Source organism: Mesorhizobium sp. WSM4836 (assembly GCF_055811815.1).
This window is the reverse complement of record NZ_JBVVQF010000013.1, coordinates 1-115343: the sequence shown is the minus strand read 5'-3', so window position 1 is coordinate 115343 and position 115343 is coordinate 1. Positions and strand designations below refer to the sequence as shown.

The following is a 115343-nucleotide window of genomic DNA, read 5'->3' as shown; positions in this document are numbered from 1 at the left end:
CTCGGCCCACGTGCCTTGCTGGCGGATGCGCGCGACGGCGCCAACGCGCTACTGGCGCTGGCCCGCCAGGCACCGGACCTCGCCGCCCGCACCGAGCGGCTGTCCCGTGAGATCGACCTGATGGCCGAACACGGCTTGCGCTTCGACGAAAGGACCGCACGCGCGATCGGCAAGGCCGAGGCGCGCTACACCCGCTCCGGACGGCTGGCGCTGTGGGCGATCGCATTGACGCTGGTGTACATCGCCTGGAAGCTGCTCTGACTGCAATGACAGCACTGCTGTCATTGCAGTCATGCTTTGGCAGCGCTATATTGCGTTGCAGGAGTGCGATCATGGCCCGGATTACTGTCCGCAATGTGGATGAGAGTGTCATGCGGCGACTGCGTGAGCGTGGCGCCGCGCGTGGCGTTTCCATGGAACAGGAGGCGCGGGACGTGCTAGCCGCATCCGTAGGGCTTCCGACCACCAAGGGTTTCGACTGGTCGGGCATAGCAACCGAGAACGAGGCCGAGTTCAGACCGACGGCACGGAAGCAAGGATAACTATCATGGGCACCCTGACCATTCGCAATCTCGACGACGATCTGAAGCAAAAGCTGCGCGAACGAGCTGCCAGACATGGCGTCTCGATGGAACAGGAGGCAAGAAGCCTGTTGCTGAAGGATGTGGCGACCGCCAAAGAACGTGACGGGTACATCGTCACGGCGGAGGAAATCCTCGAATTCGGCCGACGACTGCAACGAGTGGACTTCGATCAGAAGAAATTCACTGATGACCTCTGGTCCTTCATCGAGGAGGAATGACCGTGGTGATCGACACCTCAGCGATCGTGGCCATCCTGAAGCAGGAGCCCGACGCCCCGGCGATCGCGCAGCGCCTCGCAGGAAATCAGCAGATATTGATGAGCGCCGCGACTCTGATGGAATGCGGTATAGTAGTTGTCCGACGCTATGGCGCGGCCGGCACTGCTGAGTTGGCGGGTCTTCTCGCCAGACTGAAAGTCACGATCGTCGCGCTCTCAGCTGAACATGCGCAGGCCGGAATTGAAGCCTATGCATTCTATGGCCGAGGTACCGGCCATCGTGCCAACCTCAACATGGGCGACTGTTTCGCCTATGCACTGGCCAAGACCCGAAACCTGCCGCTGCTTTTCAAGGGTGACGATTTCATCCATACCGACATCGAAGCGGCGCTGAAGCCGGCATGACATTGGACAAGAACTGGCCTCGGGCATGACCCTCTCCGGCAAGCGCATCCTGCTGATCATCGGCGGCGGCATCGCCGCCTACAAAGCGCTCGACCTAATCCGCCGGCTGCGCGAGCGTGGTGCTTCCGTGCGCGTGGTGATGACGGCGGCGGCGCAGGAATTCGTCACCACGCTGTCGGCCGGAGCACTGTCCGCGGACCACGTCTTTACCGAACTCTTCGACCGGCAGGACGAGCACGACATCGGCCACATCAGGCTGTCGCGCGAGGCCGACCTTGTGGTCGTGGCGCCGGCCACCGCCGACCTGATGGCAAAGCTCGCCAACGGCCACGCCAACGACCTTGCCTCGACGGTGCTCATCGCCACCGACAAGCAGGTTTTGATGGCGCCGGCCATGAACCCGAAAATGTGGACACACCCAGCGGTCCGCCGCAACCGCTCGATGCTGGGTAAGGACGGCGTCGCATTCGTCGGCCCGGCGAAAGGCGAGATGGCCGAAAGCAACGAGGCGGGCGAGGGCCGCATGGCCGAGCCGCTGGAGATTGTCGCCGCGATCGAGGCGCTGCTCGATATCAGGCCAAAGCCGCTGGCGGGCAGGAAGATCATTGTCACTTCCGGACCGACGCATGAACCGATCGATCCGGTGCGCTACATCGCCAACCGGTCGTCGGGCAAGCAGGGCCACGCTATCGCGGCGGCGCTGGCCAGGCTCGGCGCCGACGTGCGTCTCGTCTCCGGTCCGGTCGCCATTGCGGATCCGGCCGGCGTCGCTACGCTGCACGTCGAAACGGCCGTCGAGATGAAGGATGCGGTCGAACAGATGCTGCCCGCCGACGCGGCAGTGTTCGTCGCGGCTGTCGCCGACTGGCGCACTCGAAGTTCGGCCGGGGAAAAGATCAAGAAGGTGGCGGGCGAGGGGCCGCCGGCGCTGCAGATGGTGGAAAATCCCGATATTCTTGCCAGTGTCGGGCACCACAAAAAGCGGCCGATGCTGGTGGTCGGTTTCGCCGCGGAGACGCAGGACCTGGTCAGGAACGCCGAGGCCAAGCTTGCGAAAAAGGGTGCCGATTTTATCGTTGCCAATGATGTCTCGCATGAAGGCGGTTCCCCGGGCGTGATGGGCGGCGACCGCAACAAGGTGCGGATCGTCTCGAAGGCCGGCGTCGAGGAATGGCCGGAGATGAGCAAGGACGAGGTGGCGACGCGGCTCGCGGCACTGATCGCCGAGCGGCTGAAGACGGTTGTGGTTTAGTCAATCTCCCCCACGGAGATTGGCAGCTTCGTGTCGCTCGCCCCGAAATCCGCAAGGCGGCAAGGCACCCCAGAATCCCGAGCGGCACGAACGCGAGGAACAGCCAGGTGGCGACATTTGCCGCCGCCTCGCGGTTCAGGCCTTCGGAAAAGCCGCTGGCGTTGGCGACGATGCCGGTCAGTGCCGCACCCACCGCATAACCGATGCGCTGCATGGTCGGCACGCCGGCCGAGGCGATCGTCTGCTCGCCTTCCCGCGCCGATGCCACGATAACACGCGTGACGAACGGCCAGGCAATGCCGAAACCGCCACCTTGCAGCAAGGCACAAAGCAGGATCAACGGGATCGAACCTGCCGGCACCGTATAGGCGAAACCGGCGACGCCGGTGGCGATCATCAGCGCGCCGCCGACGATGATCAGCCGCTCGCGCTCCGGTGGCGCATTGGCGACGAGGATCGACAGGATCGACCAGGCGATCGATTCGGCGGCGATGATGTAGCCGGTGGTGAGGATCGGAATGCCATGCAGGCTGGTCAGGAGCAGTGGCCCGTAGACCGCGAACGAGCAGGTCGCCACCGAGAACGCCGCAACCATGGTCATGCCCGCGCCGACCGGCGAGCGCCACGAAAACAGCTGCGACGGAAACAGGCGCGAGCGCGGCTTCAGCGCGTCGACATAGACGAATAGCGCCAGGCCGATCAGGCCGAGCGTGAGCAGCAGCGACGAGCGCAGCAGGGCGATGTCGACGCCGGCGGTGGCAATCAGCACGACGCTGACGGCGAGGCAGCCAAGTGCCGCAAAGGGGAAGGACGGCGCCGAGCCGCCGGTCGCCTGCGGCCTTGTTGCTTCAGGTGTATCAAGCACGATGAAGCTTGCCAGCGCCATGGCCGTGCCGCCGAGGGTGAAGACGCCGAAGGCCCAGCGCCAGGACAGCAATTCGGTCATGACCGCGCCGAGCACCGGTCCGCTGAAGGCGGCGCCCCCCCAGATCGCCGACATGACGCCGAAAAGCTGCGGCCAGATCGCGCGGGCAAACAGCCGCTCGACCGAGACGAAGGCCAGCGACACCAGCGCGCCGCCGCCGAGCCCTTCGATCAGGCGGCCGCAGAGGAACAGCGGCATCGAAGGCGCGGTGGCGCAGACCAGCGCGCCGGCGGCATAGAGCATCGCGGCGACCGTCATGTTGGTGCGCAGCGCGACATAGCTCACCAGCCGTCCGGCGGCCGCACCGGCGACGATGGCGCCGAGCTCGTAGATCGCCAGCGACCAGCCGACCAGCTGCACGCCGGCGAGCTCGCCGACCATGGCCGGCATCACCGTTGCTACCATCGTTTCGTTGGTGGCGTGCAGCAGGATGCCGAGGCTGATGAAGCAGAAGCGCGCCAGATCGCCGCTCGTCCACAGCGCGCGCCAATCGGCCCTGTTTGTGCTTGTTGTCGTCATGTCCACCCCCGAATTCCCTGCCGAGCCAGAGCATCCTTGGCACTTCAGGCGCGATTCGCGCGCCTGGTCGAGTGCGGTTTGTAAAACCTCAACGGCGGTTGAGCTCAAGCGGTTCTTTGATCGCCGTTGGCGCAGTGGATGGCAAAAATCATGCGGCGCGACACAGTTGCGAGATGTCGAGATTCTGGTCAGGCCGAAGATGCAAGCAATATTGGATCGCCGCAATCTTCGGTCGCCCAGACCCTGGGAGCGCTGCAACTTTGAACATCAGGGCGGCTCATCCTCTGCGGAGTGGGCCGCCCGGAATCCATGAGCTTTCGGCAGCTATTCGCAGGCCGACATTTTCGCTCCCCGCCGCTCGGGAGCTCCGCTATACGCCGCTTATTTGAACGAGTGGATCAGGTCCAGCGACGTGACGGCGACCGCCAGGTTGACGCCGGTCTGTGCCTGGACGCTGAGCGGCTGCAGTGAAAAGGCGCTGTCGAGGCCGCCGACCAGGAGATTGGCGCCGCCACCGGTGACCACGCTGGCCTCGGCATTCACGCCATAGTAGCTGCCGGCAAGGTCGCCTTCATCGTGGTTGCGGGTCGCCGCCAGAACCGCCCATGCCAGCTGGCCCTGATGCGTCCGGCCGACATCGACGCCGAGCTTGGAAATCACCCCGGTATAGATTTCGGAGGGGCCGCCATGATGCGGACGAAAGACACAGGAAACACCCTTGTTGGAGGTGACGAGATAGGCCGTGCCGCCGTCGATGGTGCAGTCGAGCACGCCGAGCTGGAGCTTGCCGGCGCTGGCGGGAGCGGCAACGACGGTCGTGGCAAGTGCGGCGGCACAGGCAAGTTGCTTGATCATGGGAGGGTCCTTTCGAAATTGCCTTGTACAAACGGCTGAGCACGCCGAGCGTTCCGCCGAAAACTTGGCGCCAGCAAGGCGAAGCTAAACGCAGGGTTGTCGGAGTGCGGAAACGGAGGCCCGATTAACCGGCCGCTCAGCCGGCGCTGGTGCGGGCCAGGCCGTCCTTGGCCGGCTGGTAGGTCGGATTGAGGTGCACTGCCTCGCGGTAGGATTTCGCGGCCCTGACCTTGTCGCCGCGCCGCTCGTAGATCAGCGCCTGATTGGACCAAGCCTCGGCATTCTTGCCGTCGAGCTTGATGGCCATATTGAAGTCGGCGAAGGCATTGTCCTCGTCGTTCATGGCAAGGTAGGAGAGGCCCCGCCCGTTGTAAGGCTCGGAGGCGTCCGGCGCCAGCGAAATGGCGGTAGAGAAATCCTCGATGGCAAAGGCGTGCTGGCCCTGGCTCTGATAGATCAAGCCGCGATTGTGATAGGCGCGCGCGTCGGTCGTGTCGAGCTGGATGGCTTTCTGGAAATCGTTGAAGGCTTCCTGGATCCGGCCCGCCTTGCGGTAGAGATTGCCGCGGCCGATATAGGCGGCGTCATAGTTGGAATTGATCTGGATCGAGCGGTTGTAGTCGGCTAGAGCGCCCGCCTGGTCGCCGAGGAAGCGCTGGATGAGCGCCCGGTTCGAATAGGCTTGGTAAAAATTCGGATTGAGCTGGATGGCGGTGTTGAAGTCCTTCAGCGCCGCCTGGTACTGGCCGCCGCGGCCATAGGCCGAGCCGCGGACATTGTAGGCTTCCGGATCCTGAGGGTTGCGCTGGATCACCGCTGACAGCGAGGAGATGTTCTCGCTCGAGGCTTGCGCCTTGTCGATGTTGTTGAACTCGCCGGTCGGAACGCTCTGGCAGCCGGCAAGCGCCAACCCGGAAAGCAGGGCTGCCGTCAGGGCGAAGCCGCGCCACGCGGTTCTGCGCTCTACGGTGATTGCGTCCATGTCTGCCCTGTCCTTACTGCGCCGTCTGGTCCGTTCCCCCTCCGAACCGGCATCTCTCCCAACCGGTCCTCTCGGACCGGGTCGAACTCACAACAAAAAGGTGGCGGCGATTCCGCATCGCGCCACCTTGGATATCCTTGGAAAAGGACGAAAAATTGACGTCAGAACCGCGGCGGACGCGGAGCACCGGCACCGGCAGCGCCGGCCGCGACCGGACGGGGCGTCATCGGCAGCAGGCCTTCGCGCTGGGCGCGCTTGCGGGCCAGCTTCCGAGCGCGGCGCACGGCTTCCGCCTTTTCACGGGCGCGCTTCTCGGATGGCTTCTCGTAATGTCCGCGCATCTTCATTTCGCGGAAGATGCCTTCGCGCTGCATCTTTTTCTTGAGCGCGCGAAGCGCCTGATCAACATTGTTGTCGCGGACGAGTACCTGCACGTGCAATCCTGTCTTTCGGGTTGAAATCAACAGGCAAGCGGCCATAGCCACAAGCCTCCGCGGCGCGTTATACCACGAATTGGGGCGGCTGATAGCAGAATCAAGGCGCGCTGTCCACAGCCGATTGAGAGGTGGTGCCGACCCCGAAACGAAAAACCCGCCTCGGCGGCGGGTCTTCGGTGTGAATCAGTACCATAGCCAAATTAGTAGCATAGCTGCCGGCACAAAGCAAGAACAAAATTCGCGTTGGGGTTAAATAGCGCCGCTACGCCGTGGCCAGGTGGAGCTGCTCGAAACCCTCGAAGAACTCGCCGTAGTCGCAGGTTATCTCCTCGCCTGCGGCGATGTCGCGGGTCGCGGTGGCGCCGCCATATTGGGAAAAGTCGGTGTTCGGCCTGTCGGCGTGGTTCATGAAGCGGCCATTGTCGACCTCATAGACCATGAAGCCCGGCCGGTCCGGGCTGGGATAGGCATATCTGTCGAGCAATTCCTTAAGGTGCGGCGGCGCCGTCTCGTATCTTTCCATCGGGATCAGCCGGTCAAAGTCCGGATCGAGACGCCAAATCTGCGCGCCTTTCCGGACCGGCTCGGCGGCGAACACGCCGACGCCTTCGATTGCGCTTGCGGCGATATAGGTCCTGATCAGCAGCATGTTTCCAATCCGTCTTGTGGAGAAGACGGAATCGTCAAATCGCCGGAAAAAGCAAGACCGGTTTTCAGGCATTGCGGCTGGCGGACCGCGAAACGCTTCACGTCCGGGTGATCGAGACGCCGCCGTCGGCGAACAATGCGGTGCCGGTGGTGAAGCTCGATGCATCGGAAGCCAGATAAAGCGCCGAGCGGGCGATCTCGTCAGGTTCGGCAACGCGCTTCAAGGCATGCAGGTTTTCGACGAAGGCTCGGGATTCAGGTGTCTTGAATGTCGCCGAAGGCGTATCGGTGCCGCCCGGCAGCAGCGCGTTGACTCGAACGCCCTTGGCGCCAAATTCGGCGGCCAGCACCTGTGTCAGTCCGATCAGTCCGGCCTTGCTCGCCGCATAGCTGGTCATGCCGGGCATGCCGACCGTGTAGCCGACGAACGTGGAGGTGAAGATCATCGAGCCGCCGCCGCGATCGACCATCGCCGGCACCTGGTATTTCGCGCCGAGAAAGGCGCTGGTCAGATTGGTGTCGAGCGTCTCGCGCCAGCCGTCCAGCGACAGCTCCGACACCGGCCCCATTCTGCCGACCGAACCGGCATTGTTGAAGGCGATGTCGAGCCCGCCGAATTTCTCGACCGCCAGGTCGACCAGGACTTTCGCGTAGGCTTCGTCACGGACATCGCCGGCGAGAGCGATGGCGGTGCCGTCGGCGTCTTCGATTTCGGCAACCAGCGCATCGAGCTCCGCCTGGCGACGGGCTGCGACGACCAGCTTGGCGCCCTGCTCGGCAAACAGCTTGGCCGTAGCGCGGCCGATGCCGGAGCTGGCACCGGTGACGATGGCAACTTTGTTGATAAGTGCGAGCATTTTTTCTGCATCCTTTTTTACGCCGGCCCTTGCCGGCAATCGGATGCTTGGTCGCAAATCAGGGCGGCGCGAGCCACCCGATACCTGCGCGCCTCGTTGTTTGGCTGGGGTCGTTTTCACCAAGGCGCAAAACGGCAAGCGCCGTCGCAAACAGTGCAAGGCTGGCAGCGCGGTTTCGCTAGTGATACAGCTCGCGCGCCGGGGGTGGCTGATCTGCCCGGCCGTTATTTGCGAGGCCTGCGACGTTGAAGAAATACTCGGTATTCGCAATCGCCCGGGAGGCCATGCGCGGCCACAAGGGTTGGGAGGAACAGTGGTCCTCGCCGGAGCCGAAGAAGGAGTACGACGTCATCATCGTCGGCGCCGGCGGCCATGGCCTGGCCACCGCCTATTATCTTGCCACCGTGCACGGCATCACCAACGTCGCGGTATTGGAAAAAGGTTGGCTCGGCGGCGGCAATACCGGCCGCAACACCACGATCATCCGCTCCAACTATCTCTACGACGAGAGCGCCGGCATCTATGACCATGCGCTGAAGCTGTGGGACGGGCTGAGCCAGGAGCTCAACTACAACGTCATGTATTCGCCGCGCGGCGTCATGATGCTCGCCCACAACATCCACGACATCCAGGTGCTGAAGCGGCACGTCCATGCCAACCGGCTGAACGGCATCGACAATGAATGGCTGACGCCGGAAGAGGCCAAGGAATTCTGCCCGCCGCTCAACATTTCGCGCGACGCGCGCTACCCGGTGCTGGGTGCTGCCCTGCAGCGCCGCGGCGGCACGGCGCGTCACGATGCGGTTGCCTGGGGCTATGCGCGCGGCGCTTCGGCGCGCGGCGTCCACATCATCCAGAATTGCGAGGTCACCGGCGTCCAGCGGGCGCCGAGCGGCGCGGTCACCGGTGTCGAGACGACGCGCGGCTTCATCGGCGCCAGGAAGGTCGGCGTCGTCGCCGCCGGTCATTCCTCGGTGATCATGAACATGGCCGGCGTGCGCATGCCGCTGGAAAGCTATCCGCTGCAGGCGCTGGTGTCGGAGCCGGTCAAGCCGGTGGTGCCTTGCGTGGTGATGTCGAACACGGTGCACGCCTATATCTCGCAGTCCGACAAGGGCGAGCTGGTCATCGGCGCCGGCACCGACCAGTATGTCTCCTATTCGCAGACCGGCGGGCTGCACATATTGCAGCACACGCTCGACGCGATCTGCGAGATGTTCCCGATCTTCACGCGTATGAAGATGCTGCGCTCGTGGGGCGGCATCGTCGACGTGACGCCCGACCGTTCGCCGATCCTGGCCAAGACGCCGGTGCCCGGCCTCTATGTCAATTGCGGCTGGGGTACGGGCGGCTTCAAGGCGACGCCGGGTTCGGGCCATGTCTTTGCCCATACGATCGCCAGGGACGATCCCCACCCGATCAACGCGCCCTTCACCATCGAGCGCTTCCGCACCGGCCGCCTCATCGACGAGGCGGCAGCAGCGGCGGTGGCGCACTGATGATGATGGCGCCCTTCGTGACCTTGCGCCAGAGGCTTTGCGACCAACCTGCCGGCGCTCACGTCGGCCACGGCGAATTGTAGGACCAACCATGCTTCTCATCCGCTGCCCCTATTGCGAGGAAGAGCGTCCGGAGCTCGAATTCCGAAACGCCGGCGAGGCGCATATTGCGCGTTCCCCAAACATCGCCGGCGAGAGCGACGACGATTTCGAAAAGTTCTTCTTCATCCGCTCCAATCCCAAGGGGATCATCTATGAGCGCTGGCGGCACATGCATGGCTGCGCGCGGTTCTTCAACGCCGTGCGTGACACCGTCAGCGACAGGTTCCTGATGACCTACAAGGCCGGCGAGCCAAAGCCGGCGAAGCTGCCGGGAGCCGCCAAATGAGCGCCACGTTCCGCATTGCCGGCGCCGGGCGGCTCAAGCAGGCAAAGATAGCCGGCTTCAGCTTCGACGGCCGCCCCTATACCGGCATCGAGGGCGACACGCTGGCCTCGGCGCTGCTTGCCAATGGTGTCCATCTCGTCGGCCGCTCGTTCAAATACCACCGGCCGCGCGGTTTTCTGTCGGCCGGCGCCGAAGAGCCGAACGCGCTGGTCGAGATCAAACGTGACGCGGCACGCAAGACGCCGAACGTCCGCGCCACGGTGCAAGAGCTCTATGACGGGCTGACGGCACAGTCACAGAACCGCTGGCCGTCGCTCGCTTTCGACATCGGTGCGGTCAGCAGCATCGCCTCGCCGATGCTTTCGGCCGGTTTCTACTACAAGACCTTCATGTGGCCGAAGGCTGCATGGAAAAACCTCTACGAGCCCAAGATCCGGGCCGCCGCCGGCCTCGGCGTCGCTCCCGACCAGCCGGACCCCGACCATTATTCCGCGCGCTTCGCCCATTGCGAGGTGCTGGTGCTTGGCGGCGGCGCCGCGGGCATCGCCGCGGCATTGGCTGCGGCCGAGACCGGCGCGCGCGTCATCCTTGCCGACGAGCAGGCGGAATTCGGCGGCAGCCTGCGCTTCGAGAGCGGGGCGAAGATCGAACGCCAGGACGGCTTTTCCTGGGCGCAATCCGCCGTCGCCAAGTTGAGCGCGATGGACAATGTCCGCGTGCTGCCGCGCACCACGGCCTTCGGCTATTACGCGCAGAATTTCGTCGGGCTGGTCGAGCGCGTCAGCGACCATCTGCAGAACCCCGGCCGCGACCTGCCGCGCGAGCGGCTGTGGCAGGTTCGCGCCAAACGCATGGTGTTGGCGACCGGCGCCATCGAGCGCCACATGGTGTTTGCCGACAACGACCGTCCCGGCGTCATGCTGGCGTCGGCAGCGCGCACCTATCTCAACCATTACGGCGTCGCGGTCGGCAGGAATGTCGGCGTATATACGGCGAACGATTCCGCCTATGCGGCGGCGATCGACCTGAAGAGGGCCGGCATCAACGTGGCGGCGATCGTCGACCTGCGCGACAATCCGACCGGGGCGGTGATCGACGAGGCGAGGGCGCTCGGCATCGAGGTCAATTTCGGCCGCGCGGTGATCCGCGCCGGCGGCAAATTGCGGGTGTCGTCGATGACCGTGCAGCCGAAGAATGGCGGCGGCGAGCGCACCATGCCGGTCGACGCAATCCTGATGTCGGCCGGCTGGACGCCGTCGGTGCATCTGTTCTCGCAATCGCGCGGCAAGGTTGCCTTCAACGACGAGACCAAGCGCTTCGTGCCCGGAATTTATGCGCAGGACTGCGTATCGGTCGGCGCCTGCAACGGCACCGACGGGCTGTCGGCGACGATCGACGAGGCTTATGCAGCGGGCGCCAAGGCTGCCAAGGACGCCGGCAGCAAGCCAGCCAAGGGCACCAAGCCGAAAGTCGATGCCGGCGAGAGCTGGTCGCGCGGCATGCTGGGTGCGGCGCCCGGCGCCGGGGCGGATACGACGGTAAAGGCGTTCGTCGACTTCCAGAACGACGTCACCGCCAAGGACATCCGCCAGGCGGTGCATGAGGGCATGCGCTCGATCGAGCACGTCAAGCGCTTCACCACCAACGGCATGGCGACCGACCAGGGCAAGACCTCCAACATGCACGGCCTGGCGATTGCCGCCGAGACGTTGGGCAAGCCGATCCCGCAGGTCGGGCTGACGACGTTCCGCGCACCCTATACGCCGGTGACGTTCGGCTCGATCGTCGGGCACGCGCGGGGTCCCCTGTTTGACCCGACCCGCAAGACGGCGATCCATCCCTGGGCAGAGCGTCAAGGCGCGATGTTCGAGGATGTCGGCCAGTGGAAGCGCGCCTGGTACTTCCCGAAGCCGGGCGAGGACATACATGCGGCCGTCGACCGCGAATGCGTCACGGTGCGCAAGACAGCCGGCCTGTTCGACGCCTCGACGCTTGGCAAGATCGAGGTGGTCGGGCCGGATGCGGCCAAATTCATGGAACTGCTCTACACCAATCCATGGGAAAAGCTGGAGCCCGGCCGCTGCCGCTACGGCATCATGCTGCGCGAGGACGGCTTCATCTATGACGATGGTGTCGTAGGCAGGCTTGCACCCGACCGTTTCCACGTGACGACGACGACCGGCGGCGCGCCGCGCGTCATGAACCACATGGAGGACTATCTCCAGACCGAGTTTCCCCATCTCAACGTCTGGCTGACCTCGATCACCGAACAGTGGGCGGTCATCGCCGTGCAGGGACCGAAGTCTCGCGACATCATCGCGCCGCTGGTCGAAGGCATCGACATGTCGGACGAGGCGCTGCCGCATATGTCGGTGCGCGAAGGCCGTATCTGCGGCCTACCGTCCAGGCTGTTTCGCATGTCGTTCAGCGGCGAGCGCGGTTTCGAGGTCAATGTGCCGGCCGATTACGGCGAGGCGGTCTGGGAAGCGCTATGGGCCGAGGGCCAGAAGCATGGCGCTTGTGCCTACGGCACCGAGTCCATGCATGTGCTGCGCGCCGAAAAGGGCTACGTCATCGTCGGCCAGGATACCGACGGCACGGTGACGCCGAACGACGCCGGCCTCGACTGGGCGGTCGGCAAGAAGAAGACCGACTTCGTCGGCATTCGCGGCATGGCGCGGCCGGATCTGGTCGCCAAGGGCCGCAAGCAGCTTGTCGGCCTGAAGACCAGGGATCCCAAGGTGGTGCTGGAGGAGGGCGCGCAGATCGTCGCGGACCCGAAGCAGGCAATCCCGATGAAGATGATCGGCCATGTCACCTCGAGCTATTGGTCGCAAAATTGCGACCGCTCGATCGCACTGGGGCTGGTCGCCGGCGGCCGCGATCGCATGGGCGAGACGCTCTACGTGCCGATGCCGAACGGGGTGGTGGAGGTGGAGGTCACCGGCATGGTGTTCTTCGATGAGAAGGGAGAGCGCCTCAATGGCTAAGGCCGCTTTGAACACCGCCGCCGGGCCGTCGGTCGAACGCCGTCCGGCGCTCGCTGGGCAGTCGCTTTCCGCCGCCGGCGTCACACTTGCCGTGCTGCCGCCTGCCGAGCGCATATCGCTGCGCGCGCCGGACGCCTCGATGGCACCACTTTCGAAAGCGCTCGGCGTCGTCCTGCCGCAAAGGCCGAAAACCTCGGCGGCAAAGGATGGGCGCACGGCCTTGTGGCTCGGGCCGGACGAATGGCTGGTCATCGACGAGAGCGGAAAAGATCCGCTTGCCGACTGCGCCAGCATTTCCGCGCTGCACTCAGCGGTCGGCATCTCACACCGCAATGTCGCCATATCGGCCACCGGTCCGGCTGCCGCGGCGACGATCAATACCGGCTGCCCGCAGGATTTGTCGCTCGACGCCTTTCCGGTCGGGGCGGCGTCGCGCACCATTCTCGGCAAGGTCGAAATCGTGCTGTTGCGCACCGCGGCCGACGCGTTCCGCGTCGAATGCTGGCGTTCCTTTTCCGATTATGTCTTTACGTTTCTGTCGGAGGCAGCGCGCGACGCGGCAGCATAGGCATATTCGCCGCGCCCGACCGTTCTGCGACAGCGAGCCGAGGGAGAATGCAAATGCCGTCGAACTCTGCGCCGAAGTCGCCGGCCAAGACGCCGGCCGTGCGCTCTTTCGAAAACGACCAGCGCACTGAGACGGATGTCGAAGAGGAACTCGAGGAGGGCCTCGAGGATACATTCCCGGCCAGCGATCCGGTGTCGATCACCGGAACGGCCATTCCCGGCGCACCGGCAAGACCCGGCAAGCCCAAAAGCGTGGCGGGACAAAAGCGCAAGAAGTGATCTGGACGGCCTGATAAGCAGGGCTGAGGCCGGCACGATGGGCGGCCGGAAATTGTTGCCGCCCTTTCGGTTCCTCACCGCAAATTTGTCGCCCGATCGGCTCAGAAGCTGCTTGGCATGATCCACGGGTCGATGCCGATGCCGAGCCTCGGGCCTTTGCTGCCGGCCTTGTGGGTCGCGGCATCCGCCTTTTCAAGCGATCCGGTCGGCGCGCAATCGAGCTTCACATCGGTCTTGATGTCGATGCAGGCCGCTTCCTGCTTGCCTGTCTGATTGCTGCCGGCAGATGCGGCGCCGGAGAGCGCCAGCATGGCGGCGAACGCGAGAATTGCCTTTTTCATGGTCTGTTTCCGGTTTCCAGCTATTGGATACGTACATGTACGGCACTGCGTACAGATACGCTCAGGACCTAGGGAGTTCAAGCAAAATCGTACATGTACGGAGAAGTCGAGCGCAGGAACCGCCGGACCCTCGGCGCCGGGGCGCGGATCGTTCGGGGAAGATCCTGCAGATCGGGAGAAGCGCCGCTCTTCAGCAGTTGACCGGCGGCGTGAGCGGCGCGATCTCGTGCGCAGCGATGGCTTCGAGCATGATGTCGCCGACCCGGGTGATGAACGTCGTCTGGTCGCCGAACGGGTAGAACGGGAAGGTGATCAGCAGCGAGATGGCGCCATGGCCGACCGCCCACAGCATACTGGCGATGGCGCGTGGATCGCCTTTGAGCCTGCCGGCGGCAACGCAGGCTTCGACCCTCTCGATCAGCACTTTCATCGCCGGGTTGCCGCCCTCCATCTCGGCGAAGGTCTTGCCGGTCGGCGGCCTGACTTTTTCGGTCATGAAAACGGTGCGGTACTCGTTGGGATTTTCAAGCCCGAAGGCGGCGTATTCGACAAGCACCGCCTTGAGCGCCTCGATCGGGTCGTCGGCCGTATGATTTGCGATGCGCCTGGCCAAGGTCTCGAACGCGTCCTCGGCCAAGGCGAACAGGATGTCCTGCTTGTCGGCGAAATAGGAATAGACCGACATCGGCGCATAGCCGACGCGCTTGGCGAGCTTGCGGATGGTGAGGCCGTCATAGCCTTCTTCCTGGACAAGCTGGTGCGCGGCATGGACAAGTTCGGAACGCAGTTCGGCCTTTTGTTTTTCGCGGCGCTCCTGGACGCTTAGCTGCAACTTTCTACTGCCTTATGACTGATGGCTGAATGCAGCATATATACGCTGTACGGCGTCGGGCAAGGTTGGCGCGAAGCAGAAGCTTGACTGTCACAAAACGATGTAACCGGCAATAAAGCCGGCAACATCGGACTGTTACAGACAAAGGCTAATTCGCGTCTCTGCAAGAATTGTGATCTGGGAGGCCAACATGGCCCCGACCGAGCTTTCGTCCGGCCTGCCGGACGTGGACCCGCTTTCCCATCGCGCCAGGATGGCGCTCAGGCGCGTCGTCATGGTCGCATGGCTGGCGATCGCGCTCGGCTTCGCCATGGAGGCACTCACTCTGACCGTCAGATTTGCGGCAGGTTCCTACCCGGCGACGACGCAGGTTCTGATCGAACTGGCGCAAGGCGTGACCTGGTCGTTCTTCGTCTGCGCCGGCGTCAGCCTCGGCACGGCGCTCACCAAGGTGCGAGCCTCGCTCGGCGGCTTAATCAGCGCGATTTCGGCGCCGCTGGCGATGGGCATCGCCAAAGGGACGCAAAAGGTGATGGTCAGCGCGCTGGATGCGGCCGCGAAGCCGGCCATCCTGTCGCTCACCACCCTGGGTGTGCTGCGGGCGATCGAATATGGGCTGCTCGGCTGGATACTGGCGTCGCTGGCGTCGAAGGAAGAACCCCGTCCGCTCCATTTCGCGCTGGCAGGCGCCCTGATAGGCGCGGTATTCGGCGGCGGCATCACGGTGCTGACGATCGAGACGGCCGCGGCGAACGACGCTGCTCTGGCACCGCCACAGGCTATCGCAACCGGCCTCAACGAGACCGTGTTCCCGATCAGTTGCTCACTGGTCGTCTACATTGCGCTGCAGGTCAGCCGCCACATGAAGTACGTCGCGGCCGAAGCCCAATAGACTTGGATTTCCAGGCTCGGTTGCCAGTCAAACCGCTTCCGGCTGGCGTTCGATCAGCGTCAGCGTCAGCCAGCGCGCAGTCAGCGCCGGTTTTTTCGAGCCCTCGATCTCGATCGTGACGTCGTGCGCCGTCTGCACCCAGCCCGACGGCCTGACCTTGACGTCGGCCAGCACGAAGCGGGTGCGGATGCGCGAGCCGGTTTTCACCGGCGCCAGGAAGCGCAGTGAATCGAAGCCGTGATTGACGCCCATCTTGCTGTTTTCCAGCGGCGGCATGGTTTCGAAGGTCATCGCCGACAACAGCGAAAGCGACAGGAAGCCGTGTGCGATCGTGCCGCCGAATGGCGTCTCGCGGCTGGCGCGTTCCGGATCGCAATGGATGAACTGATGGTCGTCGGTGGCATCGGCGAACTGGTCGATCATGCGCTGGGTGACCACTCGCCATGGCGACACGCCGACTTCCTTGCCGACATTGGCCAGAAGCACATCGAGACTGATCGGTTCCACGCTGATGTCCTCCATCTTCACCCCCGGGCATTTCACTCGCCGGATGGCGTGCGTCTCATTCCTTGAACAATGTCAGCCCGTGTTGCGCCGACTGCCCGCCATCGATCGGCAGGGTGGCGCCTGTGACATAGCTGCCGGCACGGCTGCACAAATAGAGCGTTGCGCCGGCAATGTCATCCGGTGTGCCGATGCGGCCGATCGGAACATGGTTGCCGACACGTCTTGCTTGGTCTTCCGTGCCGGTGGCGAAGGCCGTCATCCGGCTCTGGAAAGGGCCGGGCGCAAAGGCGTTGACGGTGATGCGGCGGCCGGCGAATTCGATCGCCAGGATGCGCGTCAGGTGGTGAACCGCAGCCTTCGAGGCCGAGTAGGAGTAAGCGTCTTCGGCCAGCGGCTGCGTGCCCATCACCGATCCCAGATTGATCACCCGGGCGGGGTCGGCATCGCTGGCGGCGGCTTCGAGCAGAGGCAGCAATTCGCGAGTCAAGTGGAAGACTGCGGTGACGTTGACGCCGAACACCTTGGCCCAGGCATGGTAGGGAAAACTTTCCAGCGGCGCGCCCCAGGAGATGCCGGCATTGTTGACCAGGATATGCAGCCGCTCGGTCCGTGTCCTGACCTCGGCTACGAGCGCCGCAATGCCGGCCTCGCTGGAGACGTCGGCGGCGAAACCCTCGGCCCGGCCGGAGGCGCCAAGGCCGTTCAACTCGCCGGCTACCCTGACGCAGTCCTCGCCCTTGCGCGAGGCGATCATCACCGAGGCGCCGGCCTTGATCAGAGCGGTCGCCGCCATGCGGCCGATGCCGGTGGCGGCGCCGGTGACCAGCGCCGTCTTGCCGGCGACCGAGAACAGCTCGTCCAGATAGTTCATTGAATTCCTCCCGCAGTTCACCGCGTTTTTGCTGGTTCAAGGAAGCGGCTTCACGTCGACAAGGCTAGCCGAACTTCGATCATGCTTGCCATGGGTAATGTAGCTGGAGCGGGGCTATGACACGCTTAGCGGCTGGATGGTTAAGTCCGAAATGCAAGGTGTTCATTCGGCCGTGACATGGGTCGGATGAATGATGCGGCCATCCCCGTTAGCGAGCACCTTGGTAAGCTGTTCATTTCGCGCGTGAACCAGTCGTCATTACTCCTCCGCCGAGCCGCAGGCGGGTCTTGAGGAGTCGCGAGGGTGGCCAAGCAGTGGGGCGAGACTGACGTTCGTATTCGTGGACGGGGACTACGCTTTCAAGGCGAAAGCTATGGGTAAGAAACAACGCACCGTCCTGCTGGCAGCGGTCTTTGCATCTGTCTTTGGCGTTTTTTTGCTGATCCTGATCCTACAGATGATCAGTTTCTTAATGGACTAGGCCGAAGCGAAGGGCATGCCTTTCCGAGGTACTGCGCTACCGCAGGTTCTCCAGCTCGCGGATGCGTTTGGCGCCGTCGGCCTCAAGCTGCCTTGTGACGGCGCCGATCAGCGTCTCGGCAACGACGAAAAGTGCGGCGGATGAGTCCCAGGCCGAAGGCACGGCGGTGCGGCCCGCTATGACGTGGCGGGCGAAGCGGGCGATCGGCGACAGCCACTGATCGGTAAACAGGACGATCTGCACGCCGCGCTGGTTGGCGGTCTCGGCGAAACGGACCAGGCTTTCCTGGTAGCGCCTGATGTCGAAGATCACCAGCACGTCGCGCTTGCCCATGTCGATCAGCCGGTCGCGCCAGACGCTTTCCTGGCCGGCGAGATGGAAGACGTCGGGTTGGATGATAGCGAGGTGGGCGGCCATGTAGCGCGCCAGCGGGTCGGTAAAGCGGCCGCCGATCAGGAATGTCTTGCCGCGCCGGTCGGCAAGCTTGGCGACGATGTCGGCAAGCTGCTTGTCCGAGAGATGCCGGAATGTCTCGCGCAGATTGTCGAGCGTCGCCTCCAGCATCGGCGAAACGGCGCTGCTGCCCGGCGACGGCGGATTGAGCGTCCGTGACGCCGGCGACTGCAATTGCGCCGCCAGCTCGTCTTGCAGCGCCGACTGGAATTCCGGATAATTCTGGAAGCCGAGCCGGGCGACGAAACGCAGGATCGTCGGCGACGATACGCCGGCCGTGGTCGAGAATTCGGCGACCGTCTTCAGCCCGATCAGCGGATAGCTGGCGATCAGCGTTTGCGCTGCGCGCCGCTCGCCGGCCGGCATGGTGCCGATACGGTCGGAGATCAGTTCGGCAATGCTGGAAACCATGTTTTTCCCCACCCTGCCCGGGTCGTTGCCGCGTTATCGAAATCGCGTTTGACAAAGCCGGGCAAACTGTATGAAATCATCCGCAGGGACGCAATGAGGCAAAATACGTAACATACGATACAGCGCTCCCCGGGGACAGCAGACAATGGAGACAGCACGGCCCGCCAGCCTTGCATCGCCTGAGACCGTAAGGGTGACGAACCCCGGCGGATCAAGCCCCTTCGTGCTGACCTGCGACCACGCCTCCAATTTCCTGCCCCCGGAATTCGGAACGCTCGGCCTTGCCGCCGAGGAGCTTTCCCGCCACATAGCCTGGGATCCCGGAGCCTTGCCGGTGGCGCGCCGCATGGCCGAGGCGCTCGATGCGACGCTGGTCGAGACCTGCATCTCGCGGCTCGTCATCGACTGCAACCGGCCGCTCGACGCGCCGGACCTGATAGTGACGGTCAGCGCCAGCGAAAAAACCATGATTCCGGCCAACCAGGGACTTTCGGCCGACGAGCGGGAGGCGCGCATTGCGCTGGCGTGGCGGCCGTTCCACGACCGGATCGCGACGATTATTGACGAGCGCCTGGCGGCCGGGCGGGAGACGCGGCTGGTCTCGATCCATTCCTTCACGCCGGTCTACAAGGGCAGCAGCCGGCCCTGGCACATCGGCATCATCCATGACGAGGACCGCCGGCTGGCGGCGCCGCTGATCGGGGCGCTGAAGCAGCTTGCCGGCGTCACCGTCGGCGTCAACGAACCCTATTCGCCGGCCGACCGCGTCTATTTCACGCTGGAACGCCATGCCCGCTCGCGGGGGCTGCCCTGCGCCATGGTCGAAATCCGCAACGACGAGATCTCCGGCGCAGCCGGGCAGCGGAAATGGGCGGATCTGCTCGCGGGTATTTTTCTCAATCTGGAGCCCGAGGCGGCCAAGGGCCCCAGACCAAGCGCAGTCGGAAAGTCAATTCAATCGGCCAGCTAAGAAACCAAAGGGGACTTCAAAATGGTAGCACCGGGTTATACCGAAGTTGACAAGAAGGAGGACCTGAAAGTTCTCCACGGAATGGGCTATGCCCAGGAACTGTCGAGAAGCATGAGCCGCTTCTCGAATTTCGCGATCTCCTTCTCGATCATCTGCATCCTCTCTGGCGGCATCAATTCCTTCGCGCAGGCGACATCGTCGATCGGTGGCGCTGGCGCTGGCATCGGCTGGATCGTCGGATGCATGGTTTCAGGATTTTTTGCGCTTGCTGTGGCCCAGATCGCCTCGGCATTTCCGACCGCAGGCGGCCTCTATCACTGGGCATCCATTCTGGGGAATCGTTTCACCGGTTGGCTCACCGCATGGCTCAATTTGCTCGGCCTGATCACCGTGCTCGGCGCGATCAACATCGGTACTGCTTTCTTCTTCGTCGGCACGTTCGGCGGAGCCTTCGGCATGACCGGTACGCCTGGCGAGATCGTCGGGTTTGTCGCCTTCATCACCGTGTTGCAGGCGCTGCTCAATCATTTCGGCATCAAGTTGACGGCTATGCTGACGGACGCCTCCGGCTTCCTGATCCTGGCAACGACGGCGGTGCTGATCGTCGCTTGCCTGATGTTTGCTCCAGCGATCGACATCACCCGGCTGTGGACGTTCACGAACTATTCGGGCGATGCGGGCGGCGGCGTTTTCCCGCAGTCCGACTCCATGACGTATCTCTTCCTGCTCTGCCTGCTGCTGCCGGTTTACACCATCACCGGCTATGACGCCTCGGCGCATACTTCGGAAGAAACATTGAGGGCGGCGCATTCGGTTCCGCGGGCGATCGTTTCATCGGTGCTCTGGTCGTCGCTGATCGGCTGGGTAATGCTGTGCGCGATCGTACTCGCGATCCCGGATCTGGCGGCCGGGGCCAAGCAAGGCTGGAGCGTGTTCTTCGCGACGATGGACGCGATCTTGCCGGCGTGGCTGAAGACATTGCTCTATCTGGGCATCCTGATCGCGCAGTTCCTCTGCGGTCTCGCAACGGTCACCTCAGCCTCGCGCATGCTCTTTGCCTTCTCTCGCGATGGCGGCATGCCGGTCGGCTCGGCCTCGCTAGCCAAGGTCAGCCCGGCCTGGCGCACGCCGGTCAATGCGATCTGGACGGCTGCGGTGCTCGAGATCATCTATGTCTTTCTTGCCCAGTTCATCTCTGTCGGCGGCACCAACATCTATACCATCGTCGTCAATTCGACATTGGTGTTCCTGTTCCTGTCATTCATCATTCCGATCGTGCTCGGCATGATGACTTTCGGAACGGCGAAATGGCCGAATCCCGGTCCATGGAATCTTGGCGCCGGCCCGTTCAAGCTGATTTGCATCCTGTCGGTCGTCGGCATGGCAATCATCTTCTACATCGCCATCCAGCCGCCTAACGACAAAGTGCTCTATATCACCCTGGGCTTCATTGTACTGACCGCGGTGCTTTGGTTCGGTTTCGAAGCCCGCCGCTTCCAGGGTCCGCCCATTGGCGACCAGATCGCAAAGCGCCAGGCGGCGATTAAGGCAGCCGAGATGGCTGTCGGCGAAGCTGGCGCCTGACGCTCCCTCTCACGACCATGGCCGGCATCGCGCCGGCCATGGTTTTCGTCCCCTTTTCAAACGACAAGCGCTGGAGTGCCAGAGGAATGGCCGGAAATTTCTCGTTCGATCAGTTGAAGCAAGCGGTCTCCAGCGGCGAGGTCGATACGGTGCTGGCCTGCATCGTCGACATGCAGGGGCGGCTTGCGGGAAAGCGGTTCCTGGCCCGCTATTTCGTCGATTCCGCGCATGACGAGACGCATGGCTGCAACTACCTGCTGGCCGCCGACATCGATATGGAACCGGTGCCCGGCTACAAGGCGGCGAGCTGGTCGAAGGGCTATGGCGATTTCGTCATGAAGCCGGACCTTGCGACGCTGCGGCGCGTTCCGTGGCTGGAGAAGACGGCGCTGGTGATCTGCGACGTGCTCGACCACCATACTCATGACGACCTGGCGCATTCGCCGCGCGCCATGCTGAAGAAGCAGGTCAAGCGGCTGCAGGAACGCGGCTATATCGGCTATTTCGCTTCCGAGCTCGAATTCTATCTGTTCAGTGAAACCTACGATTCCGCCCGCAAGAAGCACTGGCAGGGCCTCGATACCGCATCGCCCTACATCGGCGACTACCAGATCGGCATCACCACCAAGGAAGAAGGCGTCATGCGCCGGCTGCGCAACGAGATGGAGGCGGCCGGCATCCCGATCGAGAATTCGAAGGGCGAGTGGGGTCCCGGCCAGGAAGAGATCAATGTCCGCTACGCCGAGGCGCTCGACATGGCCGACCGCCACGTCATCCTGAAGAACGGCGCCAAGGAAATCGCCGAGTCCGAAGGCAAGGCGATCTCGTTCATGGCCAAGTACAATTACGGGCTCGCCGGCAATTCCAGCCACATCCATAATTCGCTGTGGAGCGCCGACGGCAAGACGCCATTGTTCTACGACAAAAATGCCGAGTGGACGCTGTCGACGCTCGGCCAGCAATGGGCGGCCGGCCAGCTCAAATATGCCAAGGAATTCACCTGGTTCCTGGCGCCCTACATCAATTCCTACAAGCGCTTCCAGGCCGGCACCTTTGCGCCGACCAAGATCATGTGGAGCGAGGACAACCGCACCGCCGGTTTCCGTCTTTGCGGTGAGGGCACCAAGGGCATCCGCATGGAATGCCGGATCGGCGGCGCCGATTTGAACCCCTATCTGGCTTTCGCCGCGCTGATCGCTGCCGGGCTTGCCGGCATCGATGAAAAGCTTGAGCTGCAGAAGCCTTTCGTCGGTGATGCCTACCAGGCCTCGCAGCTGCCCGAAATTCCAAAGACATTGCGCGACGCAACCGCGACGCTGGTGGAATCGAAGATGCTGAGGCAGGCGCTCGGCGACGATGTGCTGGAACATTACGTCCACACGGCACACTGGGAACAGTTCGAATACGACCGCCGGATTACGGACTGGGAACTGCACAGGGGGTTCGAGCGGTATTAAATGACCTGGCAATGTCGGCGCCGCCCGCCCCTCACCTTTACCCTCTCGTGAAGAACGGGGAGAGCGGGGTCGCCAGCGCTGGAGCTTGTCCCTTCTCCGTCACCATAGGCGGAAAGGTGCCGGCAGGCGGATGAGGGGCGGCGTGACCAACGAGAATTATTGTAGAATGCGAGGATCCAAGGAATGACCGAAACGGTCAAGATAAAATCCCCCGTCGACGGTTCGATCTATGCCGAACGGCCTCTGGCCACGGACCAGGCGATCGGTGCCGCGGTCGAGCGCGCCAAGACGGCGCAGGAGAAGTGGGCGCAGACGCCGGTCGTCGAGCGCGGCAAGTACATGCTTGCCATGCTGGAGGCGCTGGTCGCGATGACCGACGAGATCGTGCCGGAGATCGCCTGGCAGATGGGCCGGCCGGTGCGTTATGGCGGCGAGTTCGGCGGCGTCAGGGAGCGCGTCTCCTACATGGTCGAGATCGCCGAGGCGGCACTGAAGCCGGTCATGGCCTCCAACCCGAAGGAGGGCTTTCGCCGCTATGTGAAGAAGGTGCCGCTCGGCGTGGTCATGGTGATCGCGCCGTGGAACTATCCTTATCTTACCGCCGTCAACACCATCGTCCCGGCGCTGATGGCGGGCAGCGCCGTCATCCTCAAGCACGCGGCGCAGACATTGTTGGTCGGCGAACGGTTTCAGCAGGCGTTCGACAGAGCCGGCCTGCCCAAGGGCCTGTTCCAGAACCTCGTCATGAATCACGCGCAGACCGAAAGGCTGCTCGGCTCCGGCAAGATCGACCACGTCAACTTCACCGGCTCGGTCGCCGGCGGCCGCGCCATCGAAAAGGCGGCGGCGGGCACCTTCATGACGCTCGGCCTCGAACTCGGCGGCAAGGATCCGGCCTATGTGCTGCCGGACGCCAAGATGGACCATGCCGTTGCCAATCTGGTCGACGGCGCCTTCTACAATTCGGGCCAGTGCTGCTGCGGCATTGAGCGCGTCTATGTCCACGAGAAGGTCTACGATGAATTCGTCGAGGGCTTCATCGCCGAGACGACGAACTACGTCGTCGGCAATCCGCTAGACCAGGCGACCACCATGGGGCCGATGGCGCAAGCGCGCTTCGCCGACCTGATCCGCGAGCAGAAGGCCGAGGCGTTGCGCAAGGGCGCCAGGGCGCACATCAATATGAAGGTGGCCAACGACAGGCAAGGTTCGCCCTATCTGGCGCCCGAAGTGCTGACCCAGGTCGACCATCAGATGAGCGTCATGCGCGAGGAAAGCTTTGGCCCGATCGTCGGCATCATGAAGGTGCGCAACGACGAGGAAGCGATCGCGCTGATGAACGACAGCCCCTATGGGCTGACGGCCTCGATCTGGACGCGCGACACCGACCATGCTGCGGCGATCGGCGACCGCGTCGAGACCGGCACGGTGTTCATGAACCGCTGCGACTATCTCGACCCGGCGCTGGTCTGGACCGGCGTCAAGGACACCGGCAAGGGCGCGGCACTGTCGGCCATCGGCTACGACAACCTGACCAGGCCGAAATCATACCATCTGCGCGAAGCCATCTGATTTTCTGAAAGACAAAAATGACAAAACTCGTTTCCAAATGGAACTACCCGACGACCGTCCGCTTCGGCGCCGGGCGCATTAGGGAATTGCCGGAGGTGCTGGCGGCGACCGGCATCAAGCGGCCGCTGTTCGTCACCGATCCGGGACTGGCCAGACTGCCGGTGGTGGCCTCGACGCTGAAGATCCTCGACGACGCCAAGGTGCCGTATGGCGTGTTTTCCGAGGTCAAGCCGAACCCGGTCGATTCCAACCTGACCGCCGGCATCGCCGTGTTCAAGAAGGGCAAGCATGACGGCGTCATCGCCTTTGGCGGCGGCTCGGCGCTCGACCTCGGCAAGCTGATCGCCTTCCAGGCCGGGCAGACACGGTCGGTCTGGGATTTCGAGGATGTCGGCGACTGGTGGACGCGCGCCGATGCCGATGCGATCGCGCCGATCATCGCCGTGCCGACCACGGCCGGCACCGGCTCGGAAGTCGGCCGCGCCGGCGTCATCACCAATGAAGCGACCCACACCAAGAAGGTCATCTTCCATCCGAAACTCTTGCCGGCGATCGTCATTGCCGATCCGGAGCTGTCGGTCGGCATGCCCGGCTTCATCACCGCCGGCACCGGCATGGATGCGCTTGCCCACTGCCTCGAAGCCTATTGCGCGCCGGGCTATCACCCGATGGCCGACGGCATCGCCGTGGAAGGCATCAGGCTGGTCTTCGAAAACCTGCCGAAAGCCTATGCCAACGGCAAGGACCTGGTCGCCCGCGCCAACATGATGAGCGCTGCCGCCATGGGGGCCGCCGCCTTCCAGAAAGGGCTTGGCGCCATCCATTCGCTGTCGCATCCGATCGGCGCGCTCTACGACACCCACCACGGCATGACCAACGCCGTGTTCATGCCCTACGTACTGGCCTTCAACCGCGAGGCGATCGAGCCGCGCATCGCCCGGCTCGCCGCCTATTGCGGCATCAAGGGCGGCTTCGACGGCTTTGCCAAGGCGATCGTCAAGCTGCGCAAGGAGCTCAAGGTGCCGCACGCACTGCCCGGCCTTATCAAGGGGCTCGACATGGACAAGAAACGCAAGGGCCTGATCGCCGACATGGCGGTGGTCGACCCGACCGCCGGCGGCAACCCGGTCAAGCTGACCAGGAAGGCGGCGCTGACGCTGCTCGAGAACGCCATCGCCGGCGCGGTCTGAGACAAACTTCAGCATTGCCAATCCACTTTGGAAAAGAGGCGAAGAAAGGGGGGAAAGGATGACAGGCAAGGCCGAAACTAGTTAGCCGGAAAAATAGCGGCGTAGCGATTGCTACAGCCGGTTAAAAAGAGTTTACTTTTTCGTACTGCAGGGCATCGCTTTCACAAAGCTTTCATCTGGCTGTCACACGAAAACGATACCGCATCGCAGGCGTCCAACGGCGTCAGTTCAACGGAGAGAACACATGTTCAAATTCACGGGGAAAGTGCTTTCCCTTTCGGCCGTCGCCCTGATGGCGACCTCTGCCATCTCGTCGGCCCAGTCCATGGATGAACTGGTCGCCGCAGCCAAGGCTGAAGGCCAGCTCACCACCATCGCGCTGCCGCATGATTGGTGCGGCTACGGCGCGGTCATCGACGGCTTCAAGGGAAAGTATCCGGGGATCACCGTCAATGAGCTCAACCCTGATGCCGGCTCCGGCGACGAGGTCGATGCGATCAAGGCCAACAAGGACAATAAGGGCCCGCAAGCGCCCGACGTTATCGACGTCGGCCTGTCGTTCGGCCCGACCGCAAAGAAGGACGGCCTGATCCAGGCTTATAAAGTATCAACCTGGGACTCGATCCCCGACAGCGCCAAGGATGCCGAAGGCTTCTGGACCGGCGACTATTACGGCGTTCTGTCATTCATGGTGAACAAGGATCTGGTCAAGGAATCGCCGAAGGACTGGGCCGATCTACTGAAGCCGGAATTCGCCAACTCGGTGGCGCTGGCCGGTGATCCGCGCGTTTCGAACCAGGCCATCCAGGCCGTCTACGCGGCCGGTCTTTCCGGTGGCGCGGCTGCTGGTGAAGCTGCGGGCACGGCCGGTCTCGACTTCTTCAAGAAGCTCAACGCTGCCGGCAATTTCGTTCCAGTCGTCGGCAAGCCGGCAACACTGGCCCAGGGTCAGACCCCGATCCTGATCAACTGGGACTACAATGCGCTTGCCGGCCGCGATACGCTGAAGGGCAACCCGCCGGTCGACGTGATCGTGCCGAAGACCGGTGTCGTCGCCGGTGTCTACGTGCAGGCCATCAGCGCCTATGCGCCGCATCCGAATGCAGCCAAGCTGTGGCTGGAATACCTCTACTCCGACGAAGGCCAGATCGGCTGGCTGAAGGGCTATTGCCACCCGATCCGCTTCAACGATCTCGCCAAGAACGGCAAGATCCCGGCGGACGTGCTGGCCAAGCTGCCGCCGGCGGAATCCTATGCCTCGGCCGCGTTCCCGTCGCTCGACGAGCAGGCCAAGGCCAAGGAAGCCATCAGCAAGAACTGGGACGCCACTGTCGGCGCCAACGTCAAGTAAGAGTTGAAATCCACCGGGCGGTCGCAAGGCCGCCCGGCCCTCTCTAGAAGACGGTAGCCGGCGCATGACCGATCTTACGGCTTCAAATCAGGCATTTGCCAGCAAACCTGCGCCGCCGAACCAGGCGACCGCGTTCCGTTTGCCGACGCAATGGATCGGCGTGGCGCCCTTCTTCATCTTTGCCCTGATGTTCCTGATCCTGCCCACGCTCTACCTTGTCGTGGGGGCTTTCCAAGGCAGCGAAGGCCAATTCACGCTGGACAACATCCTGCAGCTGGTCAGCGATCCGTCAATCAGCAATTCCTACTGGTCTTCGATCAAGATCAGTTTCTGGTCGGCCATCATCGGGGCGTTTGCCGGGCTGGCAATAGCGATCGCGATCGTGCGCGGCGGACTGCCAAGCTGGACGCGCTCTGCGACCCTGACCTTTTCAGGCGTCGCCTCCAATTTCGCCGGCTTACCGCTCGCTTTTGCCTTTCTGGCTACGCTTGGCCGCGTCGGTATCGTCACAACGCTTTTGCGTGACGTTTTGAATATCAACATCTATGCGATGGGGTTCAATTTCCTCACCACGTCGGGTCTGATTGCGGTCTATCTGTTCTTCCAGATACCGCTGATGGTGGTCATCATCGTGCCGGCGATCGACGGGTTGAAGAAGGAATGGGGGGAGGCGGCCGCGACGCTCGGCGCCACTCAGTGGCAGTATTGGCGCATGGTGGTCATCCCGGTGATATGGCCGAGCTTCCTCGGCACGATCATCCTACTGTTCGCCAATGCCTTCGGTGCCATCGCCACTGCTTATGCGTTTGCCGGTCCGACTCTTAATATTGTTCCCATCAAGCTCTATTCGCAGATGAATGGCGACGTGCTGCACAACCCGCAACTCGCTTATGCCATCGCCTTCGGCATGATCGTAATCACCGGGCTCGCGAATGTCTTCTACATCTGGTTTCGGACTCGCTCTGAAAGGTGGCTCAAATGAAGAGCGGACGTTTCTGGGCCTGGGTCGTCTTCGCGCTGGGCGCGGCCTATTTCTTCATACCGCTGATGGCGACGGTCGAGTTCTCGCTGCGCATGCGGCGCGGCGTCCACTCCTTCGACGCCTATCAGGTCGTGCTGGGCGACGCGCGTTTCCAGTCAACCTTCCTGTTTTCAGTCATAGCGGCCATCTGCACCATTATTCTGGGGGTCCTGATCGTGGTGCCGGCGGCATATTGGATCCGGCTGCGTCTGCCGCAGTTGCGGCCAATCGTCGAATTCATCACCCTTTTGCCGCTGGTTATTCCGGCCATCGTCATCGTTTTTGGCTACATCAGGATGTATGGCTCGAATTCGCCGTTACCGTTCCTGGGAAGCAATTGGGGTGCGAACGCGTTGCTTGTCGTCGGCTATACGACGCTGGCTCTGCCTTATATGTATCGGGCTGTTGACACCGGACTGCGCACAATCGACGTGCGGACACTGACCGAAGCTGCGCAAATTCTGGGCGCCGGCTGGGGCACGATCATCACCCGGGTCATCCTGCCCAATGTCCTGATCGCGGTGCTGTCGGGCGCCTTCCTGACCTTTGCCATCGTGATCGGTGAATTTACCATGGCGAGCCTGCTCAGCCGGCCTGCCTTCGGGCCCTATCTGCAGAACATCGGCGCCAACCGTGCCTACGAGCCGGCGGCGCTTGCCGTCATCGCCTTCGCCATCACCTGGGGCTGCATGTCGCTGATCCAGATCCTGTCGCGCTTCGCGCCGCGATCGGCGAACCGGCCAAACTGATCGAAAGCCGAAAGAAAAAGCCATGGCCGAGCCATTCCTCTCCATCCAGCACGTTCGAAAATCCTTCGGCGCCACCACCGTGGTGCAGGATTTCAACCTCGACATCGAGCCAGGCGAATTCGTCTCCTTCCTCGGCCCGTCGGGTTGCGGCAAGACGACGGTGCTGCGCATGGTCGCCGGTTTCGAAGAGCCATCCGCCGGCAAGATCGTCGTGGCCGGCAAGGATATCACCCGGCTGAAACCCAATCAGCGCAATGTCGGCATGGTGTTCCAGGCCTATGCGCTGTTTCCGAACCTCACTGTGGCGCAGAATATCGGCTTCGGGCTGAAGGTCGCCGGCATGCCGAAGGCCGACGCCGACAGGCGCGTGGCCGAAATGCTCGACATCATCAAGTTGCCGCAGATGGGCGACCGCTATCCCTACCAGCTTTCCGGCGGCCAGCAGCAGCGCATCGCGCTGGCGCGGGCGATTGCGCCGAAGCCGAAGCTGCTGCTGCTCGATGAGCCGCTGTCGGCGCTCGACGCCAAGGTGCGTGTTTCGCTGCGCGAGGAAATCCGCTCGATCCAGAAGAAGCTCGGCATCACCACCATCTTCGTCACCCACGACCAGGAAGAGGCGCTGTCGATCTCCGACCGCATCGCCGTGATGTATGGCGGCAAGGCCGAACAGGTCGGCACGCCGTTCGAGATCTACAACCGGCCGGCAACCAAATTCGTCGCAAATTTCGTCGGCACGCTGAACGTGCTCGAAGGCACGGTCACCGACGCGGCTTCGGGCAAGGTGCGCGTCAACTCGCAGGAGGTCTCGCTCAAGGGCAAGCTCAACGGCTCGAAATCCGGCGACACGCTGTCGCTGGCGTTGCGGCCCGAGGCGATCTCACTCGGCCGCCACCCCGGCCGCGACTCCAGCCTTTCGGGCGAAATCGCCGAAGTGCATTTCCTCGGCTCGGTCATCCGGGTCCGCGTCGGCATCGGCGGCAGCACGGTCTCGCTCGACACCTTCAACAGCCCGGCCACACCGCCGCCCGCCGTCGGCGAAAAAGCCGAGATTTCCTTCTCGTCGGGCGACATGCTGGTGCTGCATTGAGGGGAAGAGGTGAATAGTGAATAGTGAGAATGCACTTTACGGGCCTAAATTCTCCCTGCACGCGACCATTCACCATTCACCATTCACCATTCACCATTCACCATTCACCAGCAGCAAAGCCGTGGCCGTTTTTCGCAGTGCCAATCGCCCGGCTTCACCGCTACGATAGCGCATGGCGCTTTTTGAACTCACCCTTGTCTTGCTTCTCATCGCGGTCGCCCTGACCGCGCTGTCGCGGCGTCTGCATATTCCCTATCCATCGTTGCTGGCGCTGGCCGGCGCCGGCATCGCCTTCCTGCCGTTTGCACCGACCATCGAGATCGACCCGGAGCTGGCGCTGGCTCTGTTCATCGCGCCGGTGCTGCTCGACGCGGCCTATGACACGTCGCTGCGCGATCTCAACCGCTACAAGGTTTCGCTCATCCTGCTGGCGCTTGGCGCCGTCATCTTCACCACGGTGACGGTCGGGCTGGTCGGCTGGACGATGGCAGGCCTGCCCGTCGCCGCCGCCATAGCGCTTGGCGCGATCGTGGCGCCGCCCGATGCGGTGGCAGCCGCGGCCGTGCTCGGACAGTTCAAGGTGCCGCACCGCATCACCGCAATCCTCGAAGGCGAGAGCCTGCTCAATGACGCCACGGCACTGCTGATCTACAGGATGTCCGTTTCCGCAGCCGTCGGCTCCATCCTGTTGAGCAGTGCCGTACCAATGATCCTGCTGTCGACGGTCGGCAGCCTTGCCGCAGGCTATGTGCTCGGCCGGTTGTCTCTCGCCATACTCGGCCGCATCGACGACCCGGCGAGCGGCACGGTGGTGCAATTCGCCTCAACCTTCGGCGTCTGGATCCTGGCCGACAGGATAGGGCTTTCCGCCATCATCACCATCGTCGTCTATGCGATGACCATCGCCCGCACCGCGCCGCGCCACATGCCGGCGAGAAACCGCATCAGCTCCTACTCGGTCTGGGAGACGGCGGTGTTCGTGCTCAACGTCCTGGCCTTCGTCCTGATGGGTCTTCAGGCGCGATCGATCGTCGGCAGGCTCGCCCAGCAAGGGCAGAACGAGGCGTTCGTCTTTGCCCTGGCTGTGCTGGCCGTCGTCATCGTGTCGCGGCTCGTCTGGGTGCTGGGCTGCGGCGCGATCCTCAGAGCGCTGGCACGTCTGGGCGACGAGGATAGGCAAAAAGACGCACCGACATTCCGCGGCGGCGTGCTCATCGGCTGGTGCGGCATGCGCGGCCTGGTGACGCTTGCGGCAGCCTTCGCCTTGCCGGCCGACTTTCCGGGCCGCGATCCGATCGTGCTCGCCGCTTTCACGGTGGTGCTCGGCACGCTGGTGCTGCAAGGCGTCAGCCTGAAGCCGTTGCTGCGTCTGCTCAATCTAGACCTCGACCAGACCGTCGACCGGGAGGTGGCGCAGGCGCGCGTCGCCATCATGCAGGCGGCGCTCGACGTGCTCAGCGGCAAGACATCGAGCGCAGCAGGGGCGGTGCGCGAGCAATATGCCGCCCAGCGCGCCATTGCCGAAAACCCGGAAGATGCCCAGGCGGCGACCGAGTATGACAGGTTGCGTCTTTATGCCATCAAGAGCCAGCGCGATGCGCTGGAGCGTTTGCGCATCGACGGAACAATCGGCGACCAAGCCTACCACCGCCTCGAGGAAGAGATCGACTGGTCGGAACTGGCAGCATCCCCGCCCGGTCGGTTCCAGCCGCTGACCACTTAAAGCGCGTCGCGTTGGAACAGCCTCTTGCGACGCGCTTCAAGTTTTGTCTTATGCATGTCGTTATCCCAAAACGGCTGCGCATTTTTTGAGCGACAAGCATTAGCATCTGGCCCAAGCTCCCTCCGCCCGGCTGCACATTGCAAGCCTCTCGGCAAACGGCTACTGCCACCAGGAAACTGAGCCGGATAAGCAATGAAGCTGGTCAGCTATAACATCCAGTACGGTTTCGGCAGCGATGGCCGCTACGACTTGGCGCGTTGTGCCAAGGTCGTGGCCGGCGCCGACATCATCGCCTTGCAGGAGGTGGAGCGGCACTGGCTGCGCAGCAACGAGGACGACCAGCCGGAACTTCTTTCACGATTGCTGCCCGACTACCATTGGGTCTATGGGCCGGCCTTCGACATGGATGCCAGCCAACGGCGTGACGGCCGCATCGCCAACCGGCGGCGACAATTCGGCACCATGGTCCTGTCGAAGCTGCCGATCGTCTGGTCGCGGCTGCACACGCTGCCGCTCAGGCGCACGCTGCGGCCGCTCAACACCCGTAACGCGGCGCTCGAATGCATGATCGGCACCCCTGCCGGCCCGGTGCGGTTCTTTTCGCTGCATCTGGCGCACATCGCGGCCGAGGAGCGGCTGGAGCAGATCGAATACCTGCTCACCGAGCATCGCCGTGCGCCCTCCGAGGGCGGGCCATGGAGCGGCGGCGACGACGAGCCGGCGCGCAACTGGAGCAATGGCGGACAGGAGCCGGAAAATCCCTTGGCGGCGATCTGGATGGGGGACTTCAACACGGAGCCGGGCAGCGCAGAATACCGCCGCATCGTCGGCAGCACGCCCTATCATCGCGGTGCCGCCTATCCCGACGGTTTCGTCGATGCCGCCGCCGTCGCCATGGAGCCGACAGCGGATTTCCACACCCATGTGAAGACCATCGACGGCAGAGTAGCAAAGCGCCGGCTGGACCATTGCTTCGTCGGCGGCATGTTTGCCGGGCGGGTGCGCTCGGTCGGTGCTGAAATCGGCCAAATCGCCTCCGACCATTTTCCGCTCTGGGTCGATATCGACCTGGAGACGCCGATCGTCATCGGGACGGGCGGCGGATGAACCGTCGATGAGCCTGTTTGTCTTTTTCGCGGTGCTCGCGGCCGCTTCCATGCATGCGATCTGGAACGCGCTGGTCAAGGTCCATCTCGACCGTTTTCTGTCGATCACGCTGATGACGCTCGGCATGGGTGCCGCCGCGCTGGTGACATTGCCTTTAGTCGAGGTGCCGAAGCCGGAAGTGTGGCCATACATCCTCGCTTCGGTCGTCTTCCACATGGGCTACAGGACGTTCTTGATCGGCGCCTACAAGGCCGGCGATTTCGCCCAGACCTATCCGCTGGCGCGCGGCACCGCGCCATTGCTGGCCGCTTTGGGGGGCGTCGTGGTGGTTGCCGAGATGCCGGCGCCACTCGCTGTTGTCGGCATCGTCTTGTTGTCGGCGGGCACGCTGGTGCTGTCGTTTCGCGGCGGCGCGCATCTGGAGAAGTTGAACCTGCGCGCCGTCGGCTTCGCGCTGGGCACATCGATCTTCATCGCCAGCTATACGCTGTCGGACGGCAGCGGCGCGCGGCTGGCCGCCACCGCATCGAGTTATGCGGCCTGGCTGTTCGTCTGCGATGCGCTGTGGGCGCTGGTGCTGTGCGTCGTCTTTCGCGGCCCACAGGCGCTGCCGGTGCTGGCGCGCGACTGGAAGGCAGGAATCTATACCGGCGTGCTCAGCGGCGGCGCCTACTGGATCGTGATGTGGGCGATGACCAAGGCGCCGATCGCCTCGGTGGCGTCGCTGCGCGAAACATCGATCCTGTTCGCCATGATGATCTCGGTGTTCGCGCTCGGCGAGAAGATGACGGCATGGCGAGGTGCCGCGGTGCTTAGCATCGTCGCCGGGGTGGTTGCACTGAGAATGGGATAGTCAGGCGATCTCCAGGTCGAAGACCATCAGCCCGTCGGTGCCGCCTTCGAGCGACGCTATCAGTCTTGCGCCGGCTCGCTGATGCGCTTCATGCTCCAGATAGGCATCGCGTGCCGCGGCATCGGGAAAGTCGATTGTGAAGCCGTGCGTGAAGCCGCGGGCGAAGGGTTCCGGGCTGGTATTGGCGCTGAATTCGACCTTACCCATGCCGTTGATCACCGGCCGCAATGCTTCGAGATCGGCATGGATTGCCGCGTGCTCGGCGTTGGCGACATCGTTACGGAACCTCACGAAAACACAGTGCCTGATCATCCTTTGTCCCTCATGCCGCTCGGTTGGTGGAAAACACGGCCGGCGGCAGCGGCTCGCGGCCAAGGATCAGATCGGCGCCCTTTTCACCAACCATGATCGTCGGGGCGTTGGTGTTGGAGGAGGGGATGCGCGGCATCACCGAGGCGTCGCAGACGCGCAGGCCATCGATACCGCGCAGCCTGAGATCCGGCGTTACCACGCTCATCGCATCGTGGCCCATGCGGCAGGTGCCAACCGGGTGGTGGTCGGTCTTGGAACTGCGGCAGGCGTAGTCGAACAACTCGTCGCCGCTCTGCAGGTCGGGTCCCGGCAGTACCTCGCGCAGTACATAGGGCCGCAGCGCCTTCTGCCGCATGATCTCGCGCGCCAGCTTCAGCCCCTTGATCGACATGTCGCGATCATAGGGATCGGACCAATAGTTCGGATCGATCAGCGGGCGGTCGGCCGGGTCGGCACTGTTCAGCCGCACCGTGCCGCGCGAGCGTGGACGCAGGAAGGCCGAGTTCAATGTCACCCCCGGATTGTTCAACTTCTCGACGCCGGCCTCGATGCCGGAGCCGAGGCCGAGATGCAGCTGGATATCGGGAGAGGCGGCAGTCGGATCGGCGAACCAGAAGCCGCCGGTCTCGAACAGGCTGGAAGCCACCGGGCCCTTCTTCAGGAGCAGGTACTGAAGGCCGGCCCACGCAGTCCAGTGCAGCTTGGCGTAGTTGTCGTAGGTGTGGTCGCCGGTGCATTCGGCGATGACGAACAGATCGAGATGATCCTGCAGGTTGGAGCCGACGCCGGGCAAATCGTGCACCGGCGTCACGCCGACCGCCTTCAGATGGTCGGCCGGGCCGATGCCCGACTGCATCAGAAGCTTCGGTGAGCCGACGGCGCCGGACGAGACGATCACCTCGCGTTCGGCGCGCAGGATCGTCGGCTGGCCGCCCGGCCGGTCGACGATCTCCGCGCCGATGGCGCGGCCCTTGTCGACGACGATGCGCGTCACCAGAACGCCGGTCCTGATAATGAGATTCTTGCGATCGCGGATCGGCCTGAGATAGGCGACCGAGGCGGAGGAGCGTCTCGCGTCCTTCTGCGTCAATTGGTAATAGCCGACGCCCTCCTGGCTGGTGCCGTTGAAGTCGGGATTGAAGGGAATGCCCATCTCCTGTCCGGCACGGAAATAGGCCTCGCAGATCGGCAGCGGCGCGATCGGATTCGACACGCCGAGCGGGCCCTGGTCGCCGTGAAAATCGTTGGCATAGCGTTGGTTGTTCTCGGCGCGTTTGAAATAGGGCAGCACGTCGCGATAGCCCCAGCCAGCAAGGCCTTCTTCCTTCTCCCAGGCGTCGTAGTCGCGGGCGTTGCCGCGCGTGTAGATCTGGGCGTTGATCGACGAGCCGCCACCGATCACCTTGGCCTGCGTGTATCGGAAGACGCGGTCGTTCATGTGCTTTTGCGGCACCGTCGACCAGCCCCAGGCGGCGATGCCCTTGGTCATCTTGGCAAAACCGGCCGGCATGTGGATCAGCGGATGCCAGTCCTTGCCGCCGGCTTCGAGCAGCAGCACCCGATGCGACGGATCTTCGCTCAGCCGGTTGGCGAGTACGCAGCCGGCCGGGCCGGCGCCAACGATTATGTAGTCGGTCATAGGATGCAGTCGGTCATGGCGTCACCTGTTCATAGCCTCGGCACCGACAGCGCGCCGTCGACATTGATGACCGAGCCGGTCGAAAAGCCGAGTTTGCCGCCGGCGAGCGCCGCCACGGCGGCACCGATATCGGCGGCTTCGCCCCAGCGCTTTGCCGGCACCAGCCCGCGGTCGATCAGCGCGTCGTATTTGGCGGTGACACCTGATGTCATGTCGGTGCGGATGATGCCCGGCCGCACTTCGAACACCGCGATGTTTTCGGCGGCGAGCCGCAGCGCCAGGTTCTTCACCCACATCGAAAGCCCGGCCTTGGAGATGCAGTAATCGGAACGTTCCGGCGAGGCCATGGCGGCGCTGACCGAGGTAATGGTGATGATCGATCTCGCACCATCGCTCGGCAGGCCGAGCATCGCTTTGGCAACGGCCTGGCTGAGGAATACGGTGCCGCGCAGATTGATGGCGAGCACCCGGTCGAAACTTTCCGGCTTGAGCTCGAGCAGGTCGCCGCGCAGGACGGCGCCGATGCCGGCATTGTTGACCAGGCAGTCGATGCGGCCGAAGGCGTTCAATGCGGCATCGACAAGTGCCGCATGGCCACCGAGATCGGCGATGCCGCAGCGATGGTATGCGAATGCCGCGCCGCGCGCTGTAATGTCGCCGGCGAGCCCGTCGGCGGCTTTGTCGGCAAGGTCTGCGACGAGGATGTCGAACCCTGCGTCGGCCAGCGCCTCGGCGCAGGCAAGGCCGATACCGCGCGCGCCGCCAGTGACGATCGCTGCCGGGCGGCTCATGTTGCAAGCTCCGTCTTGCGGATATGATCGGCGACGCGCAGCGCCTGTGCGGCAATCGACAGCGCCGGATTGACGGCGGCCGAATTCGGCAGGAAGCCGGCATCGACGACGAACAAATTGCTGTGGTCGAAGGAGCGGCAGAACGGATCGAGCGGCGAGGTCGCTGGATCGTTGCCCATCTTCACCGTGCCGCACTGATGCGAGGGCGTGCGCTTGTCGAACGGCCGCGACAGCACGATCGGATAGCCGCAGGCGCGGAAATTTTCGCGCATCACCTTGGTCAGTCCGTCGAGCGACTGCATGTTGGAGCGCCGCCACTGCATGACGATGTCCTTGCCGTCGACCATGATGCGGCTCTCGGGATCGGGCAGGTCCTCGCACATCAGATACCAGTCGACGGCGTGGCCGGCCATGAAATCGAGCGCGAATTTGGGCGCGCGTCTGACATTGGCCTTGAGGATGTTGCCGTCGATCTTGCCGAGGAGCTGGACATTGCCGAGCGGCTTGCCGCCCTTGCCGTCGGACAGATAATAGTCGTTCAGCATCAGCGTCTTCTGGTAGACGGATTTGTTCCGGCGGCGCGGATCGATCGCCAGCATGGCGCACGAATTGTGGTTCATGAAGTTGCGGCCGACCTGGTCTGAACGGTTGGCCAGGCCTTTGCCACCGCCTTTGCCCTTAGGGGTGGGCGAGCGCAGCAGGATGGCGGCGGAATTGACCGCGCCGGCGGATAGGATGACCAGCTTCGGCGCAACTTTCTTCAGCGTACCGTTCTGTCGATAATGGACGGCGGCGATTGTCCTGGCATCCGGCGATGCCTCGAGATGTTCGACGTGGGCGCCGGTCTCGAGCTTGATGTTCTGGTCGGCAAGAGCTGCCGCCAGCGGCCCCGTTTGGGCGTCGACCTTGCCGGTCCCGGTGTTGGGAAACGCGTCCCACGGCGTGCCGCCGTCTTTCAGCCAGGCTTCGATGTCGACGCCGAGCGGCAGCGATGCCGGGTGCAGGCCCAGGCTCTTGAGCTCGGCGCGCGCACGCGCGATCGGCGGCTCGTCGGGTACCGGCCCAAAAGGGTAGGGCATCGAGTGGAACGGCTCGGTCGGGTCTTCGCCGAGTGCACCGCGCACGCAAAAAAGCTGCTCGGCCCTGGAATACCAGGGTTCGAATTCCTCATAGGAAAACGGCCAGGCCGGCGAGATGCCGCCATAGTGCTCCATCTCCGAAAAGTCTTGCCTGCGGTAGCGGATCAGCACGGCGCCGTAGAATTTCGAATTGCCGCCGACATAGTAGTAATTGCCCGGGTTGAAAGGCGCTCCGCCGGCCTCGAGCCACATCTCCTTCGGCCTATAGTGACCATCGACGAAGATAGCTCGGGAGTCGCGTGTGTGCGGCGTTGCCGGCAGTGGTTCGCCGCGCTCCAGCATCAGGATCGAGGCGCCACTGCCGGCAAGGCCGGAGGCGATCGTGGCGCCGCCGATGCCGGAGCCGATGATGACGATGTCGGGATTTGTCATGGCGGTCAGACGATGCGTTTCTCGGTCGCCGGATCGAAGAACACCGCCTTAGTCAGGTTGAAGGCGAGCGGCGTGACCGTGCCGGGCTGGATGTTGGCATCGGCGCGCAGCCGCGCCACCACCGCCTTGCCGCCGAGATTGGTGACCGCGAACGTATCCGAGCCGGCCGGCTCGATGACCTCGATGTGACAGTCGGCGCGGGCGATGCTCGAGGCGTTGCGTTCGGCACCCTCGGGATCGGTCAGTGCTTCCGGACGGACGCCAAAGATGATCGATTTGCCCTGGAATGCCGACAGGCCGGCCGGCGCATTGGCCAGCGGCAACGAGATCGGCTGGCGCGCCTCCCGCTCCATGACGACGGAGAAGCCGCTGCCGTTGCTGCCGATCGTCGCCGGGATCAGGTTCATCGCCGGCGAGCCCATGAAGTCGGCAACAAACAGGTTGACCGGATTGTTATAGATTTCGGCCGGTGTGCCGAACTGCTGCACCTCGCCGTCGCGCATCACCGCGATCTTGGTGGCCAGCGTCATCGCCTCGATCTGGTCGTGCGTGACGTAGACGATGGTGGTGCCGGTGGTGGCGTGCAGACGCTTGATTTCGATGCGCATGTCGACGCGCAGCTTGGCGTCGAGGTTCGACAAAGGCTCGTCGAACAGGAACAGCTTGGGATCGCGCACCAGCGCCCGGCCCATGGCGACGCGCTGGCGCTGGCCGCCGGAAAGCTGGCTTGGCTTGCGCTTAAGCAAATGGCCGATCTGTAGGACCTTCGCGACCTTGTCGATCGCCTTCTGGCGCTCGCCGACCGGCACGCCGCGCATCTCCATGCCGAAGGCGATATTGCCGGCAACCGTCATGTTCGGATAGAGCGCGTAGCTCTGGAAGACCATGGCGATGTCGCGCTTGGACGGGTGGAGATCGTTGATCGTGCGTCCGTCGACACGGATTTCGCCTTCGGTGATGGTCTCCAGGCCGGCAATGGTGTTGAGCAGCGTGGACTTGCCGCAACCGGAAGGCCCGACCAGCACGAGGAAGCCGCCCTTTTCGAGGTCGAGGTCGATGCCTTTCAGGATCTCGACCGCTCCGAAACGCTTCTTCAACCCGCCAATTTCCAGAAAAGCCATGCGATTATCCTTTGACGGCGCCGGCCATCAGGCCGCGCACGAAATAGCGGCCGGCGAGCACATAGACGAGGAGGGTCGGCAGCGCGGCGATCATCGCAGCCGCCATGTTGACGTTGTATTCGACGACGCCGGTCGAGGTGTTGACGACGTTGTTCAGCGCCACCGTCATCGGCATCACGTCGCCTGAGCCGGCATAGGCGGAGGCAAACAGGAAGTCGTTCCAGATGTTGGTGAACTGGTAGATCACCGTCACCACGATGATCGGCAGCGAATTGGGCAGCATGATGCGCCGGAAGATCTGGAAGAAGCTGGCGCCGTCGATCTGCGCCGCCTTCACCAGCTCGTTCGGAAACGCCTCGTAATAATTGCGGAAGAACAGGGTGGTGAAGCCGATGCCGTAGACGACGTGGACGAACACCAGGTTCACCGTCGGATTGCCGAAGCCGAAGGTGAGGCCGGTCGCGTTCTGCAGCTTGACGCCGAACCGGCCGAGGCTGCCGAGGATCGTTGCCATGGGCAAGAGGACGGACTGGAACGGAATGAAGCAGGCAAACAGCATCAGCCCGAACACCAGCGTCGCGCCGCGAAAGCGCCACTTCGTCAGCACATAGCCGTTGAGCGCGCCGAGCAGGGTCGAGATGACGACGGCTGGAACCACCATCTTGATCGAGTTCCAGAAATAACCCTTCATGCCGACGCAGGTGAGACCCGAGCAAACTTCGCTCCACGCCCTTATCCAGGGTGCGAAGGTCGGCGCCTGCGGCAGCGCCAGCATGTTGCCGTTCTGGATCTCGTCCATGGTCTTGAACGAGGTCACCAGCATGACGAACAGCGGCATCAGGTAGAACAGCGCGAATAGCGCCAGCAGCCCGTAGATGACGATACGGTTGACCGTCCTGGCGCTGATACCGCCGGTACCCTGGCGAGCAGGAGTGGCTATAGCGCTCATCGCGGCTTCTCCCGAAGCTCGGAATAGAGATAGGGAACGATGATCGCGGTGATGGTCATCAGCATGATGACGGCGCTGGCCGAGCCGACGGCCATCTCGTTGCGCTTGAAGGTGTACTCATACATGAAGTTCGACGGCAGCCAGGCCGAACCGCCCGGCCCGCCGCTGGTCAGCGCGACGACCAGATCGTAGGATTTGATGGCGAGATGCGCCAGCACGATCAAAGCCGACAGGAAGATCGGCCGCAGCATGGGGATGACGATGCGGCGGTAGAGTTGGAAGGTGGAGGCGCCGTCGATCTGCGCCGCCTTCAGGATCTCGCCGTCGATGCCGCGCAGGCCGGCCAGGAACATCGCCATGATGAAGCCCGACGCCTGCCAGACGCCGGCGATGACCACCGTGTAGATGACGAAATCCTTGTTTTTGATCCAGTCGAAATGGAAGCTCGTCCAGCCCCATTGGTGCAGCGTCTGCTCGAGGCCGAGGCCGGGATCGAGAAACCATTTCCAGGCAACGCCGGTGACGATGAAGGACAGTGCCATTGGGTAGAGATAGATCGGCCGCAGCACACCTTCGCCGCGGATTTTCTGATCAAGCAGGATCGCCAGGAACAGGCCGAGCGCAAGACAGATGGAAATATAGAGGAAGCCGAAAATCGCCATATTGGTGATCGATGTGTACCAGGAGGAGGGCGGATCGCTTTCGAAAGTCCAGCGCCATAGCCGCTGATAGGCGCGTGGCCCGGTGATGGCGTAGGAGGGAAAAGTCTTGGAGTTGGTGAAGGACAGGTAGATCGTCCACAGGATGAAGCCGTAGACGAAGACGACGGTGGCGGCGAAGCTCGGCGCCAGCACGAGCTTCGGCAGCGCGTCCTGAAGGCGCGAACGCACCGTGGCGCCCGGACGGGCACCGTGCTCCGGCGTCAGGGTGATACTGGTTTCAGCAACTGTGCTCATCGGCCTATCCGTATCGCGGGCCCGGAATTCTGGTGTCGCGGCCTCGCCGGCCCGAAGCGTGCCGGTCAGCGCAACCGCAAACCCCGCCGCAGAGGAGTCTCCCCGGCTTGCGCCGGGGAGATCATTCACATGGGCGGAGCCTTACTTGGCGTCCTCGATCGCGCTGACCAGTTGGGTCACGGCCTCGTCCGAGGTCTTGATCTGGCCGTGCACGAACTTCGAGACGACATCCTTGTAGGCGTTGGCAACCGCCGGCGGCGCGCCATAGCCCTGCGCCAGCGAACCGAACAGCGTGCCGCCTTCATTGGCGGCCTTCAGGTCGGCCATGCCCTTCTTGCCGCAAGCGTCGAAATCGGTATCCGGCACGTCGGTGCGGGCCGGAACAGAGCCCTTGACGACGTTGAAGGCCGACTGGAAGCTCTTCGACAGCGTGGCGGTGGCGAGCGCGATCTGGGCGGCCTTGCGGTCCTCCGGCACGTTGAACATGCCAAACATGTCGGAGTTGTAGACGACGCTGCCGTCGGTGCCCGGGAAGCGGTAGCACAGGAAGTCGGTGCCCGGGACCTTCTTGGCGGCGTTGAATTCGCCCTTGGCCCAGTCGCCCATTACCTGCACCAGCGCATCGCCCTTGATGACCATGGCGGTGGCGAGGTTCCAGTCACGGCCCGAGAAGTTCGGGTCGACATAGGTGACGAGCTTGGCGAGATTGTCGAACGACTTCTTCATTGTGTCGGACTTCAGCGACTCCTCGTCGAGGTCGTTGAAGGCCTTCTTGTAGAATTCAGGCCCGCCGGTCGACAGCACGACCGAGTCGAACATGGTCGCTTCCTGCCAGTTCTGGCCGCCCAGCGCCAGCGGGATGACGCCGGCCGCCTTGGCTTTGTCGAGCAACGCGATGAAGTCGTCGAAGGTCTTCGGCTCGGTACCGCCGATCTTGTCCATCACTGCCTTGTTGATCCACAGCCAGTTGACCGAGTGGACGTTGACCGGAGCCGCGACCCACTTGCCGTCATAGACGGAGAATTTCTGCAGGGCCGCGGGAACGGACTTGTCCCAGCCTTCCTTTATCGCCGTCTCGGTCAGGTCGCCCATGACGCCGGCCGCGGCGTAGTCGAGCACGGTATAGCCGAGCATCTGCGAGGCCGTCGGGTAGTTGCCGGCCGCCACCATCGCCTTCAGCGCGGTCATGGCGGCGTCGCCGCCGCCGCCGGCCACCGGCACGTCCTTCCATGCAAAGCCTTCCTTGGCCAGATCCTGCTTGAGCACGTTCAGAGCGGCAGCTTCGCCGCCCGACGTCCACCAATGCAGCATCTGAACTTCCTTGACATCCGCGGCATGGGCCGCGAATGCAACGCCCGATGCGAGAGCCGTCCCGATAAGCAGTTTGCGCAACATGTACTTCCTCCCTTGTTGAACTTGCACGGCCGGCGGATGGCCACCGGGTTCTTCCCAACTCAGCCAACCCACCATCCGGTGCGCTGGCCGCGATGAAACTGGATTGTCTTTTCCTCTGTATAATCCTCGACGGCGCGCTTGCCGAGTTCGCGCCCGAGACCGGACTGCTTGTAGCCGCCGAAAGGCAGTTCGGGGTAACCCTCCATGAACGTGTTCACCCAAACGGTTCCCGAACGCACATTCCGCGCCACCGACATGCAGGTATCGATGCTGGCGCTCCACACGCCCGCCGATAGACCATAGGGCGTGTTGTTGGCGATGTGCAACGCCCTTTCAATCGATCCAAAAGTCAGCACGGAGAGCACCGGCCCGAACACTTCCTCGCGCGCAATGGCCATGTCTTCGGTGACGTCGCGAACAATGGTCGGGTCCAGATACTGGCCGGCGCTGGAAGCAAGCTGCTTGCCGCCGCTATAGATTCGGCTGCCGTCGTTTTCCGCGGCCGTCACGTAGCTGGTGACCTTGGCCACATGGTCGGCGGAGATCATCGCGCCGACCTTGGTGCGGTCGTCGAGCGGGTCGCCGACAGTCACCTTGGCGGTGAGTGCCTTCACGGTGCCGAGGAACTCGTCGGCTATCGCCTCATGGACGATCAGGCGGCTGCCGGCATTGCAGCATTCGCCGGCATTGAAGAAGCCGCCGAATACCGCCGCGTCGGCGGCGGCCTCGAGGTCGGCGTCGGGAAAGACGATCTGGCCGTTCTTGCCGCCGAGTTCCATCGAGACTTTTTTCAGCGAGTTGGCGGCAGCCGCCATGGTGATCTTGCCGACGCGCGTGGAGCCGGTGAACGATACCATCTCGACCAGCGGATGGCTGACCATCGGTGCGCCGACATCGGCGCCCAACCCGGCAAGGATGTTGACGACGCCGTCCGGCAAGCTGGCCTGCATCAGGATCTCGCCGAGCACAAAGGTCGAGGCCGAGGTCATCTCGCTTGGCTTGACCACCGCTGTGCAGCCGGCGGCGAGCGCGAAGGGCAGTTTCTGGCTGACGATAAGGAACGGAAAATTCCACGGCGTGATGATCGAGACGACGCCGATCGGTTCACGCAGCACCACGCCGAGCATGGTGTCGCCGAGATTGGCGTAGCTTTCGCCGTGAAGCGTGCGGGCGAGTGCCGCGGCATAGCGCCAGATGTCGACGGCGCCGCCGATCTCGCCGCGCGCCTGGGCAATCGGCTTGCCGGATTCCAGCGCATCGAGCCGGGCAATCTCGTCCAGCCTTGCCTCGATCAGATCAGCCGTTTTGAGCAGGATCGCGGCGCGTTCGGCCGCCTTCATGCGCGGCCACGGGCCCGTCTCGAAGGCCTTGTGCGCGGCATGTACCGCGGCCTCCATGTCCGCCGCGCCGGCCTGTGCATAGCGCGAGACGGTGAAGCCGTGGCCGGGGCTGCTGCGCTCCAGCGTGCGGCCGTCCTGGGCGTCGACGAACTTGCCGTCGATCAGCAGCCGATAACTTTTCGGCGCAGCGGCCGCCTCGGCGGGCATGGCGATGTTGAGGGGTGCATTCATGTGAGTTTTAGGTTCCTAAGATCTTGAGAACGCCGGTTTCTGCTTGGCGTTGAAAGCCTCGACGCCGGCCCTGAGATCGCTTGTCAGCGCGATGAAGCCGCTGGCCAGCGCTTCGGTCGCGGCGCCACTCTCTTCGCCTTCGGCGATGGCAATCATCAGCTTGGCGGCTTCGGTCGCCAGCGGCCCGCGCTCGGCGATTTTTTCTCCCCAGGCCTTGGCCTCGACGCATGCCTGGCCGGTCTCCACCACCCGATCAACGATGCCCAGAGCAAGAGCCTCGGTCGCCAGAAACACTTCGCCGCCAATCGCCATCCGCCGCACCGCCTGCGCGCCGAAGCGGCGCACGGCGCGCTGTGTGCCGGACCAGCCGGGAACGACGCCGATCGAGGTCTCGGGGAACCCCAGCTTCACCTGCGTTTCCGCGACGCGGAAGTCGCACGCCGCCGCCAGTTCCAGCCCACCGCCCAGCGCATGGCCGGCAAGCACGGCGATCGTCGGCTGCCGCAGCCGCGCGAGCCGGTCGAAGACGCGGTGGCCGTAGCGCACCCATTGCATCTGGAAATCGGCGGCGCTCATTTCTGCCCAAGCTTCGACGTCGCCGCCGGCGCAAAAGCCCTTGCCTTCGCCGCAGACCAGCACGACGCGGACGCCGTCCGCCGCCTCGGCTTCGTCGAGTGCCGCTTCCATCGCCCGCAGCATCGGAATGTCGAGCGCGTTGAATTTCTGCGGCCGGCGCAGCGTGACAATGCCGATGGCGCCGTCGGTTTCAAAGTTGACGAGGCGCTCAGCCATGGGCGCCCCCAAGCGAGGCGCCGCCATTGAGCGACAGGCCGATCGGCCGGTCCCGGTAAAGCGTATCCGGTGTGATTTTCAGGTCGTTGGCGACGGCAAGCGGGATCTCGGCCTGGGCCAGCACATGGCGCTCCAGGTCGATGCCCGGCGCCAGCTCGGTCACCATCAGCCCTGCCTGCGTCAACTTCATCACGCAGCGCTCGGTGACGTAGGTGATGTCCTGTCCCTGCGCGACGGCTCGCTTGCCCGAGAAGGAGATGTGCTCGACCTCGCCGACGACTTTCTTGACCTTGCCCTCCTGGTCGATGCGGATGCCGCTATCGGCAAGCGACAGCTTGGCGCCGGCATTGAAGAAGCCGGAAAAGACGATCTTCTTCGCCCGCGCGGTGATGTCGACGAAGCCGCCGGCGCCGGCGGTGACATGCGGCCGCGCTGAGAGCTTCGACACGTTGACAGAGCCGTGGCGGTCGATCTGCAGGAAGGACAACAGCGAGGCGTCGAAGCCGCCGGCCTGGAAATAGATGAATTGGTGCGGCGAGGGCATGAAGGCGTCGGCGTTCGACGAACAGCCGAACTTGAAATCGAGCAGCGGCACGCCGCCAACCGCGCCTTGCTCGATCACCCAGGTGATCTTGCCGTGCTGGCCTTCCTCGAGCAGGATGCGCGGCACATTGGCCGAGATGCCGAAGCCGATATTGACCGCCATGCCGTCGGCAAGCTCCATGGCGATGCGGCGCGCAATGACCTTCTGGACGCTCATCTCGGCGTTGCGGAAGCTCGACAGCGGCCGGAAGATCTCGCCGGAGATCGCCGGATCGTAGGGCGTCAGCGTCGTCTGCAACTGGTCGGGCGCGACCACGATACGATCGACCAGCACGCCAGGCACGCGCACATCGTGCGGTTTCAGCGTGCCGTTCTCGACGACGCGCTTGACCTGCGCGATGACGATGCCGCCATTGTTGCGGGCGGCCAACGCCTGTTCGAGGCCGCCGAGATAGGCACCCTCGTGTTCATAGGTGAGGTTGCCGCGCTCGTCGGCGGTGGTGGCGCGGATGATCGCCACCTGCGGTACGATCGAGCGGAAATAGAGCCATTCGTCGCCGTCGAACTGCTGCACCGAAACGATCGGCTCGCTGGCGGCAGCATTCATCGCGCAACCCTGGTGGCGTGGGTCGGCAAAGGTGTCGAGCCCGACCTTGGTCAGCACGCCGGGGCGCTTGGCGGCGGCTTCGCGGTGCATGTCGAACAGGATGCCGGACGGCACGTTGTAGGCGGCGACCGTATTGTCGCCAATCATCTTCCAGATCTGCGGTGGCTCGGAAGAGGACGGCCCGGATGGATAGGAGCCGCACAAAGTGCGCTTCAACAGGCCGGGCTTGGCTAAGTGGTCGATCCCCTTGATGCCGTACATGTCACCGGCGGCGATCGGGTGCAGCGTCGTGATGTCCTTGGGATGGCCTTCGGCGTCGAAGCGCTCGCCGATAGCGGCAAGCACCGCATCCGGGCAGCCGAGGCCGCTCGATGACGACACCGAAACGGTCATGCCATCCCTGATCAGGCCGGCGGCCTCAGTCGCGGAGACGAGCTTGCTCATGCTGCGCTCCCGAGCTTCGGGTCGATGGCAACGGCCTTGCCGGACCTGGCCGACTGCAATGCCGCTTCGGCTGATGTCAGCGACCAGACGCCGTCCTCGCCGGTAGCGGAAGGCTGGCCCTCGCCGCGGATCGCCGCGTGGAATTGGCGCAGCGAACGGGCATAGAGGTCTTCGCGCTCGAAGCTCAATTCCTGCTCGCCCTTTGCCGTTCGCAGCAAGACCGTGCCGATCGGCTTCTGCGTCATTACATCCCTGGCGATCAGCGAGCCTTCGCTGCCATGCACCTCGAAACCGGTGCCGGCGAATTTGGTGGTGAAGCCCTCATGCGATTGGGCAATGACTCCCGATGCGAAGCGCCAGAGGCACATGGCGCCGTCTTCCAGCCCGCCGGCGGCCATGCCGGCCGATTGGGTAAATGCCGAGATCTCGACCGGATCCTCGCCGAGCACGAAGCGCAGCGTATCGGCATCGTGCACGGTGATGTCGAGCACCACGCCGCCGCCGGCGTGCGGCCTGGTGATGCGCCAGCCCTGCAGGTTTTCCGGCAGATAGACAGAGTGGAAGACGCGCGCCGCGATCGGCCTGCCGATGCGGCCGGCAGCGATCGCTTCGCGCATCGCCCGATGCGAGCCGGCATTGCGCAGATGGTGGTTGGTGCCGAGCACGACGCCGGCGGCCCTAGCCGCCGCGACCATCTTGCGGGCGTCGGCGCTGGTCAGCGCCAATGGCTTTTCGCAAAGCACATGCTTTCCCGCCTCGATGGCGGCGAGTGCCTGTTCGAGATGCAATTCGTTGGTGGTCGAGATGTAGACGGCGTCGATATCGGATTTGAGCAGGGCGTCGAGCGTCGAGACCGCCGCCGGAATGCGGTTTTCACTGGCGTAGGTGGCGGCGCGCTTCGGGCTGGAGCTCATCACCGCGGCGATTTCGCCGTCCGGCTGCGCGCGGATGGCGCCGATCATGAACTGTCTTGCGATCGTGCTGGCGCCGATCAGCCCCCAACTGACGGTCATGCAGCGTCTCCTATTCCTGCGCAGCCATGCTCCTTGCGATCGGGGCCGCAGCTTTCCCTGACCACCAGGTTGACGGCGCCGATATGATCCTCGGCGCGCGTGGTGCGCGATTGGATCATCTTCAGCACGACATGGGCGGCGCGCTCGCCGAGGCCGGCGGTGTTCACCGCGACGCTGGTCAGCGCCGGCATATAGTGCTCGGCCTCGGCCACGTCGTCGAAGCCGACAACGGCAAAGTCCGCGCCGGGCTCCAGGCCGCGCTTGCGCAGCGCCAGCAAGACGCCGAAGGCGACCGCATCGTTGAAGCAAAGGGCTGCAGTCGGCGGCGCGGCCATGGCAAGCGCGGTTTCCAGGCAGGCAATGCCGCCCTTGCGGCTGGTTTCGCCCTCGAAGACCAGCCTGTCGGCCGGTGCGATGCCGAGCGCTTCGCAGGCCTCGCGAAAGCCGCCCAGCCGCTCGTGATAGACGACAAGGTCGGATGAGCCGCCGAAGAAGGCCAGCCGGCGATGGCCCTTGCCGATCAGATGCGCGGTGGCAAGATAGGCGCCGCGATGATTGTCGGGCGTGATCACCGGGATACGGCTTTCGGGAAGTCGGCGCATGACGAAGACGACCGGAACGCCTGCGGTCTCAACGCGACGGAACGCGCCAGGCGTGGTGCCGCGCGCCGGCGACACGACGAGCCCGGCGACACCCTGCTCCATCAGCGATTTCAAAACCTCTTCCTGGCGCACCGGGTTTTCAGCCGTATTGGCGATGAAAGGCACGACGCCGGCCGACTGGAAGACGCGTTCCATGCCGACCGCCAGTTCGGCGAAAAACGGATTGGTGAGATCGTTGATGACCATGCCGATGACGTTGGAATGGGCCTTGCGCAGATTGGCGGCGCCGCGGTTGTAGACATAGCCGACATCCTCGATCGCCTTGCGCACCTTGAGCGCAGTTTCAGGCCGGATCAGCCCGCTGCCTTGCAGCACCAGCGATACCGTCGATTTGGACACACCCGCCTCACGGGCAATGTCGAGTATCGTTGCCTTGGCCCGGCTGGCCATCTAGATATGTCCTCCCGCTTGGTTTCTTGCGCGATTTATTGGAACGATCTAATCCCTGTGGGGCATTTGAGTCAATCGCGTTTTTGCGAACTCGAGAAAAATGCGGCTCAGTGGGCCCAATCCTCCCGCAGCTAGGACCTTCACCTGCCGCAGTGCAGCAATTTTGCGTTGCGCGAGGCAAGGGGCAAAGCATCTTGATTTATTGGAACGTTCCATTTATTAGGCGTTCGGAAGGGAGAGAGTCATGGACATCACCTTGCCCGGGGAAGGCGGCAGCCGCATCCTCTACCGGCTTGCCGGCCAGCCGGTGCAGCCTGTGGCCGGCGCGCGGTTTTCGCGTATCGCCTACGCCGCAGCCCATGTCGTCGCCGATCCCTTCGCCATGACCGATCCGTGGTCGAGGCCCGTGGTCGACTGGGACAAGACGATGGCGTTTCGCCGTCACCTTTGGCGGCTCGGCTTTCGCGTCGCGGAGGCGATGGACACCTCGCAGCGCGGCATGGGTTTCGATTGGGCAAATGCCAGGGAATTGATCCGCCGCTCCATTATCGAGGCTCGAAGCGTCGAGGGGGCCGATCTTGCGTCGGGCGCCGGCACCGATCATCTGGCGCCGGGTGCCGCCAGCACGCTCGACGATGTCATTGCGGCCTATGAAGAGCAGCTCGGCTTCATTGAAACGCTTGGCGGCAAGGCGATCATGATGGCCAGCCGCGCGCTGGCGGCGATCGCCAAAGGCCCCGACGACTATGTCAGCGTCTATGACCGCATCCTGTCCCAGGCATCCGGCAAGGTGATCCTGCACTGGCTGGGCGACATGTTCGACCCGGCGCTGAAAGGCTACTGGGGCAGCAGCGATTTCGAAACCGCGCTGGAGACGGTGGTCGCGATCATCGAACGCCATGCGGGCAAGGTCGAAGGCATAAAGATATCGCTGCTCGATGCCGGCAAGGAGATCGCGCTCAGGGAGCGGCTGCCTGAAGGCGTGGTGATGTTCACCGGCGACGACTTCAACTACCCCGAGCTGATCGCCGGCGACGGCGACAGACATTCGCACGCGCTGCTCGGCATTTTCGATGCCATTGCGCCGGTCGCCAATGCGGCACTGGCAAAGCTGGCCGACGGCGACCGCGCCGGCTATGACACGCTGATGGCCCCGACAGTGCCGCTGTCGCGCAAGATCTTCGAGGCGCCGACCGAGTACTACAAGGCCGGCATCGTCTTCATGGCTTGGCTGAACGGCCACCAGGAGCATTTTTCGATGATCGGCGGCATGCAATCGGCGCGCGGCATCCGTCACTATGCCGATGTCTTTCGCCTTGCCGACCAGGCGGGGTTGCTGGCCGACCCCGAGCTCGCGATTGCCAGAATGACAAGCCTCTGCGCGGTAGCGGGCGTTTGATGGCAAGACGCTACAGCGTCCGGTCCAACGCTTGGTCCGGTTGCTTTGCGATTTGCCTTGTCTGGGCAAATCTGTATGCGGTATGCCTCCAGCAACAGAGAAGCCGATCCGGCGCTCCGCCGGCCAACCGGCAAAGCTGCCGTTCTGCATTGGGGTAAGCCGATGACCTTCGACCTTCAGGGCAAGCGCGTTTTCGCGGCCGGACATCGCGGTATGGTCGGCTCGGCCATCCTGCGCAGATTGGCCGACGAGGATTGCGAGCTCATGACCGCCTCGCGCGCCGAGCTCGATCTTCTCGACCAGGCCGGCGTACGGCGCTGGATGGCCGACCGCAAGCCGGATGCGGTGGTGATGGCGGCGGCCAAGGTCGGCGGTATCCTGGCCAACGACAGGCTTCCCGTCGATTTTCTGCAGGACAATCTCGTCATGCAGAACAATGTCATCGACAGCGCCTTCCGCAACGAGGTGCAGAAGCTGCTGTTTCTCGGTTCGTCCTGCATCTATCCCAAATTCGCGGCGCAGCCGATCTCCGAGGATGCCTTGCTGACCGGGCCGCTCGAACCCACCAACGAATGGTATGCGATTGCCAAGATCGCCGGGCTGAAACTGTGCCAGGCCTATCGGCGCCAATACGGCGTCGACTACATCTCGGCGATGCCGACCAATCTCTACGGTCCGGGCGACAATTTCGACCTCAATTCCAGCCATGTCGTGCCGGCTCTGATGCGCAAGGCGCACGAGGCCAGGCGCGCCGGCCGCAAGAGCCTGGAGGTGTGGGGATCGGGCACGCCGATGCGCGAATTCCTGCATGTCGACGACGCCGCCGACGCGCTGGTCTGGTTATTGAAGAATTATTCGGGCGACAGCCACATCAATGTCGGCTCTGGGGAAGACATCACCATTGCCGACCTTGCCCGCACCATCGTGTCGGTCGCCGGCGCCGATGCCGCGATCACGTTCGATGCGACGAAGCCGGATGGCACGCCGCGCAAGCTGATGGACGTGTCGCGCCTGTTCGCCACCGGCTGGCGCCCGCGCTATTCGCTGCGCAGCGGCTTGGAACAGACCTACGCCTGGTTTCTGGAGCACGTCGAGGCCGGTGATCTCCGCCTCGGAGCAGCCTGAGGCTGCTATTGGCGGGCTCGGCGTCAGGACCGGATGAGGGCGAGAACGCCAGCCGGTGAAAATACCGGTGGCAATTGAGGGATTGTCTGGATGGTGGGCGTGACAGGGATTGAACCTGTGACCCCTGCAATGTCAATGCAGTGCTCTCCCGCTGAGCTACACGCCCATCCGAAGCCGCGCATACACCATTTTTGGTTCGGCACGTCAATAGCGGGAAAAGGGAAAGAATGGCTGGCTTGCCCTCTTTGTTTTGACGCAATTCCGGACGGAAAACCGCTTCACACTTTTCCTGGAATTGCTCTAGTCGGTCAAGACGCGACAAAAGGCGCGTCAGGCGGCCTGCAGCATCTTTTCAACTTCGTTGACGAGGTCGCGCAGGTGGAACGGCTTCGATAGCACTTTGGCGTCTTTCGGCGCCTTGGAATCAGGGTTCAGGGCGACGGCGGCGAAGCCGGTGATGAACATCACCTTTAGGTCGGGATCGATCTCCGTGGCGCGGCGGGCGAGCTCGATACCATCCATCTCCGGCATGACGATGTCGGTCAAAAGCAGCGAAAAGGGTTCCTCGCGCAGCCGCTCATAGGCGCTGGCACCATTGTCGAAATCGCTGACCTGATAGCCGGCGCGCTCCAGCGCCTTGACGAGGAACCGGCGCATGTCGTCGTCGTCTTCCGCCAGCAGAATGCGTGCCATCTTGTCCCGTCCGAATCACCCAACCGACAATGCCGTGAGGCAAGCCCGTTAACCATGCTGTATATGAGGAGGTGACGGTAAACATCAAGTGAACGTTGGCCGCACAATCCTGATTTGGCCGGCGCTTCGGCGGCTGGACATGCGGGCGGCGAGGTGGCACTTTCCTATCATGATGCATTGGTATTTCCAGGTTCGTTCAAATTGAAAACGGCAGCCGAGGATTTTTCGGTCGTTCCACCCTTCGAAATCCGATCGGGCGCCGAACAGCGCGTTCCCTTCCTCTTCAACTCGCCGCATAGCGGCCGCTATTATCCGGACCGTTTCATGGCCATGGCCAAGCTGGACCGCAACGCCATCCGCCGCTCCGAGGACTGCTACGTCGAGGAATTGTTCGGCGGCGCCGTCGCGCTCGGGGCGCCGCTGCTGGCGGCAAACTTCCCGCGCGCCTATCTCGACGTCAACCGGGAGCCGTGGGAACTCGATCCGCGTATGTTCGCCGAACCGGTGCCGTCATTCTGCAACATCCGATCGGCGCGGGTGGCCGGCGGGCTCGGCACCGTGCCCAAGCTGGTAGGCGAGGGGCTCGACATCTATTCCGGCCGCTTGCCGCTGGCGGAAGCCGTGGCGCGCATCGAAGCGGTCTACAAGCCCTATCACGAGGCGCTGAAGCGGCTCTTGACCAGAACCCATGCGCGCTTCGGCTACGCCGTGCTGATTGATTGCCACTCGATGCCGGCAAGCATAAGGGTCGGCGACAGCGGATTGCGGCCGGATTTCATCGTCGGTGATCGTTTCGGCATCTCGGCCGCGGCGGCGTTGACCGAGACGGCGATCGGCCTGCTCACCGGCATGGGCTACAGTGTCGCCCACAACAAGCCCTATGCCGGAGGTTTCATCACGGAGCATTATGGCCGCCCCGTGCGCCACCTGCATGCGCTGCAGATCGAGGTCAATCGCGGGCTCTACATGAATGAGCGGACGTTCCAGAGATCAGCTGGTTTCGACGCCCTGGCCGACGATCTGGCGCGGTTTTCGGCTGAACTGATGGCGATGCCCGACCATAATTTCATGGATCTGCCGCTGGCCGCCGAATAGCCGCGGAATTGCGGTACTCGCCGCTCATGCGGCGGCGTAAAAAAAGACCGCATCGTTTGCACGACACGGTCGAAGTCTAGGGAGGAAACGCCCAAGGAGGGCATGGACAGGAACCCTGTCCGAGAACAAACGTATTGTGCGCTGCACAAATGTCAAGGCGCGTTCCGGCTTTTTAATTCACTGTGAAGTGGAAATTGCATTTCCACGACGACTGCGTTGCATTCGAGCAACAGTTGGCACTGTGCGAAAGGCTCCGAACGCCCTTGTTTCGGCATAAATCCGTAGGCAAACCGGCATCTCAAACATGCTGAAGCGGGAGAATCAGTTGGACATCAGCATCGAGTTCATGCGGCGCATTGCGCGTGCCGCCGCAGCCGAGACCTTGCCGCGCTTCCGCAATCAGGGCGCGGTCACCAACAAGGAGCGCGGCAGCTTCGACCCAGTCACCGAGGCCGACCGCGAGGCCGAGCGCGCCATCCGGGCGGTGATCAGCGCGCAATACCCCGATCACGGCATCCTCGGCGAGGAGCATGGCAGCGAAAACATCTCCAGCCGGCATGTCTGGGTGATCGATCCGATCGACGGCACACGCGCCTTCATTTCCGGCCTGCCGGTGTGGGGAACACTGGTCGGGCTGACGGTCGGCGGCGATGCCGTCGCCGGCATGATGTCGCAGCCCTTCACCGGCGAGCTATTCTACGCCAACGCTTCCGGCTCGCATTATGAAGGTCCCGGTGGCCCGCGAAAACTCACGACGCGCAAGACGACGAATCTCGGCGAGGCGACGCTTTTCACCACCACGCCGGCGCTGTTCAAGGGAGACGCCCGCCTGCGCTACGACCTGTTCGAACAACAGGTCCAGCTCGCCCGCTACGGCACCGACTGCTATGCCTTCGCCATGGTGGCGGCAGGCAGCGTCGATATCGTCGCCGATCCCGGATTGAAGCCGTACGACATCGTCGCGCTGATCCCGATCATCGAGAAGGCAGGCGGCGTCGTCACCACTTTCGAGGGCGGACCGGCGGAAAAGGGCGGCGACATCCTGGCGGCGGCGACACCGGAGCTGCACGCGGCGGCGATGGCGGCGCTGCGTGGCTGAAGCCGGATAAGGCATGCGGCTCAGGCGTCACCGGTTCCGGGGATGAAGGCATCGAATGCCGCAAGCAACTGCTCGCGATAGAGGTCGGCTTCCTGCAGGATCTCATGGCGGGCGCCGTCGATCATCACTAGCGAGCCGACGCGCAGACGTCTCGCATAGGCTTCGACTGCCCTGGTCGAGACGACCTGGTCGGCGCCGGCGGCGATCATCAGCAAGGGCACCTGGATCTTGGCCATGAAATCCGGGTCGCTGACGATCAAGGACGCCTCGGTGGCCGCCTTCAGCCAGCGGATCGTCGGTCCGCCCAGCGCCAGTTGCGGATAGGTTTCGTAGATCAGCGTGTTGCGCCGGTAGCGTTCCGGGTCGCTGGTCAGCTTGTTCATGGCGAAGGGCACCGATTCCTTCGGTCGCGGGCCCCATGCGGCATAGAGCCGGCCAAGGCCGAGAAGGCAGAACAGCGAACAGGTGCGGCGAACGGTTTTTGCCGAAACCGGCAGGTCCGGCACGGTGAAGAACGGTGCGATCAGCACCATGCGGCGCACGCGGTTCGCCATCGAGGGCGCGGCGAGCAGCGCAATCAGCGCGCCGGCCGAGTGGGCCAGTATGTAATAGGGTCCTCGACAGTCGGGCAGCACGATCTCTTCGAAGAACTGCTCCAGATCTCCGGTATAGTGGAAGAAGCTGCTGACATAGCCGCGCTGTCGGTCGCCGATCAGCCGGTCGGAAGCGCCCTGGCCGCGCCAGTCGAGGGTTGCCACGCCAAAACCCCGGTCGGCAAGGTTGCGAACGGTCTCGAAATACTTCTCGATGCACTCGTTGCGGCCGGTCAGGACGACCACCGTGCCCTTCATCGGGCGGGCAACCGCGGCAAACAGCCCATAGCGGATCTTCTTGCCGTCGCGCGTGGTGAAGAAGCCGCCGGCTGCGTTTTCCGGCAGCGGATTGCCCGGAGTTTCGTGGAAGACGGGGGTCTGGTGGGAAAGATCGGTCATACGGTGTTTAGTTGGGGTCGGTGCCGGCGTGGGCGCAAGTCAGGCATAAACGCCCATGCGCCAAAAGCAACGGAATTCGGGACGACGGGGAGGTCGACCGAGGCAGCGAACAAGTAAGGCCGGAAGCAGCCTTGGGCGTGCTTCCGGCCTCTGTCGACCCGGGAGGAAGGGACGTTACACCCGGTTCGGCCTCGGAGCGTCGCTTTTCCGGCGACCTGTTCGTGATCTCGAGAACAGTTTTAATGCCGCCTGGGTGAACGCTCGCCGTCGCCACGGTTCATCTGGCGTTCATCGGCATCGGGACACGCGCCGGGACCGGTCCCGTTCGGACGCGGGAAAATCTTGAAATGCCGGGGTCCGCTTCCCAAATTTGTTGTGCGGCCGCCAATGTCGGGGCCGCTGGCCCATCCGGAACGCCGTCACGGGTTTCGCACCGGCCATACGCAACCTTGTTGCTCAACAGGAGAACACACCATGCGTCACGTTGATTTTTCCCCGCTTTACCGTTCGACCGTCGGTTTCGACCGGCTGTTCACTATGCTCGATTCGCTTGCGCAGCCGGAAGGCCAGACCTACCCGCCTTATAACATCGAGCGCACGGGCGAGGACGCCTATCGCATCTCGATGGCTGTGGCCGGCTTTTCGGAAGATGAGATTTCGATCGAAGCTCACCGCAATGTGCTGACCGTCAAGGGTGAGCGCAAGGAGGAAGGCAATGGCGAAGGCTCCGAACTGCTCTATCGCGGTATCGCCAGCCGAGCCTTCGAGCGCCGCTTCCAGCTTGCCGATCACGTCGAGGTCGTCGGCGCCGCGCTGAAGAACGGCCTGCTCTTCGTCGATCTCAAGCGCAACATCCCCGAAGAGCTGAAGCCGCGCAAGATCGCGATCACCTCGGCTCCGGCCAAGGCCAAGCAGATCGAGGCCAAGACTGCCGCGTAAGCTAGGCAGCTAAATTCTCCCGGGAGGCCAACTCCCGGGGAAAAAGGGGCGGTGCAGTAATGCGCCGCTCTTTTTTGCTGGTGGGTAAGGCCTACTATCCGGCGAGCAGGTAGCCGAAACGGTCGACCTCGTCGGGCGTGGTCGCGAAGCTGGTGACGAAGCGATAGAGCGCTTCGTACTCGCCGATGTGGCCGTCGTAGCCGAGCGGCCTGCGCCAGTCGTGGAAGGCCGCGCCTGCCGCTTGCATTCGTTCGGCCTCGGCCTTTTTCATCACCGCGAAAACCTCGTTCGCCTGCGGCAGCCAAGCCAGCCTGGCCGAAGGGGAATCTTCTATCGCCGCGGCAAGCCGTGCCGCCATCGCATTGGCGTGCCGTGCCGTGTCGAGCCATAGCCCACCCCTGAAATAAGCATCGAATTGCGCGGCGATGAAGCGCGATTTCGAGAACAGCTGGGCCGCGCGCTTGCGCAAAAACGCCAATTCCTTGGCTCGCTCGAGGTCGAACAGCACGATCGCCTCGGCGCACCAACAGCCATTCTTGGTACCGCCGAAGGAGAGGATGTCGACGCCGTGCTTCCAGGTCATTTCGGCCGGCGTCGTTTCCAGCGCGACGAGCGCATTGGCAAAGCGGGCCCCGTCCATGTGTAGCGGCAATCCGTGCTGCTTTGCGATCGCCGAAATCCTGGCGATTTCGTTCAGCGTGTAGACGGTGCCGACCTCGGTCGACTGCGTGATCGAAACCGCCATCGGCCGCCCGGAATGGACGTTTTCTGGTGCGAAACGGTCCACCGCCCGTTCCAGATTGCCGGCATCGATTTTGCCGAGTGCGCCTTCGACTGTGTAAAGCCGCGAACCGCCGGTGAAATATTCCGGTGCACCGCATTCGTCCTCGATGACGTGCGATTCGCGATGGCAGAAGGAAATGCCGCCGGGCTTGTTATAGGCAGTCAGTGACAGCGAATTGGCAGCGGTGCCGGTGGCGACGAAAAACACCGCGACCTCGCACTCGAAGATTTCGTTGAAGCGCTGGTAAACTGCCTCGTCGAGGACGCCATCGCCATAGGCGGTGGAGAAGCCATCGGCATGGGCCGAGAGGCCGGCAGCAATACGGGGATGGGCGCCTGCCCAATTGTCGGAAGCGAAAATCATGCGTCTGCCTATGCTGGGGAAATCGGTGCGAGCTTGGCCGCTTTCGCATGCCGGCCGCAAGTGACAGATGCCGAAAATCCGCTAAAGCCAGCGAAAGCCTGACCGCAGATGCAGCGACGGAAGGTTACGCTGATACCGCGTGCCGCGCAATTTTCTGTCGCCAAAGCCCCAAGAATTTTGTGAATCGGTCTTGTGTGCTTCCAAAATTTCTGTCATAAAAATTTAGGACAGTAGTGCTGTCTTATTTTGTCGCACAAAACTGGCCGCATTGGGCATATGATAGCGCCTCTGCGGCCATTGCCGCGAGCGACAGCTAGACAGCCTGGCTGCGGCCTGTACGAATACCATATGCGAACCATGCGGAAAGCCGCACGGTCGGCAAGAATTTCGCAAGACGTGCCGCAAGATTGAAAGGGGAGCCCCGCGCTTCCCGACGGAAACCAGCGCCCGAAGGGGACGGAACGGAGGACAGGACGATGACGGACATGACGCCATCTGCGACGAAGGCCGCGCAGACGAAAGCGGCAGCCGTCAAGAATCTGTCCCTGACCAATATTGGGCGAACCAGTACCGGCTACGCCGCGCACGGTCTCTACGATCCGCGCAACGAGCATGATGCCTGCGGCGTCGGCTTTATCGTCAACATGAAGGGCGTAAAGTCACACCAGATCGTCGAGGACGGCCTTGCCGTGCTCGAAAACCTGACGCACCGCGGCGCCGTCGGCGCCGATCCGCTGATGGGCGACGGCGCGGGCGTGCTGGTGCAACTGCCGGACCGCTTCTTCCGCGATGAGATGGCCAAGCAAGGGGTCGAATTGCCGAAGCCCGGCCATTATGCCGTCGGCCACGTGTTCATGCCGCGCGACCCGGAGTTGCAGGCGCATATCGAGGGCATCATCGCCGAGGTGGCGCAACTCGAGGGCCAACCGCTGCTCGGCTTTCGCGACGTGCCGGTCGACAATTCGTCGCTATCCAAGGCGCCCGACATCGCCGCTTCCGAGCCGGTGCACCGGCAGGTGTTCCTGGGCCGCGGCGCCGAGATCGAGAACGACGACGATTACGAGCGGCGGCTGTACATCCTGCGCAAGGTCATTTCCGGCCGCATCCACGAGGAGACCAAAGGCGTCGACAACGGCTTCTATGTCGTCTCGATGTCGTCGCGGACCATCGTCTACAAGGGCATGTTCCTGGCCTATCAGGTCGGCGCCTACTACAAGGACCTCACCGACCCGCGTTTCGAGACGGCGCTGATCCTGGTCCACCAGCGCTTCTCGACCAACACGTTCCCGTCCTGGAAGCTGGCGCATCCCTACCGCATGGTCGCCCACAATGGCGAGATCAACACGCTGCGCGGCAACGTCAACTGGATGGCGGCGCGGCAGGCCTCGGTCGATTCCGAACTGTTCGGCAACGACATCTCAAAGCTTTGGCCGATCTCTTATGAAGGGCAGTCGGACACCGCCTGCTTCGACAATGCGCTCGAATTCCTGACGCAGGGCGGCTATTCGCTCGCCCATGCCATGATGATGCTGATCCCGGAAGCATGGGCCGGCAACAAGCTGATGGGTCAGGACCGCAAGGCCTTCTACGAGTATCACGCAGCGCTGATGGAGCCGTGGGACGGGCCGGCGGCGGTGGCCTTCACCGACGGCCGCCAGATCGGCGCCACGCTCGACCGCAACGGGCTGCGGCCGGCGCGCTACATCGTCACCGATGACGACCGCGTCATCATGGCCTCGGAAGCCGGCGTGCTGCCGGTGCCGGAGGAAAGGATCGTCAAGAAGTGGCGGCTGCAGCCCGGCCGCATGCTGCTGATCGACCTGGACAAGGGGCGCATCGTTTCCGACGAGGAGATCAAGTCGGAGATCGCGACCAGGCACCCCTACAAGAGCTGGCTCGCCAACACCCAACTCATCCTCGAGGATCTGAACCCGGTCGAGCCGCGCGCCCTGCGCAGGGATGTCTCGCTGCTCGACCGCCAGCAGGCGTTCGGCTACACCCAGGAGGATACCAAGCTGTTGATGTCGCCGATGGCGACCACCGGCCAGGAAGCGGTCGGCTCGATGGGCACCGACACGCCGATTTCGGCAATGTCGGACAGATCGAAGCTGCTCTACACCTATTTCAAGCAGAACTTCGCACAGGTCACCAATCCGCCGATCGACCCGATCCGCGAGGAGCTGGTGATGAGCCTGGTGTCCTTCATCGGGCCGCGGCCCAACATCTTCGATCTAGTCGGCAGTTCGCGCCGCAAGCGGCTCGAAGTGCGCCAGCCGATCCTGACCAATGGCGATCTGGAGAAGCTGCGCTCCGTCGGCCATACCGAAGACCGTTTCGACACCAAGACGATCGACATCACCTATGCTTCCAATGAAGGCGCGGCCGGCATGCAGGGCGCCATAGACCGGCTGTGCGAGCGCGCCGAGGCGGCGGTCGCCGGCGGCTACAACATCATCATCCTATCGGACCGTCAGCTTGGGCCGGACCGCATCGCCATCCCGGCATTGCTGGCAACGGCCGCCGTGCACCATCATTTGATCCGCAAGGGGTTGCGCACCTCGGTTGGGCTCGTCGTCGAATCCGGCGAGCCCCGCGAGGTGCACCATTTCTGCTGCCTCGCCGGCTACGGCGCCGAGGCGATCAACCCCTATCTCGCTTTCGACACGCTGCTCGACATGCACAAGCGTGGCGAGTTGCCGGCGGAGGTCGACGCTTACGAAGTCGTCTCCCGCTACATCAAGTCGATCGGCAAAGGCATCCTCAAGGTGATGTCCAAGATGGGCATCTCCACCTACCAGTCCTATTGCGGTGCGCAGATCTTCGATGCCATCGGGCTCAAGTCGGACTTCGTGCAGAAGTACTTCACCGGCACGGCGACGCTGATCGAAGGCGTCGGGCTGGACGAGATCGCCGCCGAAACGGTCAGCCGCCACACCGACGGCTTCGGCAGCGACCCGGTGCTGCGCAACAGCCTCGAGGTCGGCGGCGAATACATGTTCCGCATGCGCGGCGAGGCCCATATCTGGTCGCCGGACGCGGTGGCGACCTTGCAGCATGCCGTGCGCCAAGGTTCGTGGGAGACGTTCAAGGACTATTCCGCCCAGATCGACAGCGAGACGGCACAGGCGCAGACCATTCGCGGCCTGTTCAAGATCAAGCTTGCGCAAGAGACCGGGCGCAAGAAGGTCAAGCTCGACGAGGTGATGCCGGCCGCCGATGTCGTCAAGCGCTTCTCGACCGGGGCGATGTCCTTCGGTTCGATCTCCAGGGAGGCGCACACGACGCTGGCGCGCGCCATGAACGCCATCGGCGGCAAGTCGAACACCGGCGAGGGCGGCGAAGAGGCCGACCGCTATCTGCCACTGCCGGGCGGCGGTAAGAACCCCGAACGCTCGGCGATCAAGCAGGTCGCCTCGGGACGCTTTGGCGTCACGGCGGAATATCTGGTCAATTCCGACATGATGCAGATCAAGGTCGCGCAAGGGGCGAAGCCCGGCGAGGGCGGCCAGCTGCCGGGCCACAAGGTCGATGCGACCATAGCCAAGGTCAGGCATTCGACGCCGGGTGTCGGCCTGATCTCGCCGCCGCCGCATCATGACATCTATTCGATCGAGGATCTGGCGCAGCTCATCTACGATCTGAAGAACGTCAATCCGGCGGCCGACGTATCGGTCAAGCTGGTCTCGGAAGTCGGCGTCGGCACGGTTGCGGCCGGCGTCGCCAAGGCGCGTGCCGACCACATCACCATATCAGGTTATGACGGCGGCACCGGCGCCTCGCCGCTGACCTCGCTCAAGCATGCCGGCAGCCCGTGGGAGATGGGCCTTGCCGAGACGCACCAGACGCTGGTGCTCAACGGCCTAAGGTCGCGCGTCGCGCTGCAGGTCGATGGCGGCCTGCGCACCGGGCGTGACGTCGTCATCGGCGCACTGCTCGGCGCCGACGAGTTCGGCTTCTCTACCGCGCCGTTGATCGCGGCCGGCTGCATCATGATGCGCAAGTGCCATCTCAACACCTGCCCGGTCGGCGTCGCGACACAGGACCCGGTGCTGCGCAAGCGCTTCAAGGGCACGCCCGAGCACGTCATCAACTTCTTCTTCTATGTGGCGGAAGAGGTGCGGGCGCTGCTTGCCGAGATGGGCTACACCCATCTCGACCAGATCATCGGCGACACCGACCTTCTGGAAAAGCGCGAGCTGATCCAGCACTGGAAGGCGCGCGGGCTCGACTTCAGCAAGATGTTCTACAAGCCCGATGCACTGCACGAGGCGACGCACTGGACCGAGCGGCAGAAGCATCCGATCGAGGACGTGCTAGACCGCAAGCTGATCGAACTGGCCAAGCCGGCGCTCGAAGCCAGGCAGCCGGTCAGCATCGAACTGCCGATCCGCAACGTCGACCGTTCGACGGGCGCCATGCTGTCGGGCGAGGTGGCAAAGCGCTTCAGGCACAAGGGTCTGCGCGAGGACACGATCTCGGTCAAGCTCACCGGCACGGCCGGCCAGTCCTTTGGCGCTTTCCTGGCGCGCGGCGTCTCGTTCGAACTGGTGGGCGCTGCCAACGACTATGTCGGCAAGGGCCTGTCGGGCGGCCGTATCGTCATCCGTCCGCCGGAGAACACGAAAATCGTTGCTGCCGAGTCCATTATTGTCGGCAATACCGTGCTCTATGGCGCAACCGAGGGCGAGGCCTATTTCTGCGGCGTTGCCGGCGAGCGTTTTGCCGTGCGCAATTCGGGTGTCGCCGCCGTCGTTGAAGGTGTCGGCGACCATGGTTGCGAATACATGACCGGCGGTATCGTCGTCGTCATCGGCCAGACCGGCCGCAACTTCGCCGCCGGCATGTCGGGCGGCGTCGCCTATGTGCTCGACGAGGCGGGCGATTTCGCCGAACGCTGCAACATGGCGATGGTCGAGCTGGAGCCGGTTCCGGAAGAGGACGATCTGATGGAAAAGCTGCTCCACCATGGCGGCGATCTCGACCACAAGGGCCGTGTTGACGTATCCGGCGATATGACCAGCCACGACGAGGAGCGGCTTTATCAGCTGATCTCCAACCACGTCCACTACACGGGTTCGGTACGAGGTCGCGAAATCCTCGATGACTGGGCGACTTTTCGGCCGAAATTCCGGAAGATCATGCCGGTCGAATACCGCCGCGCGCTGATCGAGATGGAACGTATGCGCATGAACGTGGCGGCGGAATAGTTTTGGAAATTGCCGGGATGCCATGCGTCCCGGCAACCATCTTCATCAACAATCCTGACCTCGGACTGAAGGTTGCCACGGCTGCCTTATGGGGTTAACGGGTGCGTCGCCAGGCGTGCCTTCCGGACAGCAGGGACTGGACTATGGGCAAGGTAACAGGGTTTCTCGAGATCGACCGGCAGGTGCACAAGTACCAGCCGGCTTCCGACCGCATCCGGCATTTCCGCGAGTTCACGCTGCCGATGTCGGACAAGGAGGTCGAGAAACAGGCCGCGCGCTGCATGGATTGCGGCATTCCGTATTGCCATGGGCCGACCGGCTGCCCGATCCACAACCAGATCCCGGACTGGAACGACCTCGTCTACAATGGCGACTGGGAAAACGCGATCCGCAACCTGCATTCGACCAACAATTTTCCGGAATTCACCGGCCGTATCTGTCCCGCACCTTGCGAGGAAGCCTGCACGCTGAATCTTGAGGACATTCCGGTCGCCATCAAGACGATCGAGCAGGCGATTGCCGACAAAGCCTATGAAACCGGCCATATCCGGCCCTATCCGCCGGAACGGAAGACCGGCAAGCGCGTCGCGATCATCGGCTCGGGGCCGGCGGGAATGGCGGCTGCCCAGCAACTCGGCCGCGCCGGCCATGACGTTCACGTCTATGAGCGCGAGAGCCGGCCGGGCGGGCTGATGCGCTACGGCATCCCCGACTTCAAGATCGAGAAGCATTATATCGACCGGCGCATCGAGCAGATGCAGGGCGAGGGTGTCAGCTTCCATTGCGGCGTCAATGTCGGCGTCGACAAGCCGGTCGCCGAACTGCTCGCCGAACATGATGCTGTGCTCTATTGCGGCGGTTCCGAAACACCGCGTCCGGCCAACATCCCGGGTGACGATCTCGACGGCGTGCACGACGCGATGCCGTATCTGGTTCAGCAGAACAAGCGTATCGGCGGCGAGCCGATCCAGTCGGTGGCATGGCCGTCGCGCCCGATAGTCGCCGGCGGCCAGCATGTCGTCGTGGTCGGCGGCGGCGACACTGCCTCCGACTGCGTCGGCACTGCCTTCCGCCAGGGCGCGGTGCGCGTCACCCAGCTCGACATCCGGCCGCAGCCGCCGGAAAAGGAAGACAAGCTGTCGGTCTGGCCCTACTGGGCGACCAAGATGCGCACCTCGTCCTCGCAGGCCGAAGGCGCCGAGCGCGAATTCCAGGTGGCGACACTTGAATTCATCGGCGAGGACGGCCAGCTGACCGGGGTCAAATGCTGTGAGGTCGACGAAAAGCGCAAGCCAATCGCCGGCACGGAATTCGTCATCCGCGCCGATCTCGCGTTCATCGCCATCGGCTTTGCCGGGCCAGCCGCTCGCGGGCCGGTGTCGGAACTCGAGGGGCAGATGAAGATCGTCACCGACAGCCGCCGTTCGAAAAACGTCGAGGCCAATGACCGCGACTACAGGACCAGCCTCGAAAGGCTCTATGCGGCGGGCGACGTGCGGCGCGGCCAGTCGCTGGTCGTCTGGGCGATCCGCGAGGGCCGCCAGGCGGCGCGCGCCATCGACGAGGCGCTGATGGGATCGAGCGTGCTGCCGCGCTGAGTCCGTTCCGAAGAGGTTCTGGTTACTGCCGGATCGCTGTCGTCGTGTCGGATGCGGCCGCCGTCGCAGGCGGTGTCTTGGGCGGCCACGAGAAATCGTCGGCGCGGCCCGGCGAGGCGTCGGGCGCCTTGCCCTCGACGATCAGCCTTTCGCCCGGCAAATTCTTGTCAGCTTTTGCCGGCGAGGCGGCGCCGAGTAGTTCCGAGCCGCCGTCCAGCGCCGGATCGCTGAGCAGCATCGGCACGGTGCGATCGACGGCTATCGGTGCGGCGGCAGGTGCCGGCGCCTCGACGGGAGCGCCGGCGGGGGCAGAAGCTGTCACCACGCTCCCCGGCGCGGCCAGCCCAAGGATCTTCATCAGCGGCTTTTCGGTGTAAAAGGCGAGCTTGCGCTTGCCGGCCTTCGACATGTTGATGCCGTCGTCGGAGCGCAGGCGCACCGATTGGCCGTTGATGTCCGGTCCGCTGGTGATAAAGGCGCCGTTCTCGTCGACGAACCCGTCCCAGACATCGACGAACTCGCCGCCGTGGCTTTCGGCGGACGAGCGGTAGATGTCGTTGAAGGCCAGCATGTCGGAGGTCATTTTCGAGACCCGGAAGGCCGGCATGCCAACCCACAGATACGGCACTTTGGCTGAAGCGATGGCCTTGCCGAGTGCTTCGGTCCGGCGCTTGTATTCCTTGGTCCAGTTTTCGGATCGCGGCTGCTCGCGCACATCGCCGACGCGCATCTGCTGCCGATCGTTGGATCCGAGCATGACGACGACGGCTGCCGGTTTTTCGGCCGCGATGAGCGACTTGACCTGTTCTGGCCAGTTGTAGACATCGTCACGCACGAAGCCGGACGATCCGTTGGCACGGACCACGATCCTGACGCCGGTGTTTTCGGCAAAGGCGGCGTCGAGCCCCTCAGCCAGCCCAGACGCCATGAAATCGCCGACCACCAGAATGACGCGTGCATCCGGCGCCTTCTCGGCCACGGGGGTTATCGGCTCGACCGGCGGCGGCCGGCGAACGGACCGGGGCTTTTTCAGCTTGGGCCTAGGCTTTGTTCTCTGGAATTCTCTCTGGAATTCGGGCGGCGGCTGCTCAAACCGCTCGCTTCTGCGCGGAAACAACAGGTCGCGCAGCGACCAGCCACGACTTTCCGGCTCCTGCGCCATGGCCGAGATATGAAAGGCGCTGGCGGCGCCGACTGCAAGAACGGCGATCGCCAGAACAAGGATCGGCACGCGACGAACGATTAACCGGATGCGCGCAGCCGAAACCAATCACCCTCTCCATCCCGTAACCGGCTCTAGTTCTGCCTGAGCCATTTGAGCACTTCCTTGCTCGGATACCCGTCCTGGGTCAAGCCGGCCTTTGCCTGGAAGGCCATGATGGCGGTTTTCGATCCGTCACCGATCTTGCCGTCGAACTTGCCGTCGTAATAGCCGTGCTCGGAAAGTCGCTTCTGAAGCTCCTGCCTTTCCTCGAAGGAGAGCTTGGTAAACGGTCGCTTCCAGTCCTGCACGAGCCCGCCATAGCCGGCAATTTCGTCGGCAAGAAGGCCCACGGCCAGCGCATATTTGTCGGCATTGTTGTAACGCTTGATGACCGAGAAATTCTTGATCATCAGGAAGGCTGGCCCGCCGCGGCCGCCGGGCAGCTTCAAAGTCGCCTTGTCCGCACCGTTCTTGAACGGCTTGCCGTTGGCACGGGTGACGCCCAGCGCCTGCCATTGCGACAGCGACTTCGAGCCCCCAGGCAGCTTCTTGGCGTCCGGAAGGCTGACCTCATAACCCCAGGTCTTGCCTGCCTGCCAGCCGTTGTTCCTCAGCAAATTGGCGGCTGTCGCAAGTGCGTCGGGAATCGAATTCCAGATGTCGCGCTTGCCATTGCCGTCCATATCGACCGCATAGGACTGATAGCTGGTGGGGATGAACTGGGTATGGCCCATCGCGCCGGCCCATGAGCCGCTGAGATGGCTTTCGTCGATGTCGCCGGTCTGCAGGATCTTCAGCGCCGCGATCAGCTGGGTGCGGGCAAATTTCGCGCGCTTCGGGTCGGCATAACCAAGCGTCGCCAGCGAGCGCACGACACTGCGCATGATGTCATCGCGCTTGAGGGTTTCGCCGTAGTTCGATTCCATCGACCAGATGGCCAGCAGGATGTAGCGGTCGACGCCGTATCTTGCCTCGATCCTGTCCAGCCAAGGCTTCCATTTCCTTGCCATCTGCTGGCCGACGGCGACCGATTGGTCATGGACCCGGTTGTCGAAATAATCCCAGGCGGGTGCGGTGAATTCGGGTTGAGTACGGGCCTTTTCCAGCACCACCGGGTCAGCATCGTTGATGCCCTTGAATGCCTGGTCGTAGACGGAGCCGGAAACGCCGCTAGCCACGGCGGTAGCACGGAAGCTGGCGACCCATTGGCGGAAGCCGGCATCAGCAAGAGCTGGCCCGCTGGGCATGAGCAAGGCAAGCGAGAGGCTGGCGGCCGTCAGGACGCTGGTGAAGCGCCTTGCGGCGTTGCGAACGGACATCTTTTCCTCCTTCTTCATCTCAGGAAGACTATTTATCGCCGAGCCCGGTTAGCATTTGGTTTACCATAGGTGCCGTCCGGGGTGAAAAGATGTGTCAATGCTTTACCAGCCGAGATTTCTGACCCGCCGTTCAGTAATCCTCGATTTCGGCATGAAAATGTCTCGAATCGGGATTGCCGAACAGGCATGCAAATGGATAATTGGCACATGAAGAGAGTTCGCAAGGCAGTGTTCCCGGTTGCCGGTCTCGGCACGCGCTTTCTCCCTGCCACCAAGGCCATTCCCAAGGAAATGCTGACGGTCGTCGACAGGCCGGTCATCCAGTATGTGGTCGATGAGGCGCGCGACGCCGGAATCGAGCATTTCATCTTCGTGACCGGCCGCAACAAGGCGGTCATCGAGGATCACTTCGATGTCCAGTTCGAGCTCTACGACACACTTGCGCAGCGCGGCAAGGACGACCAGCTCGCCCGCCTGCAGCGGCTGCAGCCGGCGCCGGGGCAGACCAGCTTCACCCGCCAGCAGGTACCGCTCGGCCTTGGTCACGCCGTCTGGTGCGCGCGCGAGCTCGTCGGCGACGAGCCCTTTGCGCTGCTGTTACCCGACATGATCATGCAGTCGGAAAAAAGCTGCACGAAGGACATGGTCGAGCTCTACGCCGAGACAGGAAACAACATCGTCGCCGTGCAGGAATGCGATCCGGCCGAGGCGCACAAATACGGCATTGTCGGCCGCGGCGAGGACGCGCATCACGGTTTCCGCATCAGCGGCATGGTGGAAAAGCCGAAGACCGGCACGGCGCCGTCGAACCTCTACATCAACGGGCGCTACATCCTGCAGCCGGAGATATTCAAGATACTCGAAGATCAGGAAAAAGGCGCCGGCAACGAGATCCAGCTTACCGATGCAATGCTGAAGCTGCAGAAGCAACAGCCCTTCTACGGCTACCACTACCGCGGGCGGACCTTCGACTGCGGCTCGCCCGAAGGTTTCGTTGAGGCGAACGTCGCCTTCGCACTGTGGCGCAGCGACATGAATGCCAGCATGGCCGGTGTCATTCGCACGCTTCTCGATGAACTCGCGCCGTCAGAACGCCGCGGCGTAGCCTCATAGTTTCAACACCGGTTGCCGCGCTGACCGGCTAGCGCTGCAACTTCAAGCCGACGAAGATACTGTTGGCCGTGTAGTCGCGCCCAGCCAGGGTGCTGGTCAGTTTTTCAGTCCTGGCGCGGGTGGTGAGCCCGGTGTAGCGGTTCAGCCACCACGTCAGCCCAGCCTCGGCGCTCAGCGTCAAATCATGATCATCGGAGCCGGTATAGTCGCGCCATTCAAGGCCGAGAGCGGCATTTCCGGTCAGGTTGGCGCGGATCTGCCGCTCGCCGGTGAGGCTGCCGGAATAGAGCATGTCGCCGCTTTCGCCCGCATTCGTCGTGTTCTCGGCGGTCGTCTGCGCGGTGAGCCCGATTATGGTGCCGCGTTCCGGCGACCATTTGAGATCGGCATTGACCGTCGCGCCCGAAATCGCCGGCAGGGCGTCGTCGTCGATGGCTTCGCGCAGCCAGCCGACCGAGAACTCGCCGGTAAGCTTCTCGCGGAGATCGAGTTCGACGCCGGCCCGTGCGCCAAGCCTGCTGGAGGAGCGCTGGAAGCCGTTTGGATCGACGCGCAAATCATAAGCGCGCCGGCCGATCTCGATTTCGGTGAACGGGGTGATGGCAGGCGAGATCTCGTAGCCGGTGCGCAAAATGGCCGTGTAGAGCGTCGAGTCGCGGCCCTTCTGCGACAGCGATCCGCCCGACGAAAGCTTGGCGTCGCCAAAGATGTCGTGCTCGACCGCGCCGGTCAGCGCGAAGCGCATCTTGCCGGCATCCTTCTCGACGGCGAGGCTGCCGTTCACGGTCTGGCGCACTGGCTGGCCGACGGCGCCGACGACTGCGTCCGGCGCCGAGGCCGATTCGGGCACGGCCTCATAGCCCAGCTTGGCGATGGCGCGCAGATCATTGTCGAGATCGATGTTGAGTGTGCCGTCGACGCGGCCTTGCGCCTCGTGAATGTCATAGCCGGACAAGGTTTCGCGGAAGATGCCATAGCCCTCAATCGTCGCCGAATTCTCGCGCCAATCGGAGACGGCATTGAAGCGCAGCGTCGTTTCCGACAGCAACGCCGGCTTGCCGAGGCTGCTCGAATCGGCGTTTGTCGAAGACGTCAGGCCTTGCTCGAGCGTCGGCCGGATCACGAAGGAGCCGAGCTTGATACCGGTGGCGGCGAACGGGTCGTCCTCGTTCTTCTTGTCCTGGCCTTCGACGGCTTCGGTGCGCTCGGCACCGGGGCCAAGCCTGAGCTTTTCGGCGGAATCGACGGTGACGGCACGGCGGTTGGCCGTATCCTGCTCGTCTGTGGCAGCTGTGTCGGCGTCGTGGGTCGTCGCCGCGGCTGCAGTCGCGGTTCCCTTGCTCTTCGTATTGTCCGCGGCCCCGTCATTGTCTTCTTCGGCGGCGCGTTGCGTTGCGGTCGGCCGCCGTCGCGGCGGCGGAGCAGGGTTGTCGGGAAATGGGTCGCCGCTGACCGCTGGCGGATCGAAAGTGCCGCCGGTTGCAGCCGCTTCGCCCGTGCCTTCGTCAGGCAAGGCCCCCTGGCTGGCCGGACGATAGGTAGGCAGCGGCGTATTGTCGTTAGCGGTTGCAGCTGCCTGCGCGGCCTGGGTTCCGGCCATGCTCGATTGCCTGATCCTGTACTGCTGGTCATCCAGGATTATCGATTCCGAAACGTCGCCGCGCAGCTCGGCTTGCTGGGCGCAAAGCAGTGCCGGCCGCGACAACGCAAAGACACTGGTTGCCAGCAGCAATGCCCAGACCGCCTTGCCCTTTCGTCCCATTTTCTTTTGAGGCTGAAACCCGGGCATCGGCACCACTGCTTGCGCGGCGCACGCGCGCCATACTTACGAAACCGTAAATGGGGATGGTTAACGGAGCGTTGAGGGCTGGCCCGTCAGGGTGTTCGGGGCGGCAATTCCGTTGGACAGGCGCGCGCCGAAGCGCTAATCGCATCGTCCATGGACGTGAAATCCCCTGACAGGAAGCGGCACGACGGGCAGGCCGCGATTGCCTCGGCGCTGAGAACGGTGGCGACAGAGCAGGCCGGCGTCGCGGCACTGGCCGACGCACTCGAAAACGGGCTGGCCGAGCCGTTCGCACGCGCCGTCGACATGATGTCGCAGATCGATGGCCGCGTCATCGTCACCGGGGTCGGCAAAAGCGGCCATATCGGCTCGAAGATCGCCGCAACGCTCGCCTCGACCGGCACGCCGGCCTTCTTCGTCCACCCTGCCGAAGCCAATCACGGCGACCTCGGCATGATCGCCAGGAACGACGCCATCGTCGCCCTGTCGTGGTCGGGGGAAAGCCTCGAGCTCAAAGGCATCATCGCCTATTCGAGGCGCTTCTCGATCCCGCTGGTCGCGGTCACCGCGGGCGAAAAATCGGCTCTGGCGCGCGCGGCGGACGTGGTGCTTCTGCTGCCGCGAGCCCCGGAAGCCTGCCCGCACGGGCTTGCGCCGACGACCTCGACGCTGCTGCAAATGGTGATGGGCGATGCGCTGGCCATCGCGCTGCTCGAGGCACGCGGCTTCACCCCGGACCATTTCCGCACGTTCCATCCCGGCGGCCAGCTCGGCGCCAACCTGACGCAGATCCGCGAGATCATGCATGTCGGCGACAGGCTGCCGCTGGTGTCGTCCGGCACCGGCATGCGCGAAGCAATCCTTGAGCTATCGCGCAAGGGATTTGGCTGCGTGGCGGTCACTGCGGCGGACGGCAAGCTGATCGGCATCATCACCGATGGCGACATCAGGCGCCATATCGGCAGCGATCTTCTGGCCATGAGCGTTGATCAGGTGATGACCAGAGAGCCAAAGATGGCCGCGCCCGACACGCTAGTTGCGACGGCCCTGCAGACGATCAACGACTCGGCCATTACCAGCCTGATGGTGGTCGAAGGCAGGCGGCCGATCGGGCTCGTCCATCTGCACGACCTGCTGCGCATCGGTGCCGCCTAGCGGGCCTCTAGACCGCCTCGACCGTCAGTTCCAGGTCGGTGTCGGCGGCACCCGTCACGCGCACCTGCGTGCCGGCCGGCAGGTCAGGGCCGGAGACGCGCCATAATGTGTCGCCCAGCTTGATGCGGCCGCGCCCGTCCTTGATCGGCTCGGCAAGTGTCGCCGTCCGGCCGACCATCTGTGCGCCGCGACGGTTGAGCAGGGGCTGGTCGGTTTCATCATGGCGCCCGCCCACCAGCCGCTTGCCGACGTAAGCCGAGACCAGCGACAGCGCGAGGAAGGCGAGGACCTGGACCTGCCAGGTCCAGAAACCGGCGTCCCAGATGAGAAGCGAGACGACGCCGATCAATAGCGCGGCAATGCCGATCCACAGCATGAAAATGCCGGGCGCGATGACCTCCATCACCAGCAGGATGAAGCCGAGGACCATCCAGCTCCACGGGCCGAGTTCGGAAACAATGCGGTCGAGCATGGCTGCGGCCTCAGGTTTCGCTCGGACGAACCACCGGCGGGCGGGCCTGTCGTGCTGGACTGGCGGTGCCCTGGCTCTTGAAAACTTCCCTGGCGATTTCGCCAATGCCGCCGAGCGTGCCGATCAGTGAGGAAGCCTCTATCGGCATCAGCACGAGTTTGCTGTTTGTCGCTGCACCGATCCTGGTCAGCGCTTCGGTGTATTTCAGCGCGACAAAGTAGTTGAGCGCCTGCACATCGCCCTTGGAGATCGCCTCCGACACCACCTGCGTGGCGCGTGCTTCAGCCTCGGCCGAGCGCTCTCGCGCCTCGGCATCGCGGAAGGCGGCTTCCTTGCGGCCCTCGGCCTCTAGAATCTGCGATTGTTTGAGGCCTTCGGCGGCGAGGATCTGGGCGCGCTTATTGCGCTCGGCCATCATCTGGCGGCCCATCGATTCGACGAGATTGGCCGGTGGGTTGATGTCCTTGATCTCGACACGGGTGATCTTGATACCCCAGGGGTGCGCGGCCTCATCAACGACGCGCAGCAGGCGCTCGTTGATGGCGTCACGGTTCGACAACAGTTCGTCGAGATCCATCGAGCCCATGACGGTGCGGATGTTGGTCATCGTCAGATTGAGAATGGCATTCTGCAGGCCGGCGACCTGGTAGGCGGCCTGCGCCGCGTTGAGCACCTGATAGAAGGCGACGCCGTCGACGGCAACGGTGGCGTTGTCGCGGGTGATGATCTCCTGCGTCGGGACGTCGAGCACCTGCTCCATCATATTCATCTTGGCGCCGACGCGGTCGATGAACGGCACGATGAGGTTGAGGCCCGGGCTCAATGTCTTGGTGTAACGGCCAAAGCGTTCGACGGTATAATTGTAGCCTTGCGGAATTGTCCGGATGCCCTTGAAAAGCACCAGAACGACAAGGGCGACTAGAACAAGAAGCGCAATATCGAAACCACTGAAATCCATTTGGCTCTCCCCTCAAAGGCCGGCCATGTTGGACATTCCACGCGGCCGACTTGACCAAACACTTAAGTGTGTTTCAGCAACGTTACAATCAGGTGATCATGGAATGCCGGTGCATAGACAGGTGATCTGTTCAGGCCCAGCCGGACAGCTCGCGCCGTACCATTGCCTCGATCACCGACATGCCCTCGGCACTGTCGTTGAGGCAAGGGATGTGTGCGAACTTTTCACCGCCCGCATGGTGGAAGGTCTCGGCCGCTTCCCTGCCGATTTCGTCCAGCGTCTCGATGCAGTCGACGGAAAAGCCCGGATTGACGATGGCGATCGATTTCACGCCTTCGCGCCCTAGTCTTTCGACCGTCTTGTCGGTGTAGGGCTGCAGCCATTCCTGCGCGCCGAAGCGCGACTGGAAGGTGGTAATCAGCTTCTTTTCATCCCAGTCGAGCTTTTCGCGCAGCAGCCGCGTCGTCTCGAGGCAATGGGCCTGGTAGGGGTCGCCCTTGTCGGAATAGGGTTTTGGAACGCCGTGATAGGAAGCGATGACAATTTCCGGTTCGAAGTCGAGGCTCGCCAGATGCTTTTCGATCGAATGGGCGAGCGCCTCGATGTAGGCCGGCTCGTTGTAATAGGGCGGCACGCTGCGAATGGCCGGGGCGCGGCGCATCTTCATTAGCGCGCGAAACAGCTGGTCGTTGGCAGTCGCAGTCGTCGTCGCCGAATATTGCGGATAGAGCGGGAAAGAAAGGATGCGGTCGCAGCCTTGCTCGACCAGTCTGTTGGCCACGCTCTCGGTCGAAGGGTTGCCGTAGCGCATCGTCCAGTCGACGACGACATTGGGTAGGTCGCCGAGCGCGACCCCGAGCTTCTCGGCCTGGGCGCGGGTATAGGTGCGCAGCGGCGACTCGTTGCGCTCCCGGTTCCATATCCTGGCATAGTTGGCCCCCGACTTCTTCGGCCGGGTGGTGAGGACCACGCCGTAGAGGATCGGATACCAGACCGCCTTGTTGAGCTCGATGACGCGCGGATCCGACAGGAACTCCCGGAGGTAGCGCCACATCGGCTTGAAACCGGTGCCGTCGGGGGTACCGAGATTGATCAGCATGACACCGACCTTGCCGCTCATGATCGGAGAGCGCCCTGCCGACGTCACTGCGGCGGACTTCTCGGCTTTGATTTCGGCAGGATTGGCAAGCGTCATGAGGTTCTCCAACACCGCGAACCAACGGTGCCGCGGGCGAAAGTAGCGATGCCGCGCCGGTTTTCAAATGCTGCGTCTGGCCGCACCTGGTCCCAGAAATGCAACACCCGCCCGGTTTGCCGGGCGGGTGCATTGCGTTCCGGCGGCCGGATTACTTCGAGGCCGCCGGGATCGTCAAGGTTGCGCCGACCGGAAGGCGGCGTGGCTCGTAGGCTTTGTTGGCATCGGAGATCATCTTCCACTTGGTGCCGTCGCCATAGGCCTTCACCGCGAGATCCCAATAGGTATCGCCGGCGACGATTACATGGCTGCTTTCGGCCGGTGCCGGCTCAGCCGGCTTGGCGGGCTCGGCTGGTTTTGCCGGCTCGGTTGGGGCCGGCTGACTCGGGACAGGCGCCGTCTCGGCCGGTTTGGCCGGTTCAGCCGGAGCGGGGGTCGCCGGAGCCGGTGTGGCCGGAGCCGCAGGTGCCGCCGGCTGGGCCGGCTCGGCAGGTGCGGGTGCTGCCGGCGCGGTTTCCGCCGGGACGGTCGGCGGCGTGTTGGAAATATCGCCGGAGCCGGCCGGCATTTCGGGCATGGCCGGCTCAACGGGTTTTGTCGGCGCTGCCTCAGCAGGTTTTGGCGGCGCTGTCTCGGCAGGCTGGGCCGGCTTGGCCGGTTCCGCGGCCGGGGCCACGGTCGCGGCGATCTCGGTGATGCGGCCGTCGAGCTTCGGCGTATAGGGCCGGTGCGCGCCGAGGTAATCGGCAACGACCAGTTCCAGCCCCGGGCCGTAATCATAGGCGTTCTTGGCCTTCTCGGCGAACACCTTGTAGCCGTCGCCCCCCTGGCGGACATAGTTGTTGGTGGCGACCAGGTAGTCCTTGTCCGGTTTGATCGGCGTCCATGCGCCGCCTTCCATGACCTCGACCGATTTGACGCGTTCATTAGGCGGCGCCGATTTGTCGAACGCATATTTCAGGCCGGCAACCTGCGGAAAGCGCCCAGCGCCGTCCTCGACCTGGCTGAGGCCGCTTTCGAGGCCGGCAACCAGATCCTTGCCGGAGATCTGGAAGGTCGCCAGCGTGTTCTGAAACGGCAGCACGGTGAGAACCTCGCCCATGGTAACGGTGCCCTGGTCGATCGAGGCGCGCAAGCCGCCGCCATTCGAGATGACGATCTCGACACCCTGGCCCTTGACCCGGTCGAGGACGGCGTCGGAGACCAGATTGCCCATCTCGCATTCTCGGGCGCGGCAGTTTTCGCGGCTGCCGTCGATCGCCTTGGTGGTCTCGGCGACTTCCTTGTTCTTCAAGGCCTCGATGGGCGCGCCGAGTTCCTTGATGCGGGCAAGCACGGCGGGGTCGGGCGTGATCGATTTATCGAGATGGATGGGATCGCCGCTGGCCTCCTTAACGACGCCATTGTCGTCGAACACGACCTTGAACTCGCCGAGATATTTCGAATAGGACGCCGCCTGCACGACCGGCACTTTGTAGCCGTCCGGATTGTCGACCATGGTCGGATAAGGGCCTTCCGCCTTGGGGTCGGTGTTGGACAGCAGCGAATGGCTGTGGCCGCCGACCACCACGTCGATGCCGGGGATCTTGGCGATCACGTCACGCTCGCGCTTGTAGCCGATATGGGTGACCGCGATGATCTTGTTGACGCCCTCTCCCTTCAGTTTGTCGACCTCTGCGGTGATCGACTTGACGTCGTCTTCAATGGCGATGTTCGGGCCAGGGGTGGCAAGCTCCGGCGTGTCGTTGGTGACCGCGCCGACGATGCCGATCTTCTGGCCGCCGACCTCGACCACGATCGATGGCTTGACGCGGTCGCCGAGCTTGGATTGCGCATTGGCCTTCACGTTGGCGCCGAGCACCGGAAACTGGATCATGTCGAGAAACGGCGCCAGTGCCGACTCGCCATCGTCGAACTCATGGTTGCCGAGAGCCTCGGCATCGAATTTCATCTGGTTAAGGAATTCGCCCTCGGTCTTGCCCTTGTAGGTCGTGTAGAAGAGCGAGCCCTGGAAATTGTCACCGGCGCTGAGCAGCAGCACGTTCTGGCCTTCCAGCTTCTTGCGCTCCTGCGCGATCGCGGTGACCAGGCGGGCGGCGCCGCCGACGCATTCGCCCTTGGTCTCCTCCTCGGCCGAGCAGGTCGATTCGTACTTGTTGTTGCTTTCGATGCGGCTGTGCCAGTCGTTGATGTGCAGGATGTTCAGGGTGTAGTCGGCAAAGGATACCCCTGCCGACAGGCCAAGCGCCGATGCCGACAGCGCGGCGATGGCAGCGATCTTCTTCATTCTCGTCTCCCGATAACCTGACCTGAGGCGTTTAACGCTCTTGTTTGACTGGGATGTAACAAGCCCTCTCAGGGCTATGTTCACATCGCGTTTCAGTCGATGCAAGCGGAAATCGGCATCAACTTTGCCGGCGTAAAAATGACGGCGGCTTGAAGCCGCCGTCCTTGCAAAGTCAATTCGGAATCAAATTTTTAGGTGCGCCTGGTAAGCACAAAATTCTGCCCGCTCGCGCTGGTGCAATTGAGCTGGCTGGTGGAGACCATCAAGCAGTTGAAGCTGATCGGCGTCTGGCGGATCAGCGAAGTGCCATGGATCTCGACCGAGGTGCCGCCGGTCATGGTGTAGCTGCCATCGGCAAGCTTCTGGCCGGTGTCGGTTGCGACGGTCGCGAAGCTGCCGGCCTTGAAGGTGGACAAGCCGGTGCCCTGCGCGTCGATCCAGGAGCCTTCGACCCCTTTGGCGGTGATCACCGGCGGCTCACCCGGGCCGGTGGTGGTGCAGGCCGCCAATGTGACGGCAGCGGCCGCGGCAACGCCAGCCGAAAGCAGTCTTTGCGCAATCGTCATCATCAAGATCCTCTCCTCTCGCATCGACCGAAAATCGATCCGATTTTCGGAAAGCACGATGCGCACATTCAAAGTGCTAGAGCGTACTTTGTGTGTCCAAATGGACGCACGTCGCTCTAGGCCGCGCCTCTTCAATCGCTCCATTTCCGCGCGATTGCAAGCTGGCGGAGTGTCGAGGCAACACTGCTATCGAACGAGGATGTTGCGGAATTGCCACGGGTCTTTGGTGTCGAGGTCCTCGGGAAACAGACCAGGCCGATTGTCGAGCGGTGTCCAGTCCGTATAATAGCTCCTGACCGGCCCCAGATATGGGTTCTGCACGTCGAGGCAGCGCTTGTAATCTATCTCGTCGGCTTCGACGATGCCGGCCTGCGGGTTTTCCAGCGCCCAGACCATGCCGGCCAGCACCGCCGACGTGACCTGCATGCCGGTGGCGTTCTGGTAGGGCGCCAGCTTGCGCGCCTCGGCCAGCGACAGCTGCGAGCCGTACCAGTAGGCGTTCTTGGCGTGGCCGTAGAGCAGCACGCCGAGTTCGTCGATGCCATCGACCAGTTCGTTTTCGTCGAGCACGTGATGCACGGCCTGAGCCTCGCCGGCGGCACCGAACATCTCGTGCAGCGACAGCACGGCGTCGTTGCAGGGATGATAGGCGTAATGGCAGGTCGGCCGGTACTGCACCTTGCCCTTCTTGCCGTGCAAGGTGAAGAAATCGGCAATCGAAATCGCCTCGTTATGCGTCACCAGGAAGCCGTATTGCGGACCGGGCGTCGGGCACCATGTGCGCACGCGCGTGTTGGCGCCGGGCTGCTCCAGAAAGATCGCGGCCTTCGAGCCGTTCTTGTGCTTCTTAGCGTTCTTCGGCATCCACGTCTCATGCGTGCCCCAACCGAGTTCGGCCGGCTGCAGCCCTTCCGAAATGAAGCCTTCGACCGACCAGGTGTTCCAGAACACGTTCATCGGCTTGGGTTTCTTGGTGCGCTGGGTGTCGCGCTCGGCGATATGGATGCCCTTGACGCCGGCCTTCTTCATCAGCCTGGCCCAGCCTTCGCGATCATTCTGCGCGGGCTCCGAGAAATCGAGGCCAAGATCTGTCGCGAGGTTGACCAGCGCCTGCTTGACGAACCACGAGACCATGCCCGGATTGGCGCCGCAGCATGAGATCGCCGTGGTCCCGCCCGGGTTCTTCGCGATTTCGGTACGCACCGTCTCGCGCAGCGCATAATTGGTGCGTGAGGCGTTGTCGGCCTTTTCGTCGAAATAAAAGCCGAGCCAGGGTTCGACCACCGTGTCGATATAGAGGACGCCAAGCTTGCGGCAGAGCTTCATCAGCTCGAGCGAGGAAGTGTCGACCGACAGGTTGACGCAAAAACCCTGGCCGCCGCCATTGGTCAAAAGCGGCGTCAGCAGCTTCTTGTAGTTCATTTTGGTCACCGCATCCTGCATGAAGGTGATGCCGCGCTCGTCGAGCAATTTGCGGTCGGTGTCGAGCGGGTCGATGACCGTCATGCGCGACTTGTCGAATTTGAAATGGCGCTCGATCAGCGGCAGCGTTCCCCGCCCGATCGAGCCGAAGCCGATCATCACGACAGGGCCGGTGATCTCACCGTAAACGGGCCAGTTTTCATTCGCCATTTATCGATTACTCCCTCAAAAAACGCTTCGGAACAGCGGCTTGGCCGCGGCGCGACAAACCATAGATCATTGTGACAATAAAGCGAAAAGCGGACGGCCGGCCTCACGCCGCGCCATCCCGGCTATGGCTCGACCAGTCTTGCGAATTCAGGCTTGAAGAGGGCACGTGCCTCGGAGACCGGCAGTTCCAGCAGATCGTCGGCGCAGGCCTGGATGGCATGCGGCAGGGTCTGGAGCCCGAAAACCAGAACCTGCTTGTCGCCCTCACGCCAGAGGCTGACCGCCAGATATTCGCCGATGAGATCGTCCATGCCGCATTCGGCTTCGTGATCGATGTCGGTCTGATCGGTCGGTTTCTTGCGCCGCTGCTCGACCAAGGAGGCTAGGGAAGGACCTGGCTTGCCATCCACCGTATCCGAGAAAATGTCCTGGAGGCCAAGCAGGACGCCGCGCCGCACATCCATGATGTAGGCGTCCGAATAGTTGGTCGGATGCGCTCCGCCGCAGAAGATGCTGCCGGACTCCCGCCAGCTCATCAGCCGCGGCGTCAGCGAGCTCACTTCGAATGTGCTGTCCTCATAGCCGCCGAGCGTGCCATCGTTCACACCGGCAATCGGCCCGCCTTCGTTGAAACCGGCATATTGCGCCGCCACGCAGCCCAGTGCGCCGATGTTTGCGCGCCAGTGCCTGTCTTGCAGCAGAGCATTCGCGGCCTCGACCGAAACGTTGCCGGACAGTTCGACGATGCGCGGCGTGGCGAATTTGGTGCGGGGGTCGACGACATAGCGGTAGGTTGCGTCCGGCCAGCCAGTCGCCTTGCCGTTATCGAGCTGAGTGTCCATCCGCAGATAGTCATAGGGGGACGTTTCCATGGTGATCGGCGTGTCATTGCCGAAGAACTCCATGAAGCTGAAATCGTAGAGATCGAGCGGGGTGCCAGGCTCGTTCCCGGTCACCTGCCGACTTGCGACCCGTTCCAATCTGAGCGGCAGCGCCCTCTTTCCGTTCCAGCTGCCTTCAAGTGTCTTGCCGTTACTGGATAAGGCCAGGCGCCACACGGCGGCGATCGGCGCGGCCTTTCCGCCATCGCAATTATCGGCGCCGCATGCCTCCTCCTCGGCCAGTTCGAACTTGCTGCCCTTCTGCGACCTGGCTTGCAGCGGGATGTCGACGCCCTTCGAGCGGTAGAAGTAGCGGCCGGCCAGCGGGCCGTCGCCGGCCGCGGGGTCGCCGGTGAATTCGACGACGATATCGCTTTTTCCAAGCTTGCCGGCATAAGTCACCGGCTCCGCTTCGGCTGCTGTCGACAGTGCCAGGATCGCGGCCATGAACGTGACCGGCCTGCTAAGATGCTGGATCATTGTTCCCCCAAGCCATGATTTTCAGTCGTTCCGTCAGCCGGTCACGGTCGGCGGTCATCCCCTTATAGTCGAGCTGTGCCTCGTCCAGCGCCAGAAGTTGTTCGGCCAAGGATGCTGCGAGCGGCGTGTGGTCGGGGTGGCGCTCCAGCACGGCGAGCGGGTCGAGATGGATGCGGATGGTGAAGAGTATGTCGCCCGAGACGGGGAGCTTTCTCAGCGTCTGCCGTTCGACGCGGATAAAGGCATGGGCGTCGATGTCGCCGTCCGGGAATCTCGACGGGCGACTGCTGGCGCGGTCGATTCGTTCGAGGTTGGAGAGCGGATGGTAGAGCGCGTCGCCCGCCTGGATCGACCAGTTGTAGCGCTCGACGGCTTGGCCCTGGAGGCCGTCGAACATGCGGTTGATGAGATCGGCCGGGCGTGTGCCCGGACCGAAACCCGGTACCGGCGCGTGGATCTGCTGCAGCGGCTTGCCGAATTTTTCGGTCAGCGACCATGACGACGGGAAGCAGAGCGAGCCGGCCGCCAGACGCCAGCCGCTCTCGTCGCGGCGCATCAGGATCAAATCCTCCTGGACGAGCAACGAGGCCGCCACAAGCGGCGCATCGCTGAAAGGAGCTGAGGTGCCTGAGCCCTCGAGATTGTCGGTGCCGCCGATCACCTCGATCCCGTCGGCGGTACGCCTGTGGCTCTCAGGAAAGTTCGCCGCCAAATGCGCACCGAGCAGATCGAGCACTTCGCGCTGTGCGTCGCGCGTGGCTTGCTCCTCGACAAAAACCTTGTCGGGAATTTCCGCATAAAGCCGGCGTTTCTCGGCAAGATAGGGCAGCAGATACTCGTCGACCTCGATCCATCTATCGAGATTGAGCGGCTTCAGCCCGATGGTGAACAGTTTCGACGAGCCGTCATAGGGTGTGTGGGTCGGTGGGCGGAAACTCATGCTTCTTTGTAGGCTGCCAGCGCGGCAGCGGCCATTCTCGCGGCGAATTCGGTGATTTCGTAATCGGCGACGCCTGCCTTGGCGAAGGGATCGTCCGCCAGTCTGGCGTCGAGCACCTCGCGTGGACCGTGCGCGATGATGATGCCGCCGGTCCTCGGCCGCTTCGGCCCGGAGGCGACAAAAATTCCTTCCGCGTAGCAGGCCTTCAGCCATTCAATATGCGCTTGCTGCAGGCGGTCGATCTCGGTCAGTGGCACCTTGTAGTTCAGCGAAACCACGAACATTGTTTTCTCCCGATGCTTCAGCCCAGCTGCGCCGGAATCAATCCGCGCAGTGAATTGCCGACGAACAGCGTCTTGGCAGATTTCAGTTCGTTCCACGTGTAGACCGCTTCACCGGCGCGGCCTTGATCCAGCAGTTCGCCGCGCAGGACGCCAGGCAGCAGGCCGCAATCGAGCCGCGGCGTGGCCAGCACGCCGTCGCCGAAATCGGCAAAGACATTGGTGATCGTGCCCTCGCAGATTTCGCCGCGCTCATTGGCGAGCAGCACCTCGTCAGCCCGGCCGGCGAGATATTCGGCGCGGGCGCGCGTATAGGTTTGTCGGCGGCTGGTCTTGTGGCGCAGCAGCATGTCGCTCGAATCAAGGCCCACCCGCGCCAGCCGCAGTGTCCAGACCTTGTCTGCGGCGAGCGGCTCGTAGGGCTGCGCCGAAACCGCGACTTCGCCATTGCGCGACAGGGCGAGGCGGGTGCGCAACGCGATCTGTTGGTGGCCAACCGCCTTCATCAGCGCTTCGCCGACCCTTTGCGGATCGCAGGCGAAACCGAGTTCGCTTGCCGAGCCGTAAAGCCGCGCGAGATGGCGGTCGAAACGGAGGAAACCCGAGCCGGGTTCCCAGCGCATTGTTTCGATCAATTCGAAATCGGCAGTGTTCCCGTCGCGAAACGGGCTTTCAGCAGACACTCCTGGTACTCCTCTTCGGCTGTCGAATCGAAGACGACGCCACCGCCGACATTGTAGACCGCCTCGCCATTGGCAAAGAGCGAGATGGTGCGTATCGCCACCGAAAAGCGCATCCGGCCGCCGGGCGCGATCCAGCCTATGGCGCCGCAATAGACATCGCGCGGCCCACCTTCCAGCTCGCGCAGAATTTCCATGGCGCGGATCTTCGGCGCGCCGGTGATCGAGCCGCAGGGGAACAGCGCGGCGAAAATCTGGCGGATGGTAAGGCCGGGCAAAAGTTTTGCCCGCACGCGGCTCACCATCTGGTGGACGGTCGGGTAGCTCTCGATGCGGAAAAGCTCCGGCACATCCAGCGTGCCAACCTCGCTGATCAGTGAAATGTCGTTGCGCAGGAGATCGACGATCATCCGGTTCTCGGCCTGGTTCTTCTCGTCATTGCGCAAGAACGCTTTCAGGCGATCATCCTCGGCTTTTGTTGCTCCGCGCGGCGCGGTGCCCTTCATCGGATGCGTCTCGATCCTGCCTTCCGCGTCGACCTCGAAGAACAGTTCCGGCGACCGCGACAAGACGATCGGATCGCCGAGCGCGACCAGCGCCCCGTACTTTACCGGCTGGCGTTCGGTCAGCGCATTGAAGGCGGCCAGCGGATCGCCCGACCATTGCGCGTGGACCGGAAAGGTCAGATTGCCCTGGTAGCAGTCGCCCTTGCGGATGTGGTCATGCAGCGTGGCAAAGCGTTTGGCGTAATCGTCCGAGGACCATGCTGCCTTGGCGTCGAAGATTGGGCCGTTGCTAGCTGGCGGATCGCCTGGCGCGACCGTCTCTTCGACAGGCGCGTCGAACACGCCGAGGCAGAAAAGCGGGGCGCGGCGGCCGGCCGGCAGCAGCGGAACGAGCTTGGCTTCGAGCAGGTAGCCGGCCTCGTAGGAGAAATAGCCGGCCAGCCATTTGCCGCCGTCATGCGCGGCCTGCGCGGCTTCCAGGGCCGGCAAAAAATCCGCCTCGCCATGCGCCGAGATGATCTCGGCCGGCCGGTTGAAAACGAGCTGACGCGCGGTCTCGTCGTTCCGGAAAATTGCAAAGGGCAGGGGCAGGGGCATAAGGCTCGGATGCTGCGGTCACCAGCGATCGATCTATATGGGGGCTCGACCGTGCGCAATCGAGGGAACGGCATCTCACGACGCAAAGGCGCGGCGAAAACAAAGGCGGCGCCGAGGGCGCCGCCCTGTTCCAGATGCCGCCTTGCGGTGGATCAGGTGTTGCTGGCTTCTCCCGCGGTCGGGAAGCGGCGCGCAAATTCCTTTTCGTCGCCGGCGGCAAGCAGTTTCGCCTGCTCGATCCAGCGTTCACGTTCGATGCGGCCGTCGAAATTCAACGTCGCCTCGATCCGCCTGACGTCGTCGGGCGTCCAGGCGGCGATCTGGGCATAGGTCGTGACCCCAAGCCCCTTGAGCAGCCGCTCGTTGGTCGGGCCGATGCCGATCAGGCGATGCAGATCGTTGGCCTTGCCTGGGGCAGTGGCTGTTGCGTTTCCGGTCGCGGCTTTCTTTGCAGCCGGTGCGGCCTTGCTTGCCGCCGGCGCGGTCCTGGGCGTGGCGCTCGCTTTCGATGCAGGCGGTTTTGGCGTTGCTGTTGTGGCGGCACTTGCGCGTGGCACGGTCACGGCCTTCGCCGTTGCGGATTTCTTCGGCCCCGGTTTGGCTGGAACGGATGTCGACATCAGGGTTGACGGCGCCTGCATCGCCGCCTTGGTCGCGCCGGTCTTGGCGGCTGGTGCCTTCGCGGTTGGCGCCTTCGCGGTTGGCGCTTGGGCGGCTGGCACCTCGCCCAGCCGGCGTTCGAGATCGGCGCGGGCGCGCCCGCATGCATCCAACTCACCGGTCAGACGATCGCTATCGGCGCGCAATCTGTCACGTTCGCTTCGCGTGCGGTCGAGATCGCCGCGCAAACTGTCGAGCTCGCCACGCAGGCGTCCCCAAATGAACCAGCCAACCAACACACCTACCAGGAACGCCAGGAGCATGTAGAAAAAAGTGCCCATTGTCTTTCTCCCTCCAGTCCGATCCGTCCGCCCTGGCCTGGAGCCATGACCTCGGCGAAGGACCATTCGATGGTGGTTCCGCAATTTGCAGAACAGCCGGCTTCGATCGAGCTGTCGGCAACCGGTTTGCCCCTGGCCAACAACCGTTGTCGCATCCGCCGACACGCCATGACCGGTCGGGAATTTCCGACTGGTCCCATTCGTGCCCGGCTGAGCTTGAGGGCGGACGCTATCATACAGCTTACGGGAATCTAACGGAAAACTTCCATGGAAAGTTATTTAAGAACAAATATCCAAGACAAGAATAGAACCATCGCCAATATGCATTGCAGCTAAACTGTTCTAAAAAACCGGTCATCCGGTGTTGCGCATCACCCAGTGTTGCACATCAATTGTCCAGTGCTTCCAGCTCGTCGATCAGTCCGCTGATCACGCCAAGCCCGATCTGCCAGAAGGCAGGGTCGGCCGCGTCGAGGCCGAACGGCGCCAGAAGCTCGGAATGATGCTTGGTGCCGCCGGCGCGCAGCATGGCAAAATATTTGTCCTGAAAGCCGCGCTCGGCATTCTGGTAGACCGCGTAGAGCGAGTTCACCAGACAATCGCCGAATGCATAGGCATAGACGTAGAAAGGCGAGTGGATGAAGTGCGGGATATAGGTCCAGAAAACCTCGTACCCCTCGCGCAGCTTGATCGCCGGCCCGAGGCTTTCCGCCTGCACTTCCAGCCAGAACTGGCCAAGCTTGTCGGAGGTCAATTCGCCGCTCTTGCGCTCGGCATGCACCTTGCGCTCGAACTCGTAGAAGGCGATCTGGCGCACGACCGTGTTGATCATGTCCTCGACCTTCTGGGCGAGCATGGCCTTGCGTTCGCGCTTGTCGGTGGTCTGCTCGAGCAGCGAGCGGAAGGTCAGCATCTCGCCGAATACCGATGCGGTTTCGGCCAGCGTCAGCGGCGTCGACGCCATCAAGGCACCCTGGCCGCCGGCCAGCACCTGGTGCACGCCGTGGCCGAGCTCGTGCGCCAGCGTCATCACGTCGCGCGGCTTGCCCATGTAATTGAGCAGCACATAGGGGTGTGCCGAAGGCACGGTCGGATGGGCGAAAGCACCAGGCGACTTGCCGGGTCTCACCGGTGCGTCGATCCAGTTGCGGTCGAAGAAAGTTCTGGCGATCTCCGCCATGTCAGGCGAAAAGCGCTGGTAGGCGGAAAGCACGGTGTTCTTGGCCTCGTCCCAGCCGATGACCGCCTGCGGGCTTTCCGGCAGGGGCGCATTGCGGTCCCAATGGTTCATCACCTCCATGCCGAGCCAGCGCGCCTTCATCGCGTAATAGCGATGCGACAGGCGCGGATAGGCGTCGCGAACCGCGGCGGCGAGTGCATCCACCACGCTGCGTTCGACGCGGTTGGCGAGATGGCGGGAATCGGCAATGTCCTCGAAGCCGCGCCAGCGATCGGAGATCTCCTTGTCCTTGGCCAGCGTGTTGGTGACCAGCGTGAAGACGCGCAAATTCTTGCGGAAAGTTGCGGCCAGCGCCTCGGACGCCCGGCGGCGCACCTCGCCATCGGCGTCCTGCAGGCGATTGAGCGCCGGCTCCAGCGTCAGCTCCTCGCCGTCGACGTCGAAGCGCAAATCGGTCATTGTCTCGTCGAACAGGCGGTTCCAGGCTCCGCGCCCGGTGATCGATTTTTCATGGAAGAGCTGCTCGATGCGGTCTTCGAGCTGGTAGGGCTTGTCCTTGCGCAGATCGAGCACCCAGGGCCGGTAGTGGGCGAAGACCGGATCGGCGGCGAGTGCGGTTTCGATCGCGCCATCGTCGATGAGGTTCAGCTCGAGCGCGAAAAACAGCAGGTGCGCGCTGGCATCGGTCATCTTTTCCTGGATGTCGCCATAGAGCTTGGCGCGCTGCGGATCCGACGTGTTGCCGGCATAGACAAGCCCGCCATAGGAGACGATCCGGCCGATCAGCTCCTCCAGCGCTTCATAGGCCTGGAGCGCCTCGCCCAGCCTGCCGGCGCTGCCACGCCCGGCCTCGGCGGCGAGCGTGCCCTTCCAGCGGCTCTCGAAGCCGATGGCATCGGCGGCGGCCTGGACGATGTCGCGCTTCAACTCGGGCGCTTCCATGCCGGAATAGAGATCGGCCAGATTCCATTCCGGCAGGTCGCCAAGCTCCGCTACGCCCTGACCGGGCGCTGTCGCCAGCTTTCGAGCAAAAACCATGCGCATTGCCGATCCTTCCAGATACGAAATTCAGGGAAACGAGAAGCCGGTCAAATCCTAAGGAATTCATTCACCGGGTTTTTTGAAAGCTTATTTAGAACCCTGTGCCAAGATGATCCATAGGGCGCATTCTCGGGCGGGCACGGGCGGATCAGTCATGGCAGCTTCCATACTCATAGTCGATGACGATCCCGTGCAGCGCCGGCTGCTCGAGGCGGCGGTGACGAAATTCGGCCACACCGCGATCGTCGCCGATGGCGGCGAGGCCGGTCTCGATCTCGTCGACGGGCCCAATGCGCGCGACATCTCGGTGGTCATCCTCGACCTGATGATGCCGGGCCTCGACGGCATCGGCGTGCTGAAGGCGATGCGCGAGCGCGGCATCCACATACCCGTCATCGTGCAGACCGCGCAGGGCGGCATCGAAACCGTCGTTTCGGCAATGCGTCAGGGCGCCTTCGACTTCGTCGTCAAGCCGGCCTCTCCCGACAGGCTGCAGGCGTCGATCGGCAACGCCCTCAAGGTCGAGGCGCTCGAAGGCGAAGTGAAGCGCTCGTCACGGCAGCGCGGCGGCCATCTGACCTTCAAGGACATGATCACCCACAGTCCGGCGATGGATCGGGTGATCCGGCTCGGCCGCAAGGCGGCGGCGTCCAACATTCCGATCCTGATCGAAGGTGAATCCGGCGTCGGCAAGGAACTGGTGGCGCGCGCCATCCAGGGCAGCGGCGACCGCCGGTCGAAACCCTTCGTCACCGTCAATTGCGGCGCCATCCCCGACAATCTGGTCGAATCGATCCTGTTCGGTCACGAGAAGGGTTCGTTCACCGGCGCCACCGAAAAACATACCGGCAAGTTCGTCGAAGCGCATTCCGGCACGCTGTTCCTTGATGAAATCGGCGACCTGCCGCTCGACGTGCAGGTCAAGCTGTTGCGCGCCGTGCAGGACGGCGAGGTCGATCCGGTCGGCGGGCGCTCGACCGTCAGGGTCGACATCAGGCTGATCTCGGCAACCCATCGCAACCTGCTGCAGCAGGTCAAGGACGGCAAGTTCCGCGAGGATCTGTTCTACCGGCTGAACGTCTATCCGATCTTCGTGCCGCCATTGCGCGACCGTCGCGACGACATCCCCTATTTGGTCGAGCACTTCATGGAGAAGGTGGCGCCCGCCGATCCGCGCCGCCGCCTGCGAGGCATCTCGGCTGCGGCGCTTGCTATGCTGCAGGCCTATGACTGGCCGGGCAACATAAGGCAGCTCGAAAACGCCGTCTTCCGGGCTTCGGTGCTCGCCGACGGCGACATGCTGACCGAAGAAGAATTCCCGCAGATCCGGGCGCAGGTCGAGGGCACGGTCAATCTCGATGCGCGTATCGCCTTGCCAGCTTCCGGGTTGCCAGCTTCCGGATTGCCAAGTTCGGGATTGCCTTCGGGCAGCCAGCGACGCGACAGCATACCGGCCGCTAGCGGCATCGCAGCCGCCGACCCCGATGCACCGGCCAGGCCTCGCTTCGGTACGCTGCGAGCGCTCGACGATCGCGGCAATGTGCGTGCGCTGGCCGACGTCGAACTCGAAATGATCAAGCTCGCCATCGACCACTACAACGGCCAGATGAGCGAGGTCGCCCGCCGTCTCGGCATCGGCCGGTCGACGCTCTACCGCAAGCTCAAGGAGTACGGCATCGACCCGGAAACCGGCCGCGTCGAACGGCTCGCTTCCTGAGTCACAGGGCCAAGCCGGTTCTCATCCGGACATCATTCCACGCAACTGCGCCTCGAAATGAGGTGTTCGCCACAGTGTTCACGTATTAAGGCGGATAGTAACAGATCGTGTTTCGAGCTGGCGCCAAAACATGATCTAAACCAGCGGTTTACCAAGATATCCTGCGCAATATTTTTGGCGGGATATCGCCACGGTGTTACCGCATTTCGGCTTCAATAAGCGATGATTAACCATTAGGATCGATATTCGGATGTACATCCAACGCATCCGTTTGGTCAAATCCGGGGACAAAACGGCAGCCTGCAAGGCCTTTTGATTTGAACAGAATCGAACGACACAAAAACGGGCGGCATTATCACATGAGCGTCTGGCCGAGATGGCTGGCAGCGGTGATTGTTGCCGTCGGGTTCCTTGCAGCGACGGCAACCGGCGCCAGCGCCGAGACACGTTCGCTGAAGCTCTATCATCTCCACACGCATGAAAAGGCGGAGATCGTCTACAAGCGCAATGGCCGCTACGACCAGGCGGGTTTGCGAAAGATCAACATCATCCTGCGCGACTGGCGTCGCAACGAGCCGACCAAGATGGATCCGCGCCTGCTGGACCTGGTCTGGGAAGCGTATCGAGAGAGCGGCGCCACCGACTACATCCAGGTCGTCTGCGGCTATCGTTCGCCGGCCACGAATTCGATGCTGCGCAGCCGCAGCAGGGGCGTCGCCGAGAAGAGCCAGCACATGCTTGGCAGGGCGATGGATTTCTACATTCCAGGCGTGCCGCTGAAGAAGCTGCGCGACATCGGCCTCAGGATGCAGGGCGGCGGCGTCGGCTACTATCCCAGTTCCGGCTCGCCCTTCGTGCACATGGATGTCGGCAATGTGCGCCACTGGCCCGGCATCAGCCGCCAGGAGCTGGTGCGCGTGTTCCCCAACGGCAAGACGCTGCACGTGCCGAGCGACGGCAAGCCGTTGCCCGGCTACGAACAGGCGCTCGCCTCCTACAAGGCCCGCAAGGGCGCCGGCGCTCCGGCCATCGAACTGGCCAGCGCAAGCGGCGGTGGCAAAAAATCCCGCGGGTTCCTGGCAGCCTTCTTCGGCGGCGGCGACGACGAGGCGGACGACAGCGCCGATGTGGCGATGGCCGAGCCAGCGCCAAAGCCCCGTAACATGAAGCCGGCGCCGTCCGCCAAGAGCAGCAATCTGCCTGGCATTGCCATTGTGGCGCCTCAGGACGCCAAGCGCGCCGAGATTCCGGAAGTCGCCGATGCTCCGGCGCCTGCGCCTGAACCGGAGAACGACACGCCGGAGACGATCATCGCGGCATTGCCGGCGCGCAGCATTCCGCTGCCGGATTTTGCTCCGCGCCCGAAGACCGACGTCGGCACCCAGCCGCCTGAAAACGTTCCGTTCGGCGTGGCGGATGCGGCTAAATCGACCGAACAGGCGGTGGCGACCGCGCAAGCGCCGGCAAGCGTGGCGCCGACAAGCGTGGCGCCGGCCAGTGTGGCGCCGGCAAATGTTCCGTTCGGCATGGCAGACCCGTCTGCTGCAGCCGGCCCGGTGCAGGTCGCGGCTAACAACGTTCCCGTGCCGAGCTGGCGGCCCGATCATTCGCTGCCGGCCGATCTTTCGCCGGCTAGTCTTGCGCCGCAGGACAAGCAAGTGTTGCTGGCGCTGGCAAGTGCAGCCGAGCGGAGCAACACCGCCACCGACGCGTTCTCGGTGTTGCCGTCGGCACGGCCCGACACTTCGCAGCCCGACGAGGTCAAGGCCGTTCTGGAACGGGTCAGCGCGACCGACGAATACAAGGTCGCTTCGCTTTCCGAGCAAGCATCGGTGTTCGAGGAACCGGCGAGCGACGACGGCGCATCGAGCGACGGGGCATCGCCGCGCGACGCCATCGTTGCCCGCCCGGCCGGCTCCGATCCGGTTGCCGTCATCGGTGCCGGCGTGAAGACCACACGCAAGGAACCCAGGGCCACCACCCGCGACCTGAAACCCGGCCCCAAGCCGGTGGTGGTCGCCGCCGCGCCGCAGTCCGCCCGTTGGGCGCTGCACAGCGGCGAGTATGTCGCAACCGTTTCGGAGGCGACAACGGCGCCGCGCTACGCCTACGACTTCGTCCGTACGGCACCGAGCGAGGTTTATACCGTGGGCTTCCAGCCGGGCAACGAAATGGCCGACGCCAACCGGTTCACCGGCAAGGCCGTCAAGTTCATGTCGGTGGCCCGCTTCAAGACCGAGTAGGCTGCGCTGTCACCCCGCGCGGCCTCCACCGCCGGCACTGGCTTCCTTCGTCCCGGGATGCTAACCACTGGTCAGCATTCTCCCGCTTCGTCTAATGGTAGGACAGCGCCCTTTGAAGGCGTGAATCGTGGTTCGAGCCCATGAGCGGGAACCAACAATGTCAAATACTTACCTATTTTCTCGTCGAAATGTCCAATATTTGGCCAATGAGGCCACTTAGGGGGCCTATGAAGTCATCGCCGAGAATGGCGATCGTCAAGCCGGGCTGTGGAACTTTTTCGCCGTGAGCAACAAACCGGCCGCCTTAGAGCCCATCCAGCCGCGCGATCGAGGCCCGATCCTCGGCCATGCCTGCGAGCATCGTGGCTGCGGCCAGGATGCCGGCTGGAGCTTTGCGCGGCCACGCTCTGCGTCGCACTGGTTCTGCTTCGAGCATCCCGGCGAGGGTGAGCGCCACCTATGATCCAGGAACCGAAACACCAGGTCGACTATGCCGACCGCGCGCTGGAATGCCAGAAGGGCAATGGAGCCCGGCTTCCAGGCGATCTTCGATTGCAGAAATCGGCTGGACGCGCGGCGAGTGATGCGCTCGCTGCCGACACGTGACGCAGAAGGAAAACGCCAAGGTCGAGGCACGATGGGCGATTGCTCGGGCAATGCTGCGCGCCCGCCGGCAATTTTTCCTTGCGCTTCGACACCATGCTTTCCAGCCCGGCCTGGTCGACCAGGTAAAAGATCGCCTTCGCCTCGCCCGGCGGTGGCTGGCTGAACTGGATGCGGATATTGGGCGGGATCAACTCGGCCAGGATCGCGCCGGTCCTCCAGAGGCATGTCGCGGAGGTCATGGCCGTTCAGGTGCAGGAGATCGAAGGCGAAGTAGAGATCATGCTGGCGCCGCGTTATGGCCCGCCGTAGCTCGCCGAAGTCAGCACGATGATCTCGCCGTCGATGATCGCGCTTCCACGTCAAGGTCGGCGGCAGCTTTGGCCAGGTCACGGTATTTCGCTGTCACACGGCCAAACTGTCAGATGACTATGCAATGCGAACGTCTGCCATCAGAAGGGCCAGATCAGGATTAAGATCGATAGGCCGACTGTGGCAACTCGCAAGATGGGACGATCCGGTGCCCCGCAAGAGGAAGCACCCGCCCGAAGAGGAATATACGCATCTCGCCATCAAAGTGGCGCACTGCGAAGCGAGCGTCGAAACTCGCATCGAACCTGAGATCTATCATCCTCAGTATGCTTGGGATTTGGATGATGACGCGCCTCTGTACCGGATTACAACCCGACTGACATTGGTCGGCGTCGCGAATTACCCAGAAGGACGGGCGGGCGAAGCTTATGAATTGACGATCTATGGATCGAATTCGGATTCCCGGCGCATTAAGGCCACGGTCGGATGTTCAGGCGCACGACGAACATGGCTCGCCCAAGTTTCGTTCATACCGCGGCAGGCAGATCCCGATCTACAATCCCCCTCCAGGCCTGGGACTCATCGAGAAGGAACGCGGCGAGCCACGCTGGACAGCGTGGCTTCGGGTGTCGCCGCTTTTTACGAGCGACGCGCTCGCCTTGGTGAACAGCGGACGATCACTCTTCCTGGCGATAGACGAACGCCGGGCCAAACGCGCGCGCTGGATTCAGGGAGTAAGCTTGCAAACAACTGATCCGGCTGACGAATAGCCAAAAAAAGCCGAGGACGCTCTCTCCGCCATTTACAATTGATTTTGTAGGATAATTTGTCACTTTAGAATCCCTGCGGACAAAGTAGCGTACATCCAACAATCGACCCCTTTCGAGAACAGTGGGAATTTTGCCGTCACGCATCACCGACCCTTTCACGATGGTAACACGATTCCCCTTGAGCGCACCATACTTTTCATACATTTTTCAAGTACTTAGTAGAATTACATCGAATATGTCGAATATCCGTCCAATAGACATCTACGATGCCAGCGATTGCAACCGGTAATTTCCTCTGACTCTGAGACGGAATGGGCGGGCTGTATTGATCGGCGGGACGAAACTGTTCGATGAACCTGCCACGCCAACTTCCGCCATCAGAAGGGCTAAATCAGGATCAGGACTGATTGACGGCGACAAATCTCAAGGCGGATGATCCGGTGCCCCGCAGCAGGAAGCACCAGCGAGAGAAGAACACACGAATGTCGCCATCAAAGTGGAACGCTGCGATGCGAGAGTTGAAGCTCGCATTGAACACAGTTTTACCAACCACAGTATGCTTGGGATTTGGATGATGACGCCCCCTGTATCGGTTCACAACGCAGCTGACAGTGGCCGGCGTGGCGACGTATCCAGAAGAACGGGCGGGAATGTTTTTGAATTGACGATCTATGGATCCAATTCGGACTCACGGCGCCTTGGTGCAACGGTCAAGGATGTGCAGGCGCGTGACGAACACGGCTCACCTCAATATCGTCTATACCGCGGCAGGCGAGATCCCGATCTACAATCCACCCTCAGGCATGGGGCTCATTGACAAGGCCCGTGGCGAGCCACGATGGACAGCGTGGCTTCGCGTTTCCCCACACTTTACCAGCGACGCACCCGCCTTGGTGAACAGCGGACGGCCACTGTTCTTGGCGGTACACGAGCGCCGAAGTAACCGCGCGCTGGATCCAGGGAGTGAGTTTGCAAACGGCTGACCTGCCGAAGAATAGCTAAAACCGAAACTGAGGCCGCTCATCGAGCATCAAAGAGAGCCAACCACCTTCCCGGGCTGCGTTCTGACAAACTGCCTCACCGCGATCTTCCAGTCCCTCCAAGTCTCGTATGCCCGTTGAGAATAGATTTCCAGCATACTGAGGGCCGGATGCCTCGCGAATTGCATGTTGCAGACTGCAAGCTTGACGCAAGGGGGCAGGTCCAAGACGGCCGGATCTCACTCCTTCTCGAACCCATGGCTGTCGAATTTCAGCGTGCGGCTGTTTTCCGTCACTGTGCGTACCAACTGGTCGGTCGCGCCGTTAGGCAGCCGGGCCTCGATCTCGATGGTCACCGTAACATCGGCGCCGATTTGGCCAGCCAGATGGGCGATGATCTCGTCGGCGATCCGCCCGGCGTCTCGGCCGGTGCGTGTGGGATCTACCCGCACCGAACCGTGGTAACGCCGTAGCTGCTGGGCAGCCGGCGGGCTCGGCGTCGGATCGGGACCGCCGGGCGTCGGGCGCGGCTCGTCCATGCCACCACCCGGCGTCGACGTCCGTGTGGGCGGGACCTCGGCATCGAGCTGCCGCGCCGCCACCTCCGGCCTGACGAGAAGGCCGGCGCTGTCGGCGGTGATGACGACACCTTGGCCACCACGCAGACCACGATACCGGCCCGCCGCTTCGTCATAGCTTTCGGCATAGGCGAAGGTGTCGGTCCGCCACGTCAGCAGGGCAATGCCATCGCGGATCGACTGGGCAAGGACCTCGGGGCCGGCAACGCGCGGCAGATAGAGGTAGCGAGCAAAGTCGTCGGCGAGTTGCCGGACGGAGACGTGATCGCCGCGCCACAGCGGCACGCCGTCGAGGTGTTTGCGCAGGATCGTTGAGCCGAGCCCGGCCACCAGCAGCTCGTCACCGCGAAGCTTCTTGCTGGCGCGCGCCGCCAGTGCATCGCTTCCGGTGAGCCGCAAGGCCTGCCATGCAACCGGTGCCTGCGGTGTAGGCTGCTCCGGCACGAGGAGCCATTGGTAGGTTTCGGGCAGCCGCGCCGTCACGGCGCCGTCCGCCGCCTGTTTCTGCGTCTCAGCCTGGCGGGCCTGATGCGGGTCGAGGTTGAGCATGTCCTTCTCGGACACGATCGACGACCACGCGACGAATTTGCGCAGCGCCTCGTCGAGATCCTGCAGGCGGACCCTGTCCGCCGCCAGGAACACCAGTGTGTTGCGGTAGAGGCGCGGCGTGTTGCCGCGTAATTCGAGGATCGCCTTCGCGGCGATTTCCGCGGCGCTGCCGCCTTCCTTGCTGTACGAGTGCTCGGCCGGCAGCACCACAAGTCGCGCGTCGAGATCGTCGGGAACATCGGCACCCGACCGTGGCAAGGGGTGTATGCGCGAGAAGTCGCCGCCGCGCTTCAGATCGACCCTTAGGCGCGCGTCCAACTCGGCGGCAATCCTGTCTGGATCACGCTTAAGCTGTTCTGCACGGTCCTCGGCCAGCTTTGTGACGGTTGGTTGTGTCGCATACCAGGAACGGGGACCGTCCTGATAGAGGTATGTGGCATCGCGCGCGAGGCGTCGCAGAGCATCGCTGAAGACTGCGGGCGTCTCGCCCGGCATGACGCAGCCCAGTTTGACACGTCTATCCTCCAGCCCGCGTTGGGCAGCAGCCGTGGTCGGGGCGGAACCGAGATAGATCGTTCGAGCCACGCGCCGAGTTGCGGACAGCTTACCTAGATTGGGAACTTCGTTGTCGATCCTGAGTGGCAACGAATTGGAGCCGTCGACGTCCTTTTCAATGATCGGCACCCAGTGGTCGGAGAGATAGCGCGTGAGCTCGAACTGGACGCGTTGGTCGTCGATCGGAACGGTCGACGGCAGGATCAGCGGGCTGCGGTCGCCCTTCTCCCAGAGGCTGTGGATCACCGCCGCCATCAGCCGCAGCACGCCGCGCGTGCGCTGGAATTTCACGAGCGTTGACCAGTCGGTATAGAGGCGGTCGAAAATCTCCGGGTGGATCGGATAGGCCGCCTGCATGCGCCTCTCGTAGTCGCTGCCCCGGCAGTCCGGCGGAAACTCTGCCGCCTGCGCATGGTAGAGATCGGCGAAGGCGCGCGCGGTGAGATCGCGCTGCTTGAACAGCTCGCCCGCTATCGGCTCGAACAGCCGGCGCCGGACGATCTCAAAACCTTCTTCTGCGGTCGCCGGCCGCCATGACGATTCCACACGCCCGACCACATTGCGGAGCCTGTCCAGCGCCTCGCGGCCCCGGATGCCGCCAACCTCGACGTCGTCTGCCTGGGTATGCGGCGACCCGGCCGTGTCTGAGGCCGGCAGCGAGACGACCAGCAGGCAGTTCTTGGCGAGCTTCGCCGACTCGGTAAGCACCTGGGCAAACGAAAACTGGGTCTCGAACCCTCCCGCCGGCAGGTCGCTTTGATCATGCAGCTGGCGCGCGTAGGCCACCCACTCGTCGACAAGAACAAGGCAGGGACCGTATTGGACGAAGAGCTCGCGCAACACGTCACCAGGGCTCGTGGCTTTCTCATCGTCCTTGGCGATGCGGGCGAAGGCCTGCTTGCCGCCGAGCTGATACGCGAGTTCACCCCACAGCGTATTGACAACCGTGCCGTCGGGCTTGGTGACTGGATTGCCCGGCGAGATCTTGTTGCCTACCAGCACGACGCGCTTTGCCTTGGGGAGCGCCTTCACGCCCGCCTCGGCGAGCACTCCATCGATGCCCGATAGCTCGCTTGCCGCCGCGCCCCCGAACAAGTGGTACAGCGCCAGCATCGAGTGCGTCTTGCCGCCGCCGAAATTGGTCTGGAGTTGCACGACCGGATCGCCGCCCTGGCCGGACAGGCGCTGCACGCCACCGACCAGCAGGCGCTTCAGGCTCTCGGTCAGGAACGTGCGGCGAAAGAACTCGGCCGGCTTGCGATACTCGTCGCTGCCTTCGCCGAGATGCACTTGCCACAGGTCTGCGGCGAACTCCGCTTGCTGATAGCGGCCGCTGGCGACATCGGCGTGCGGCGTCACCACCTCGCGCCAAGGCTTAAGATTGCCAGCCGCCGCCGGCTCGATGAGCGAACCGCCCGCCTTGCGTTTCTCGCCGCGCACCTGCTCGTCGAAGATGAGGCGGCGCAGCTCCATCTTCATCTTGTTGACTTCGTCGGCTTCCGGCGCCGAGACAGCGGCAAGCAGGCGGCTCATCGAGTCAAGCGCCCTGTCGGTGTCGTCGCCGGAAAACGGCTTCTGATGCGCCCAGCTGTTGCGCACGTCGCGCAGTTCCTGCACGAGCGACCGCTCGGCGCGGCCGAGCGTGCGGCCGAAGACGTCGTTCCACGTCTCCCACATCAGCTTCAGAAGGCCGGCTACATCCCATTGCGCAATCGGCCTGCGACCAAGATTAGGATCGTCGGCGAACCGTTGTACGGCATCCATGCCAACGGTACGCAACTTGACGGCTGACTGAATCTCGCGGTCGACGAAGGGCGCTAGGCCTATCCTTAGCAGGTCCATCGCTTTGCCGACACGTTCCTGATTGGTAATTGCCATTGCTCAGCCCCCTATGCTGTCCTCGTCGGCGGCCATTTGCCCAGTCACTGGATCCAGCCCTCAATTGTCCGCACTGTCACGCATACCTCGGCGGCGGATTTTCGCGACTCGGCGTAGTCGTTCGCGTGCACCAGGCAGTTGCGAAGGTCCTCAGCCCGTTTCATGGCCTTCTCGAAGGCCCGTCTACTGCCCATAAATAAATCGCTCTTGCGAATGATGGTCACCTTGTCCGCAAACTGGGTGAACAGCAGGTCGTCGACCCAGTTATCGTCACGTGTGGCTGCTCTTCGCTTGTTGTCGACCTCCTCTTGCCGTTCAGGTGAAAGTCTGGCCTTCCATTTCGTTGAGCCTGCGAACTCGTATCGGATGGCCTCTGCCATCGACATCTCGATATGCGTGATCAATGCGAACAGCGCCACTCTAACGGGGAGCTTCTGCAGGTCGGACAGGCTGACCAGCCCATCAATCCGCGCACCGGACACGACGAGCCGGAACGGCCTCCCATCGGCGCTCGTCACGAAACTTAGGATATCGGCATCGACGCCAATCAGGTTGTCCTCGTGGAGAGGAAGCATTCGGTCTTTGACTCTGCAGCCGTGGATTTCACCCTGAGCCAGGCTCCCAAGGTCTACGAAGCCAACGATGCGCTCCGACCCTGTGTTGGCACCGCCTAGCACCGGGAAGAAGTCGAAGCCTTTCTTGTTCTTACGGACCACATCGGCCAGCATTTCATCGACCCCACACGTATCGAAAAGCTGCCTCGGAGTGGCAACTAGTCGAACGGGCAAACCCGCCTGAAACGCGGTCATCAACTCCGGCGAGGCAATCGAAGGAGCTGCCCATCCGCTTTGGTCCCCTGTGGTCGGACTGTCGTTCATCGCCTTCGCCTACGTGACAAAAGTTTCGAACAGGTTGGTCTGCTCGGGTTTTTGCGAGCCGCCCTCGCGTGCGAGACGCATAAGCTCGGGCCAGCTTTGGACCAGGCCGTTGTAGGCCAGCGCTTCCGCGGCCCGTTTCTTGCGCTCGGCGATCACGTACAGGCGGTAAGCGAGTTCGCGGGCGGCTTCTGCCTTGGAGCCCAACCTCGCGACCAGTGTGGCCGCAGCAGCTTCTCCCCCAACAAGCACGTGGATCAGGTGATGAACGGTTTCCCAAGCTGTCAGCCGCTTGTCGGTCGCAGGGTCCCAGTCAGCCGGCAACTCCTCGGGCTTGAGGAGCCGCACCCTGCCACGCCTTGACTCAAGCACTCCGGCCTCAACAAGGCCACCGACGCTCGTGTTTTTGGCCTTGGACAGCGTTTCCGCAACGCCATACTCGCCCTCTGCGAAGCCATATTGCTCAAACCAAGCGACTGCCCAGCGGGTATCGGAGTCGAAGTCTCCTTCTTGTTCAGCAAGCGCCTCATCGAGGGTTGCATTGATGAGTGCCAACGCCTCACGCATCGAGACGGGCTTGCCCTCCGCGTCGAGAACCTTGGCATAGCGAGTGAAGACCCCCATGCCGGGGCCGATCGCTGCCTGCGCGAGGTCTACAGGCGCAATGTTGCCGGCTTGAAGATGGCGAAGTGCTGAGGGTAGTTCAGCCTTAAGCGCAGCAACAAACTCGCGGCGCGTCGCCGCTACCGCGTCTGGCGAGCGTGGTCGGCATACTAGAACGATACTCGACGCAAGCGCATTGGATGCCATTCCTCGCATCCGGTTTTCCAGTTCAGTTCGCATCGGCCACGTGCCGCTTACTCCGAACCCGGCGCGGACTACCGCATCTAGAAAGGTCTCCCAACCTGTACTAGCGGTCCCCGAGTCACCTTCATTCTCAGATTGTTTGAAAGCGTAGTAGATGGTCACGGGGAACGTCGGATGCGCCAACTCAGCTAAACGGTGCATTGCTTGCGTCATGCCCTCAAGGAAGAATCTTCCCGCCTTCTCCTTGCCGCCGTGACGATGCGGTGTGGCCACGAGCTCACCTTCTTTGGGAACCGCAACGGTGGCAAACAGATCGGGAAAGACATCCCTTAGCGAGCGTCGAAGCCAGACATAGAAGAAATCGGAAAGATCAGCATATCCTATATTGTCATAGTATGGCGGATCTGTTGAGAAGACGGCAATATTGTTCGGTGGGAGGTGGCGCACATCTTGCTGCCATGCTGTGCCCGGTCGGGTAGTCGCCGTGCCTTCAAGGGCTTCTACGGTCCAGCGCAGCGACTCGGCAAACCCACCTGTTTGCTGGCCCAACGCATTAACTTCTACATAGTCCCACGACATCGACAGAGCCTGCCGACTGAATGTGTTGTACATACTGTCGCGGGTAGGCATCCACCGCGTAAGTGAGGAACCTCGATCGGCGACTTTGCTCAATGCAAAGGACCAGTATATCGATGCGGCCTGCGCGTAGGCTGTCGCACCGGAGCCACCGTTGCAGAGTTGCTCAGCATCATCAAGAAGGCCTGCGGCGACCGCGTCTCGCTGCATACGATCCATTGCTTCGCCGATGAGATCCGAAAAAGTTGTCAAGGCGACGAGTTGGCGATTGGTGAAGAGATCACGCCACTTAGTCATCCCATACTCTTGTACACGGAAGCCCAGCGCTTTCTCAGGCAGGTCTGTTTCAGGCGTGTCTTGTGGATGAGCGTGGCGAGCGATCTCTTCCATCGCGGACGTTGGCGCCAAGTAGACCCGACTACGGCCCCCTTCAGCGACAACGGCCAACAGCCGTGCTCCAAGCCGTCCAGCCTTCGCCTCCGCGCGGAGGTACTCAAACTGAATTGGAGCACCGGACATTAGACAGAAAAATCCGTTGCCCGCGCCGCCTGATTTTGTTCCACGCCTGGCTTGTTCAGTGTCGAGCGGTTTGCCCAGCTTTACTGTAAACCTATAGCCTTCAGCTTCGATAACGGGCTCGACATACGTTTCTTTGCCAACCTTGGTTGAAAGCATAAAGGTAGAAACAAGCGGCACCTCGACGTGTGCGAACGCGGGATTGGGGCTTTTGACAGTGCGCGCCCAAATGCACGCCGTAACTGTCAGGTGTTTTCCAACAAGCGGTTTCAGATCAGAGCGAGATAATGCCATTTCCTCCGTTATCGTTACGCTGGGATACAAGTGCCCGATGCGCTTTTCGGCCTCATCGCGTATCCATTGACCGTAGTACCGCACGTCCTCGGCGAGGCCCTGTGCGCCCTTCCATTGTCGCGGGTCAAGCGACCTCTCGGCCCTCGTCTTTGGGTTGACCGGTGCCTTGCCGGCGAACCGGGGCGGGACCTCGATCATCGCCTTGTTGATCAGCACTGCGACGGGATTGAGGTCGCTGGCGTAGCTTTCCATTCCGAGCCTCTGCGCTTCAAGCGGAAGGGCGCCGCCGCCCGCAAAGGGATCATGAAACGCCGGCAGCTGATTGCGGTCGAACAGTTCTTTGGCGCGGGGATGATCAGCGTTCTCCGCACAGGCACGGCGCCAGCTGGTCCAGATTTCCTCACGCGCCTTCTGCAGCACCGTCTCATTGCTGGTGTTTTCCCACTTCACCAGTTCCTCGATAATGCCGAACAGGCGTTCGCGCTCCTCCTCCTGTTTCTGCTCCGTCGGGAAAAGGTCGGGATATGACGAAGGATCGTCGACCATCTGGGCGAAGATCACGGCACGCGCCGCTGCCAGTGGACGCCGCGCCCACCACAAATGGAGCGTCGAAGGGTGGCCGTGCCGGATGGACTTCTCCCGCGCCGACGCAATGTTGATCGCTACCAGCGGCAGCGCAACTTCGATGAGCTTTTTGTGGGTTTTGACTGGCACCGACATCAAGCGGCCTCCTTCAGGATCGTATTGCAGAGGTCGAGGGTGCGGATCTTGAGATCCTCACCATGTGGTTCGCAAGGAGATCGTGGCTCATCAGGCCGGTTCCTTCCCCATCGCGATCAGATCGCTGAGACTGTAGTTCACGCTCGCCGCGTGGAAGTCAGGCTCGGCCTTGAACGGCTTGCGGACGTAGTGAACGCGATGTCGTTCGCCATCGAGTTCGACGATGGCCAGGATGAAGTCATCGGGCTTGTTTAGCGAGTAGAGTATCTCGTTTTTAGTCACGGTGACCGTGTCCGCGCCGGCGGCGCGTCCTTTGACCTCGAGGAAGCGCAGGCGGCCTGTGCCAGGGATGGCACTCTCGATATCATAGCCGAGTTTCTCCAGCTCCCGATCGATCGGAACGAAGCCGAGGCCGCGCTCGATCTCCATGATGATCTCACGAGCACGGGCTGCAGCGACCTGAGTGTCGACAGTCACCTGTGGAGATGTCGTCGGTTTGCCGCTCATCGCATGGATCAGCCCTATTGGCACGATGAGCAGCCCGCCCAGTGCAACCGGCGGCAGCGGCGCGATCTGGCGCTCGCGTTTAATGTCCTCCATGCGCTTCTGCAGTCGCGCCTGGAGGTCGTCGGCACGCTTGCGGGCTTCGCCGGAGTTGAGCCGCGCATTGGCCTTGCCGGCACGCTCCTGCTCCTTCAACTGCTCGGCGCGGAAATCCCAGTAGTTGATCTCTTTGGTAAGACGGTCTTTCACCGCCGCCTCGGTCTTGTCGAGAAGCGCCAGCTTGCGGTCGCGGACCTCGGCGAGGTGTTCGGGTACCACTTGGGCAATGGCATGAGACTGCGCCCTGGCTTCCAGATCGCGGCTGATCCAGGCGCACTCGGGCCGGGAAAGCATCGTATCAACGACTGGCTCGCCGTCGATCAGCGGTCGGTAGTCGAGATACGGCGCATAGTTCAGATGCCGGGCAAGACCATCCGAACCGATCTCGACGAACAGAAGCCGCTTGGAGACGATCCGCCGGTCGCCGCTCTTGGTCACACTGGCGTCCTGGATGGCATGTTCGAGGAAGAACAGGACACGAGGAGACGTGCCGAGGTCGCGCTCGTCGACGAGCACGGTGCCGCGCCGCAAAAGGTCTCGGTAACGCTCAAGGGTGAGGTCTATCAGCGAATTGAGCAGCGGATGACCGGGGCATACGAACGCGGCCATGGGCTGCCCCTGTGGCGCCACCATCGACTTCTCAAAGGCGATGCGCTCATAGCGCGGGAGGACAGGCTCGCCGACGCCGATCAGGCGATCACGGTTGCGGACCGGCGCCGGGACGTGTGTGATCTCGTAGCGCTTGGGCTCGCGCTGCTTGGCGGCGCCGCCGAGACGCTTGAAGGCTTCGAGGAAGAAGGACTCGACGTAGTGGGGCTGGAGGCGACGGGCGTCCGCCCGCTCCATTTCCTCACGGATCTGATGGACACGCGAAACATCCATTGAGTCGTGCGCAAGGGCGCTATCCTCCAGGAGGCTTTGCAGCGCCTTCTTGTCGAAGGCATTTTCGACGATGGTGGTGAGCCGCGCACGGACCTCGGGCTGTTCGCCATAGCGGATGGCCTCAATCAGCAGCTCTCGGAGCGGCCGACCCTCGAACTGCAGCTTGCCCAAGACGTCGAAGACCTGGCCGCCAAGGGCGATGCGCGCCTGATCCAGTTTCTCGAGAAGCTTTCGGTAGACATCGCCTTCCCTCGTTTCCTCGGCGACCAGGTTCCACAGGTGGCAGACTTCAGTCTGGCCGATACGATGGATGCGCCCGAAGCGCTGCTCTAGCCGGTTGGGATTCCAGGGCAGGTCGTAGTTCACCATCAGATGCGCGCGCTGCAGGTTGATGCCTTCGCCCGCCGCGTCGGTCGCCAGCAGCACCTGCACCTCCGGGTCGTGACGGAAAGCCTCCTGGGCTTTCATCCGCTCCTCACGACCCATGCCACCGTGGATCATGACGACGGCCTGCTCCCGGCCGAGCAGCGTTGCTATCCGACCCTGAAGGTAGTTCAACGTGTCGCGATGCTCGGTAAAGATGACGAGCTTCTGGCGCGGCGACGGTGTTGGCTTTGGTGGTATCGGCACGCCCGCGTCGTATTCCGATCCCTCTTCTGCCAGATCGTTGGCGATGGCTGCCGGCGTGAAGATTTCGCCGAGCAGCGACGCAAGTTCACGCCATTTCTTATCCTCGCCGCTGCGCCGGATCGACAGAGCGAGAGCCTCAAGCCGCTTCAGGGTCTCGATCTCGATCCGAAGCTCTTCGATGGAACGAGCTGCGGTGGCTTCGTCGAGCACCTGTTCCTCGACAGCTTCCATTTCCGCATCTGGCGCGTCTTCGAAATCGTCGATGTCCTCGCGGTCGAGCACCGGTACATTGGCCGCGATGGCGTTACCGAACTGGCTACCACGTTGCAGGATTTCCAGTCCACGCATGCGGCTTTCCAGTCGTTCGCGCCTGCGGCGCAGCGACTGGTAGATCGCCTCCGGCGACGAGGCCAGACGGCGCTGCAAGATAGTAAGCGCGAAGCCCACAGTTCCAGCGCGCTTGTCGTTCTGCAGAGCCTCTGCGCGGTTGAACTCCTCGCGCACATACTCGGTCACTGCCTTGTAGAGCGCCGACTCTGCGTCGGACAGCTTGTAGGGAACGGTGTAGGCAAAGCGCTGCGGAAACAGCGGGGTTGCGTCGAACTTGAGCAAATTCTCTTTGACCATGCGGCGCATCAGATCAGAGACGTCGGCCGCGTGGACGCCGTCGCGGAACTTGCCCTCGAAGCGGTCGCCGTCGAGCAGCGCCATGAAGAGCTGGAAGTCCGCCTCCTTGCCGTTGTGTGGCGTTGCGGTCATCAGCAGGAAATGGCGAGTCAGCGACGATAGAAGCTGCGCCAGGCGATAGCGCTTGGTATAATTGACCTCGCCGCCGAAGAAGGTGGCCGACAGCTTGTGTGCCTCGTCGCAGACGACCAGGTCCCAGCGGCAGTCAGGCGCCTGAAGCTTCTGCTGCACGTCCTCGTTGCGTGCCAGCTTGTCGAGCCGCGCGATGACCAGGTTGGTCTCGAGGAACCAGTTGCCGGTGCGGGCCGCTTCCAGCTTGTCGTTGGTGAGGATCTCGAAGGGCAGATTGAACCGGCGATAAAGCTCATCCTGCCACTGCTCGGCGAGGCTGCCTGGGCACACGATCAGGCAGCGCTGGAGATCGCCTCGCGCGATCAGCTCCTTGATCAGCAGGCCTGCCATGATGGTCTTGCCGGCGCCAGGGTCGTCCGCCAGCAAGAACCGCAATGGCTGGCGCGGCAACATGCTTTCGTACACGGCGGTGATCTGGTGCGGCAACGGTTCGACGATCGACGTGTGGACGGCGAGTACCGGATCGAACAGGTGGGCGAGATGGATGCGCTGCGCCTCAGAGACGAGCCGGAAAAGCGCGCCGTCTCCGTCAAAGCTCCAGGGCCGCCCTTCCTCGACGATCTCCAGGTCGACCTCACGGTCGCGGTAGAGGAGTTCGTTGCCGACCTTGCCGGTCGGGTCCTTGTAGGTCAGCTCGATCGCGCTGGAGCCGAACCACTGCACGCTGACGACCGTGACCAAGGCGTTGGGCAGCACGCCGCGGACGGAGCAATTAGGCTTCAGATCCTCTAAGACGGCTACCAAGCATCCCCCTAGGTATTTCTTCTTGGCTGAAATCGAGCTTGTCACCTCCTCATACGGCCCCGCGTACCAATACACTAGACCGTATTAGCTTTGAGATTTGTATTTTCTGTTGGCCTAGTGCCAATCAAACAGCCGGCACGTCTAAGACAAACCCGTAATGCACCGTATGCCTCGGAGTTCTGCGAGACCGTTGCGCATTTTCTCGAAGCTATTGTCTCAATTGGTCCACGTGGGCAAATGAACGCCCAAATATCCAATCTCTATCGCCCGTCGATCTTCGTGGACGATGAGATGAATCCTGTTATGCCGATCGATCCAAACGTGTTTTTCGAAGATTGCCATCTCACCCGTCTGGGAGCGAAAGCGGCGCTGATTGCCGTAGTTCTGCATAGTGAGATCGCTCTCGTTCCGGATCTCCATGCTGCCGGGATCGGGTCGCGCGTGCTCCATGTCGCGCCAGCGGCGTACCATGTCATCGAGCTTTGCAAGCCGTTTGAACGCCAGATCCATATATTCTGCCGGGAACCGAGCAACCTGTTCCTCGATATCACTGCCCCACTCTAGATACGGGAAGGTAATTGCTCGTGAAGCCATGAAATTCCCACGGCTGATTTCCCTCCGGGCGCCGGCAAGCCACCGCTCTGCGATTGCTCCAGCGTGAGTCGCCGTCGATGCGTGGTCTAGCACCAAGATCTGCTCACCGCAGCGCACCTTAGCCAGGTCAAAGTCCCAGTCTTGCCCCCTGAAACTTACCAGGGTACTCGCAGTCACCGCGCACTGCATCGCTTCAAGTCCGGCACGGCGAACTGATGCGAGCACCGCCTCGAAACCCTCAACTGCGCCATCAGGCGCCAGCTTCAAGATTGCCTCGACTGTGTCGTCATCCAAGTCGCGGTCGGCCGGTTCGTACATCATCAATGCATCGAAATAGACAGCAAGATCATAAGTGGCTGGCGATTCGTAAAGGCTGGCTGCCGCTTGTCCAAGAGTGACCGCCGTTGGGGGAGCGCCCGGAAGTTCACCAATTTCCAGAAGCCATGCATTTCTTGGCAATCGGAGAGGTCGAACATCACCACCGACATATCTATCTAGCTCCGAAATTGTCTCTAGCATGCCCTTAACAAGCTGTGCCGCGATGCCCAAGTCGACGGCCGGGGCTGGGATCGACGCCGGATTGAAAACGTAGCTTGTCATGATCAGTCAGCGCGGGGACGCACAAGCCCGGCAGCATTCCGCCGATGTTGATCAAAAAAGCCTTCCGGCCACTCGGACAATCGCCCATCGGCGTCAACAGTGGGACTGCGCCGCTCCGCCTTGCCGCCATTTTGAAAAAGATAATGGAAGCGAAGGTCCTTGGGGGCGACAATCTGCCCGCGAACTGCAAGCCTTGCGCCATCTAATACATGGTCGCTGTGAGTCTCAATTATCACCTGCACACCTGCCGCTGCGGCTCGCGCGCATAACTCCCCCATCTTTGTTTGCCCGCGCGGGTGAAGGTGCGCCTCCGGGTTTTCTAGTAGGACTAGTCCACCTTGAGGAGCCGAAAGAAGTGCTGCCAAAACTGGAAGAATATAGCTCAGCCCGAAACCTACGTTCGTTGCCCGATATTCCGGAGACCGAAGCTCCCCTTCGCGTCCAAAAGAGAACGAACCAACCGCAAGATCAGCGTTAGGCACCCCGGCAATTGCAAGGCGAACTCCAGGGCTGATCTCGGCCAGCCAGGCATCAAGCTGGTCTCGGAGCCGATCACCTTCCGCTCCCTCGATACGACGCGGATCGCCGGAGCTGAGTGTGATTCGATCTTGATGAACGAGCAGCGCATCGAGCACATATTCACCGTGCGCGCCGAGATTAAACGCCTGCCCACGCGAACCCTCAGTAGGCAGCGCCTTACGCGGACCAAAACGCTCCGCGTTCAAATAGTTGAAATCGGCGAGCCTGCCCGCTCCTCCTACGCCGGAAAACAAAGCAAAGCCGTCGAGCGCGAGCTGGATAGCGTCTTTGCGGACCGAATCGTGAGTGGTCCACGCCGTGTCCCCAGTTTCCCGATCGACTTGAAATTCCAACCGGATGTCGCCAACAGCGTCATCTCTGACGCGGATCGCGAACGCATCATCTTTAGCCGAAGTAAAGAGGACATCACGACCGCGACCAAGATCAACATACTCACCGCTAAACGAGACTCGACCCGGCTGCAGCCCGGATTGCAGGGTCAGCTGGCGTACAAGCAGCAACGACTGCATTATGCTGCTCTTACCACTTCCGTTCAGCCCAGACAAAAGTGTCAGAGCTGCAAAAGGCAGATGCTCATCTTCGAAGCATTTGAAATTCTGAAGGTGAAGGTCGTCAATCAACGCTTTCGGCTCCATTTAGGACCGTGCCAACAACTTCCGCAATCGCGTCGAACCGCTTGTGAACTCGTTGAACAGTACCTGTAGAAGATGAGATCGATACATCGAAGAACCGGTCCGAACTCATCAGCTCCATAAAACCACTTCGGACCGCGTCCCGGTTTCGAATGAGCACTTTGTTTTTCGCCTCGTCGAGCTTCGCGAGATTGACAGCCCAAGCCTCGAATAGCGCCTTGCTCACCGGCTTGCGATCGTCGCCCTCGCGATAGCGCTTCCGAAAGGCATCTCTGTCGAAGATCGCATGCGCTGTCTCCATGGCCGCGTAAAACTCCCGTTCAATCGCGGCTATACTGTCACTATCGAGCGTATTAATGCGGCGCATGGCCTCACTGAGATAGGCGTCCAAGTCATTCCGATCATAAGTTTTCCACCCGTCCAGGAAGAACGCGATGAAACGCAGCACACATTCCTGAGCATCCATTCGCTCGTCACTCACACGTCCGTCTGTGGCAATCCGGAACTGTGCAGAGGATGAGAGCCTCGCTAAGACCTCGCGAACTTGCCCTTTATAAAGCGCGTTGCGAATTTCTTGTCCCGTCAGCGGCAGGCCGCCGGTGTTGAGCCGCCTAAAAATATTGATCATCACTTCGTCAGGGGTGCCCGGTTGTATGATGTTTAGCACCAGGCTTGTCTCTTCAATCCGACGCTGCATTGGCCTCGGCAGTTTTGAGAACGTAAGTCCTTCGAGTTGATGGAGGTATTCCAGTCCTACCAGCGCAAATACATCATTGACAAAGTCGTGGATCGTGGTGAGCCGCTGCAACCCGTCTACCACAGACCACATGTCATCCTCAGTTGCAGCTACGTAGAAGACAGGCAACGGGATGCGGAGCAACAATGATTCAATGAGCTGCCCCTTCTTAAAAGGCTTCCATAGTCGCGCCCTTCGTTGAAAGTCCGGAGCGAGGTCTATCTCCTTACGGCTGATTCGCCGCATCAGCAAATCGATTGTGCGAGGTTCGGTTGTGACGCGAATCTTACTCGGATCGAACGGATGATCGAAGGCGATGGAGGCATCTTCTGGCTCATCCTCAACGCCCCGATCCTGAGGATCTTCTGTTCCTTCCAGTTCCGATGGCGTAATTCCAGACAAAAACGTCTCCCTGCCCTACCTAGCGGTTGGCTATCTGACTGATGAACTAGCATTGGGCGATGATCTCCGCAAATCGTTCGACGCAACGCGGCCTATGTCCGCAATCTGATCCTAACCGACCCACTGTAACGAGACCGCGCCGCTAGCAGGATGCAATCGTGAGCATCATGCACCGAGATAAGGACGTCGAGATCTGCCCTCACTATTCTCGCAACAAAACAGTCCAACTTCATTTGCGCATTCGTGAGGACTGCCGTAGAATTTGGGATTGGACATGAGCAATTCACGCTACAATGGAAGGAACCCCGGCCAGATGGATCGGTTCTTCGGCACGTATGCACTGTGCCCGCTCCTACGCCGCGGGCCGTGTTCCGTCCCAGCGCTGGTCCACTCGGAAGACGACCTCGTTAGCACTCCCCATCCCCTGCTATCGCCGTGTTGGCAATTACAACGTCAAGCACTAATTTGTCTGTGGAGAGCCTATAGCTTCGCCCTACAATGACATCCATGCTTTTGTCATTGTCGACCGCGGTCTCGTAGGCGCGACATCATGCGCTAAGGTATTGATGCACTTCAATATCAGGGTGTACGCTTTTGGGACTGCGAGGTGGTACTATGCGAGGCAAGCAGTGGTGGCTCGTCTCGAGGAAAATCGCAGAACTGCAGCGCCTCGCACTGATCAATCCATTCCCATGAGAAACCCGTCTGCCGCTACATTTGCAATTATGCAAGAGGCTTAGAAGCAGCAATCGTCTACTATGAAAACGTCGCAGGTACTTGCTCCGATGCATCATGCTTAGCTCGGCGCGTCTGCGCAAAGTCAGAGCTGAGGGATTTCAGAGGCTTCCCTCAGCCCTCGCACCACATTCACCGAGCTAATCGTTCTGAAGGATCGGCCCCGGAGGTGGCAGATCCAGCTGATCTTTGATCGTATCGTACCAGGTGGGAAGGCGCAGCGGCCCCTCTATGCGATTTGGTGAGGCGTACGCGGACCGAACCGTGTTTCTGGCTTGTTCTAAGCTACTCTCGCACGAAACCCTAGGTCCCATTCACCCGGTTCATGTTCAGCATCAAGGATGACTGTCCAAGCCGGACGCATCTTATCGTATTTTTCTTCCCAATGGGTTTTCTCCAGGACCAAGCACTCGTCTCGCCTTAAATGGCCGGCGGCGAACATGGCAAGTTCACGGCTTACGGCTGACTTCCCTACGTTGGTCGGATCGTTCACAGAGCCAACGCGGTACGTGATGTTCGTATCAGCATCCATCTTATGTCTGTCCTTGTGTGTGTATGTCGAGGCTGCTGTTGCAGCAGAGGCATCACACCTACGGAATTAGTCTCTTTTATGTCCTACGTATCTCAAGGGGATAATCCCCAAGAAAATGTGCAGTTTAAAATTAAATACTTGATAAGGTTGGTCTGCTGTAGGTATTTTATTGCAGACTTGGGGGGGCGATTTGATGGGCAGCAGTGGGTCAGGAAGTTTTAGCGACTATTCCGGCAAGCCAAGAACAGGATCTGGTAGCGGATCGTCCGGCGGTTCCAGTGGCTCAGACAAGTGCGGTGAAGCATTCACCGCGAGCCTCGAAGATGTAGCGACCCACGATTATTATATGCATCACGGCTCCGCGCCTGCGGTTGGCACTCCGCTTACAGTTGAGGTCAGGGGCCGGGTGGTGGCGGTTTCAGGTACGGAGTCGGTTGGGTCGCTACCCACACGGCTCAACTACCTTGCACGCTGTTTGCAGGACGGCTTCACATATACGGGTATCGTGACCGCATCCTCAAACGGTACCAATCCCCAAGTACATGCTGATTTTGTGGCCGGCTAGATGCCGGGGACGGTCCCGATACTGATTGGTGAGGTCACGGTTGATTTCACCATGCCAACGCGCGCCACCGATGCAAAGGTGCGGCTTGGCGGCGTCGTACATGCAGCTCGCGGTTTGTGGGCTAGCGGACAAGACTACGCCGTCGGAGCGTTCTGCCCGGCGTACCTGGTCGAACAAGCGCGGAACTACCTGAGCCAGCACGGATGTCGGGATTTTATCCTCCTCGGGGAGATAATCGGAGCACCGAATGTAATCGCAATAGCTGATGTGAGAGAGGTAGGGCACCAAGGGTACGAAGATCTCCTGCGCGGCAAGAGAGAAATTGTTCTAAGTGGCGACCACATTGATTTGAGTCGGTTCGACACCATCGTTATCTTCCCGGGAAGTTATGATTTGGGAGCTGTGATCAATCAGCTTCGGCCATGCGCTCGTGTCACAATTGATGCTGCCTACGATGTAGACGGCGCGGATGCTCTCAGATCGCTTACGGGTCGGATAGACTCCATAGTAATCTCGACATCCTCAAACTTGTTTGCAAAGCTTGCATCGAGCGAAATTGCTCCATTGCTAAATTTCGCTAAGAGCGCTGGAGCAAAGCATCTGCTTTTGAAAGAGAACCGCGGCGGCAGTAGGCTATTTGATCTTGGGACCGACGGCACCGAATATATAACCGCCACACTCGATGTTACGACCAACTCGGTAGGTGTTGGGGACGTCTTCACCGCCGTGTTTGGTACTTTCGATGGTAGCGCCCGGGACGCTGCTTGGCGGGGCATGCAAGTTGCGACGGTCTATTCTCAGACTACGTGGCCGGACGATCTTCAACGCGACGTCGGGCGAGAACTCCGGATTCCAGTTGAGGTCGTTCGCGGGTTGGGCGGCGTCACTCTGCCGTGGCATGCGCGCCCAGGTCTGCAGATTTACCTAGCCGCACCAGACTTCTCATATGCAGATCACAAAGAGATCAGCGATGCGGTTGCGGCGCTCGAATACCATAATTTCCGAGTTAGAAGGCCAGTCAAGGAAAACGGTGAAGCCAAACGCGAAGCATCCCTAGAGTCCCTCTCGTCCTACTACTTTAGTGATGTGCAGTTGCTCCGAGAATGCGCAGCAGTTTTTGCGATACCGATCGAACGTGATCCAGGGACACTGGTCGAGATTGGCCTTGCAATCGAGATGGGAAAGCCAGTCGTTACCTTCGACCCTCGCAACGAAAACCGGAACACAATGGTGATTAAGGGAAGTGCCTCTTATTCTTTCGATCTCGACGTTTGTTTAAACGGCATGTTTGAGGCTTTATTCAAGCTCCAGAGGGACGGCACTCGTAAATGACCAAGAAAGTGATGCTTCTCGCATCTGGCGGCTTGGACTCAACGACCGTTGCTTTCGGGCTGCATGCGGCAGGAACGGATGTGAGCCCGCTATTTTTTGACTACGGGCAACACTGCGTCGAGACTGAGTGGGACCGGGTAAATGAAGTCTTACCCACAGATATGAAGCGTCCTGAGCGTGTCGACCTCTCGGACCTTTTTCGTGGATCAAAATCGCGACTGATCGCTGAGGCCGACCTCTGGATTGACGATGTTCGCGATGATGACCTCTACATCCCTTATCGTACCCTTTTGTTCTACGCTGCCGCTGCTGCAAGAGGGCAAACGCTCGGTATCCTCGAGGTCTACACGGGCTTCATCAATAGCAACCACGCCAAGGAGATCGACTGCACCGCCGAGTTCATGAATAAGCTTGACGGCGTCACCGACGCCATCGGACCGGTGCGATTTACGTCACCCTTTCGATACTCATCAAAGACAGAAGTCGCCCAAGAGGCCATTCGCCTCGGAGTTCCCATCGGCAGGACATTCTCCTGCCAAGCATCTAGCAAGCTTCCTTGCGGAGCTTGCCCAAACTGCGTGGAGCGCCTAGGAGCGCTTCGGCAAACGGGACTGCTATAATGACGCGATCTGCACCCGATCGGCTTGAACTTTTGAAGGCGGGACGCCGTGTAGCGGATTTGGCATCAATGCAGGGCGTCCCGGCTACGTATGACGTGCGGCGCTCAACTTATGAACACGCGGGAGCCCTTCTCGCTGATGCCGTGCTACAGGCCGGGATTAGCTACCGTTCGGTAGTCAAGCCGCGCGTGGGGCGCATTCTGAAAGAGTTTCCGAACGCAGATCGAGTAAGTGCGCTGATCTGTCTCGTTAAGAAGGGCAGTATTGCGTATCTCCTCGACTGGCAGCACCCTACCAAAGTTGAGCGCTTCGAGCATCTGGTCGTGTTTCTACATAGGGCAAAAGTGGACACCACAGAGGACATTCGCAAGGCGCTCAAATCTGATGCGTTCTGCGCCGACCTCCAATCATTAGATGGAGTGGGACCTAAGACGATCGACTACATGGCCTGCTTGGTAGGAATCGAGTCGATCGCCGTCGATCGTCATATCAGAACTTTTGCTGCGCGAGCGGGCGTCGATAACCACGATTACGACTTCTTAAAGAACGCGTTCTGCTGCGCAGCCGACCTACTCTCCATCTCTCGGCGGGAATTCGACGCATGGGTGTGGTCCCGCGAAGCTCGCCAAGAGTCGCCGCAGCTGACTCTCATCTTCTAATAGAATCACGCGGCGGAGGGTTATCTGCGGTCTGCCCCTCAGATAATAACCATTATTAAAGGGACCAGATGACCGACACGACCTTGCCTCCCACGATATATCGCAAGGACCTTTACGTAGACTATGTGAGCGAACGGTTTCCTTCCAGCTATGCCTTCAGGCGATCTAACTGGCTGGCCGTAACATGGGAAGATCTGCTGTGGTCAGCCCTTACCATCGGTCGCCCGAACACCGCGTACGTATTCGCGCACGGCGAGGCTTCCTATTTCGAAGCTGCTTTCAGGATTTCGTTGGTCCGAATGGCGCTGCATCAGCAGCCATACGGCGTCAGGTTCGTAAAGACGGAAGCATTCAAGGCACTCGACCCGACCGAGAAGGGAGCGGTCAGCTACTTCCTGGGCATGACGGTTTGCAAGGTGTTCGCGACATCGTTGCTGCGGACCCCATGGCTGCTTCATCTCGATGTTTTCCGAGACCAGGTAGGCGCGCAGAATGTCGGTCGATCGCGTCCCGATCTCGTGGGCCAAGACCCTGCGGGGAAGTGGCATGCTTTCGAGACGAAGGGTCGGTCAGGGAAGCCGGGCTACGAGGACAAGATCAAGGCTAAGGGCCAGGCCGCAAGGCTGAACCGCGTCGATGGGACTGACTGTGAACTTCACATAGGTTGCTTCACTTATTTCTCTCAGAACGTGCTTGAATTCTATTGGCGCGACCCCGAGCCGGAGGACCTCGACCCAATCGAACTCCGAGTCCCGAAGGATGCCTGGCAGTACTACTACTCCCAAGCGCTGGCTCTCACTGAGGGCTCCATACAGGTACCCGGTCGCGAAACTTTTGACCTTGAGATCGAAATACACCCGGAGGTCCGCTTCCTGCTCGAAGAGGGATTGTGGGACAAGGCCAGGGAGACGGCTAAGGCGATGGAAGGACTGCTGAAAGAGGAGTCCTTTCGACCAGACGGGATAAGGATTCGATGTGGGGAGTCTTGGTCAGCGACTAGAGAGGGAACGTAGGTCAACTCTGACTCGCTGGGCCGGTTGTGCCGCCTAGGTGCGCATGGCGCGCGACCTAACTGAAAATCCAGGAATATCGCTTTCGTGGGCACTCAAGAAATCCGTGATGACGCGGAGCGGATTGGCACCATGCTGAGTTCCCGAAGCGAGTCGCACGATTACCCCGTTCTTCAAATGCGATGAGTTGCGGCTGAACGTTGGCCACGAAACTCTGACCGTCTCGATGTCATCGCTGTTTGCGATCATGCGTCATGCCTGCCCACGCACACCGGTGGCGCTGACGACTCCAGAACGCCTATCGAGCGCCCGTCTTCGACAGCGTTGCGACCGAACAACTCGGCATCGACCTTTGTGGTGTACTGGCAGGGCACCACCAAGTTTCGACACCACGCATGGTGCCTAATAAGTACCTTTGAACCGGCGGCCATTTGAGAGCTAAACATCGGTGTGATGGCGCGAGCGCGAATGTTAGCGCGACCATGTTGTAGCCCCAGAATTCGCGACGCAATGTACGCTGATTTGTACGTAAAATTGCGACAGCGTTGCTTTCTTGTGTAAACCAAGGCGCAGTGTCGGAGACTCGCTCCGCGCGCCGATCCGTCCAGGAAAGCGCCGAGCGACCTTGGTGACGCGAGATTGAGCGCCGGGTTTCGTAAACTGTCGGTCTGTGCTGGTTGCCGGGGTTAGCTGCGGCAGGTTGAACCCTCCGATGGTACAATCATTGGACAGCGTGTCACGACCAAGATATGAATTTTCTGTTTTTGTTAGATTTTTTTATACTGGTACGCTGTCTGATTTGCGCCTTGTAGGGCGTATCACTGGGCTTCGGACACAAAGTCACCAATCGGCGAGGGGGTCGTCGAAGGGGATCGGCTCGCCGTCCGTCGCGCCCGGCCACTCTTGCGGCTCTTCGGGTTCAGGCATCTGGCCACGAGCAGCTCGGCGGTCGGCCCGGCGGCGGGCGGCCTCGTCAGGCGCGTCGTGAGTGTATCGGGCACTGGGAAGCGGCTGGTGCGCGTTGGTGGGCTCGGCAGGTGCCTCTGCGGGGGTAGGCAGTAGGTCCTTTAGCATCTCTTCCAGTGCCAGCGCGGCCTCGCGGGCTGGGCGCTGCGCTTCGATCTTTGCCGCGGCGGAAAGCGCAGTGTCCTCCTTCGTAAGGAGCGATCGACCCTCGACATGAGCGTACGACCGCTTCGGGCTAGGAAAAGCCACCCCAGAACGACGACAGCGAGGCGTAATGTGGACCGGCAGCCTTGGGGCCGTTTGCCGACCGTCCGCTTCCAGCACGAGATTGTAGCAATCGGCCGTTCCAACCCCGCCCGAATCTATGCCGTTCGGGGAGCGTTGAACGACTTTTGTGGGGAGCAGCGCGGACCGGCAGCCTTGGGGTCGGAGGCGAGGCTGTTGAGTTCGTTTGCATTCCTTGGCAAGCCCGTGCCCATATCTACTGTGAGGGATAATACCTAAATGCTATTGCTTTTCGTCACCTTGGCCGGTGAGGCTGATCAGATGATAGCCTGAAGGTGTTGCACGGGACGAAGTTGACCGCCGTTGTATTCGGACCGCGAGGAGCAGGCTTGGCCATCAGCGGCTACGGTCGTAGTGGAGCGGCTTGGGATAGGCTCGCGTCCGTCGAGGCGCTGATCAACACGAGGTTCAGGTGACGAAACGCACTATGTCCGGGGTGGTGGAGCAGCTCAAGACGACCAGCGACAAGATCCGCGGCTTGCTGCGTGAGGGCTATCTGCGAACCGAGGTCGCTAAATTCCTAGACATCCGATACCAGCACGTCCGGAAGGTCGCTGTCGATGCCGGGATTGACGGTGGTCTTCAACGCGGCATGATGGTGGTTGCGAAGTCCAAACCAATCCCAAAGGTGCGGGAGGAAGTCGCGATTGAGATTTTGATCGACGCCGGCTTCGAGCGCCTTGGGACATGGATTGCCGACGGTGCGGGCGGCATCGCCTTGAACACGCCGGCGCCACGTGACGGCGGTGTCTACGCCTTCGTAGTTGAAGGCATGATCAAGTACATCGGCGTGAGTCGAGCCGGTATCCGCAGCCGTATGTCCAACTATCGGGCAGGGCAACAGGGCCAGAGAACCAGCGCCCGGGTCAACCAGATCATCCACGACCATGTGGCCATGGGCGCTGTCGTGGAAATCTACGTCGCCATGCCGCCTGCACTGGAGTGGAACGGTCTCCCGGTGATCACGTCGGCCGGTCTTGAGGCTGGCCTCATCCAGATGATTCAGCCGCCTTGGAATAAGATGGGCGTCGTCGAATAGCGGCGTGAGTCCGCTCAGGTCAACCGAGTTGGTGGGGGAAAGCTACCTTCACCCTTGGTTCCCTTGGCTGTTGCTTCCGGCGGAAAGACTAAGATGAGACGCAGCAGAAAACACCCAACAGATGCAGCGCAGCGGCTTGCGGCTGCTTACACCCGCTTGCAGCAACACATTAAGGAGTAGCAGTGACCATCGCTGATGATGAAGGACCAGAAGCTGCTCAGACCAACGTCGACATACTTCTGGACGTGGTTGACGTACTTCTTCCGGAACGGTCTCCGTCTCGGCGCCGTCTTCGGATTGCCGGCGTGAGCAACGATGCGGAAATTGCGGCGCAGACGTTGGCGCAGGCTGTAACAGCGTTACGGGATCCAGCCGTAGACGAACACGTAGACGCGGATGTCGTGACCGCCTTGCTAGCGCAAATTGCTAGCATCGAGCGCAGGGGAGCGTCGACTGATGATCTACGCGCCGAGGTGACTGCGCATGTCGAACGTCGCTGGGCCACATTCGTGGAGCCGCTCGCGGAGAGCGCGATGCAGCATTATCCCGGTTACCGGCTGTTCGATTTCTTTCCTCAGCTTCGGGATGACCCCGTCCTCTTCCGTCGGCTGGCAGCGAACATCGCCCAGAGCCAAGGCTACTCATTTCGGCTGACGGAGCTGCTCACCGATCTCGCTCCGACACGTCTGACGGAAGCCCGGCTGTTGATCTACGCGCTGCGGGAACGCGGAGTCAGAGGTGGCCAGGAAATTGTCGAACTGGCGACTTCGGTTTTTTGTGCGCTCGGCCGCGGCATGGGCTGGACGCCTTGGGTGTCGCTGCAAGCGATCATCCACGCGCGGCCCGATTATGCTGATCTCCTGATTTCTTTCGAGAGGAGCGGACACAAATCGCGGGAGTCTCAGGAAACTGTCGACGCCCGGCTTGAGTTTGCCCGGGCAATAGAACCGCAGAGCAAGGTTCGCACGGTCGCGGGCGCCCTGCTGGAGTTGGTCGGCTCCAACGCGCGGTGGAGCACGGACGGGCTGGTCGCCCGGCCCGCGGAGACCAGAGCCGCGTACGTGGAGACACTGCGTGAGGTGATCGGCAGGGAGCCAATACTTCGGCAGGCGGCAATCGAAGCGCTACTTTGGTGCGCCGATGGCCAAGCAGCGGATCTGGCCCTATTTGCCGCTACCGCGCTCGCACAAGCAGAGGATCAGGAAGCGATCGTCGAGCTTGCTAACCACCCGGTACGCCATGTCCAATATGGTGCCCGTGCGCTTCGGGCCGCGAAATTCGGCGAGCGGCTTGAAGGTGTTGCGTGGCCGACCACGGGAACCCTAGTCCAGAGCCTTGCAGCACTTGAGGGTGGCACGAGCTATGCCGATGAGGCCGCCAAGACCTGGCTCGGCGATCGAGCGGTCGAGCGCTTGATCGAACAGACGGTCGCCTCCGTTGAGGCGCGCGTCGCCAAGGATTATCAGGACCACGGCGACGAAGGAGAAGACAGGCTTCTCTCATCGCTCTTCACAGAGCTCTCCTTACGGTTCCGCGATCTCACCCAAGCGCTCGAAGCGATCGCACGCGCGGCTTCCGCGCCGCATCGAGCAGCGGTCTCATTGAGCTATCGGAACGTGGATCGCGCTGAGGAAGGCGCAGAGGGTATCAAGAAAGCCAAGAGCTTCTCGGCCGACCTTTGCCTGATTGTCGACCCGGTATTGGATGGCAGATCCTTAGGTCGTCGGGTGACGCTCGTCCAGGCCAAGCGCCTTTACCGCAACCACAAGGCAATGACCCAACCTAACTGGGACAAGTCGTTCCAGATCAAGCAGGAACAATTGCGGGATCTTATGAAGCAGACGCATTCAAGCGTCTATTTCTTCCATGGCCCGCCGCTCGGGGGCCGCGGCGTTCCGGTGATCCCGAGCCAACTGATAGCGGACCTAGCGGGGCATCAAGGGTCGGGCACACAGTTGCCGACAGCGATGGTCGCTGTCGCGTCCAGGTCGCTAGCCGACTGGTTCACCTATGATGCTTTGGCGCTGCGCATCGGTGATAAATTCCAAGCGCTGGTCAAGAAGGCAAAGGGGCGTCCGGGATCGCTCCCGCGTCGCCTCCTGGAGCTTCCGACGGTCGAAGTTGAGGTCGCCTTGGTACGGCGCAGTGAGCCCCGGTAAATCGGATGGTATCGTTGACTTTGGAACGCAAACTCCGGTCGTTGGCGTGAAGCTGAAGGGATGACCGCTTTTGGTGACGTCCCAGCCGCTTGGGAACGGCGTAGATGAGGCGCAAAGCTGTCGCTCGAAATGCGTAACGACTACACGATCTAGGTCGTGAACTCATAAACGTGGAAATGAGCTCGAGGGGGTGGATTGTGGACATTGTTGAGAGCCAATAGACTTC

The 115343-nt window shown here is 62.3% G+C and carries 93 protein-coding genes, 2 tRNA genes and 1 pseudogene (1 of these 96 running past the window's edge); 44 read left to right on the top strand and 52 right to left on the bottom strand.

Annotation, left to right across the window (positions count from 1 at the left end):
- The 5 genes from ubiB to coaBC all read left to right on the top strand — a co-directional run.
- Positions 1-261: the final stretch of a 2-polyprenylphenol 6-hydroxylase gene (gene ubiB / locus AC0L2P_RS17035; protein ID WP_473502486.1), read on the top strand. It extends 1314 nt beyond the left edge of the window; 261 of the gene's 1575 nt are visible here — the last part of the coding sequence; its start codon lies beyond the left edge, outside the window; its stop codon occupies positions 259-261.
- Between the two features lie 71 nt (positions 262-332).
- Positions 333-542, top strand: a complete 210-nt coding sequence (locus tag AC0L2P_RS17030) for a FitA-like ribbon-helix-helix domain-containing protein (protein ID WP_473502485.1) — start codon at positions 333-335, stop codon at positions 540-542.
- A gap of 5 nt (positions 543-547) precedes the next feature.
- Entirely contained in the window at positions 548-802 is a 255-nt protein-coding gene (locus AC0L2P_RS17025) for a FitA-like ribbon-helix-helix domain-containing protein (protein ID WP_473502484.1), read from the top strand.
- A complete protein-coding gene (locus AC0L2P_RS17020; RefSeq protein ID WP_473502483.1) occupies positions 799-1206 on the top strand; it encodes a type II toxin-antitoxin system VapC family toxin in 408 nt (135 codons plus the stop codon). Before AC0L2P_RS17025 ends, AC0L2P_RS17020 begins: the two co-directional genes overlap by 4 nt.
- A 25-nt stretch (positions 1207-1231) precedes the next feature.
- A complete protein-coding gene (coaBC, locus tag AC0L2P_RS17015; RefSeq protein ID WP_473502482.1) occupies positions 1232-2458 on the top strand; it encodes a bifunctional phosphopantothenoylcysteine decarboxylase/phosphopantothenate--cysteine ligase CoaBC in 1227 nt (408 codons plus the stop codon).
- Between the two features lie 16 nt (positions 2459-2474).
- Here the strand turns inward: coaBC and AC0L2P_RS17010 are convergent.
- The 6 genes and pseudogenes from AC0L2P_RS17010 to AC0L2P_RS16985 all read right to left on the bottom strand — a co-directional run.
- Positions 2475-3902 (bottom strand): annotated as a pseudogene (locus tag AC0L2P_RS17010) (MFS transporter); the annotation flags it as partial.
- A gap of 381 nt (positions 3903-4283) precedes the next feature.
- Positions 4284-4757, bottom strand: a complete 474-nt coding sequence (locus tag AC0L2P_RS17005) for a DUF992 domain-containing protein (RefSeq protein WP_473502481.1) — start codon at positions 4755-4757, stop codon at positions 4284-4286.
- Between the two features lie 136 nt (positions 4758-4893).
- Positions 4894-5739: a tetratricopeptide repeat protein gene (locus tag AC0L2P_RS17000; RefSeq protein WP_473502480.1), complete on the bottom strand. Its 846-nt coding sequence runs from the start codon at positions 5737-5739 to the stop codon at positions 4894-4896.
- 161 nt (positions 5740-5900) lie between these two features.
- Entirely contained in the window at positions 5901-6173 is a 273-nt protein-coding gene (gene rpsU, locus AC0L2P_RS16995) for a 30S ribosomal protein S21 (RefSeq protein WP_023675331.1), read from the bottom strand.
- A gap of 265 nt (positions 6174-6438) precedes the next feature.
- A complete protein-coding gene (locus AC0L2P_RS16990) occupies positions 6439-6825 on the bottom strand; it encodes an SET domain-containing protein (protein WP_473502479.1) in 387 nt (128 codons plus the stop codon).
- Positions 6826-6922: 97 nt separating this feature from the next.
- Complete coding sequence (locus AC0L2P_RS16985) at positions 6923-7681, bottom strand: SDR family oxidoreductase (protein ID WP_473502478.1); 759 nt, start codon at positions 7679-7681, stop codon at positions 6923-6925.
- Between the two features lie 245 nt (positions 7682-7926).
- Between AC0L2P_RS16985 and AC0L2P_RS16980 the strand changes: the two genes are divergently transcribed.
- The 5 genes from AC0L2P_RS16980 (at position 7927) to AC0L2P_RS16960 (ending at position 13404) form a co-directional block, all read left to right on the top strand.
- Positions 7927-9180: a sarcosine oxidase subunit beta gene (locus tag AC0L2P_RS16980; protein WP_473502477.1), complete on the top strand. Its 1254-nt coding sequence runs from the start codon at positions 7927-7929 to the stop codon at positions 9178-9180.
- A gap of 91 nt (positions 9181-9271) precedes the next feature.
- A complete protein-coding gene (locus AC0L2P_RS16975) occupies positions 9272-9568 on the top strand; it encodes a sarcosine oxidase subunit delta (RefSeq protein WP_023719025.1) in 297 nt (98 codons plus the stop codon).
- Positions 9565-12558, top strand: a complete 2994-nt coding sequence (locus AC0L2P_RS16970; protein WP_473502476.1) for a sarcosine oxidase subunit alpha — start codon at positions 9565-9567, stop codon at positions 12556-12558. Before AC0L2P_RS16975 ends, AC0L2P_RS16970 begins: the two co-directional genes overlap by 4 nt.
- Positions 12551-13126: a sarcosine oxidase subunit gamma gene (locus AC0L2P_RS16965; protein ID WP_473502475.1), complete on the top strand. Its 576-nt coding sequence runs from the start codon at positions 12551-12553 to the stop codon at positions 13124-13126. Before AC0L2P_RS16970 ends, AC0L2P_RS16965 begins: the two co-directional genes overlap by 8 nt.
- A 53-nt stretch (positions 13127-13179) precedes the next feature.
- Positions 13180-13404 carry a hypothetical protein gene (locus AC0L2P_RS16960; protein WP_473502474.1) on the top strand — a complete coding sequence of 75 codons (225 nt, stop codon included), beginning with the start codon at positions 13180-13182 and terminating at the stop codon, positions 13402-13404.
- A 101-nt stretch (positions 13405-13505) separates the two neighbouring features.
- On the opposite strand, the gene AC0L2P_RS16955 is transcribed toward AC0L2P_RS16960, so the two are convergent.
- Complete coding sequence (locus tag AC0L2P_RS16955; protein ID WP_473502473.1) at positions 13506-13745, bottom strand: DUF680 domain-containing protein; 240 nt, start codon at positions 13743-13745, stop codon at positions 13506-13508.
- A 190-nt stretch (positions 13746-13935) separates the two neighbouring features.
- A complete protein-coding gene (locus AC0L2P_RS16950; protein WP_473502472.1) occupies positions 13936-14577 on the bottom strand; it encodes a TetR/AcrR family transcriptional regulator in 642 nt (213 codons plus the stop codon).
- 190 nt (positions 14578-14767) lie between these two features.
- Between AC0L2P_RS16950 and AC0L2P_RS16945 the strand changes: the two genes are divergently transcribed.
- Complete coding sequence (locus AC0L2P_RS16945; protein WP_473502471.1) at positions 14768-15469, top strand: hypothetical protein; 702 nt, start codon at positions 14768-14770, stop codon at positions 15467-15469.
- A gap of 27 nt (positions 15470-15496) precedes the next feature.
- On the opposite strand, the gene AC0L2P_RS16940 is transcribed toward AC0L2P_RS16945, so the two are convergent.
- From AC0L2P_RS16940 to AC0L2P_RS16930, 3 genes are all read right to left on the bottom strand, one after another.
- Complete coding sequence (locus AC0L2P_RS16940) at positions 15497-15991, bottom strand: MaoC family dehydratase (RefSeq protein WP_031211357.1); 495 nt, start codon at positions 15989-15991, stop codon at positions 15497-15499.
- Positions 15992-16031: 40 nt separating this feature from the next.
- Positions 16032-16847 carry an SDR family oxidoreductase gene (locus AC0L2P_RS16935; RefSeq protein ID WP_473502470.1) on the bottom strand — a complete coding sequence of 272 codons (816 nt, stop codon included), beginning with the start codon at positions 16845-16847 and terminating at the stop codon, positions 16032-16034.
- 517 nt (positions 16848-17364) lie between these two features.
- A complete protein-coding gene (locus AC0L2P_RS16930) occupies positions 17365-18192 on the bottom strand; it encodes a MurR/RpiR family transcriptional regulator (protein ID WP_473502469.1) in 828 nt (275 codons plus the stop codon).
- A gap of 145 nt (positions 18193-18337) precedes the next feature.
- Between AC0L2P_RS16930 and AC0L2P_RS16925 the strand changes: the two genes are divergently transcribed.
- The 12 genes from AC0L2P_RS16925 (at position 18338) to AC0L2P_RS16870 (ending at position 32856) form a co-directional block, all read left to right on the top strand.
- Complete coding sequence (locus tag AC0L2P_RS16925) at positions 18338-19162, top strand: N-formylglutamate amidohydrolase (RefSeq protein ID WP_473502468.1); 825 nt, start codon at positions 18338-18340, stop codon at positions 19160-19162.
- A 21-nt stretch (positions 19163-19183) separates the two neighbouring features.
- Positions 19184-20746 (top strand): amino acid permease, encoded by a 1563-nt coding sequence (locus AC0L2P_RS16920; protein ID WP_473502467.1) that lies wholly within the window; start codon positions 19184-19186, stop codon positions 20744-20746.
- Positions 20747-20832: 86 nt separating this feature from the next.
- Positions 20833-22203 carry a glutamine synthetase family protein gene (locus AC0L2P_RS16915; RefSeq protein ID WP_473502466.1) on the top strand — a complete coding sequence of 457 codons (1371 nt, stop codon included), beginning with the start codon at positions 20833-20835 and terminating at the stop codon, positions 22201-22203.
- Between the two features lie 183 nt (positions 22204-22386).
- Positions 22387-23775 (top strand): aldehyde dehydrogenase family protein, encoded by a 1389-nt coding sequence (locus AC0L2P_RS16910; RefSeq protein ID WP_473502465.1) that lies wholly within the window; start codon positions 22387-22389, stop codon positions 23773-23775.
- A 17-nt stretch (positions 23776-23792) separates the two neighbouring features.
- Positions 23793-24965 (top strand): iron-containing alcohol dehydrogenase, encoded by a 1173-nt coding sequence (locus tag AC0L2P_RS16905; protein WP_473502464.1) that lies wholly within the window; start codon positions 23793-23795, stop codon positions 24963-24965.
- A 244-nt stretch (positions 24966-25209) separates the two neighbouring features.
- The gene (locus AC0L2P_RS16900; RefSeq protein WP_473502463.1) at positions 25210-26316 is read left to right on the top strand and encodes an ABC transporter substrate-binding protein; all 1107 of its coding nucleotides are present in this window, start codon (positions 25210-25212) and stop codon (positions 26314-26316) included.
- Positions 26317-26380: 64 nt separating this feature from the next.
- On the top strand, positions 26381-27298 hold the full coding sequence (locus tag AC0L2P_RS16895) for an ABC transporter permease (RefSeq protein WP_473502462.1): 918 nt from the start codon (positions 26381-26383) through the stop codon (positions 27296-27298).
- The gene (locus tag AC0L2P_RS16890) at positions 27295-28086 is read left to right on the top strand and encodes an ABC transporter permease (RefSeq protein WP_473502461.1); all 792 of its coding nucleotides are present in this window, start codon (positions 27295-27297) and stop codon (positions 28084-28086) included. The genes AC0L2P_RS16895 and AC0L2P_RS16890 overlap by 4 nt, the downstream gene beginning before the upstream one ends.
- Positions 28087-28108: 22 nt before the next feature.
- Positions 28109-29173 carry an ABC transporter ATP-binding protein gene (locus AC0L2P_RS16885; RefSeq protein WP_473502460.1) on the top strand — a complete coding sequence of 355 codons (1065 nt, stop codon included), beginning with the start codon at positions 28109-28111 and terminating at the stop codon, positions 29171-29173.
- 172 nt (positions 29174-29345) lie between these two features.
- The gene (locus AC0L2P_RS16880; RefSeq protein ID WP_473502459.1) at positions 29346-30896 is read left to right on the top strand and encodes a cation:proton antiporter; all 1551 of its coding nucleotides are present in this window, start codon (positions 29346-29348) and stop codon (positions 30894-30896) included.
- Between the two features lie 192 nt (positions 30897-31088).
- On the top strand, positions 31089-32003 hold the full coding sequence (locus tag AC0L2P_RS16875; RefSeq protein WP_473502458.1) for an endonuclease/exonuclease/phosphatase family protein: 915 nt from the start codon (positions 31089-31091) through the stop codon (positions 32001-32003).
- Positions 32004-32010: 7 nt separating this feature from the next.
- Complete coding sequence (locus tag AC0L2P_RS16870; RefSeq protein WP_473502457.1) at positions 32011-32856, top strand: EamA family transporter; 846 nt, start codon at positions 32011-32013, stop codon at positions 32854-32856.
- On the opposite strand, the gene AC0L2P_RS16865 is transcribed toward AC0L2P_RS16870, so the two are convergent.
- The 13 genes from AC0L2P_RS16865 to AC0L2P_RS16805 form a co-directional block, all read right to left on the bottom strand.
- The gene (locus AC0L2P_RS16865) at positions 32857-33168 is read right to left on the bottom strand and encodes a Dabb family protein (RefSeq protein ID WP_473502456.1); all 312 of its coding nucleotides are present in this window, start codon (positions 33166-33168) and stop codon (positions 32857-32859) included.
- Between the two features lie 10 nt (positions 33169-33178).
- Entirely contained in the window at positions 33179-34807 is a 1629-nt protein-coding gene (locus AC0L2P_RS16860) for a GMC family oxidoreductase (RefSeq protein WP_473502455.1), read from the bottom strand.
- Between the two features lie 29 nt (positions 34808-34836).
- The gene (locus AC0L2P_RS16855; protein WP_473502454.1) at positions 34837-35598 is read right to left on the bottom strand and encodes a 3-ketoacyl-ACP reductase; all 762 of its coding nucleotides are present in this window, start codon (positions 35596-35598) and stop codon (positions 34837-34839) included.
- Complete coding sequence (locus AC0L2P_RS16850) at positions 35595-37109, bottom strand: GMC oxidoreductase (protein WP_473502453.1); 1515 nt, start codon at positions 37107-37109, stop codon at positions 35595-35597. Before AC0L2P_RS16850 ends, AC0L2P_RS16855 begins: the two co-directional genes overlap by 4 nt.
- Positions 37110-37114: 5 nt before the next feature.
- On the bottom strand, positions 37115-38230 hold the full coding sequence (locus AC0L2P_RS16845; RefSeq protein ID WP_473502452.1) for an ABC transporter ATP-binding protein: 1116 nt from the start codon (positions 38228-38230) through the stop codon (positions 37115-37117).
- Positions 38231-38234: 4 nt separating this feature from the next.
- Positions 38235-39179 carry a carbohydrate ABC transporter permease gene (locus tag AC0L2P_RS16840; RefSeq protein WP_473502451.1) on the bottom strand — a complete coding sequence of 315 codons (945 nt, stop codon included), beginning with the start codon at positions 39177-39179 and terminating at the stop codon, positions 38235-38237.
- Entirely contained in the window at positions 39176-40135 is a 960-nt protein-coding gene (locus AC0L2P_RS16835; protein ID WP_473502450.1) for a carbohydrate ABC transporter permease, read from the bottom strand. Before AC0L2P_RS16835 ends, AC0L2P_RS16840 begins: the two co-directional genes overlap by 4 nt.
- A gap of 141 nt (positions 40136-40276) precedes the next feature.
- Positions 40277-41530, bottom strand: a complete 1254-nt coding sequence (locus tag AC0L2P_RS16830; RefSeq protein WP_473502449.1) for an ABC transporter substrate-binding protein — start codon at positions 41528-41530, stop codon at positions 40277-40279.
- A gap of 59 nt (positions 41531-41589) precedes the next feature.
- Complete coding sequence (locus AC0L2P_RS16825; protein ID WP_473502448.1) at positions 41590-43101, bottom strand: aldehyde dehydrogenase family protein; 1512 nt, start codon at positions 43099-43101, stop codon at positions 41590-41592.
- A 15-nt stretch (positions 43102-43116) separates the two neighbouring features.
- Positions 43117-43893, bottom strand: a complete 777-nt coding sequence (locus tag AC0L2P_RS16820; RefSeq protein ID WP_473502447.1) for an enoyl-CoA hydratase/isomerase family protein — start codon at positions 43891-43893, stop codon at positions 43117-43119.
- Entirely contained in the window at positions 43886-45487 is a 1602-nt protein-coding gene (locus AC0L2P_RS16815) for an acyl CoA:acetate/3-ketoacid CoA transferase (RefSeq protein ID WP_473502446.1), read from the bottom strand. The genes AC0L2P_RS16820 and AC0L2P_RS16815 overlap by 8 nt, the downstream gene beginning before the upstream one ends.
- Positions 45484-46500: a Gfo/Idh/MocA family protein gene (locus AC0L2P_RS16810; RefSeq protein WP_473502445.1), complete on the bottom strand. Its 1017-nt coding sequence runs from the start codon at positions 46498-46500 to the stop codon at positions 45484-45486. The genes AC0L2P_RS16815 and AC0L2P_RS16810 overlap by 4 nt, the downstream gene beginning before the upstream one ends.
- A complete protein-coding gene (locus tag AC0L2P_RS16805) occupies positions 46497-47552 on the bottom strand; it encodes a LacI family DNA-binding transcriptional regulator (protein WP_473502444.1) in 1056 nt (351 codons plus the stop codon). Before AC0L2P_RS16805 ends, AC0L2P_RS16810 begins: the two co-directional genes overlap by 4 nt.
- A 244-nt stretch (positions 47553-47796) precedes the next feature.
- Between AC0L2P_RS16805 and AC0L2P_RS16800 the strand changes: the two genes are divergently transcribed.
- Positions 47797-48951 (top strand): dihydrodipicolinate synthase family protein, encoded by a 1155-nt coding sequence (locus tag AC0L2P_RS16800; RefSeq protein ID WP_473502443.1) that lies wholly within the window; start codon positions 47797-47799, stop codon positions 48949-48951.
- A gap of 162 nt (positions 48952-49113) precedes the next feature.
- Positions 49114-50076, top strand: a complete 963-nt coding sequence (fcl, locus tag AC0L2P_RS16795; protein ID WP_473502442.1) for a GDP-L-fucose synthase — start codon at positions 49114-49116, stop codon at positions 50074-50076.
- Between the two features lie 91 nt (positions 50077-50167).
- Here the strand turns inward: fcl and AC0L2P_RS16790 are convergent.
- Both AC0L2P_RS16790 and cpdR read right to left on the bottom strand, forming a co-directional pair.
- Positions 50168-50242: transfer RNA gene (locus AC0L2P_RS16790), tRNA-Val, on the bottom strand.
- A gap of 164 nt (positions 50243-50406) precedes the next feature.
- Entirely contained in the window at positions 50407-50769 is a 363-nt protein-coding gene (gene cpdR / locus AC0L2P_RS16785) for a cell cycle two-component system response regulator CpdR (protein WP_006199474.1), read from the bottom strand.
- A 153-nt stretch (positions 50770-50922) separates the two neighbouring features.
- Here cpdR and AC0L2P_RS16780 point away from each other — a divergent pair, with 153 nt between their 5' ends.
- Both AC0L2P_RS16780 and hisN read left to right on the top strand, forming a co-directional pair.
- Positions 50923-51864, top strand: a complete 942-nt coding sequence (locus tag AC0L2P_RS16780) for an N-formylglutamate amidohydrolase (RefSeq protein WP_473502441.1) — start codon at positions 50923-50925, stop codon at positions 51862-51864.
- Positions 51865-52189: 325 nt separating this feature from the next.
- The gene (gene hisN / locus AC0L2P_RS16775) at positions 52190-52963 is read left to right on the top strand and encodes a histidinol-phosphatase (protein ID WP_473502440.1); all 774 of its coding nucleotides are present in this window, start codon (positions 52190-52192) and stop codon (positions 52961-52963) included.
- A 20-nt stretch (positions 52964-52983) separates the two neighbouring features.
- Here hisN and AC0L2P_RS16770 read toward each other — a convergent pair whose 3' ends face one another.
- Complete coding sequence (locus AC0L2P_RS16770) at positions 52984-53955, bottom strand: alpha/beta fold hydrolase (RefSeq protein ID WP_473502439.1); 972 nt, start codon at positions 53953-53955, stop codon at positions 52984-52986.
- A 474-nt stretch (positions 53956-54429) separates the two neighbouring features.
- Here AC0L2P_RS16770 and AC0L2P_RS16765 point away from each other — a divergent pair, with 474 nt between their 5' ends.
- Positions 54430-54894: an Hsp20 family protein gene (locus AC0L2P_RS16765; RefSeq protein ID WP_023675381.1), complete on the top strand. Its 465-nt coding sequence runs from the start codon at positions 54430-54432 to the stop codon at positions 54892-54894.
- Between the two features lie 94 nt (positions 54895-54988).
- Here the strand turns inward: AC0L2P_RS16765 and AC0L2P_RS16760 are convergent, their stop codons facing one another.
- Positions 54989-56041 carry a threonine aldolase family protein gene (locus tag AC0L2P_RS16760; protein ID WP_473502438.1) on the bottom strand — a complete coding sequence of 351 codons (1053 nt, stop codon included), beginning with the start codon at positions 56039-56041 and terminating at the stop codon, positions 54989-54991.
- 476 nt (positions 56042-56517) lie between these two features.
- Between AC0L2P_RS16760 and gltB the strand changes: the two genes are divergently transcribed.
- Together gltB and AC0L2P_RS16750 are read left to right on the top strand one after the other, a co-directional pair.
- Entirely contained in the window at positions 56518-61248 is a 4731-nt protein-coding gene (gene gltB, locus AC0L2P_RS16755) for a glutamate synthase large subunit (protein ID WP_473502437.1), read from the top strand.
- 143 nt (positions 61249-61391) lie between these two features.
- Positions 61392-62846: a glutamate synthase subunit beta gene (locus tag AC0L2P_RS16750; protein ID WP_473502436.1), complete on the top strand. Its 1455-nt coding sequence runs from the start codon at positions 61392-61394 to the stop codon at positions 62844-62846.
- 22 nt (positions 62847-62868) lie between these two features.
- On the opposite strand, the gene AC0L2P_RS16745 is transcribed toward AC0L2P_RS16750, so the two are convergent.
- Together AC0L2P_RS16745 and AC0L2P_RS16740 are read right to left on the bottom strand one after the other, a co-directional pair.
- Positions 62869-64116, bottom strand: a complete 1248-nt coding sequence (locus AC0L2P_RS16745) for an SGNH/GDSL hydrolase family protein (RefSeq protein WP_473502435.1) — start codon at positions 64114-64116, stop codon at positions 62869-62871.
- A 26-nt stretch (positions 64117-64142) separates the two neighbouring features.
- Positions 64143-65369 carry a lytic murein transglycosylase gene (locus AC0L2P_RS16740; RefSeq protein WP_473502434.1) on the bottom strand — a complete coding sequence of 409 codons (1227 nt, stop codon included), beginning with the start codon at positions 65367-65369 and terminating at the stop codon, positions 64143-64145.
- Between the two features lie 207 nt (positions 65370-65576).
- Here AC0L2P_RS16740 and galU point away from each other — a divergent pair, with 207 nt between their 5' ends.
- Entirely contained in the window at positions 65577-66482 is a 906-nt protein-coding gene (gene galU / locus AC0L2P_RS16735) for a UTP--glucose-1-phosphate uridylyltransferase GalU (RefSeq protein ID WP_473502433.1), read from the top strand.
- Between the two features lie 28 nt (positions 66483-66510).
- Here the strand turns inward: galU and AC0L2P_RS16730 are convergent, their stop codons facing one another.
- Positions 66511-68244 carry an outer membrane beta-barrel protein gene (locus AC0L2P_RS16730; protein WP_473502432.1) on the bottom strand — a complete coding sequence of 578 codons (1734 nt, stop codon included), beginning with the start codon at positions 68242-68244 and terminating at the stop codon, positions 66511-66513.
- A 177-nt stretch (positions 68245-68421) separates the two neighbouring features.
- Here AC0L2P_RS16730 and AC0L2P_RS16725 point away from each other — a divergent pair, with 177 nt between their 5' ends.
- Entirely contained in the window at positions 68422-69423 is a 1002-nt protein-coding gene (locus AC0L2P_RS16725) for a KpsF/GutQ family sugar-phosphate isomerase (RefSeq protein ID WP_473502431.1), read from the top strand.
- A 7-nt stretch (positions 69424-69430) separates the two neighbouring features.
- Here the strand turns inward: AC0L2P_RS16725 and AC0L2P_RS16720 are convergent, their stop codons facing one another.
- The 13 genes from AC0L2P_RS16720 to AC0L2P_RS16660 all read right to left on the bottom strand — a co-directional run bounded on the left by AC0L2P_RS16720 (position 69431) and on the right by AC0L2P_RS16660 (position 84063).
- A complete protein-coding gene (locus tag AC0L2P_RS16720; RefSeq protein WP_473502430.1) occupies positions 69431-69895 on the bottom strand; it encodes an NfeD family protein in 465 nt (154 codons plus the stop codon).
- Positions 69896-69905: 10 nt separating this feature from the next.
- Positions 69906-70853 (bottom strand): SPFH domain-containing protein, encoded by a 948-nt coding sequence (locus AC0L2P_RS16715; protein WP_473502429.1) that lies wholly within the window; start codon positions 70851-70853, stop codon positions 69906-69908.
- Positions 70854-70983: 130 nt separating this feature from the next.
- Positions 70984-72048: a ferrochelatase gene (gene hemH, locus AC0L2P_RS16710; RefSeq protein WP_473502428.1), complete on the bottom strand. Its 1065-nt coding sequence runs from the start codon at positions 72046-72048 to the stop codon at positions 70984-70986.
- 151 nt (positions 72049-72199) lie between these two features.
- Positions 72200-74335, bottom strand: a complete 2136-nt coding sequence (locus tag AC0L2P_RS16705; RefSeq protein ID WP_473502427.1) for a 5'-nucleotidase C-terminal domain-containing protein — start codon at positions 74333-74335, stop codon at positions 72200-72202.
- A 191-nt stretch (positions 74336-74526) separates the two neighbouring features.
- On the bottom strand, positions 74527-74901 hold the full coding sequence (omp10, locus tag AC0L2P_RS16700; RefSeq protein ID WP_376706033.1) for an outer membrane lipoprotein Omp10: 375 nt from the start codon (positions 74899-74901) through the stop codon (positions 74527-74529).
- Between the two features lie 186 nt (positions 74902-75087).
- Positions 75088-76533, bottom strand: coding sequence for a homospermidine synthase (locus AC0L2P_RS16695; RefSeq protein WP_473502426.1), 1446 nt, complete (start codon positions 76531-76533; stop codon positions 75088-75090).
- A gap of 122 nt (positions 76534-76655) precedes the next feature.
- Complete coding sequence (locus AC0L2P_RS16690) at positions 76656-77894, bottom strand: hypothetical protein (RefSeq protein WP_473502425.1); 1239 nt, start codon at positions 77892-77894, stop codon at positions 76656-76658.
- On the bottom strand, positions 77878-78834 hold the full coding sequence (locus AC0L2P_RS16685; protein ID WP_473502424.1) for a heme-dependent oxidative N-demethylase family protein: 957 nt from the start codon (positions 78832-78834) through the stop codon (positions 77878-77880). Before AC0L2P_RS16685 ends, AC0L2P_RS16690 begins: the two co-directional genes overlap by 17 nt.
- Positions 78831-79118, bottom strand: a complete 288-nt coding sequence (locus AC0L2P_RS16680) for a YciI family protein (protein ID WP_473502423.1) — start codon at positions 79116-79118, stop codon at positions 78831-78833. Before AC0L2P_RS16680 ends, AC0L2P_RS16685 begins: the two co-directional genes overlap by 4 nt.
- 17 nt (positions 79119-79135) lie before the next feature.
- Positions 79136-79798: an aminotransferase class IV family protein gene (locus tag AC0L2P_RS16675; RefSeq protein ID WP_473502422.1), complete on the bottom strand. Its 663-nt coding sequence runs from the start codon at positions 79796-79798 to the stop codon at positions 79136-79138.
- Positions 79747-80898, bottom strand: a complete 1152-nt coding sequence (locus AC0L2P_RS16670) for an aminodeoxychorismate synthase component I (protein ID WP_473502421.1) — start codon at positions 80896-80898, stop codon at positions 79747-79749. Before AC0L2P_RS16670 ends, AC0L2P_RS16675 begins: the two co-directional genes overlap by 52 nt.
- 152 nt (positions 80899-81050) lie before the next feature.
- Positions 81051-81839 carry a proton-conducting membrane transporter gene (locus tag AC0L2P_RS16665; RefSeq protein ID WP_473502420.1) on the bottom strand — a complete coding sequence of 263 codons (789 nt, stop codon included), beginning with the start codon at positions 81837-81839 and terminating at the stop codon, positions 81051-81053.
- A 388-nt stretch (positions 81840-82227) separates the two neighbouring features.
- Positions 82228-84063, bottom strand: a complete 1836-nt coding sequence (locus AC0L2P_RS16660; protein ID WP_473502419.1) for a M3 family oligoendopeptidase — start codon at positions 84061-84063, stop codon at positions 82228-82230.
- 151 nt (positions 84064-84214) lie between these two features.
- On the opposite strand from AC0L2P_RS16660, the gene AC0L2P_RS16655 reads away from it, so the two are divergent.
- The 6 genes from AC0L2P_RS16655 to AC0L2P_RS16630 all read left to right on the top strand — a co-directional run bounded on the left by AC0L2P_RS16655 (position 84215) and on the right by AC0L2P_RS16630 (position 88935).
- A complete protein-coding gene (locus tag AC0L2P_RS16655) occupies positions 84215-85777 on the top strand; it encodes a sigma-54-dependent transcriptional regulator (RefSeq protein ID WP_473502418.1) in 1563 nt (520 codons plus the stop codon).
- Positions 85778-86136: 359 nt separating this feature from the next.
- Positions 86137-88020: a peptidoglycan L,D-endopeptidase MepK gene (mepK, locus tag AC0L2P_RS16650; RefSeq protein ID WP_473502417.1), complete on the top strand. Its 1884-nt coding sequence runs from the start codon at positions 86137-86139 to the stop codon at positions 88018-88020.
- A gap of 80 nt (positions 88021-88100) precedes the next feature.
- Positions 88101-88174: transfer RNA gene (locus AC0L2P_RS16645), tRNA-Gln, on the top strand.
- A gap of 129 nt (positions 88175-88303) precedes the next feature.
- Positions 88304-88483: a hypothetical protein gene (locus AC0L2P_RS16640; RefSeq protein WP_473502416.1), complete on the top strand. Its 180-nt coding sequence runs from the start codon at positions 88304-88306 to the stop codon at positions 88481-88483.
- On the top strand, positions 88480-88626 hold the full coding sequence (locus AC0L2P_RS16635) for a hypothetical protein (RefSeq protein ID WP_473502415.1): 147 nt from the start codon (positions 88480-88482) through the stop codon (positions 88624-88626). The genes AC0L2P_RS16640 and AC0L2P_RS16635 overlap by 4 nt, the downstream gene beginning before the upstream one ends.
- A gap of 177 nt (positions 88627-88803) precedes the next feature.
- Entirely contained in the window at positions 88804-88935 is a 132-nt protein-coding gene (locus tag AC0L2P_RS16630; protein ID WP_473502414.1) for a hypothetical protein, read from the top strand.
- Positions 88936-89612: 677 nt separating this feature from the next.
- Here the strand turns inward: AC0L2P_RS16630 and AC0L2P_RS16625 are convergent.
- From AC0L2P_RS16625 to AC0L2P_RS16590, 8 genes are all read right to left on the bottom strand, one after another.
- The gene (locus AC0L2P_RS16625; protein WP_473502413.1) at positions 89613-89909 is read right to left on the bottom strand and encodes a hypothetical protein; all 297 of its coding nucleotides are present in this window, start codon (positions 89907-89909) and stop codon (positions 89613-89615) included.
- A 1015-nt stretch (positions 89910-90924) separates the two neighbouring features.
- On the bottom strand, positions 90925-94245 hold the full coding sequence (locus AC0L2P_RS16620; protein ID WP_473502412.1) for a Swt1 family HEPN domain-containing protein: 3321 nt from the start codon (positions 94243-94245) through the stop codon (positions 90925-90927).
- 44 nt (positions 94246-94289) lie between these two features.
- Positions 94290-95123, bottom strand: coding sequence for a hypothetical protein (locus tag AC0L2P_RS16615; RefSeq protein WP_473502411.1), 834 nt, complete (start codon positions 95121-95123; stop codon positions 94290-94292).
- A gap of 9 nt (positions 95124-95132) precedes the next feature.
- Positions 95133-98033, bottom strand: coding sequence for a DUF1156 domain-containing protein (locus AC0L2P_RS16610; RefSeq protein WP_473502410.1), 2901 nt, complete (start codon positions 98031-98033; stop codon positions 95133-95135).
- Positions 98034-98123: 90 nt separating this feature from the next.
- Positions 98124-101711 (bottom strand): helicase-related protein, encoded by a 3588-nt coding sequence (locus AC0L2P_RS16605; RefSeq protein WP_473502409.1) that lies wholly within the window; start codon positions 101709-101711, stop codon positions 98124-98126.
- Positions 101712-101927: 216 nt separating this feature from the next.
- On the bottom strand, positions 101928-102905 hold the full coding sequence (locus AC0L2P_RS16600; protein WP_473502408.1) for a hypothetical protein: 978 nt from the start codon (positions 102903-102905) through the stop codon (positions 101928-101930).
- Positions 102906-102907: 2 nt separating this feature from the next.
- Positions 102908-104080, bottom strand: a complete 1173-nt coding sequence (locus AC0L2P_RS16595; protein WP_473502407.1) for a DUF3696 domain-containing protein — start codon at positions 104078-104080, stop codon at positions 102908-102910.
- A complete protein-coding gene (locus AC0L2P_RS16590; RefSeq protein WP_473502406.1) occupies positions 104058-105215 on the bottom strand; it encodes a GmrSD restriction endonuclease domain-containing protein in 1158 nt (385 codons plus the stop codon). Before AC0L2P_RS16590 ends, AC0L2P_RS16595 begins: the two co-directional genes overlap by 23 nt.
- Positions 105216-107047: 1832 nt before the next feature.
- Here AC0L2P_RS16590 and AC0L2P_RS16585 point away from each other — a divergent pair.
- The 6 genes from AC0L2P_RS16585 (at position 107048) to AC0L2P_RS16560 (ending at position 115117) form a co-directional block, all read left to right on the top strand.
- Positions 107048-108379: a nucleoside 2-deoxyribosyltransferase gene (locus tag AC0L2P_RS16585; protein ID WP_473502405.1), complete on the top strand. Its 1332-nt coding sequence runs from the start codon at positions 107048-107050 to the stop codon at positions 108377-108379.
- Positions 108376-108999, top strand: coding sequence for a 7-cyano-7-deazaguanine synthase (locus AC0L2P_RS16580; protein WP_473502404.1), 624 nt, complete (start codon positions 108376-108378; stop codon positions 108997-108999). The genes AC0L2P_RS16585 and AC0L2P_RS16580 overlap by 4 nt, the downstream gene beginning before the upstream one ends.
- Positions 108999-109658 carry a hypothetical protein gene (locus AC0L2P_RS16575; protein ID WP_473502403.1) on the top strand — a complete coding sequence of 220 codons (660 nt, stop codon included), beginning with the start codon at positions 108999-109001 and terminating at the stop codon, positions 109656-109658. Before AC0L2P_RS16580 ends, AC0L2P_RS16575 begins: the two co-directional genes overlap by 1 nt.
- A 68-nt stretch (positions 109659-109726) precedes the next feature.
- On the top strand, positions 109727-110671 hold the full coding sequence (locus tag AC0L2P_RS16570) for a hypothetical protein (RefSeq protein ID WP_473502402.1): 945 nt from the start codon (positions 109727-109729) through the stop codon (positions 110669-110671).
- A 1660-nt stretch (positions 110672-112331) separates the two neighbouring features.
- The gene (locus AC0L2P_RS16565; RefSeq protein WP_473502401.1) at positions 112332-112958 is read left to right on the top strand and encodes a GIY-YIG nuclease family protein; all 627 of its coding nucleotides are present in this window, start codon (positions 112332-112334) and stop codon (positions 112956-112958) included.
- A 182-nt stretch (positions 112959-113140) separates the two neighbouring features.
- Complete coding sequence (locus AC0L2P_RS16560; protein WP_473502400.1) at positions 113141-115117, top strand: hypothetical protein; 1977 nt, start codon at positions 113141-113143, stop codon at positions 115115-115117.
- The last annotated feature ends 226 nt before the right edge of the window (positions 115118-115343 follow it).

Bases quoted from the DNA above. Each gene is read 5' to 3' on its own strand.
- AC0L2P_RS17030 (WP_473502485.1), top strand. From the start codon at position 333: ATGGCCCGGATTACTGTCCGCAATGTGGATGAGAGTGTCATGCGGCGA.
- AC0L2P_RS17025 (WP_473502484.1), top strand. From the start codon at position 548: ATGGGCACCCTGACCATTCGCAATCTCGACGACGATCTGAAGCAAAAG.
- AC0L2P_RS17020 (WP_473502483.1), top strand. From the start codon at position 799: ATGACCGTGGTGATCGACACCTCAGCGATCGTGGCCATCCTGAAGCAG.
- coaBC (WP_473502482.1), top strand. From the start codon at position 1,232: ATGACCCTCTCCGGCAAGCGCATCCTGCTGATCATCGGCGGCGGCATC.
- AC0L2P_RS17005 (WP_473502481.1), bottom strand. From the start codon at position 4,757: ATGATCAAGCAACTTGCCTGTGCCGCCGCACTTGCCACGACCGTCGTT.
- AC0L2P_RS17000 (WP_473502480.1), bottom strand. From the start codon at position 5,739: ATGGACGCAATCACCGTAGAGCGCAGAACCGCGTGGCGCGGCTTCGCC.
- AC0L2P_RS16990 (WP_473502479.1), bottom strand. From the start codon at position 6,825: ATGCTGCTGATCAGGACCTATATCGCCGCAAGCGCAATCGAAGGCGTC.
- AC0L2P_RS16985 (WP_473502478.1), bottom strand. From the start codon at position 7,681: ATGCTCGCACTTATCAACAAAGTTGCCATCGTCACCGGTGCCAGCTCC.
- AC0L2P_RS16975 (WP_023719025.1), top strand. From the start codon at position 9,272: ATGCTTCTCATCCGCTGCCCCTATTGCGAGGAAGAGCGTCCGGAGCTC.
- AC0L2P_RS16970 (WP_473502476.1), top strand. From the start codon at position 9,565: ATGAGCGCCACGTTCCGCATTGCCGGCGCCGGGCGGCTCAAGCAGGCA.
- AC0L2P_RS16965 (WP_473502475.1), top strand. From the start codon at position 12,551: ATGGCTAAGGCCGCTTTGAACACCGCCGCCGGGCCGTCGGTCGAACGC.
- AC0L2P_RS16960 (WP_473502474.1), top strand. From the start codon at position 13,180: ATGCCGTCGAACTCTGCGCCGAAGTCGCCGGCCAAGACGCCGGCCGTG.
- AC0L2P_RS16955 (WP_473502473.1), bottom strand. From the start codon at position 13,745: ATGAAAAAGGCAATTCTCGCGTTCGCCGCCATGCTGGCGCTCTCCGGC.
- AC0L2P_RS16945 (WP_473502471.1), top strand. From the start codon at position 14,768: ATGGCCCCGACCGAGCTTTCGTCCGGCCTGCCGGACGTGGACCCGCTT.
- AC0L2P_RS16940 (WP_031211357.1), bottom strand. From the start codon at position 15,991: ATGGAGGACATCAGCGTGGAACCGATCAGTCTCGATGTGCTTCTGGCC.
- AC0L2P_RS16935 (WP_473502470.1), bottom strand. From the start codon at position 16,847: ATGAACTATCTGGACGAGCTGTTCTCGGTCGCCGGCAAGACGGCGCTG.
- AC0L2P_RS16930 (WP_473502469.1), bottom strand. From the start codon at position 18,192: ATGGTTTCCAGCATTGCCGAACTGATCTCCGACCGTATCGGCACCATG.
- AC0L2P_RS16925 (WP_473502468.1), top strand. From the start codon at position 18,338: ATGGAGACAGCACGGCCCGCCAGCCTTGCATCGCCTGAGACCGTAAGG.
- AC0L2P_RS16920 (WP_473502467.1), top strand. From the start codon at position 19,184: ATGGTAGCACCGGGTTATACCGAAGTTGACAAGAAGGAGGACCTGAAA.
- AC0L2P_RS16915 (WP_473502466.1), top strand. From the start codon at position 20,833: ATGGCCGGAAATTTCTCGTTCGATCAGTTGAAGCAAGCGGTCTCCAGC.
- AC0L2P_RS16910 (WP_473502465.1), top strand. From the start codon at position 22,387: ATGACCGAAACGGTCAAGATAAAATCCCCCGTCGACGGTTCGATCTAT.
- AC0L2P_RS16905 (WP_473502464.1), top strand. From the start codon at position 23,793: ATGACAAAACTCGTTTCCAAATGGAACTACCCGACGACCGTCCGCTTC.
- AC0L2P_RS16900 (WP_473502463.1), top strand. From the start codon at position 25,210: ATGTTCAAATTCACGGGGAAAGTGCTTTCCCTTTCGGCCGTCGCCCTG.
- AC0L2P_RS16895 (WP_473502462.1), top strand. From the start codon at position 26,381: ATGACCGATCTTACGGCTTCAAATCAGGCATTTGCCAGCAAACCTGCG.
- AC0L2P_RS16890 (WP_473502461.1), top strand. From the start codon at position 27,295: ATGAAGAGCGGACGTTTCTGGGCCTGGGTCGTCTTCGCGCTGGGCGCG.
- AC0L2P_RS16885 (WP_473502460.1), top strand. From the start codon at position 28,109: ATGGCCGAGCCATTCCTCTCCATCCAGCACGTTCGAAAATCCTTCGGC.
- AC0L2P_RS16880 (WP_473502459.1), top strand. From the start codon at position 29,346: ATGGCGCTTTTTGAACTCACCCTTGTCTTGCTTCTCATCGCGGTCGCC.
- AC0L2P_RS16875 (WP_473502458.1), top strand. From the start codon at position 31,089: ATGAAGCTGGTCAGCTATAACATCCAGTACGGTTTCGGCAGCGATGGC.
- AC0L2P_RS16870 (WP_473502457.1), top strand. From the start codon at position 32,011: ATGAGCCTGTTTGTCTTTTTCGCGGTGCTCGCGGCCGCTTCCATGCAT.
- AC0L2P_RS16865 (WP_473502456.1), bottom strand. From the start codon at position 33,168: ATGATCAGGCACTGTGTTTTCGTGAGGTTCCGTAACGATGTCGCCAAC.
- AC0L2P_RS16860 (WP_473502455.1), bottom strand. From the start codon at position 34,807: ATGACCGACTACATAATCGTTGGCGCCGGCCCGGCCGGCTGCGTACTC.
- AC0L2P_RS16855 (WP_473502454.1), bottom strand. From the start codon at position 35,598: ATGAGCCGCCCGGCAGCGATCGTCACTGGCGGCGCGCGCGGTATCGGC.
- AC0L2P_RS16850 (WP_473502453.1), bottom strand. From the start codon at position 37,109: ATGACAAATCCCGACATCGTCATCATCGGCTCCGGCATCGGCGGCGCC.
- AC0L2P_RS16845 (WP_473502452.1), bottom strand. From the start codon at position 38,230: ATGGCTTTTCTGGAAATTGGCGGGTTGAAGAAGCGTTTCGGAGCGGTC.
- AC0L2P_RS16840 (WP_473502451.1), bottom strand. From the start codon at position 39,179: ATGAGCGCTATAGCCACTCCTGCTCGCCAGGGTACCGGCGGTATCAGC.
- AC0L2P_RS16835 (WP_473502450.1), bottom strand. From the start codon at position 40,135: ATGAGCACAGTTGCTGAAACCAGTATCACCCTGACGCCGGAGCACGGT.
- AC0L2P_RS16830 (WP_473502449.1), bottom strand. From the start codon at position 41,530: ATGTTGCGCAAACTGCTTATCGGGACGGCTCTCGCATCGGGCGTTGCA.
- AC0L2P_RS16825 (WP_473502448.1), bottom strand. From the start codon at position 43,101: ATGAATGCACCCCTCAACATCGCCATGCCCGCCGAGGCGGCCGCTGCG.
- AC0L2P_RS16820 (WP_473502447.1), bottom strand. From the start codon at position 43,893: ATGGCTGAGCGCCTCGTCAACTTTGAAACCGACGGCGCCATCGGCATT.
- AC0L2P_RS16815 (WP_473502446.1), bottom strand. From the start codon at position 45,487: ATGAGCAAGCTCGTCTCCGCGACTGAGGCCGCCGGCCTGATCAGGGAT.
- AC0L2P_RS16810 (WP_473502445.1), bottom strand. From the start codon at position 46,500: ATGACCGTCAGTTGGGGGCTGATCGGCGCCAGCACGATCGCAAGACAG.
- AC0L2P_RS16805 (WP_473502444.1), bottom strand. From the start codon at position 47,552: ATGGCCAGCCGGGCCAAGGCAACGATACTCGACATTGCCCGTGAGGCG.
- AC0L2P_RS16800 (WP_473502443.1), top strand. From the start codon at position 47,797: ATGGACATCACCTTGCCCGGGGAAGGCGGCAGCCGCATCCTCTACCGG.
- fcl (WP_473502442.1), top strand. From the start codon at position 49,114: ATGACCTTCGACCTTCAGGGCAAGCGCGTTTTCGCGGCCGGACATCGC.
- cpdR (WP_006199474.1), bottom strand. From the start codon at position 50,769: ATGGCACGCATTCTGCTGGCGGAAGACGACGACGACATGCGCCGGTTC.
- AC0L2P_RS16770 (WP_473502439.1), bottom strand. From the start codon at position 53,955: ATGACCGATCTTTCCCACCAGACCCCCGTCTTCCACGAAACTCCGGGC.
- AC0L2P_RS16765 (WP_023675381.1), top strand. From the start codon at position 54,430: ATGCGTCACGTTGATTTTTCCCCGCTTTACCGTTCGACCGTCGGTTTC.
- AC0L2P_RS16760 (WP_473502438.1), bottom strand. From the start codon at position 56,041: ATGATTTTCGCTTCCGACAATTGGGCAGGCGCCCATCCCCGTATTGCT.
- gltB (WP_473502437.1), top strand. From the start codon at position 56,518: ATGACGGACATGACGCCATCTGCGACGAAGGCCGCGCAGACGAAAGCG.
- AC0L2P_RS16750 (WP_473502436.1), top strand. From the start codon at position 61,392: ATGGGCAAGGTAACAGGGTTTCTCGAGATCGACCGGCAGGTGCACAAG.
- AC0L2P_RS16740 (WP_473502434.1), bottom strand. From the start codon at position 65,369: ATGTCCGTTCGCAACGCCGCAAGGCGCTTCACCAGCGTCCTGACGGCC.
- galU (WP_473502433.1), top strand. From the start codon at position 65,577: ATGAAGAGAGTTCGCAAGGCAGTGTTCCCGGTTGCCGGTCTCGGCACG.
- AC0L2P_RS16730 (WP_473502432.1), bottom strand. From the start codon at position 68,244: ATGGGACGAAAGGGCAAGGCGGTCTGGGCATTGCTGCTGGCAACCAGT.
- AC0L2P_RS16725 (WP_473502431.1), top strand. From the start codon at position 68,422: ATGGACGTGAAATCCCCTGACAGGAAGCGGCACGACGGGCAGGCCGCG.
- AC0L2P_RS16720 (WP_473502430.1), bottom strand. From the start codon at position 69,895: ATGCTCGACCGCATTGTTTCCGAACTCGGCCCGTGGAGCTGGATGGTC.
- AC0L2P_RS16715 (WP_473502429.1), bottom strand. From the start codon at position 70,853: ATGGATTTCAGTGGTTTCGATATTGCGCTTCTTGTTCTAGTCGCCCTT.
- hemH (WP_473502428.1), bottom strand. From the start codon at position 72,048: ATGACGCTTGCCAATCCTGCCGAAATCAAAGCCGAGAAGTCCGCCGCA.
- AC0L2P_RS16705 (WP_473502427.1), bottom strand. From the start codon at position 74,335: ATGAAGAAGATCGCTGCCATCGCCGCGCTGTCGGCATCGGCGCTTGGC.
- omp10 (WP_376706033.1), bottom strand. From the start codon at position 74,901: ATGACGATTGCGCAAAGACTGCTTTCGGCTGGCGTTGCCGCGGCCGCT.
- AC0L2P_RS16695 (WP_473502426.1), bottom strand. From the start codon at position 76,533: ATGGCGAATGAAAACTGGCCCGTTTACGGTGAGATCACCGGCCCTGTC.
- AC0L2P_RS16690 (WP_473502425.1), bottom strand. From the start codon at position 77,894: ATGATCCAGCATCTTAGCAGGCCGGTCACGTTCATGGCCGCGATCCTG.
- AC0L2P_RS16685 (WP_473502424.1), bottom strand. From the start codon at position 78,834: ATGAGTTTCCGCCCACCGACCCACACACCCTATGACGGCTCGTCGAAA.
- AC0L2P_RS16680 (WP_473502423.1), bottom strand. From the start codon at position 79,118: ATGTTCGTGGTTTCGCTGAACTACAAGGTGCCACTGACCGAGATCGAC.
- AC0L2P_RS16670 (WP_473502421.1), bottom strand. From the start codon at position 80,898: ATGCCCCTGCCCCTGCCCTTTGCAATTTTCCGGAACGACGAGACCGCG.
- AC0L2P_RS16665 (WP_473502420.1), bottom strand. From the start codon at position 81,839: ATGGGCACTTTTTTCTACATGCTCCTGGCGTTCCTGGTAGGTGTGTTG.
- AC0L2P_RS16660 (WP_473502419.1), bottom strand. From the start codon at position 84,063: ATGCGCATGGTTTTTGCTCGAAAGCTGGCGACAGCGCCCGGTCAGGGC.
- AC0L2P_RS16655 (WP_473502418.1), top strand. From the start codon at position 84,215: ATGGCAGCTTCCATACTCATAGTCGATGACGATCCCGTGCAGCGCCGG.
- mepK (WP_473502417.1), top strand. From the start codon at position 86,137: ATGAGCGTCTGGCCGAGATGGCTGGCAGCGGTGATTGTTGCCGTCGGG.
- AC0L2P_RS16635 (WP_473502415.1), top strand. From the start codon at position 88,480: ATGATCCAGGAACCGAAACACCAGGTCGACTATGCCGACCGCGCGCTG.
- AC0L2P_RS16625 (WP_473502413.1), bottom strand. From the start codon at position 89,909: ATGTATGAAAAGTATGGTGCGCTCAAGGGGAATCGTGTTACCATCGTG.
- AC0L2P_RS16620 (WP_473502412.1), bottom strand. From the start codon at position 94,245: ATGGCAATTACCAATCAGGAACGTGTCGGCAAAGCGATGGACCTGCTA.
- AC0L2P_RS16615 (WP_473502411.1), bottom strand. From the start codon at position 95,123: ATGAACGACAGTCCGACCACAGGGGACCAAAGCGGATGGGCAGCTCCT.
- AC0L2P_RS16610 (WP_473502410.1), bottom strand. From the start codon at position 98,033: ATGTCGGTGCCAGTCAAAACCCACAAAAAGCTCATCGAAGTTGCGCTG.
- AC0L2P_RS16600 (WP_473502408.1), bottom strand. From the start codon at position 102,905: ATGACAAGCTACGTTTTCAATCCGGCGTCGATCCCAGCCCCGGCCGTC.
- AC0L2P_RS16595 (WP_473502407.1), bottom strand. From the start codon at position 104,080: ATGGAGCCGAAAGCGTTGATTGACGACCTTCACCTTCAGAATTTCAAA.
- AC0L2P_RS16585 (WP_473502405.1), top strand. From the start codon at position 107,048: ATGCCGGGGACGGTCCCGATACTGATTGGTGAGGTCACGGTTGATTTC.
- AC0L2P_RS16580 (WP_473502404.1), top strand. From the start codon at position 108,376: ATGACCAAGAAAGTGATGCTTCTCGCATCTGGCGGCTTGGACTCAACG.
- AC0L2P_RS16575 (WP_473502403.1), top strand. From the start codon at position 108,999: ATGACGCGATCTGCACCCGATCGGCTTGAACTTTTGAAGGCGGGACGC.
- AC0L2P_RS16570 (WP_473502402.1), top strand. From the start codon at position 109,727: ATGACCGACACGACCTTGCCTCCCACGATATATCGCAAGGACCTTTAC.